Source organism: Aeromonas dhakensis (genome assembly GCF_000820305.1).
In the GTDB taxonomy this organism is placed as follows: domain Bacteria; phylum Pseudomonadota; class Gammaproteobacteria; order Enterobacterales; family Aeromonadaceae; genus Aeromonas; species Aeromonas dhakensis.
In genome coordinates this window covers 324-91001 of sequence record NZ_CDBH01000035.1, presented here as the reverse complement: position 1 = coordinate 91001, position 90678 = coordinate 324, and the positions used below count along the sequence as shown (strand labels likewise).

The 90678-nt window shown below is 59.2% G+C and carries 106 protein-coding genes; 69 read left to right on the top strand and 37 right to left on the bottom strand.

Features of this window, described 5'->3' with window-relative positions:
* The 4 genes from BN1143_RS09120 to BN1143_RS09105 all read left to right on the top strand — a co-directional run.
* Positions 1-607: glutamine amidotransferase-related protein (locus tag BN1143_RS09120; RefSeq protein ID WP_042050337.1), on the top strand; the 607-nt coding region annotated here is incomplete at its 5' end.
* Positions 604-1719 (top strand): alanine dehydrogenase, encoded by a 1116-nt coding sequence (ald, locus tag BN1143_RS09115; protein WP_042050336.1) that lies wholly within the window; start codon positions 604-606, stop codon positions 1717-1719. The genes BN1143_RS09120 and ald, both read left to right, overlap by 4 nt.
* 119 nt (positions 1720-1838) lie before the next feature.
* Positions 1839-2678: a PfkB family carbohydrate kinase gene (locus BN1143_RS09110; RefSeq protein WP_005307736.1), complete on the top strand. Its 840-nt coding sequence runs from the start codon at positions 1839-1841 to the stop codon at positions 2676-2678.
* Positions 2679-2976: 298 nt separating this feature from the next.
* Positions 2977-3429, top strand: coding sequence for an Rrf2 family transcriptional regulator (locus tag BN1143_RS09105; RefSeq protein ID WP_005307739.1), 453 nt, complete (start codon positions 2977-2979; stop codon positions 3427-3429).
* Between the two features lie 60 nt (positions 3430-3489).
* Here the strand turns inward: BN1143_RS09105 and BN1143_RS09100 are convergent, their stop codons facing one another.
* On the bottom strand, positions 3490-4002 hold the full coding sequence (locus BN1143_RS09100) for a ferredoxin-type protein NapF (protein ID WP_005307741.1): 513 nt from the start codon (positions 4000-4002) through the stop codon (positions 3490-3492).
* Between the two features lie 138 nt (positions 4003-4140).
* Between BN1143_RS09100 and BN1143_RS09095 the strand changes: the two genes are divergently transcribed.
* Positions 4141-4356: a hypothetical protein gene (locus BN1143_RS09095; protein ID WP_005307744.1), complete on the top strand. Its 216-nt coding sequence runs from the start codon at positions 4141-4143 to the stop codon at positions 4354-4356.
* Positions 4353-5693: a DNA recombination protein RmuC gene (gene rmuC / locus BN1143_RS09090; RefSeq protein ID WP_052444032.1), complete on the top strand. Its 1341-nt coding sequence runs from the start codon at positions 4353-4355 to the stop codon at positions 5691-5693. The genes BN1143_RS09095 and rmuC overlap by 4 nt, the downstream gene beginning before the upstream one ends.
* 214 nt (positions 5694-5907) lie before the next feature.
* Here rmuC and BN1143_RS09085 read toward each other — a convergent pair whose 3' ends face one another.
* The 5 genes from BN1143_RS09085 to def form a co-directional block, all read right to left on the bottom strand.
* Positions 5908-7350 carry a TrkH family potassium uptake protein gene (locus BN1143_RS09085; RefSeq protein ID WP_042050335.1) on the bottom strand — a complete coding sequence of 481 codons (1443 nt, stop codon included), beginning with the start codon at positions 7348-7350 and terminating at the stop codon, positions 5908-5910.
* 96 nt (positions 7351-7446) lie between these two features.
* A complete protein-coding gene (gene trkA, locus BN1143_RS09080) occupies positions 7447-8823 on the bottom strand; it encodes a Trk system potassium transporter TrkA (protein WP_005307752.1) in 1377 nt (458 codons plus the stop codon).
* Positions 8824-8970: 147 nt separating this feature from the next.
* On the bottom strand, positions 8971-10263 hold the full coding sequence (rsmB, locus tag BN1143_RS09075) for a 16S rRNA (cytosine(967)-C(5))-methyltransferase RsmB (RefSeq protein WP_042050334.1): 1293 nt from the start codon (positions 10261-10263) through the stop codon (positions 8971-8973).
* 56 nt (positions 10264-10319) lie between these two features.
* On the bottom strand, positions 10320-11264 hold the full coding sequence (fmt, locus tag BN1143_RS09070; RefSeq protein WP_017788635.1) for a methionyl-tRNA formyltransferase: 945 nt from the start codon (positions 11262-11264) through the stop codon (positions 10320-10322).
* Between the two features lie 12 nt (positions 11265-11276).
* A complete protein-coding gene (gene def, locus BN1143_RS09065) occupies positions 11277-11789 on the bottom strand; it encodes a peptide deformylase (protein ID WP_011704266.1) in 513 nt (170 codons plus the stop codon).
* A 108-nt stretch (positions 11790-11897) separates the two neighbouring features.
* Between def and BN1143_RS09060 the strand changes: the two genes are divergently transcribed.
* From BN1143_RS09060 to spfP, 10 genes are all read left to right on the top strand, one after another.
* Positions 11898-12986 carry a LysM peptidoglycan-binding domain-containing protein gene (locus tag BN1143_RS09060; protein WP_017778614.1) on the top strand — a complete coding sequence of 363 codons (1089 nt, stop codon included), beginning with the start codon at positions 11898-11900 and terminating at the stop codon, positions 12984-12986.
* A gap of 1 nt (position 12987) precedes the next feature.
* Positions 12988-14103 carry a DNA-processing protein DprA gene (dprA, locus tag BN1143_RS09055; RefSeq protein WP_010635448.1) on the top strand — a complete coding sequence of 372 codons (1116 nt, stop codon included), beginning with the start codon at positions 12988-12990 and terminating at the stop codon, positions 14101-14103.
* Positions 14096-14569, top strand: a complete 474-nt coding sequence (locus tag BN1143_RS09050) for a DUF494 family protein (RefSeq protein WP_042050333.1) — start codon at positions 14096-14098, stop codon at positions 14567-14569. Before dprA ends, BN1143_RS09050 begins: the two co-directional genes overlap by 8 nt.
* A 55-nt stretch (positions 14570-14624) precedes the next feature.
* Positions 14625-15182 (top strand): DNA topoisomerase family protein, encoded by a 558-nt coding sequence (locus BN1143_RS09045; protein ID WP_005307777.1) that lies wholly within the window; start codon positions 14625-14627, stop codon positions 15180-15182.
* Positions 15183-15256: 74 nt separating this feature from the next.
* On the top strand, positions 15257-15760 hold the full coding sequence (gene purE / locus BN1143_RS09040) for a 5-(carboxyamino)imidazole ribonucleotide mutase (RefSeq protein WP_005307779.1): 504 nt from the start codon (positions 15257-15259) through the stop codon (positions 15758-15760).
* A 133-nt stretch (positions 15761-15893) separates the two neighbouring features.
* On the top strand, positions 15894-16454 hold the full coding sequence (gene tsaC, locus BN1143_RS09035; protein ID WP_042050332.1) for an L-threonylcarbamoyladenylate synthase type 1 TsaC: 561 nt from the start codon (positions 15894-15896) through the stop codon (positions 16452-16454).
* Between the two features lie 106 nt (positions 16455-16560).
* The gene (gene hemF, locus BN1143_RS09030; RefSeq protein ID WP_042050331.1) at positions 16561-17469 is read left to right on the top strand and encodes an oxygen-dependent coproporphyrinogen oxidase; all 909 of its coding nucleotides are present in this window, start codon (positions 16561-16563) and stop codon (positions 17467-17469) included.
* A gap of 102 nt (positions 17470-17571) precedes the next feature.
* Positions 17572-18393 (top strand): shikimate dehydrogenase, encoded by an 822-nt coding sequence (aroE, locus tag BN1143_RS09025; protein WP_042050330.1) that lies wholly within the window; start codon positions 17572-17574, stop codon positions 18391-18393.
* Positions 18390-18650 carry a DUF1488 family protein gene (locus tag BN1143_RS09020; protein ID WP_042050328.1) on the top strand — a complete coding sequence of 87 codons (261 nt, stop codon included), beginning with the start codon at positions 18390-18392 and terminating at the stop codon, positions 18648-18650. The genes aroE and BN1143_RS09020 overlap by 4 nt, the downstream gene beginning before the upstream one ends.
* Before the next feature lie 243 nt (positions 18651-18893).
* Complete coding sequence (spfP, locus tag BN1143_RS22950; protein ID WP_462101308.1) at positions 18894-18941, top strand: small protein SpfP; 48 nt, start codon at positions 18894-18896, stop codon at positions 18939-18941.
* A gap of 498 nt (positions 18942-19439) precedes the next feature.
* On the opposite strand, the gene yihA is transcribed toward spfP, so the two are convergent.
* On the bottom strand, positions 19440-20090 hold the full coding sequence (gene yihA / locus BN1143_RS09015; protein ID WP_005307794.1) for a ribosome biogenesis GTP-binding protein YihA/YsxC: 651 nt from the start codon (positions 20088-20090) through the stop codon (positions 19440-19442).
* A 142-nt stretch (positions 20091-20232) separates the two neighbouring features.
* Between yihA and BN1143_RS09010 the strand changes: the two genes are divergently transcribed.
* From BN1143_RS09010 to hemN, 4 genes are all read left to right on the top strand, one after another.
* Positions 20233-20850 (top strand): c-type cytochrome, encoded by a 618-nt coding sequence (locus BN1143_RS09010; RefSeq protein ID WP_005307797.1) that lies wholly within the window; start codon positions 20233-20235, stop codon positions 20848-20850.
* A gap of 831 nt (positions 20851-21681) precedes the next feature.
* Entirely contained in the window at positions 21682-22260 is a 579-nt protein-coding gene (yihI, locus tag BN1143_RS09005; protein WP_026141129.1) for a Der GTPase-activating protein YihI, read from the top strand.
* Positions 22261-22271: 11 nt separating this feature from the next.
* On the top strand, positions 22272-22712 hold the full coding sequence (locus BN1143_RS09000; protein WP_042050327.1) for a DUF2489 domain-containing protein: 441 nt from the start codon (positions 22272-22274) through the stop codon (positions 22710-22712).
* Positions 22713-22738: 26 nt separating this feature from the next.
* Entirely contained in the window at positions 22739-24112 is a 1374-nt protein-coding gene (gene hemN, locus BN1143_RS08995) for an oxygen-independent coproporphyrinogen III oxidase (protein ID WP_042050326.1), read from the top strand.
* Positions 24113-24180: 68 nt separating this feature from the next.
* On the opposite strand, the gene add is transcribed toward hemN, so the two are convergent.
* From add to glnA, 5 genes are all read right to left on the bottom strand, one after another.
* Positions 24181-25182, bottom strand: coding sequence for an adenosine deaminase (gene add / locus BN1143_RS08990; RefSeq protein WP_042050325.1), 1002 nt, complete (start codon positions 25180-25182; stop codon positions 24181-24183).
* Positions 25183-25323: 141 nt separating this feature from the next.
* On the bottom strand, positions 25324-26742 hold the full coding sequence (gene glnG / locus BN1143_RS08985) for a nitrogen regulation protein NR(I) (protein WP_005307804.1): 1419 nt from the start codon (positions 26740-26742) through the stop codon (positions 25324-25326).
* Positions 26743-26751: 9 nt separating this feature from the next.
* Positions 26752-27807, bottom strand: a complete 1056-nt coding sequence (gene glnL / locus BN1143_RS08980; protein ID WP_005307805.1) for a nitrogen regulation protein NR(II) — start codon at positions 27805-27807, stop codon at positions 26752-26754.
* A gap of 80 nt (positions 27808-27887) precedes the next feature.
* Complete coding sequence (locus BN1143_RS08975; RefSeq protein ID WP_005307806.1) at positions 27888-28469, bottom strand: DUF4124 domain-containing protein; 582 nt, start codon at positions 28467-28469, stop codon at positions 27888-27890.
* Between the two features lie 91 nt (positions 28470-28560).
* Complete coding sequence (gene glnA, locus BN1143_RS08970; protein ID WP_005307807.1) at positions 28561-29970, bottom strand: glutamate--ammonia ligase; 1410 nt, start codon at positions 29968-29970, stop codon at positions 28561-28563.
* Between the two features lie 352 nt (positions 29971-30322).
* On the opposite strand from glnA, the gene typA reads away from it, so the two are divergent.
* From typA to dtd, 3 genes are all read left to right on the top strand, one after another.
* Positions 30323-32134 (top strand): translational GTPase TypA, encoded by a 1812-nt coding sequence (typA, locus tag BN1143_RS08965; RefSeq protein ID WP_005307808.1) that lies wholly within the window; start codon positions 30323-30325, stop codon positions 32132-32134.
* A gap of 171 nt (positions 32135-32305) precedes the next feature.
* Positions 32306-33178, top strand: a complete 873-nt coding sequence (locus tag BN1143_RS08960) for a virulence factor BrkB family protein (protein WP_010635440.1) — start codon at positions 32306-32308, stop codon at positions 33176-33178.
* Between the two features lie 80 nt (positions 33179-33258).
* On the top strand, positions 33259-33696 hold the full coding sequence (gene dtd, locus BN1143_RS08955; protein ID WP_042050324.1) for a D-aminoacyl-tRNA deacylase: 438 nt from the start codon (positions 33259-33261) through the stop codon (positions 33694-33696).
* On the opposite strand, the gene BN1143_RS08950 is transcribed toward dtd, so the two are convergent.
* Positions 33685-34362: a spermidine synthase gene (locus BN1143_RS08950; protein WP_026141220.1), complete on the bottom strand. Its 678-nt coding sequence runs from the start codon at positions 34360-34362 to the stop codon at positions 33685-33687. The two genes, dtd and BN1143_RS08950, sit on opposite strands and share 12 nt — an antisense overlap.
* A 130-nt stretch (positions 34363-34492) precedes the next feature.
* Between BN1143_RS08950 and BN1143_RS08945 the strand changes: the two genes are divergently transcribed.
* Complete coding sequence (locus BN1143_RS08945) at positions 34493-35401, top strand: bifunctional GNAT family N-acetyltransferase/hotdog fold thioesterase (protein WP_042050323.1); 909 nt, start codon at positions 34493-34495, stop codon at positions 35399-35401.
* 62 nt (positions 35402-35463) lie between these two features.
* On the opposite strand, the gene BN1143_RS08940 is transcribed toward BN1143_RS08945, so the two are convergent.
* From BN1143_RS08940 to gntU, 4 genes are all read right to left on the bottom strand, one after another.
* Entirely contained in the window at positions 35464-37530 is a 2067-nt protein-coding gene (locus BN1143_RS08940) for an AsmA family protein (RefSeq protein ID WP_042050322.1), read from the bottom strand.
* 142 nt (positions 37531-37672) lie between these two features.
* On the bottom strand, positions 37673-39742 hold the full coding sequence (recG, locus tag BN1143_RS08935) for an ATP-dependent DNA helicase RecG (RefSeq protein WP_042050321.1): 2070 nt from the start codon (positions 39740-39742) through the stop codon (positions 37673-37675).
* A 177-nt stretch (positions 39743-39919) separates the two neighbouring features.
* Positions 39920-41269 carry a CDP-diacylglycerol--serine O-phosphatidyltransferase gene (gene pssA, locus BN1143_RS08930; protein WP_026139269.1) on the bottom strand — a complete coding sequence of 450 codons (1350 nt, stop codon included), beginning with the start codon at positions 41267-41269 and terminating at the stop codon, positions 39920-39922.
* Positions 41270-41415: 146 nt separating this feature from the next.
* On the bottom strand, positions 41416-42756 hold the full coding sequence (gntU, locus tag BN1143_RS08925; RefSeq protein ID WP_005307857.1) for a gluconate transporter: 1341 nt from the start codon (positions 42754-42756) through the stop codon (positions 41416-41418).
* 245 nt (positions 42757-43001) lie between these two features.
* Between gntU and BN1143_RS08920 the strand changes: the two genes are divergently transcribed.
* From BN1143_RS08920 to BN1143_RS08910, 3 genes are read left to right on the top strand one after another with little or no spacing between them, the layout of a single operon-like run.
* Positions 43002-43511 (top strand): gluconokinase, encoded by a 510-nt coding sequence (locus BN1143_RS08920; RefSeq protein ID WP_005307862.1) that lies wholly within the window; start codon positions 43002-43004, stop codon positions 43509-43511.
* Complete coding sequence (gene edd / locus BN1143_RS08915; RefSeq protein WP_042050320.1) at positions 43508-45304, top strand: phosphogluconate dehydratase; 1797 nt, start codon at positions 43508-43510, stop codon at positions 45302-45304. Before BN1143_RS08920 ends, edd begins: the two co-directional genes overlap by 4 nt.
* A 9-nt stretch (positions 45305-45313) precedes the next feature.
* A complete protein-coding gene (locus BN1143_RS08910; protein WP_017778599.1) occupies positions 45314-45955 on the top strand; it encodes a bifunctional 4-hydroxy-2-oxoglutarate aldolase/2-dehydro-3-deoxy-phosphogluconate aldolase in 642 nt (213 codons plus the stop codon).
* Between the two features lie 98 nt (positions 45956-46053).
* Here the strand turns inward: BN1143_RS08910 and BN1143_RS08905 are convergent, their stop codons facing one another.
* A complete protein-coding gene (locus BN1143_RS08905) occupies positions 46054-47061 on the bottom strand; it encodes a substrate-binding domain-containing protein (RefSeq protein WP_017778598.1) in 1008 nt (335 codons plus the stop codon).
* 90 nt (positions 47062-47151) lie between these two features.
* Between BN1143_RS08905 and BN1143_RS08900 the strand changes: the two genes are divergently transcribed.
* Positions 47152-47802 (top strand): Qnr family pentapeptide repeat protein, encoded by a 651-nt coding sequence (locus BN1143_RS08900; RefSeq protein ID WP_017778597.1) that lies wholly within the window; start codon positions 47152-47154, stop codon positions 47800-47802.
* A gap of 110 nt (positions 47803-47912) precedes the next feature.
* On the opposite strand, the gene BN1143_RS08895 is transcribed toward BN1143_RS08900, so the two are convergent.
* Both BN1143_RS08895 and gpmM read right to left on the bottom strand, forming a co-directional pair.
* Complete coding sequence (locus BN1143_RS08895) at positions 47913-49253, bottom strand: peptidoglycan DD-metalloendopeptidase family protein (RefSeq protein ID WP_042050319.1); 1341 nt, start codon at positions 49251-49253, stop codon at positions 47913-47915.
* A gap of 9 nt (positions 49254-49262) precedes the next feature.
* Positions 49263-50792, bottom strand: coding sequence for a 2,3-bisphosphoglycerate-independent phosphoglycerate mutase (gpmM, locus tag BN1143_RS08890; RefSeq protein ID WP_025202381.1), 1530 nt, complete (start codon positions 50790-50792; stop codon positions 49263-49265).
* Between the two features lie 325 nt (positions 50793-51117).
* On the opposite strand from gpmM, the gene BN1143_RS08885 reads away from it, so the two are divergent.
* The 3 genes from BN1143_RS08885 to gpsA are packed head-to-tail and all read left to right on the top strand — an operon-like array spanning position 51118 to position 53074.
* Complete coding sequence (locus BN1143_RS08885; protein WP_005307875.1) at positions 51118-51549, top strand: rhodanese-like domain-containing protein; 432 nt, start codon at positions 51118-51120, stop codon at positions 51547-51549.
* Positions 51550-51596: 47 nt separating this feature from the next.
* Positions 51597-52067 carry a protein-export chaperone SecB gene (gene secB, locus BN1143_RS08880; RefSeq protein ID WP_005307878.1) on the top strand — a complete coding sequence of 157 codons (471 nt, stop codon included), beginning with the start codon at positions 51597-51599 and terminating at the stop codon, positions 52065-52067.
* Between the two features lie 2 nt (positions 52068-52069).
* Positions 52070-53074 carry an NAD(P)H-dependent glycerol-3-phosphate dehydrogenase gene (gene gpsA / locus BN1143_RS08875; protein WP_005307887.1) on the top strand — a complete coding sequence of 335 codons (1005 nt, stop codon included), beginning with the start codon at positions 52070-52072 and terminating at the stop codon, positions 53072-53074.
* Between the two features lie 83 nt (positions 53075-53157).
* Here the strand turns inward: gpsA and nfuA are convergent, their stop codons facing one another.
* Positions 53158-53736 carry a Fe-S biogenesis protein NfuA gene (gene nfuA / locus BN1143_RS08870; RefSeq protein ID WP_005307891.1) on the bottom strand — a complete coding sequence of 193 codons (579 nt, stop codon included), beginning with the start codon at positions 53734-53736 and terminating at the stop codon, positions 53158-53160.
* Positions 53737-53816: 80 nt separating this feature from the next.
* Positions 53817-54554: a ComF family protein gene (locus BN1143_RS08865; RefSeq protein WP_042050318.1), complete on the bottom strand. Its 738-nt coding sequence runs from the start codon at positions 54552-54554 to the stop codon at positions 53817-53819.
* 37 nt (positions 54555-54591) lie between these two features.
* On the opposite strand from BN1143_RS08865, the gene bioH reads away from it, so the two are divergent.
* The 6 genes from bioH to BN1143_RS08835 all read left to right on the top strand — a co-directional run bounded on the left by bioH (position 54592) and on the right by BN1143_RS08835 (position 58350).
* Complete coding sequence (bioH, locus tag BN1143_RS08860; protein WP_042050317.1) at positions 54592-55356, top strand: pimeloyl-ACP methyl ester esterase BioH; 765 nt, start codon at positions 54592-54594, stop codon at positions 55354-55356.
* Between the two features lie 71 nt (positions 55357-55427).
* Positions 55428-55661 (top strand): flagellar basal body rod C-terminal domain-containing protein, encoded by a 234-nt coding sequence (locus BN1143_RS08855; RefSeq protein ID WP_005307918.1) that lies wholly within the window; start codon positions 55428-55430, stop codon positions 55659-55661.
* A 1-nt stretch (position 55662) separates the two neighbouring features.
* Entirely contained in the window at positions 55663-56460 is a 798-nt protein-coding gene (locus tag BN1143_RS08850) for a putative metalloprotease CJM1_0395 family protein (RefSeq protein WP_042050316.1), read from the top strand.
* An 89-nt stretch (positions 56461-56549) separates the two neighbouring features.
* Positions 56550-56828 (top strand): hypothetical protein, encoded by a 279-nt coding sequence (locus BN1143_RS08845; protein ID WP_005307922.1) that lies wholly within the window; start codon positions 56550-56552, stop codon positions 56826-56828.
* Between the two features lie 264 nt (positions 56829-57092).
* Positions 57093-57524: a type II toxin-antitoxin system PemK/MazF family toxin gene (locus BN1143_RS22930; RefSeq protein WP_042050315.1), complete on the top strand. Its 432-nt coding sequence runs from the start codon at positions 57093-57095 to the stop codon at positions 57522-57524.
* A 415-nt stretch (positions 57525-57939) separates the two neighbouring features.
* Positions 57940-58350, top strand: coding sequence for an H-NS family histone-like protein (locus tag BN1143_RS08835; RefSeq protein ID WP_042050314.1), 411 nt, complete (start codon positions 57940-57942; stop codon positions 58348-58350).
* Between the two features lie 701 nt (positions 58351-59051).
* Here the strand turns inward: BN1143_RS08835 and BN1143_RS22360 are convergent.
* The 12 genes from BN1143_RS22360 to BN1143_RS08790 all read right to left on the bottom strand — a co-directional run bounded on the left by BN1143_RS22360 (position 59052) and on the right by BN1143_RS08790 (position 68752).
* Positions 59052-59852: an HNH endonuclease family protein gene (locus BN1143_RS22360; protein ID WP_156141293.1), complete on the bottom strand. Its 801-nt coding sequence runs from the start codon at positions 59850-59852 to the stop codon at positions 59052-59054.
* Complete coding sequence (ptuA, locus tag BN1143_RS21875) at positions 59830-61473, bottom strand: retron Ec78 anti-phage system effector ATPase PtuA (protein WP_082038494.1); 1644 nt, start codon at positions 61471-61473, stop codon at positions 59830-59832. The genes BN1143_RS22360 and ptuA overlap by 23 nt, the downstream gene beginning before the upstream one ends.
* A gap of 10 nt (positions 61474-61483) precedes the next feature.
* A complete protein-coding gene (locus tag BN1143_RS21870) occupies positions 61484-62416 on the bottom strand; it encodes a retron St85 family RNA-directed DNA polymerase (RefSeq protein ID WP_082038493.1) in 933 nt (310 codons plus the stop codon).
* A gap of 172 nt (positions 62417-62588) precedes the next feature.
* Positions 62589-64658, bottom strand: a complete 2070-nt coding sequence (locus BN1143_RS08830) for a replication endonuclease (RefSeq protein WP_197069858.1) — start codon at positions 64656-64658, stop codon at positions 62589-62591.
* 245 nt (positions 64659-64903) lie between these two features.
* On the bottom strand, positions 64904-65167 hold the full coding sequence (locus tag BN1143_RS08825) for a hypothetical protein (protein ID WP_042050313.1): 264 nt from the start codon (positions 65165-65167) through the stop codon (positions 64904-64906).
* A gap of 225 nt (positions 65168-65392) precedes the next feature.
* Positions 65393-66118 (bottom strand): hypothetical protein, encoded by a 726-nt coding sequence (locus BN1143_RS08820; protein WP_042050312.1) that lies wholly within the window; start codon positions 66116-66118, stop codon positions 65393-65395.
* Between the two features lie 5 nt (positions 66119-66123).
* Positions 66124-67092, bottom strand: a complete 969-nt coding sequence (locus tag BN1143_RS08815; RefSeq protein ID WP_042050311.1) for a P2 family phage major capsid protein — start codon at positions 67090-67092, stop codon at positions 66124-66126.
* A 14-nt stretch (positions 67093-67106) separates the two neighbouring features.
* A complete protein-coding gene (locus tag BN1143_RS08810; RefSeq protein WP_052444029.1) occupies positions 67107-67667 on the bottom strand; it encodes a GPO family capsid scaffolding protein in 561 nt (186 codons plus the stop codon).
* Positions 67664-67993 carry an ogr/Delta-like zinc finger family protein gene (locus tag BN1143_RS08805; protein WP_082038491.1) on the bottom strand — a complete coding sequence of 110 codons (330 nt, stop codon included), beginning with the start codon at positions 67991-67993 and terminating at the stop codon, positions 67664-67666. Before BN1143_RS08805 ends, BN1143_RS08810 begins: the two co-directional genes overlap by 4 nt.
* Positions 67975-68187, bottom strand: a complete 213-nt coding sequence (locus tag BN1143_RS08800; protein WP_042050310.1) for a hypothetical protein — start codon at positions 68185-68187, stop codon at positions 67975-67977. Before BN1143_RS08800 ends, BN1143_RS08805 begins: the two co-directional genes overlap by 19 nt.
* The gene (locus tag BN1143_RS08795; protein ID WP_042050309.1) at positions 68187-68426 is read right to left on the bottom strand and encodes a hypothetical protein; all 240 of its coding nucleotides are present in this window, start codon (positions 68424-68426) and stop codon (positions 68187-68189) included. Before BN1143_RS08795 ends, BN1143_RS08800 begins: the two co-directional genes overlap by 1 nt.
* Positions 68423-68752, bottom strand: coding sequence for a Cox family DNA-binding protein (locus BN1143_RS08790; RefSeq protein ID WP_080722503.1), 330 nt, complete (start codon positions 68750-68752; stop codon positions 68423-68425). The genes BN1143_RS08795 and BN1143_RS08790 overlap by 4 nt, the downstream gene beginning before the upstream one ends.
* A 117-nt stretch (positions 68753-68869) precedes the next feature.
* Here BN1143_RS08790 and BN1143_RS08785 point away from each other — a divergent pair, with 117 nt between their 5' ends.
* Positions 68870-69169, top strand: coding sequence for a helix-turn-helix domain-containing protein (locus BN1143_RS08785; protein WP_029305005.1), 300 nt, complete (start codon positions 68870-68872; stop codon positions 69167-69169).
* 66 nt (positions 69170-69235) lie between these two features.
* Positions 69236-70222: a phage integrase gene (locus BN1143_RS08780; RefSeq protein ID WP_042050308.1), complete on the top strand. Its 987-nt coding sequence runs from the start codon at positions 69236-69238 to the stop codon at positions 70220-70222.
* 140 nt (positions 70223-70362) lie between these two features.
* On the opposite strand, the gene BN1143_RS08775 is transcribed toward BN1143_RS08780, so the two are convergent.
* The gene (locus BN1143_RS08775; RefSeq protein WP_042050307.1) at positions 70363-72672 is read right to left on the bottom strand and encodes a Tex family protein; all 2310 of its coding nucleotides are present in this window, start codon (positions 72670-72672) and stop codon (positions 70363-70365) included.
* Between the two features lie 279 nt (positions 72673-72951).
* Positions 72952-73425: a transcription elongation factor GreB gene (greB, locus tag BN1143_RS08770; protein ID WP_042050306.1), complete on the bottom strand. Its 474-nt coding sequence runs from the start codon at positions 73423-73425 to the stop codon at positions 72952-72954.
* A gap of 225 nt (positions 73426-73650) precedes the next feature.
* Here greB and ompR point away from each other — a divergent pair, with 225 nt between their 5' ends.
* Complete coding sequence (ompR, locus tag BN1143_RS08765; protein ID WP_005307934.1) at positions 73651-74370, top strand: osmolarity response regulator transcription factor OmpR; 720 nt, start codon at positions 73651-73653, stop codon at positions 74368-74370.
* Positions 74367-75677, top strand: coding sequence for a two-component system sensor histidine kinase EnvZ (gene envZ, locus BN1143_RS08760; RefSeq protein ID WP_010635419.1), 1311 nt, complete (start codon positions 74367-74369; stop codon positions 75675-75677). Before ompR ends, envZ begins: the two co-directional genes overlap by 4 nt.
* A gap of 37 nt (positions 75678-75714) precedes the next feature.
* Here envZ and BN1143_RS08755 read toward each other — a convergent pair whose 3' ends face one another.
* Entirely contained in the window at positions 75715-76629 is a 915-nt protein-coding gene (locus BN1143_RS08755; RefSeq protein WP_017785388.1) for a DMT family transporter, read from the bottom strand.
* Between the two features lie 356 nt (positions 76630-76985).
* Here BN1143_RS08755 and rpsJ point away from each other — a divergent pair, with 356 nt between their 5' ends.
* The 28 genes from rpsJ (at position 76986) to rplQ (ending at position 90608) form a co-directional block, all read left to right on the top strand.
* Complete coding sequence (gene rpsJ / locus BN1143_RS08750; protein ID WP_005307944.1) at positions 76986-77297, top strand: 30S ribosomal protein S10; 312 nt, start codon at positions 76986-76988, stop codon at positions 77295-77297.
* A 22-nt stretch (positions 77298-77319) separates the two neighbouring features.
* A complete protein-coding gene (gene rplC / locus BN1143_RS08745) occupies positions 77320-77952 on the top strand; it encodes a 50S ribosomal protein L3 (protein WP_005307947.1) in 633 nt (210 codons plus the stop codon).
* Positions 77953-77969: 17 nt separating this feature from the next.
* Complete coding sequence (rplD, locus tag BN1143_RS08740; RefSeq protein ID WP_005307949.1) at positions 77970-78575, top strand: 50S ribosomal protein L4; 606 nt, start codon at positions 77970-77972, stop codon at positions 78573-78575.
* Positions 78572-78874 (top strand): 50S ribosomal protein L23, encoded by a 303-nt coding sequence (gene rplW, locus BN1143_RS08735; RefSeq protein WP_005307955.1) that lies wholly within the window; start codon positions 78572-78574, stop codon positions 78872-78874. Before rplD ends, rplW begins: the two co-directional genes overlap by 4 nt.
* 15 nt (positions 78875-78889) lie before the next feature.
* Positions 78890-79711 carry a 50S ribosomal protein L2 gene (gene rplB / locus BN1143_RS08730; RefSeq protein WP_005307957.1) on the top strand — a complete coding sequence of 274 codons (822 nt, stop codon included), beginning with the start codon at positions 78890-78892 and terminating at the stop codon, positions 79709-79711.
* A 22-nt stretch (positions 79712-79733) separates the two neighbouring features.
* A complete protein-coding gene (rpsS, locus tag BN1143_RS08725; RefSeq protein WP_005307960.1) occupies positions 79734-80012 on the top strand; it encodes a 30S ribosomal protein S19 in 279 nt (92 codons plus the stop codon).
* A gap of 10 nt (positions 80013-80022) precedes the next feature.
* Positions 80023-80367 (top strand): 50S ribosomal protein L22, encoded by a 345-nt coding sequence (gene rplV / locus BN1143_RS08720; RefSeq protein WP_005319741.1) that lies wholly within the window; start codon positions 80023-80025, stop codon positions 80365-80367.
* Positions 80368-80370: 3 nt separating this feature from the next.
* Complete coding sequence (rpsC, locus tag BN1143_RS08715; RefSeq protein ID WP_005307962.1) at positions 80371-81084, top strand: 30S ribosomal protein S3; 714 nt, start codon at positions 80371-80373, stop codon at positions 81082-81084.
* A 13-nt stretch (positions 81085-81097) separates the two neighbouring features.
* Positions 81098-81511: a 50S ribosomal protein L16 gene (gene rplP / locus BN1143_RS08710; RefSeq protein WP_005307963.1), complete on the top strand. Its 414-nt coding sequence runs from the start codon at positions 81098-81100 to the stop codon at positions 81509-81511.
* Positions 81511-81702: a 50S ribosomal protein L29 gene (gene rpmC / locus BN1143_RS08705; protein WP_005307965.1), complete on the top strand. Its 192-nt coding sequence runs from the start codon at positions 81511-81513 to the stop codon at positions 81700-81702. The genes rplP and rpmC overlap by 1 nt, the downstream gene beginning before the upstream one ends.
* Positions 81702-81950 carry a 30S ribosomal protein S17 gene (gene rpsQ / locus BN1143_RS08700; RefSeq protein ID WP_005307966.1) on the top strand — a complete coding sequence of 83 codons (249 nt, stop codon included), beginning with the start codon at positions 81702-81704 and terminating at the stop codon, positions 81948-81950. Before rpmC ends, rpsQ begins: the two co-directional genes overlap by 1 nt.
* Positions 81951-82097: 147 nt before the next feature.
* Positions 82098-82466 carry a 50S ribosomal protein L14 gene (rplN, locus tag BN1143_RS08695; protein ID WP_005307975.1) on the top strand — a complete coding sequence of 123 codons (369 nt, stop codon included), beginning with the start codon at positions 82098-82100 and terminating at the stop codon, positions 82464-82466.
* Between the two features lie 11 nt (positions 82467-82477).
* On the top strand, positions 82478-82795 hold the full coding sequence (rplX, locus tag BN1143_RS08690; RefSeq protein WP_005307977.1) for a 50S ribosomal protein L24: 318 nt from the start codon (positions 82478-82480) through the stop codon (positions 82793-82795).
* A gap of 13 nt (positions 82796-82808) precedes the next feature.
* Entirely contained in the window at positions 82809-83348 is a 540-nt protein-coding gene (gene rplE / locus BN1143_RS08685) for a 50S ribosomal protein L5 (RefSeq protein WP_005307978.1), read from the top strand.
* Positions 83349-83358: 10 nt separating this feature from the next.
* Positions 83359-83664 carry a 30S ribosomal protein S14 gene (gene rpsN / locus BN1143_RS08680; protein WP_005307979.1) on the top strand — a complete coding sequence of 102 codons (306 nt, stop codon included), beginning with the start codon at positions 83359-83361 and terminating at the stop codon, positions 83662-83664.
* 20 nt (positions 83665-83684) lie between these two features.
* Positions 83685-84077 (top strand): 30S ribosomal protein S8, encoded by a 393-nt coding sequence (gene rpsH / locus BN1143_RS08675; protein ID WP_005307980.1) that lies wholly within the window; start codon positions 83685-83687, stop codon positions 84075-84077.
* A 13-nt stretch (positions 84078-84090) separates the two neighbouring features.
* Positions 84091-84624, top strand: a complete 534-nt coding sequence (rplF, locus tag BN1143_RS08670; RefSeq protein ID WP_005307981.1) for a 50S ribosomal protein L6 — start codon at positions 84091-84093, stop codon at positions 84622-84624.
* A 9-nt stretch (positions 84625-84633) separates the two neighbouring features.
* Positions 84634-84987 (top strand): 50S ribosomal protein L18, encoded by a 354-nt coding sequence (rplR, locus tag BN1143_RS08665; protein WP_005340606.1) that lies wholly within the window; start codon positions 84634-84636, stop codon positions 84985-84987.
* 14 nt (positions 84988-85001) lie between these two features.
* Positions 85002-85502, top strand: a complete 501-nt coding sequence (gene rpsE / locus BN1143_RS08660; protein ID WP_005307983.1) for a 30S ribosomal protein S5 — start codon at positions 85002-85004, stop codon at positions 85500-85502.
* 6 nt (positions 85503-85508) lie between these two features.
* Positions 85509-85688, top strand: a complete 180-nt coding sequence (rpmD, locus tag BN1143_RS21865) for a 50S ribosomal protein L30 (protein ID WP_005307985.1) — start codon at positions 85509-85511, stop codon at positions 85686-85688.
* A gap of 2 nt (positions 85689-85690) precedes the next feature.
* Positions 85691-86128 (top strand): 50S ribosomal protein L15, encoded by a 438-nt coding sequence (gene rplO / locus BN1143_RS08655; RefSeq protein ID WP_005307987.1) that lies wholly within the window; start codon positions 85691-85693, stop codon positions 86126-86128.
* Positions 86129-86136: 8 nt separating this feature from the next.
* Complete coding sequence (secY, locus tag BN1143_RS08650; protein WP_005307989.1) at positions 86137-87465, top strand: preprotein translocase subunit SecY; 1329 nt, start codon at positions 86137-86139, stop codon at positions 87463-87465.
* A 27-nt stretch (positions 87466-87492) separates the two neighbouring features.
* A complete protein-coding gene (gene rpmJ, locus BN1143_RS21860) occupies positions 87493-87606 on the top strand; it encodes a 50S ribosomal protein L36 (RefSeq protein ID WP_005319705.1) in 114 nt (37 codons plus the stop codon).
* 139 nt (positions 87607-87745) lie between these two features.
* Positions 87746-88102, top strand: a complete 357-nt coding sequence (gene rpsM / locus BN1143_RS08645; protein WP_005307991.1) for a 30S ribosomal protein S13 — start codon at positions 87746-87748, stop codon at positions 88100-88102.
* A 14-nt stretch (positions 88103-88116) separates the two neighbouring features.
* A complete protein-coding gene (rpsK, locus tag BN1143_RS08640; RefSeq protein ID WP_005307993.1) occupies positions 88117-88506 on the top strand; it encodes a 30S ribosomal protein S11 in 390 nt (129 codons plus the stop codon).
* A 39-nt stretch (positions 88507-88545) separates the two neighbouring features.
* Complete coding sequence (gene rpsD, locus BN1143_RS08635; protein WP_005307996.1) at positions 88546-89166, top strand: 30S ribosomal protein S4; 621 nt, start codon at positions 88546-88548, stop codon at positions 89164-89166.
* A 25-nt stretch (positions 89167-89191) separates the two neighbouring features.
* Positions 89192-90181 (top strand): DNA-directed RNA polymerase subunit alpha, encoded by a 990-nt coding sequence (locus tag BN1143_RS08630; protein WP_005307997.1) that lies wholly within the window; start codon positions 89192-89194, stop codon positions 90179-90181.
* Between the two features lie 43 nt (positions 90182-90224).
* Positions 90225-90608, top strand: coding sequence for a 50S ribosomal protein L17 (gene rplQ, locus BN1143_RS08625; RefSeq protein ID WP_005307999.1), 384 nt, complete (start codon positions 90225-90227; stop codon positions 90606-90608).
* The last annotated feature ends 70 nt before the right edge of the window (positions 90609-90678 follow it).

Here is a 90678-nt window from a genome sequence, read left to right as displayed (position 1 = left end):
GCCGGCCGCACTGCACGAGTGCGATGCCTGGCTCATCACCGGCTCGCGCCACGATGCCTACAGCGACATCCCCTGGATCCAGGCGCTGCGCGACTGGATCCGGCGCGCCCACGATGCCGACGTCAAGCTGGCGGGTGTCTGCTTCGGTCACCAGGTGATCGCCCAGGCGCTGGGGGGCGAGGTGGTGAAGTCCACCAAGGGGTGGGGGCTGGGGGTGTCGGTCCATCCCATGCTGGCCAGGCAACCCTGGATGGAACCCGGGCTCGAGACCATCCGGATCCTGGCCAGTCACCAGGATCAGGTGGAGCAGTTGCCACCGGGGGCCACCCGGCTGGCGGGCAATGATTTTTGTCCCAATTTCATGTTTTTGCAGGGTGACCACATAGTGGCCATCCAGGGACATCCGGAATTCTCGGTGGCGTACAACCGGGTGCTGATCGAGCGGCGGCGGGACTTCCTGTCCGATGACCGCTATCAGCGCAGCCTCTCCTCGCTGGAGGGAGAGGTGGATTCGGCCACCATGATGCAGTGGTTGTTGCAATTTTTGGGCATCCTGCCCGGCGCCGACACGGCCGCCGGCGGGATCACAGCAGGAGAGCGAGCATGATTATTGGCGTACCCAAGGAAATCAAAAACCATGAATACCGGGTCGGCATGACTCCCGCCGGAGTGCAGGAGCTGACGGCCCGGGGACACAAGGTGCTGGTGCAGCAGCAGGGAGGCGAGGCGATCGGGCTGTCCGACACCGAGTACCAGGCAGCCGGTGCCGAACTGGTGGCCAGCGCGGCGGAGATCTTCGCCCGGGCCGAGATGATAGTGAAGGTGAAGGAGCCCCAGCCGGAGGAGTGCGAACTGCTCAGACCGGGTCAGCTGCTGTTCACCTATCTGCACCTGGCGCCGGATCCGGTGCAGACCCAGCTGCTGGTGCACTCGGGGGCGGTGGCCATCGCCTACGAGACGGTGACCGACGATCGTGGCGGCCTGCCGCTGCTGGCGCCCATGTCCGAGGTGGCGGGGCGGATGGCGATCCAGGCCGGCGCCCACAGCCTGGAGAAGGCGCAAGGGGGCAACGGCACCCTGCTGGGCGGGGTGCCGGCGGTGGCACCCGCCAAGGTGGTGGTGCTGGGGGGCGGCGTGGTCGGCGTCAACTCGGCGCGCATGGCGCTGGGACTGGGGGCCGATGTCACCATCCTGGATCGCTCCCTGCCGCGACTGCGGGAGCTGGACAGCCTCTACGGCCCGGCCCTCAAGACCCTCTACTCCACCCGCACCAACATAGAGGCTTGCATCGCCCAGGCTGACCTGGTGATCGGTGCCGTGCTGATCCCGGGGGCGGCGGCGCCCAAGCTGCTGACCCGCGACATGCTCAAGCTGATGCGCAAGGGCTCGGTGCTGGTGGACGTGGCCATCGATCAGGGCGGCTGTTTCGAGACCTCCCACCCGACCACTCACGAGGAGCCCACCTACGTGGTGGACGGCATCATCCACTACTGCGTGGCCAACATGCCGGGCGGGGTGGCGCGCACCTCCACCTTTGCGCTGACCAACGCCACCCTGCCGTTCGTGCTGGCGCTGGCCGACAAGGGCTATGCCCGGGCGCTGCAGGAGGATCGCCACCTGCGGGCCGGTCTGAACGTGTTCAAGGGCAAGATCACCCAGGCGGCGGTGGCGCAGGCGCTCGGCTACGAGTACGTCAGCGCCGAGGCGGTTCTGGACTGACGCAGCCGTCGCGGGCCCGCCCGGCAAACGTCGAGCGGGCTCACAAACCCCGCGATTTCAGGGAGGGCCGCTGTGGCCCTTTCTCATATACTGGGCTCCCCTGTCAGTGAGGTCTCTTCATGTCCCGCATTCTGCTGCTCGCCAATCTCAACTGTGATCACGTGCTCTCCCTCTCCGAACCCCTGGTGGCCGGTGCCCGCCTGCAGTACGTGGATCAGGGCCGCCGGCTCGGCGGTGGCGCCGCCAACACCGGCATCGGGCTGGTGTGGGCCGGCCACGAGGTGACCATAGCGTCGCGCATCGGGCTGGACGAAACCGGCGACTGGCTGCTGGAGCAGGCGGCGGGCTACGGCCTGGACTGCAGCCATGTGGAGCGCTTCGGCGGCGAGACCGGCGAGCTGCTGATCCTGGTGGACTCCACCGGCGAGCGCACCATCCTCAGGCGGCCACGGCGTCCGGATCTGCCGGGGGATCTGCCGAGCGAGGGGGTGGACTGCCTCTACGTGAACTATCCCGGCACCGCCATCATCGGCTACATGCGCCAGATGCTCGGCAAGAGCTTCGTGGTGGCCCAGTACCCCAAGGGCGGCCAGGCGCGTCGCCCCTGCCACGTGCTGGTGGCCTCCCGCTCCGATCTCGGCGAGGTGGACGACCTCTGGCAGCATGCCCGCCAGATCGCCGGCGAGCAGCTGGCCTGGCTGGTACTGACCGAAGGCAAGGCGGGGGCGGTGGCCATTCACGGCGAGGAGCAGATCCGGGTGGCGGCGCGGCCGGTGTCGGTGGTCGATACCACGGGGGCGGGGGATGCCTTCGCCGGCGGCCTGATCCACGGGCTGGCGCGGGGCATGGCGATCCGGGAGGCGCTGCAGTGCGCGGTGGACTGGGGCGCTTTTGCGGTCGCCTCCGAGAGTTCCATCCCCTCCAGCGCTCTGAAGAACTGGCTCAAGCAGCCCCATTGAATCGGCAAAAACGGTTGCGAATGACACATGGCAGCATCGACGGGGGCGAGGGAGGAAACCGGCGAATTTCACCGTCAAAACCCGCCAAAACCTTGGGCTAACCCTGCAAGTTTGCGATCAATCAAAGAAAGTGTCGATTTATGTGCATCTTCATCGACACCCGCCTGAGCTGCTCTTAACCTTGACCTCCACGACTCAGATTAAGAGGCGGACGCTGCGCGGGCGCAGGGTCTCCCCTACCTCTTAGCTTTAGGTCGTCGTCCTGATTTCTGACTTGTAGTAAGAGGCAAGTGCGACCATGCAACTGACACGATTTACCGACTATGCCCTGCGTACCCTCACCTTTCTGGCCGTCCAGCCGGGAGATCGCCTGTCGACCATCACAGAGGTGGCCGATACCTTTGGCATCTCCCGCAACCACGTGGTCAAGATTGTCCACCAGCTCGGCATCAAGGGGTACATAGAGACGGTGCGTGGCAAGCATGGCGGCATCCGGCTCGGTCGCTCCGCCGTTTCCATCAACCTGCGCGACGTGGTGATGGACATGGAGCACGTGCTCTGCCCGGTGGACTGCAAGCGCGAAAACTGCCGCCTCTCCGGTGGCTGCCGCATCCAGGGCATTTTGCGTCGCGCCATGAACGCCTTCCTCGAGGTGCTGGGCGAATACACCCTGGCCGATGCGGTGCGCGACCCGACCCGGCTCTGCCACCTGCTCGGCATCGAACAGGATTCCATCCTGGCCATGGCATAAGCCAGGCAAGCACGACAAAGGGGCCGGCGGGCCCCTTTGTCGTTTGCGCCGGACGCGGGATCAGGGTTGGGGGATCAGGGTAATGGCGCCGTGCAGGCAGGCGAGGCCGCAGGCGCCGCAACCGTCGCAGGCCGCCATGTTGATGCTGACGCCGTCGGCGCAGGCCTTGATCGCCTGCTGGGGGCAGGCATCTTCACAGAGCAGGCAGTAGAAGCCCTGGCGGGCCTGACAGCTTGCCTCGATCCGCACCCGGGTCTGCACTTGACGGCCAAGTTGTAGGTCGAGGGCGCCGGTCGGACAGGCTCTGGCGCAGCTGCCGCAGTAGCTGCACTGGCCGCAGGCGAGATCGAGCAGCGGCGTGCCGGCGATGGGGGTGCCGTCGTATTCGGGCTGGGTGGCCGGCTTGAGCAGGCCGTTGGGACAGGCCTTGAAGCATTCGCCGCAGCGGGAGCAGAGGGAGAGGAACTGGGACTCTTCGATGGCCCAGGGGGGACGGGCTTCATGGCAAACCACCTCGGGTTTGCGGGAGCCTCCCAATGCCTGCGTCAGCCAGCGACAGAAAAAATGCGTCATGCCCACCCCTGATACCTATTAGGGGTTAATTTTATCCAAGTTTCCCTTCGCAAGCCAGAGAATAGCGCCGGCCAGGATCGCAAGCCGGGTTGCCCTTGTGTAAGCTAGGCGGGTCTTTTTGCAGGATTGAATGAACTCATGTGGTTATTTCTGTGGCGTGCTTCTCTGCTCTATGTCTTCCCCTTGCTGATGTGGGGTTACTGCCGCATCAAGGGGATCGAATTCGTCGAGCTCGACACCGGGGTTAACAGCCACAAGTGGGTGGTGCTGGCCGCCTATCTGCTCTACGTGCTGATCTGGCTGCTGCTCAACCGCTATCTCGAGCTGTTCCTGCGCCAACGGGGTCGCAAATGATCGAGCCCGGGCTCTGGGCCCTGCTGCTGCCGGGGGCGCTGCTGGCCATCGGCATTGGCTGGGGGATCGGACGGCGCAGCGGCACGGTACAAGCCCGGGAATTGCTGCTGAGCCAGGAGCGCCTGCAGGCGCTGCAGGAACGTTATGACGAGCTGCAGGATGAGCGGCTGCTGGGCCAGCAGAAGCTGGATCAGCAGCAGACCCTGCTGATCAAGCTCACCGCCCGTCTCAAGGATGCCGAGGCCACCCTGCGCAGCGAGCGGCTGGCCGCCGCCGAGAAGCTGCAGCTGCAACAGGAGGCGGAGGCACGCCTCAGCCAGCAGTTCGAGAACCTCGCCAACCGGATCTTCGAGCAGAACTCGGGCAACTTCCGCGAACTGAACCAGAACAGCCTGGATCTGCTGCTTACTCCGCTGAAAGAGCAGCTGGAAGGCTTTCGTCGCCAGGTGGGGGAGACCCACGCCCAGGAGACGGCCCAGCGCCACAGCCTCAAGTTCGAATTGGAGCGCCTCGCCGAGCTCAACGCCCGCATGACCGAGGAGGCGGCGGCGCTGACCCGCGCCCTCAAGGGCGACAGCAAGCAGCAGGGCAACTGGGGCGAGGTGGTGCTGGCGCGCATCCTCAGCGAATGCGGCTTGCGCGAGGGTCACGAATACCACACCCAGGTCAACATCGAGGTGGACAAGGGCAAGCGCTATCAGCCCGACGTCATCGTCCACCTGCCGCAGGACAAAGACATCATCATCGATGCCAAGGTGTCGCTGACCGCCTACGAGCGCTGGTACAACGCCGCTGACGAGCTGGAGAAGGCGGTGGCGCTGAAAGAGCACGTCGCCTCGGTGCGCAACCACATCCGCGAGCTGGGCCGCAAGGATTACCAGCAACTGCCCGGGGTGCGCACCCTCGATTACGTGCTGATGTTCGTGGCGGTGGAGCCTGCCTTCCTCACCGCGGTGGAGGCCGACCCCTCGCTGGTGCGTTACGGTCTCGACAACAACATACTGCTGGTGAGCCCCACCAACCTGATGGTGGCGCTACGCACCATAGAGAATCTGTGGCGCTACGAGCGGCAGAACCAGAATGCCCGCCAGATCGCCGAGCGGGCCGGCCGCCTCTACGAGAAGCTGCGGCTGTTCGTGGAGGAGATGCAGCAACTGGGGGGCAGCCTGCACAAGGCGCAGGAGAGCTACGACAAGGCGATGGGACGGCTGGTGAACGGGCGCGGCAACCTGATCGCCCAGGTGGAGCGCTTTCGCGAGCTGGGGGTGGAGGTGACCAAGACCCTGCCCGAGCCGCTGGTCAACCGGGCGCTGGAGCGGGAAGACCCGGCCGAGTGAGGCGGGGCTTCACGCAATAAGAAGGGCAGCCAGTGGCTGCCCTTCTGCATTTGCGTGTCCGAATACACATCGTTACCAACCCCGTTGCCGCGTCCGAATACGCTTCGCTATTCGAACCTACGGATCCACAGGCTTGTCGATTGCAGCCAAGGCCGTAGGTTTGATTAGCCGCGCAGCGGCGTAATCAGACGTTCGCGGTCATGCCATCTTCTGGTTACTGCTTCCAGAAGGAGGGGAAGAAGATCACCGCCACGGTCAGGATCTCGAGGCGCCCCAGCAGCATGCCGAACGACAGGATCCACTTGGCCGAGTCCGGCAGGGAGGCGAAGTTGGCGCTGGGGCCGATGACCGGGCCCATGCCCGGGCCTACGTTGGCCACAGCGGTGATGGAGCCCGAGATGGCGGTCAGGGGATCCAGCCCGATGGCGCCGAGCAGGGCGGCGATCAGCAAGATGATGGCGAAGTAGGCCAGCACGAACGAGATCATCGAGCGGATGATGGCGTCGTTGACCGGCCGGCCGTTGTACTTCTGCGGGAAGACCCCGGAGGGGTGCATCAGCTGGCGCATCTGCTTCTTGAACAGGGCGAAGGCCACCTGCACCCGGAAGATCTTGAGACCGCCGGCGGTGGAGCCGGAGCAGGCGCCAAGCGCCAGCAGCACGATGAAGATGATGCTGGTGAGCGGGCCCCAGGTGCCATAGTCGCCGAGACCATAGCCAGTGGTGGTGAGCACGGAGACGATGTTGAAGCTGCTGATGCGCAGGGCATCCGTGAAGTCGTAGGTGCCCCGCAACCAGAGATAGACGGTGACCACCAGGGTGACCCAGACCACCAGCCAGAAGAAGCCCCGCACCTGGGCATCCTTGAGCAGGCTGTGATCGCGCCGGCTCAGACTCTGGACGTAGAGCAGGAAGGGCAGGCCGCCGAGAAACATGAAGAGGGTGCCGATCCAGTGCGCCGAGTTGGAGAAGTGGGACATGGATTGATCGGAGGTGGAGTAGCCGCCGGTACTCAGGGTGGTCATGGCGTGATTGACCGCCTCGAACAGGGTCATGCCACTCACCCAGTAGGCCAGGAAGCAGAGCATGGAGAGCACCAGGTAGACCAGCACTATGTTGTTGGCCACCGTCTTGGCGCGCGGGGCACTTTTATCCGACCAGTCCGAGCTCTCGGTCTGGAACAGCTTCATGCCCCCCACGTTGAGGTAGGGCAGTACCGCCACCGCCATCACGATGAAACCCACCCCGCCCAGCCACTGCAGGATGGAGCGCCACAACAGGATGCTGTGGGCCATGTTGTCGAGCCCGGACAGCACGGTGGAGCCTGTGGTGGTCACCCCCGACATGGTTTCGAAGTAGGCGTCGGTGAAGTTGATGTGGGTGATGAAGAAGAAGGGCAGGGCGCCAAAGATGCAGGCCACCACCCAGACCGAGGTGGTGAGCAGGAACATCTCCCGCACGCCGAGGTGAAACTCCGCCTTGCGGCCGTAATGAAGGCAAAGCAGGGCAGCGCCGTGGGTGATCAGCACCGACTTGAGAAACTCGACGAACCCCTCTGAGCCGGTCAGCAGAGCCAGCAGGGTGGGCAGCCACATGAACAGGGCCAGTTTGGAGAGCACCAGCCCGAGGGTGAAGATGATGGGACGCAGCTTGATCATGCAAGATAACCTGGTCGTTGATTGACAAAAGACCCGGACAACCCCCTGGAGAGGCGGTGCCGGGTCTGCTTTGCGCTGCCTGGGTACATGGGCAGGTTACAGGAAGAAGGGACTTGGCTGGAACAAGCGTTCCACTTCCGGAATGTACTTCTTGTCCACCAGGAACATCACCACATGGTCGTCCTGCTGGATCTGGGTGCGGTCGTGGGCGATCAGTACTTCATCCCCCCGAACCACGGCGCCTATGGTGGTGCCGGGCGGCAGCTTGAGCTCGCCCACCGTCTTGCCGACCACCTTGGAGGTGTTCTCGTCACCGTGGGCGATGGCCTCGATGGCCTCGGCGGCACCGCGACGCAGGCTGTAGACGTTGGCGATGTCGGCTCGGCGCACATGGGTCAGCAGGGCCGAGATGGTGGCCTGCTGGGGCGAGATGGCGATGTCGATGGAGCCGCCCTGCACCAGATCCACGTAGGCACTGCGCTGGATCAGCACCATGGTCTTCTTGGCGCCCATCTTCTTGGCGAGCAGGGCCGACATGATGTTGGCCTCGTCCTCGTTGGTCACCGCGATGAAGACGTCGATCTGGTCGATGTGCTCCTCCGCCAGCAACTCCTGATCCGCCGCATCGCCACAGAAGACGATGGTGTGCTCCAGCACCTCGGAGAGCTGCTCCGCCCGCTTCTGGCTGCGCTCGATGAGCTTCACGCTGTAGCGCTTCTCCAGCTGGCGGGCGAGGCCGGCGCCTATGTTGCCGCCGCCGACGATCATGATGCGCCGGTAGGGGCTCTCGAGGCGCTGCAGCTCCGACATCACGGCGCGGATATGGCCCGCTGCCGCCACGAAGAACACCTCGTCATCCGCTTCTATGATGGTGGTCCCCTGCGGACGGATGGAGCGGCCCTGACGGAAGATGGCCGCCACCCGGGTCTCGATGTTGGGCATGTGATCGCGCAGGGTGGAGAGGGCATTGCCCACCAGCGGGCCGCCGTAGTAGGCCTTGACCGCCACCAGTCCCACCTTGCCGCCGGCGAAGTCCACCACCTGCAAGGCGCCCGGGTATTCGATCAGGCGGCGCACGTAGTCGGTCACCAGCTGCTCGGGGGCGATCAGGTGATCCACCGGCACGGATTCGGGCAGGAACAGCCGATCCCGCTCCACCAGATAGGCCGGGGAGCGAATGCGCGCCACCTTGTTGGGGGTGTTGAACAGGGAGTAGGCCACCTGGCAGGCGATCATGTTGGTCTCGTCGCTGTTGGTGACCGCGACCAGCATGTCGGCATCCTGGGCGCCTGCTTCGCGCAGCACCTTGGGATGGGCGCCGTGACCGTTCACTACCCGCAGGTCAAACTTGTCCTGCAGCTCGCGCAGCCGATCGCTGTCGGTGTCGACTATGGTGATGTCGTTGTTCTCGCCGGCCAGGTTCTCGGCCAGGGTGCCGCCGACCTGACCGGCGCCCAGAATGATGATCTTCATAGAACAGCCTCATGGACGTCACCCTTGCCAGCTCTGCCTGTGTGCGTGGGGACAGTCATCAACATCATGAATCTCATAGGGAAAACGTGCTCGATATTGGGCAGTAACGGGTGCCGACCGGCGGCACCCCCGTACTTGCGGCCCTGCTTAGCGCTTGCTCAGCCTGGCGTAGTAGAAGCCGTCCATCTCGGCCTCGCCCGGCAGGAACTGGCGACCCGGGCACTCCGGTGTGTCCTCAGCGTGCAGGGGCACCAGGGTGGCATCCGGCGTGGCCGCGAGGAAGGCGCGGATCTGATCGCGGTTCTCTTCCGGCAGCACGGAGCAGGTGGCGTAGAGCAGAGTACCGCCGCTTTTCAGTTTCGACCAGAGGGCGCCGAGGATGCGGCGCTGCAACTCTGCCAGCTCGCGAATGTCCTGATCCCGGCGCAGCCACTTGATGTCGGGGTGGCGGCGGATGACGCCGGTGGCGGAGCAGGGGGCATCCAGCAAAATACGGTCGAACTGCCCCTCTGGCCACCACTGATCCGGGGTGCTGGCATCGCCGTGGATCACCTTGGCGCAGAGGCCGATGCGATCCAGGTTCTCCTGCACCCGCTTGAGGCGGTTCTCGTCGGCATCGACGGCGACCACGCCGGCCAGCGCGGGCTGGCGCTCCAGCAGGTGAGCTGTCTTGCCACCGGGGGCGGCGCAGGCATCCAGCACCCACTCGCCCGGCTGCGGGTCGAGCAGGGCGGCCGCCTGTTGTGCTGCGCCATCCTGTACCGAGCAGTCGCCGACCTCGAAGCCGGGCAGCTTGGTCACGTCGCAGGGACGTTCCAGCAGGATGCAATCCTCGCCCTCTTCACCGGCCACCGCATTGATGCCGGCGTCGGCCATGCGGGCCAGCATCTGCTCGCGGCTCTGGCGCTGGCTGTTGTTGCGGATCCACATGGGCGGGCGCTGGTTGTTGGCCTCCATGATGAACTCCCACTCATCCGGATAGGCCTGACGCAGACGCTTGGTGAGCCACTCGGGGTGGCCGAGGCGCACGCTCGGTACGCGGTCGATACGCAGCAGAATGACTTCGGCGCTGCGCTGGAAGTTGCGCAGCACGCCGTTGATGAGGCCGCGCAGAGAGGTACCTTTGAGCAGCTTGACGGCGTTGACGGTCTCGGCCACCGCGGCGTGAGCCGGAATGCGGGTGTAGATGAGCTGATAGAGACCGACCAGGATGAGGTAGTGGAAGATGCGGCTCTTGTTCTTGAGCGGCTTGTCCATCATCTCGCCGACCGCCGCATCGAGGCGGGGCAGCCAGCGCAGGGTACCGTAGCAGAGTTCTTGCAGGAGGGCGCGATCGCGGGGCGCAACCTTCTCCTGGGCAGCAGGCAGAACGGCTGAGAGGGACTGGCCCTGATCCAGCACCTGTTGAATGACGAGAGCAGCCTGTGCGCGTGTTTTCATAGTGTTACCTTAGATGCGCAAGTCGGGGCCTGGGCCCCGCCTTGTGTCAATTCAGTTCAATTCAATTGCGTGCCGGGTTCAAACCAGTCGCGGCGAGAGTTGAGCAGATCCGTCACGGACATCGCCTTCTTGCCGGGCGGCTGCAGGGTCAGCAGGCGCAGTACCCCCTTGCCGGTGGCGACATCGATCCCCTGCTTGTCGGCCTTGAGCAGGGTGCCGGCGCGCTGGCCGTGATCCTGTGTGATGACCTCGGCCTGCCATACCTTGACGGTCTGGTCAGCCACCTCGAACCAGCTGATGGGCCAGGGGTTGAAGGCGCGGATGCAGCGCTCGATGGCGACGGCTTCCATCGACCAGTCGATACGGGCCTCTTCCTTGGAGAGCTTCTCGGCGTAGTTGGCCAGCGCATCGTCCTGCGCCTCGGCGGCGGTGTCGCCGGCGGCCATGGCGTTGATGGTGTCGACCAGCGCCTGCGGGCCCAGTTCGGCCAGCTTGTCATAGAGGCTGGCGGAGGTCTCGTCGGCGGCGATGGGGCAGCTCATCTTGCGGATCATGGCGCCGGTATCCAGCCCCACATCCATCTGCATGATGGTGACGCCGGTTTCGGCATCGCCCGCCCAAATGGAACGCTGGATCGGGGCGGCGCCGCGCCAGCGCGGCAGCAGGGAGCCGTGCACGTTGATACAGCCCAGACGTGGGGTATCGAGCACCACCTTGGGCAGGATCAGGCCGTAGGCCACCACCACCATCAGGTCGGCGCCAAGGGCAGCCAGTTCGGCCTGGGCCTCTTCCTTGCGCAGGGAAGCCGGTTGATAGACCGGCAGATCGTGGGCCAGCGCCAGTTCCTTGACCGGGCTGGCGGTGAGCTTCTGGCCGCGGCCGGCAGGCTTGTCCGGCTGGGTGTAAACGGCGACGACCTCGTGGTCGGAAGACAACAACGCCGCCAGGTGACGGGCGGCGAAGTCGGGAGTACCGGCAAAAATCAGTTTCAACTTATTCAATGGGGCAGATCCTCAGAGGACTTTGCGATCTTCACGGGCCATCTTTTCCAGCTTCTGGCGAATGCGTTGGCGCTTGAGCGGGGAGAGGTAATCCACAAACAGCTTGCCGACCAGATGGTCCATCTCATGCTGGATGCAGATGGCGAGCAGATCGTCTGCTTCCAGCTCGAATGCCTTGCCGTGGCGATCCAGTGCGCGCACCTTGACCCACTCGGCGCGGGGCACCAGGGCACGGCTGCCGGGCACGGAGAGACACCCTTCCTCGATGCCGGTGCTGCCGGCCTGCTCGATGATCTCGGGGTTGATCAATACCAGAGGATCTTCACGGTTTTCAGAGACATCGATCACTATGATGCGCTGATGAATGTCGACCTGAGTGGCGGCAAGGCCGATGCCTTCCTCCGCGTACATGGTTTCGAACATATCATCTACAATGTGTTGTAACTCGGGTGTAAAGGTCTCGACAGGGGCTGCGACGGTACGCAGACGCTCATCGGGGAAACGCAATACATCTAGAATGGCCATAGTTTTTTCTTTAGTTTCGTATAAATGCAGTCAATATTGGCGTAATTCTAGTCATTTACGCCGACAAAAAACAGCAACACTTTGCGCGCAGAAGTAACAGGGAGTGTTATGTATCTGAAGCAAACCATCCTCGCCTGCCTGTTGGCCACGTTGAGCCAGGGAGCTCAGGCCGACCAGCTCAAACTGAAGGCAGGCTATCCCGAGACCTATGTGGTGCAAAAAGGCGACACCCTCTGGGATATTTCCGGCCAGTATCTGGCAGAGCCCTGGCTCTGGCCAAGGCTCTGGAACATCAACCCGCAGATCGCCAATCCCCACTGGATCTACCCGGGCGACGTGCTGCACCTGAGCTGGGTCAACGGCGAGCCACGGCTCGGCAAGGCAACCCAGGGCGGCAAGCAGGTGATCCGCCTCTCTCCCAAGAGCCGCTACGAGAACAAGGCCAATCCTATTCCTACTCTGCCGCTCAGCGAGATCGGCCCCTTCCTGCAGACCGACCATATTCTGGCAAACAGCCAGCAGGCGAAGCAGTTGCCCTACGTGCTTGGCAATGATGAGGCCCATATCGGCATGCTGGAAGGCGATACCCTCTACGTGCAGGGTTCGCTGATCCCGGGCCAGGATTACGGCATCTACCACCCTGGCGCCATCTACAAGGATCGGAAAACCGGCGAGCAACTTGGGCAGGAGGCGGTCTTCGTCGGTACGGCCAGGGCGGAGGCCCTGCTGCCGGATGGCCGTACTCGGGTCACCCTCAGCCACAGCAAGCGGGAAGTGTATCAGGGAGACAAGCTGATGCCGTTCCCGCCGCAGGAGAGCCTCTCCGCCGTGTTTACACCCAAGGCGGCCCCCGTCATCTCACCCGGCTATATCGTCGATCTGCCGAGCAAGGCCCGGGGCGGCGGCAAGTTCGATGTCGTGCTCATCAACAAGGGTCTGCGGGATCAGGTGGCTCCCGGCGATGTGCTGGAGATCCTGCGACCCGGGACCCGGCTGGTGAGCAAGAATGGCAAGGTCGCCTATCGGGAGTACTCTTCCGTCTATGACAAGGCCTTCTATTCTGCCGGCAAACCACCGCTCCCCTCGGAGGCGGTGGCGCGGGTCATGCTGTTCAAGGTGTATGACAAGTTGAGCTACGGGCTGATCCTGCAAAGCCAGAACATGGTCGGCACCGGCTATCAGGTCAGCAACTTCTGACGTGACGCTTCCATCCGGGCGACTCGCGCTGTGGCTGACACTGGATGCCGTCACCGGTATCGGCCCGGTCACTGCCGCTCGTCTGCTCGCCCATTTCGGCGGCGACATCGCCGCCCTGTTCGACTCGGAAGATGGCACCTTGCGAGAACTGGGTCTGCAAAGTGCCCAGATCCGGCAGATGCGATGGCCTCTGCCGGTGGTCGAACAGGGGCTGAGCTGGGCAGCCGAGCCCGGCAATCATCTTCTCTGCCCCGACGATCCCGCCTATCCACCTCTGCTCAAGGAGATCCCAGCCGCCCCTCTGTTGCTCTACTGCCGCGGCAATCTGGCAGCACTGTCTGTTCCCCAGCTGGCGATGGTCGGCACGCGCCACCCGACCTATGCCGGCAAGGACAATGCTGCCCGCCTCTGCAGCGAGCTGGTCGCGTGCGGATTGGCCATTACCTCAGGTCTGGCGCTTGGCATCGATGGGATTTGTCATCAACAGGCGCTGACAAACGGGGGGATCACCCTGGCAGTGCTGGGTTCAGGGCTCGACAGCCTCTACCCCAAGCGTCATCAGGGGCTGGCAGAGCAGATCCTGGCGCAGGATGGTGTGCTCATCTCCGAGCTGGTGCCCGACAAGGGGCCGCTGGCGGAACACTTTCCACGGCGCAATCGCATCATCAGCGGCCTGTCGCTGGGAACCCTGGTGGTGGAGGCGGCCGAGCAGAGCGGTTCGCTCATCACTGCCCGTTACGCGCTCGAACAGGGGCGGGATGTCTTCGCCGTGCCGGGGGCACCGCAGAACGGGCAGGCGCTGGGCTGCAACAAATTAATCCAGCAGGGGGCCAAACTTGTGTTGAGCGCGGCCGATATAGTGGAAGAGCTGCCGGGATTCTGTGCCCTGAGCCATCAAGGGACGGATATGTCTGAGCAGCAGCATAATAGCGAATTGCCTTATGCCGATTTGTTGGATAACGTAGATTACGAGACCACGAGCGTGGATACCGTTGCCGAGCGGACCCAGCTTCCTGTCGAAGTGGTATTGGGCAGGTTGGTTGAGCTGGAGCTGGCCGGAGCAGTGATGGCGGTAGCCGGTGGATACGTCAGAGCGAGGAGGGCGAATCATGTTTGATGTATTGATGTACCTTTTCGAGACCTACATCCACAGTGATGCAGATGTGACGGTCGAACAGAACGAACTCACCGATGAACTGAGCCGCGCCGGTTTCGACAAGGAGGAGATCGAGAAGGCACTCGACTGGCTGGAAAGACTGGCCAATCTGCACGACAGCGAGCGGGAGGTCTATGTGGCCGCCAGCACGCAAGGCTCGATGCGCATCTATGCCCCGCAAGAACTGGTCCGTCTCAGCACCGAGTGTCGCGGCTTCCTGCTGTTTCTGGAGCAGGCCCAGGTGCTCAACGCCGAAACCCGCGAAATCTGCATCGAGCGTCTGCTCGAGCTGGACAAGCCGGATATCGAGCTGGATGACCTGAAGTGGGTGGTCATGATGGTGCTCTTCAACGTTCCCGGCAGTGAAAACGCCTACCAGCAGATGGAAGAGCTGGTGTTTGACGAGTCAGATGGCGTCATCCACTGACAGCCCGCAGCCGCGCTGGTAGAATCCGGATCATCTGGATTTCAAGGCGCGGCCCATGTCAAAGATCGATCACCACCTATTTTCTGCCCACGAGCATGCGCTTGAACGTGAGCCATGCCCGCAGTGTGGTGCCGAGCTGGTGATCCGCCAGGGCAAGCACGGCCCTTTTCTGGGCTGTTCCGCCTACCCTGCCTGCGACTTCATTCGCTCCCTGACCCCCTCCGGCCGTGACATCGAGAAAGTGCTCGAGGGCTCTGCCTGCCCGGACTGTGGCCAGCCGCTGGCGATCAAGAAGGGGCGCTATGGGTTGTTCGTGGGCTGTACCCAATATCCGGCCTGCCAGCACATCGAATCCCTGCAGGAGAGTGACGATACCCAGGTGCTCTGTCCCGAGTGCGGCAAGGGTCATCTGATCAGTCGCACCTCGCGTTATGGCAAGCAGTTCTACTCCTGCGACGGCTACCCCCACTGCAAATACGTCGTCAATGACAAGCCGGTTGCCATGCCTTGCCCGCAGTGCGGCTGGGGCATCATGGTGGAGAAAAAGGTGCGGGGGAGCGTGCGCTGGATCTGTCCGCAAAAGAAATGCGGCCACCAGAGCGAGCGGGTATAATCGCGCCGCCTTGAGCGAATTGAAACGTTTTCGGCAACCTTCCACCCCCCACTTGGAGTAAGGAAATTCCCGCCATGACTAAACCTTTCGTTGCCGTATTGATGGGCTCTGATTCCGATTTTCCCGTGATGCAGACCACTCTTGAGGTTCTCAAGTCGTTCGACATCGCGGTGGAAGTGAAAGTGACTTCCGCACACCGTACCCCGGCGGCGACCCACCAGTACGTAACCGATGCCGAAGCCCGTGGCTGCAAGGTATTTATCTGCGCCGCCGGTCTGGCCGCTCACCTGGCTGGTGCCGTGGCTGGCATCACTACGCGTCCCGTGATCGGTGTGCCCATCGATGGTGGCCCGCTCAAGGGGCTGGATGCCCTGCTCTCCACCGTGCAGATGCCGGGTGGTGTGCCGGTGGCAACCGTGGCTATCGGTAAAGCTGGTGCCAAAAATGCCGGCTATCTGGCAGCCCAGATGCTGGCGGTGGCCGATGATGAACTGGCGGCCAAGGTTCGGGCCGAGCGCCAGAAGAATGCCGACGAGGTGCTGGCCAAGGATGCCGCCCTGCAGGCTCAACTCAAGTAAGCCCCGAGACGGCAACCACGGTCAGCCTCGCTCTCTGTTGTTGGCAGGGGGATGAAGGGGGCTGCGGTGGTTGCCACCCTGCGGGGTCAACCTTAATTGATGATGAGGCGACAGCCCGGCTGTCGCATTTTTTATGTCCAAAGAATTTGAACTTGCTGTTGCCGCACTCCAGCATGATGGGGTGATTGCCTACGCTACCGAAGCGGTTTTTGGCCTGGGATGTGACCCCGATTCCGAAGCGGCGGTAGAACGCCTGCTGGCGATCAAGCAACGACCGGTAGAGAAAGGGTTGATCCTGATTGCCGCCGATCTGGCCCAACTGCAGGATTACATCGATTTGGACCAGCTTACCAGCGAGCAGCTGGCCAGGGTGGAGGCCAGCTGGCCCGGCCCCTTTACCTGGATCATGCCGGCTCGTCCCGATACGCCGGCCTGGCTGACCGGACAATTTGACACCCTGGCCGTGCGCGTCACGGCCCATCCACAGGTACAGGCGCTGTGTCGTGCCTTTGGCAAGCCGCTGGTCTCCACCAGTGCCAACCTGACTGGCGAGGAACCCGCCCGCCGGCTGGCCGACATCGGCGAATTGCTGGCCAGCCAGCTGGCCTATATCCTGCCAGGCGAGGTGGGGGGGCAGGCCAACCCATCCGAGATCAAGGATGCCAGAACCGGTGCCGTCATTCGCCCCTCCTGAGCGGCGTTGGTGACGAGGTCTGGTGGCAATGCGGACGGGCGGAGTGCCGGTTCGAGGACATCACAATAATAGGGTCAGGCGACGATCCTGGCTGACTGGAGACAAGATGAGCAAACCGGATGTAGCCCAGGTCAAGGCCTTCCTGCTGCAGTTGCAGGACGACATCTGCCGTGGACTGGAGCAGGCTGACGGTGCCGGGCACTTTGTGGAGGATGCCTGGCAGCGTGAGGGGGGCGGCGGTGGCCGTACCCGGGTGCTGCGCCATGGTGCGGTGATCGAACAGGGGGGGGTCAACTTCTCCCATGTTTATGGCGATGCCATGCCTGCTTCCGCCACGGCCCATCGCCCCGAGCTAGCCGGCCGCAGGTTCGAGGCCATGGGGGTGTCGCTGGTGATCCATCCGCACAACCCCTACGTGCCGACCAGCCATGCCAACGTACGTTTCTTCATCGCCGAAAAAGAGGGGGAGGCGCCCATCTGGTGGTTCGGAGGGGGCTTCGATCTGACGCCGTTCTATCCGTTCGAAGAAGACGTTCAGCACTGGCATCAGGTCTCCCACGATCTCTGCCAGCCGTTTGGCGACGACATCTATCCCGAGTTCAAAGCCTGGTGCGATCGCTACTTCTTCCTCAAGCATAGAGGCGAGACACGGGGTGTCGGCGGTCTCTTCTTCGACGATCTCAATCGCTGGCCGTTTGCCGACAGCTTTGCCTTCATGCGAGCGGTGGGTGAAGGCTACCTCGCCGCCTATCTGCCGATTGTCGAGCGACGCAAAGGAGATGCCTATGGCGAGCGGGAGCGGGAGTTCCAGCTATATCGCCGCGGCCGCTACGTGGAGTTCAATCTGGTGTACGACCGCGGTACCCTGTTCGGTCTGCAGACGGGGGGGCGCACCGAGTCGATCCTGATGTCGATGCCGCCACTGGCCCGCTGGGAGTATGACTGGCAACCGGCGGCTGGCAGCCCGGAGGCGCTGCTCTACACCGACTATCTCAAGCCGCGTGAGTGGCTGTGAAGCAAGGGGCCATCGCGGCCCCTTCTTGTTACCGATATTCGACTTGTTCCTGCGGGGGAAAAACCGTTAAATCGGGAGATTGCCCTCTAAAGGAACGCCTTGATGGATCGTTATCTGGTTTTTGGCCACCCGGTGCGCCACAGCAAATCCCCCTTCATTCATACCCTCTTTGCCCGGCAGACCCAGCAAGAGCTGGAATATGGTCTGGCCGAGCCGGCAGTCGAGGAGTTCGCCACCGCATTGCGTGCCTTCTTTGCCCAGGGCGGCAAAGGGTGCAACGTTACAGTCCCCTTCAAGGAGCAGGCATTTTCCCTGGTCGACCGGCTGAGCCCCAGGGCCAAACGGGCGGGGGCGGTCAATACCATCAAGTTGACCGATGACGGCGTATTGCTGGGGGACAATACCGATGGGGCCGGGCTGGTGGCTGACCTCAAGTCCCACGGGATGAATTTGGCCGGCAGCAGGATCCTGTTGCTAGGAGCGGGTGGTGCGGCGCGCGGTGCGCTGGCGCCCTTGCTGGCCGTACAGCCGGCCGAAGTGGTGATCGCCAACCGGACCTACGCCCGGGCCGAGCAGCTGGCGGCCGAGTTTGCTGATCTGGGATCCGTCAGTGCCCAGACTTACCCACAGCTGGCTGGTCCTTTCGATCTGATCATCAACTCCACCTCCGCCAGTCTGCAGGGAGAGCTCCCGCCGCTGGAGCCTGCCCTGATCCATGCCGGCATCGCCATCTACGACATGATGTATGGTGCGACGGATACCCCTTTCATTGGCTGGGCCAGACAACATGGTGCCCGCCAGACCATGGACGGGCTGGGTATGCTGGTGGAGCAGGCTGCCGAAGCGTTTACCGTGTGGCGCGGAATCCGGCCAGGGACTAAACAGGTATTGAGAGAACTGCAACGCAATCTGGGGACCCTATGAATCAAGGCATCCTGTTTCCCGAGCTGGCGGACTGGCAACCGCATGAACAGCGCATCCATTTTCCCGCCCAGCAGATGGGTGCACTGGTCGACTGCTACATCAGCCGCCGGCGACTGGAAAAAATGACCGGTCTCTCCCTAACCAGGGAGGAGGACATACTGCGGGCCTTCGAAAGCGTGCGTTTTGACATCGAAGAGATGGCTGAAAAACTAATTGAAGAACAAGAGTTTGCCGAAGATGGTGCAATCTATCTGTGATTTTTACGAGTTTTTTCTCAAAGCAGCGGAACTTGTACCAAGAGACGTGGACTAACTAGATAGTTGAGGAAGTGCTAGCTAGTCACCTTTATAACGCCCCGGTATTCGTACTGGGGATTTTTTTATCTATATGAAAAATAAGAAAATTTATGTAATTCATTTTTCGTGAAACTAAATTACATAAATTACTTTCACTTTCTGCTGCTTTGCTATACAGTTAGCAACGTAGGGTACAGAGGTAAGATGTTCTATCTTTCAGACCTTTTATTTCACGTAATTGAATGTGGCTGAATAGCAGCCCCGGTGAGTCATCATCGGGGCGTTTTTTTATGGGTTGTGTTTAGAGTAAATGCTTTAATGTTGGTGAATATTTGTTAGAATGAAAGGGCTTCTTGAGGAAAAACCAGTCGTCTTTGTTCTCAAGATTTAGCTTCTTCCCAATTTTTGAACTGATTGTTTAAGGCCGGTACTGCATCTGCAGCACCGGCCTCATTTTTATCCCTCCGCCACAGAAAATGTAATTAAATTTCATTTTGGTACTTATTAAGCGATATCGCCGCTTTTTCTCTGCATGAATTTGAAAACGTTGCCAATGGGATGAAAAGTTAATTTTTATATAAAATTAATCATTTATCCCATTGATTAATATGGTTATTCAGATTTTTGGAGGGAGGTAAGCCAAGCGTGGATGGAGGGCAGAGAAGGGGGCTCACAGGCTGAAAGCCTTTCAATCAGCGGAGGAGTCGCTCCGCCAATTGCATGGTTACTTGCTGCGTCAACAAGAGGGGGCTATTCCTCGATCGACTCTTGTTCGTCGTCAATCACCTCATCGGCGCCAGCCTGATACCAGCCGGTCAGCGTCTGGGCCAGCTTTTCCACCCCGATGTTGTTCAGCGAGGAGAAGGCTTCCACCTGGATATGCGGGCCCAATGCCGCCACGGCCTGGCGTACCTTGATGACCTGATTGTTGCGCGGGCCCGGGCTCAGCTTGTCGGCCTTGGTCAGCAGCAGCATGACAGGCAGTGCGCGGTGGGCGCTCCACTCCAGCATGTTCATGTCGGTATCTTTGAGCGGGTGACGGATGTCCATCAGGATCACCAGCCCTTTCAAGGACTCGCGACGCTGCAGATATTCAGCCAGGGACTTTTGCCACTTAAGCTTCATTTCCAGCGGAACTTGCGCATAACCGTAACCCGGCAGGTCGACCAGACGCTTGCCCGGCTCCAGCTCGAACAGGTTGATCAACTGGGTGCGACCCGGGGTCTTACTGGTACGCGCCAGGTTCTTGTGCTTGGTCAAGGTATTCAATGCAGATGACTTACCGGCGTTGGAACGGCCGGCAAACGCAATCTCGACACCCCCATCATTTGGCAGGTGACGGATGTCGGGTGCGCTGGTCACAAAATGCACCTTATTGAAATTCAGAGTTTGTGTATCCAACGTAAATTCCCCATAGAGATAGAGGGTTATAGAGTTACTTTTTTGTGAAATCGTGTAAAATGGCGTCGCTTAAACGCGTTTATTTTAACATGCCTTCAGCGGCATGGGATCTGGAAGCCTAATAACGAGAAGTTGGAACGCCATGAAGAACCTAGTCATTACTCTTGCTCTGATGGTTGGCGTAACGGGGATGGCACAAGCCAAGGGCGATGCCGCTGCGGGACAAACCAAGGCTGCCGTTTGCGCGGCCTGTCACGGACCGGACGGAAACAGCCTTGTCGACATGTATCCCAAGATTGCTGGTCAGCACGCATCATATATCAAAAAGCAGTTAGTTGAACTGAAGGCTGCAGCTTCCGGCCAAACTGGTCGGGTTGCTCCCATCATGGGGCCGATGGCGCTTCCCCTGTCCGAGCAGGACATGGAGGACCTGGCTGCCTACTTCTCCAGCCAGAAGGTGACGCCGATCGCCGTGCCCGATGATGCTGTGGCGGCAGGCAAGGCGCTCTACATGGGGGGCGACATGAGCCGCGGTCTGGCTGCCTGTACCGCCTGTCATGGTCCTCGTGGTTCCGGGGTCGAGCAGGCCAAGTATCCAAGCCTCTCCGGCCAGCACCCTGCCTACATCAAGGCCCAGCTCACCGCCTTCAGGGCTGCCGCTCGTGACAATGATCCGAACGGCATGATGCGGGACGTGGCCAAGAAGCTGACCGATCAGGATATCGAAGTGCTGTCCAAATATGTGGCGGGTCTGCACTGATTGCGGTCGTTTATCCAGCCCGTTGATATTGACGAGGAGCCAGTGGCTCCTCGTTTCTTTTTGGCCTTTAACACCATTTGGCCAATTTTTTCTCGCATTGTTGTAAGAGATCTCCCATTCATGAGCCTGGCCAGGGCTTAAAAAATTCGGGAATAATGCTTAGTAATTCATTAATTTCAATATGTTAAATGACAATAGATGGATTATTTCCGTTTGAAAACGTTCCTGGTGGATTGAGCCACTTTATTAAGTTGATACAGTGGATGCATGGAGTGGCCCGCAGGGCAGTTCACGACAGGGATGACGTGAAAGACAGGATGTCGAGGCGGCAGGACGCCACGGAGCCATGCAAGTGGCAGGCAAAGGATTGAAAAACCAGGATGGTGACCGTTCAGGAAGAGCGGGGCTGCGGGACGCAACCACCCCAGAAGATGACCGGATGTCGTCGGCATGGGTCAGGCAAGCACACGCACATTCAGGATCGACCAATTAAGGTCAGGACGACCACACACAAAGATATGATGCGCAGACGTATCACCACGGACAGGGTGATTTGCAGCCAGGGATGGGACTCGCATAAACATATCAAGGCAGCTTCGGCTGCCTTTTTTCTTTTGGGTCATTAACCCGCCCGGTCATTCTGTGTCAAAATACCAGCAACATGCCCAGAGGATGCCGATCCTGCGGTATTTGGCGGTCATTCATGGCCGGATGGGTGCGGGATCCCACTTTTTTGTTTCTCGTCCATCACTCCCGGTATCAGCATCCTCCCCGGCCCACATCAGGCCGGGAACGGGTTTCAATCCAGTTATTTGTCGGAGTCAGTCATTCATGTCGGCTAAACAACCCAATCGCAAGCCCGCCGGTAAGCGCAAAGAATCAGAGGCCAGTGCCCAGGAAGGCCGTGAGCGCAAGCGCGCCGCCAAGCGCAAGGGCTTGAAGGCCGGATCCCGCCAGCAAGTCGAGCAGAGCGGCAAGAAAGGCGGTACCAAGCAGGCCAAGGACCCGCGTATCGGTTCCCGCAAGCCGGTTGCCCTGATCGTGGAAGAGAAGGGTGGCAAGCCGGTGGCGCCTAAACCCGCCAAAGAGAAGAAGCTGGTGATGACCCCCGAGCAGGAGCTGGCCTCCATCGAGAATGATGATCGCCTCAATGACCTGCTGGATCGTCTGGATGCCGGTGAAACCCTGGAAGCGACCGAGCAGGCCTGGGTCGATCAGCGGGTCGATCGCTATCAGGAGCTGATGGACGAGCTTGGCATCATCGACAACGATGACGACGAAGACGACATGGACTTTGATGATGCCGACTTTGATGAGCCAAGCCAGCCAGCCTCCGAAGAGGAGCTGTGGGATCGTTTCACTCAGGTTGACTATCAGCCGGAGCCCAAGCCTGAGCCGAAGAAAAAGTGATGAGTGGATGGATGCTGGCCGCCCTGTTGGGCGGCCTGATTTTGTTGGGGCTGGCCTTCTATGCCGGTTCCCTGCTGGCCCGTCTCAAGCGCCAGCACGACAGCCAGCAGCAGGCCATCGCAGCTCGCAATGAGCGTATTCTCGAGAGCGTCAGGGTCATCGCCCACGCGGTACGAGACGGCCAGTGCGACTACTCCGAAGGTGCCATCCGGCTGACCAACCTGCTCGATGCACTGCAGATCAAGGGCGGTCGTGCCTTTGCCGGTGAATTTCCGGGTCTGTACGGTCTCTACGAGAAGGTGAAAGAGATGCCGACCCATGAGGCGAGGCAGGCCCTCAAGCGCAATGAAATCATGAAGATGGATCTCGAACGCAGTGGCTATGAGGCCGAGCTGGAGGCGCAGATCCTCAAGGATGTGGCCCGACTGAAGGATTTTCAGTTAAGCCGGTGAGCCAATAACAACAAGAGGAAGCAAGCGTGCAAGCAGAACAGATTGTGTGGGATCAGGCCCTGATCGAAAAATATAATTACAGCGGCCCGCGTTATACCTCCTATCCCACTGCGCTGGAGTTCAACGAGGGCTTCGGTTATCCGGACTTCGTCCAGGCCGCGAGCCAGTATCCGGCGCGCAACCTGTCGCTTTACGTGCACATCCCCTTCTGTCACAAGCTCTGCTACTACTGCGGCTGCAACAAGGTGATCACCCGTCACCGTCACAAGGCTGACCAGTACCTCGATTTCCTCGAACAGGAGATCAGGGCGCAGGCCCCGCTGTTCAAGCAGCGGCTGGTGACCCAGCTGCACTGGGGCGGCGGCACGCCCACCTATCTGGATGAACCCCAGACCCGCCGACTGATGGCCATGTTGCGGGAGCACTTCCATTTCGCCGAAGAGGGAGAGATCAGCATCGAGGTGGATCCGCGCGAGATCGAGCTCTCCATGCTGGATGTGCTGCGAGAAATCGGCTTCAACCGCATCAGCCTTGGCGTGCAAGATTTCAACAAGGAGGTCCAGGTCGCGGTCAACCGCGAGCAGGACAACGACTTCATCCGCGCCATGTTGGAGCGAGCCCGCGAACTGGGTTTTCGTTCCACCAACCTGGATCTCATCTACGGCCTGCCACATCAGAACCGTGAGAGCTTCCACCACACCCTGGAAGAGGTGCTCAAGACCGACCCGGCGCGCCTCTCCATCTTCAACTATGCCCACCTGCCGAGCCGTTTTGCCGCCCAGCACAAGCTGAAGGAGGCGGACATGCCGGCGCCGCAGGAGAAGCTGGCCATGCTGCAGGACACCATCGCCTTCCTGACTGGCCGCGGTTACCAGTTCATCGGCATGGATCACTTCGCCAAGCCGGACGACGAGCTGGCGGTGGCCCAGCGTGAGGGCAAGCTGCACCGCAACTTCCAGGGCTATACCACCCAGGGGGATTGTGACCTGCTGGGGCTGGGGGTCTCCTCCATCAGCATGATCGGCGATGCCTATTCCCAGAACCAGAAAGAGCTCAAAGCCTACTATGGCCAGGTAGAAAAGCTGGGGCACGCCCAGTGGAAGGGGTGCTCCCTCAACCGGGACGACCTGATCCGCCGCGAGGTGATCAAGCGCCTCATCTGCGATTTTTCCCTGAACTTTGCCGCCGTCGAGCAGGCCTATGGTCTGGTGTTCAAGGAGTACTTCGCCGAGGATCTCAAGCTGCTGCAGACCTTCATCGATGACGGTCTGGTGCGCATGACCGAAGAGGGGCTGGAAGTGGTCTCCACCGGTCAGCTGCTGATCCGCAATATCTGCATGTGTTTCGATGTCTACCTGCGGAGCAAGGCGCGCCAGCAGCAGTTCTCCCGGGTGATCTAAGCCGGTCTATGCTGTTGGAAAATAAAAAAACCGCCTCTCGGCGGTTTTTTTATTGGGCTTGGCTGTACTCAGCGCTGGGCTGCGCGGGCGCTCAGCTCGGCCTTTTCGCTCTCGCTCAGGAAGGCCAGGGTCAGGCCATTCTGCTGGGCGGTGCGGATCTCGCTCACCGTCATGCCGGCGGCCGGAGCGGCTACTTCATATTCGTGGGGCAGGTCGATCCCCTCTACCGCCGGGTCGTCGGTGTTGAGACAGGCCAGCACGCCGGCGGCCAGGAACTGGCGGATCGGGTGCTCGCTCAGGCTCGCCACCGTGGTGGTCTGAATGTTGGAGGTGAGGCAGGATTCGATGCCGATGCGGTGCTCGGCCAGGTAGGCCATCAGGGCTGGATCCTGAATCGCCTTGACGCCGTGGCCGATACGCTCGGCCCCCAGCTCGCGAATGGCCTGCCATATGCTTTCGGGGCCGGCGGCTTCACCGGCGTGCACGGTGACGCGCATGCCCGCATCGCGCACCCGGCGGAAGTGCTCGGTGAACAGCTCGCCCGGGAAGCCCAGTTCGTCACCGGCCAGATCGATGGCAACCAGCTTGTCGCGATGAGCCAGACAGGCATCCAGCTCTTGCTTGCACTGCTCGGTGCCGAAGGTGCGGCTCATGATGCCGATCAGGTTGGTCTTGATGCCGAAGTCGCGGCTACCGGCCGCCACGCCATCTATGATGGCTTCGACCACGCCCTGCGGGTGCTGCTTGTGAGCCATCGCCATGTAGGCCGGGCTGAAACGCAGCTCGGCATAGTCGATGCCGGCGCGCAGCAAGTCTTCCACGTTCTCGTAGGCCACCCGGCGGCAGGCGTCGTAATCGGCCAGCACGGCCACGCCCCAGTCCAGCTTCTTGAGGAAGGCGACCAGGCTCGGCTCATTCTCGACGATCTGCACATGGGGGCGCAGCGCCTCCAGCTCGAAGGAGGGCAGTTGAATGTTGTGCTGACGTCCCAGCTCGAGGATGGTCTGAGGACGGATGTTGCCGTCCAGATGGCGGTGCAGGTCGGTCAGGGGAAGAGATCTGTCAATCATGATGGCGCCTTCTTCGAGTCGGGTTGGAAAGCCTGCCATTCTAGGCGGGGCTTCCAAAAAAGATACCCCGTTTGAAATCAAACGGGGTCTTATTGGTCGGCGATTTGCCAAGGCGTGATGGGAATCGTTTTTCCTCGGGACTCAGGAGAGGTCGAGTTCCTTCAGCTTGCGGGTGAGGGTATTGCGTCCCCAACCGAGCAGCCGTGCCGCCTCCTGTTTGTGGCCATGGGTGTGATCCAGCGCGGTTTCCAGCATGATCCGCTCGAACTGGGGCAGGGCATCGGCCAGGATGTCGGTCTCCCCCAGCGCCAGCTTGGCGGCGACCCAATCCTGCAATTGCTGTTGCCAGCCGCCGGACAGCGCCGGCTGGCCCGGCTCGGCGGTGCTGGTGATGGGGGTCAGCAGCTCGGTGGGCAGGTCGCTCACCAGCACCTCCTGCCCCGAGGCCATCACGGTGAGCCAGCGACAGACGTTCTCCAGCTGGCGCACGTTGCCGGGCCAGGGCAGGCGGCTGATATAGGCCTGGGTATCCGGATGCAGGCTCTTGGCCTCCACGTTCAGCTCCTTGGCTGCCCGCAGCAGAAAGTGACGGGCCAGTTGGGGAATGTCTTCGCGCCGCTCCTTGAGGGCGGGAATGTGGATGCGGATGACATTGAGGCGGTGGAACAGGTCTTCCCGAAACTCGCCGTCGGCCACCCGCTTCTCCAGGTTCTGGTGGGTGGCGGCGATGATCCGCACATCCACCTGCACCGGCTGATGGCCACCGACCCGGTAGAACTGGCCGTCGGCCAGTACTCGCAGCAGTCGGGTCTGCACATCCAGCGGCATGTCGCCGATTTCGTCGAGAAACAGGGTGCCGCCGTCGGCCTGTTCGAAGCGGCCGTGGCGGATGTTGTTGGCACCGGTGAAGGCCCCCTTCTCATGACCGAACAGTTCCGATTCGATGAGATCTTTCGGGATGGCCGCCATGTTGAGGGCGATGAAGTTCTTGTGGGCGCGCGGGCTGTGCTTGTGCAGGGCGTGGGCGACCAGCTCCTTGCCGGTGCCGCTCTGGCCGTTGATCAGCACCGAGATGCTGGAGCGTGACAGCCGGCCGATGGCGCGGAACACCTCCTGCATGGCCGGCGCCTCGCCGATGATCTCCGGGCTGCTGGCCGGATCCTGCTGGCGTGCCTTGCGCTTGGTTCGCTGCTCCTTGAGATGATTCTCGGCGCGGCGCACCAGGGTGACCGCCTCGTCGATATCGAACGGCTTGGGCAGGTATTCGAAGGCACCGCGTTGGTAGGCGTTGACCGCACTGTCGAGATCCGAATGTGCGGTCATGATGATGATGGGCAGGTCGGCCTGGCGGCGATGGATCTGCTCAAGCAAGCTGAGGCCGTCGATGCCGGGCATGCGGATGTCGGAAAGGATCACGTCCGGCGAGCGCATCTCCAGCGAGCTCAGCAGCGCCTCGCCATCGGCGAAGCTCTCGCATTCGAAACCTTCACTGCCCAGGGTGCGCTCCAGCACCCAGCGGATAGAACTGTCGTCATCGACGATCCACACTTTTGCTGTCATGACGTTCCCTTATTTGCGAAGCGGTAGAAAGATGGTGAATTCGGTGTGACCTGGCCAGCTGATGCAGTCGATCCGCCCCTTGTGCTGGTCGATCAGGTTCTGGGCGATGGAGAGGCCGAGCCCGGTGCCCCCCTCCTTGCCGGTGATCATGGGGTAGAAGAGGGTGTCGCGGATGGCATCCGGGATGCCGGGGCCGTTGTCGATGATCTTGATCTCGGCCGCCAGCCGGTAGCGCTGGCCGTGGATGGTGATCTGGAACGCGGTGCGGGTCTTGATGCGGATGAGGCCGGTCTGCTCGCCGATGGCCTCGGCGGCGTTGCGCACCATGTTGAGAAAGGCCTGCTGCAGCTGGTCCGGCTCCATCTCGAACTCCGGGATGCTGGGATCGTAATCCCGCTCGATGCGTACCGTCGGCGGCAGCTCCAGCTCCACCAGCCGACGCACCTGCTCCAGCACCGAGTGCACGTTGTGCATCTGGTGGCGACCGGGGCGCTGGGGGCCGAGCAGACGGTCGACCAGCACCCGCAGCCGATCGGCCTGTTCGATGATGATGCCGGTATATTCGCGCAGGGCGGGGTCGGGCAGCTCCTTTTGCAGCAGCTGGGCCGCGCCGCGCAGACCGCCGAGGGGATTCTTGATCTCGTGGGCCAGGCCGCGTACCAGCTCCTTGGCCGCCTGCTGCTGGGCATGTTGCTGCAACTCCTGGCTGATCTTCTTCTGCTGGTCGATCTTGCGCAGCTCCACCACCATCAGCCGCTGTTCGTGGTCGGCCAGCGGGCTGACGCTCATCTCCACCAGTCTGGGCTCCCCTTCCACCACCAGGGTGACTTCGCTGTCGGTGAAGCCCTGCCCCGAACTGAGGCACTGCTTGAGGCGCTGTAGATCGAGGGAGATATGTTCCAGCAGATGGGGCAGCTCGATGCCGATCAACCGGCGTTGACTGAGGGAGAGCAGCTGCTCGGCGGCGGGGTTGACGAACTGGATGCAGAGCCGTTCATCCATCAGGATGACGGCAGTCAGCAGGTTGTCGAGCAGTATCCTGGCTTGATCCGGGCGGGTTGGCACTGGTTTCTCCCTAAAACGGTGCTATACACCAGCTATGCACCAATGTGGTGCATTTAGTCTACCCGTATCGAGGCACAGGATCACCCCTTGTTGTTGAGCGGGGTCGCTTTGGGGGCTGAATTGATGCTGGCCCGGTGCAGGTAGAAGGTGACTGCCTTGGATTTAGCAAGGATCGTACCGTCTTTGGCGAGCAGCTCGAGCTGGGCCTCGTGGGCACCGCGATCCAGGTTTTCGACCCGGATGGCGAGGGCGTTGTTGACGAGGGGGGCCGCCTTGCCGTCCAGGGTGAGGCGCACGTCATACTGGGTGGGCGGCTGAGGCCTGACCTGGCCCTGGAACACCACGTTGCCTGTGTTGTCGCGCAGGGTGCTGCCCTGTTCCGGGGAGAGCAGTTCGATCACCAGCTTGGCCGCTTCCTTCTCTTTTTTGGCATCGACACCGGTCAGGCTGTTGAAGTTGTCCACCTGGACCGAACGGGGGGCAGTGCCGATGAAGGGGGCAACGCGCAGATCGACCTCCTTGGCCTTCTGTCCCGGGGGCGGTGCATCCGTGTAGTGGACGACCCCCTGGTTGTCGGTCCAGGAGTATACCTTGGCGGCCTGGGCTGCACTGGTGGCCAGCAGCAACAGGCTCAGCATCCATACTGGGTAGGCGGTTTTCATCCATCTCTCCTTGACGGGATTCTGCTTAATCCTATCAGAGAAAAAACCCGCCTGTCGGCGGGTTTGGTCAAGTTCTGAGCTGGGATCCGGATTAAACGGAGTAGTACAGTTCAAATTCCAGCGGGTGCGGGGTCATGCGCACACGGTCAACGTCCTGCTGCTTCAGCTCCAGGTAGGAGTTGATGAAGTCGTCGCTGAACACGCCACCGCGGGTCAGGAACTCGCGATCCGCATCCAGAGCGGCCAGGGCTTCGTCCAGAGAGCCGGCCACGGTCGGCACTTCGGCAGCCTCTTCCGGCGGCAGATCATACAGGTTCTTGTCCATGGCATCGCCCGGATGGATCTTGTTGATGATGCCGTCCAGACCGGCCATCAACTGGGCAGCGAAGGCCAGGTACGGGTTGGCAGCCGGATCCGGGAAGCGGACTTCGATGCGGCGCGCTTTCGGGCTCGGTACCACCGGGATACGGATGGAGGCAGAGCGGTTGCGGGCGGAGTAGGCCAGCATGACCGGTGCTTCATAACCCGGAACCAGACGCTTGTAGGAGTTGGTGGTCGGGTTGGCGAAGGCGTTGATGGCCTTGGCATGCTTGATGATGCCGCCGATGTAGTGCAGCGCCATCTCGGACAGACCGCCGTACAGGTCGCCGGCGAACAGGTTGACGCCGTTCTTGGCCAGAGACTGGTGGCAGTGCATGCCGGAGCCGTTGTCACCGAACATGGGTTTCGGCATGAAGGTGACGGTCTTGTTGTAGGCGTGGGCCACATTGTGGATCACGTACTTCAGTACCTGTACTTCGTCAGCCTTCAGGGTAAGGGTGTTGAAGCGGGTGGCGATCTCGTTCTGACCAGCAGTGGCCACTTCGTGGTGGTGAGCCTCAACGACCTGGCCCATCTCTTCCAGCACCAGACACATGGCGGCGCGGATGTCCTGAGAGGAGTCGACCGGAGCAACCGGGAAGTAACCGCCCTTCACGAACGGACGGTGGCCTTTGTTGCCGTGCTCGTAGTTGGTACCGGAGTTCCAGGCGGCTTCTTCGGATTCGATCTTCACGAAGCTGTGACCCATGGTGTTCGAGAAGGTGATGTTGTCGAACATGAAGAATTCCGGCTCCGGCCCGAACAGCACGGTGTCGGCGATACCGCTGGCTTTCAGGAAGTCTTCGGCACGTTTGGCGATGGAGCGCGGATCGCGGTCGTAACCCTGCATGGTAGCGGGTTCCAGCACGTCACAGACGATGTTCAGGGTGGTCTCTTCGGTGAACGGGTCCAGCTTGGCAGAGGCAGGATCCGGCATCAGCACCATGTCTGATTCGTTGATGCCTTTCCAGCCGCCGATGGAGGAGCCGTCGAACATCTTGCCGTCTTCGAAGAAATCTTCGTCGACCTGGTGGGCTGGGATGGATACGTGCTGCTCTTTACCCTTGGTATCGGTAAAGCGCAGGTCGACAAACTTGACTTCGTGTTCCTGGATCAGGGCCAAAACGTTCTGGGCTGACATGCTAAGTAACCTCCGGTGTTAAAACTCTTAGGGTGAATGCGTCATCACATTCACATAAGCCAGTATCGTGCCAAGTTTGTGACAGCTTGATTTCAGGGCATTTGCGACTACGGGCCTGCCCCGAGACTCGCTATCTCAGCGCGTTACGCCTCAAAGTAGTGCAACCTTGGATCGTTTTGGTGCACTAAAATGGTGCGTGGTATACGGTCGGCCCCTATCTAAGCAGGCTTTGATGAGAAGGTCTATGATCCTGATCCCCTGTTATGCGCGAATGTACTGCAATTCTGCTAGGCAGATCACAAAGGCGAGAGTACAATTAGCGCCCAATTTTACCCGGTGATTTGAGGCGAGAATGTTAGAGAATTTACGCAATATTGCGATTATTGCGCACGTTGACCACGGCAAAACCACGCTGGTGGACAAGCTGCTGCAGCAATCCGGCACTCTGGATCGCACCAGCGAAGGTCAGGAACGGATCATGGACTCCAATGATCTGGAACGGGAACGTGGCATCACCATTCTCGCCAAGAACACTGCGATCCGCTGGAACGACTACCGCATCAACATCGTGGATACCCCGGGTCACGCCGACTTCGGTGGTGAAGTTGAGCGTGTGCTCTCCATGGTTGACTCCGTACTGCTGCTGGTTGACGCCGTTGACGGCCCGATGCCGCAGACCCGTTTCGTGACCCAGAAGGCGTTCGCCCAGGGTCTGAAGCCGATCGTGGTCATCAACAAGATCGACCGTCCGGGTGCTCGTCCTGACTGGGTAATGGATCAGGTCTTCGATCTGTTCGACAACCTGGGCGCCACCGATGAGCAACTGGACTTCAAGGTTGTTTACGCCTCTGCACTGAACGGTTGGGCCACCCTGGATCAAGACGTCGAGTCCGAGAACATGGAACCCCTGTTCCAGGCCATCGTCGACAACGTGGAAGCGCCTGCCGCGGACACCGACGGTGCCTTCCAGATGCAGATCTCCCAGCTGGACTACAACTCCTACGTAGGCGTTATCGGTATCGGCCGCATCACCCGTGGTCGCGTCAAGACCAACCAGCAAGTGACCGTAGTGGGTGCCGACGGCAAGACCCGTACCGGCAAAGTTGGCCAGGTACTGGGCTACCTGGGTCTGTCCCGTACCGAAGTGGCCGATGCGCAAGCTGGCGACATCATCGCCATCACCGGTCTGGGCGAGCTGAAGATCTCCGACACCATCTGCGACAACGGTGCCGTTGAAGCGCTGCCGCCGCTCTCCGTTGACGAGCCGACCGTGAACATGACCTTCCAGGTCAACACCTCTCCGTTCGCCGGTAAAGAGGGCAAGTTCGTGACCTCCCGCAACATCCTGGAGCGTCTGAACCAGGAGCTGGTCCACAACGTGGCCCTGCGTGTGGAAGAGACCGACGATCCGGACAAGTTCCGTGTCTCCGGTCGTGGTGAACTGCACCTCTCCATCCTGATCGAAAACATGCGTCGCGAAGGTTACGAGCTGGCGGTATCCCGTCCGGAAGTTATCCTGCGCACCGTGGACGGCGTTCTGCAAGAACCGTTCGAAACCGTAACCGTGGACGTGGAAGAAGCGCACCAGGGTTCCGTTATGGAGCAACTCGGCCTGCGTAAGGGCGAGATGACCAACATGACCCCGGATGGCAAAGGCCGTGTTCGTCTCGACTTCATGATCCCGAGCCGTGGCCTGATCGGCTTCCAGACCGAGTTCATGACCCTGACCTCAGGTACCGGTCTGCTGTACCACACCTTCGACCACTACGGTCCGCACAAGGGTGGCAGCATCGGTGAGCGTCAGAACGGCGTGCTGATCTCCAACGCCACCGGCAAGGCGCTGACCTATGCCCTGTTCGGTCTGCAAGACCGTGGTCGTCTGTTCATCGGTCACGCGACCGAAGTGTACGAAGGCCAGGTGATCGGTATCCACTCCCGTTCCAACGACCTGACCGTCAACTGCCTGAAGGGCAAACAGCTGACCAACATGCGTGCCTCCGGTACCGACGAAGCCCAGGTGCTGACTCCGCCGATCCGCATGTCTCTGGAACAGGCTCTGGAGTTCATCGACAACGACGAACTGGTTGAAGTCACTCCGAAGAGCATCCGTATCCGCAAGAAGCTGCTGACCGAACTGGACCGCAAGCGCGCCGGTCGTGCTTGATCTGCTGCATCAGCGATGAAAAGAGGCCTGCGGGCCTCTTTTTTTATGGTCGTTTCCCACAGAAGGGGTCGCAGTCGCGCCCGGACGAGTCGCATCCGGCCGGCTCGCGGGTGGTCAAACGGTGACGTGATCTGACACAATGTCGGCATGATGAAGACATCGGGAAGCACAATGCAGCTGAAATCCGGTGGCCGTCTCGGTCACGCCCTCTCTTTCTTGCGCCATGATGGGCGCCATTTCGCCCAGTTCGTCTGGGGCCGTTTCCAGCAGGACAGGCTGACGGTTACCGCCGGCTATCTGGCCTATGTCACCCTGCTCTCCCTGGTGCCCATGATCGCCGTGGTGTTCGGCATGATGTCGGCTTTTCCGGTGTTCCAGAGCCTGAAGCAGGCAATGGAGCAGTTCGTCTATCACAACTTCGTGCCCACCGCCGGCGAGATGCTCAAGGAGTACATCGACGGCTTCGTGGCCAACGCCACCAACACCACGGCGGTCGGCATCGGCGCCCTGATCGTGGTGGCGCTGATGCTGATCTCGGCCATCGACAAGAACCTCAACTACATCTGGCGCTCCACCCAAAGCAGGCCGCTGGCCCAGGCTTTCGCCATGTACTGGATGATCCTAACCCTGGGCCCCGTGCTCATCGGGGCCAGCATCGCCATCTCCTCCTATATTTTCTCGCTGCGGCTGTTCGGGGCCGAGAGCCTGTTCGGCATCGGTTACTTGCTGCTGCGCGGCCTGCCATTCCTGTTCTCTGTACTGACCTTCCTGCTGGTCTATACCGTGGTGCCCAACTGCAAGGTGCGGCTGATGCACGCCTTCATCGGCGCCCTGGTGGCGGCCACCCTGTTCGAGCTGGCCAAGCGCGGTTTTGCCATCTACATCACCAACTTCCCCTCCTATCAGGCCATCTATGGCGCCCTGGCGACCATTCCCATTCTGTTTGTCTGGGTCTACCTGAGCTGGCTGGTGGTCTTGCTTGGCGCGGAAACCACCGCCTGCCTCGGCGAATATGAGCGACCGGGTGCCGATGAGTTGGCCTGACCCGGCCCCTTGCTGTTAGCATCGACGACCGCCCCCGTCAGCAGATGGGGGCGGTCGTTTCGTTTTGAGAGGAGAGGGATGTGATAGCACTGATTCAGCGGGTCAGCGAGGCCAGCGTAACGGTAGAGGGTGAGGTGACCGGGGCCATCGGTCAGGGTCTGCTGGTGCTGCTCGGGGTGGAGCAGGGGGATGACGAGACCAAGGCCGACAAGCTGCTGCACAAGGTGAGCGGTTACCGCATCTTCTCCGATGAGAATGGCAAGATGAACCTCAACGTGAGCCAGGCCGGCGGCAGCCTGCTGATGGTCTCCCAGTTCACCCTGGCGGCGGACACCAACAAGGGGATGAGACCCAGCTTCTCCGGCGGCGCTCATCCGGTCGAGGCGGAGCGGCTGTACGACTACTTCGTGGCGCGGGCCGCCGCCAGCGGCATACCGACTGCCACCGGCCGCTTCGCCGCCGACATGAAGGTGGCGCTGGTCAACGACGGCCCGGTCACCTTCTGGCTACAGGTCTGACGCCAGCGGATCGCGCGGGCTGGTGTGCAGCAGTATGTTGCGCAGCCCTGGCACCGGGTAGGGGGTGGTGGGGCCGACCCACTGCTCCAGCAGCATCAGTACCCGGGTCAGTTCGAGGCGGGTGCGCGGCAGCAGGTTGATGATGAGCTCGCCGTTGAGGCGGGGGGCCAGCGCCTGATAGATGCGCTCCTGGAACAGCAGCGGCGGATTGCCGTCCTGGCTGAACAGATCGAGCAGGATGAGGTCGTACTGTGCCTCGCTCTGCTCCAGAAAGGCGAGGGCATCGGCCTGGTGCAGGGTCGGCGTGCGCTGGCTGCCTTGTTCGGGCTGAAAGAACAGCTGATAGAGAGTGATCACCTCTTCATCGAGGTCGACGCACTCGTGGCGGGCATCGGGCCAGCGTCGACGCAGATGGCGAGTGAGATCGCCGCCCCCCAGCCCCAGTTCGAGGATGCTGGCGGCCTGTTCGGGCAGCAGGCAGGCGATCACCTGTTGGTGCGGCAGGCAGAGGGTGGCGGGCTCGGCCAGGGACATGGCCGACTGCACCACGCCGTCGATCTCCAGCCAGCGGTGATGGGCATTTTCCTGCACGGTGAGCCGGCGCTGGGGCTTGGCGCTGAGGTGCAATAAGTGGTCGGCTTGGTACGCTTGCAGATTGAAGTCCATGAATTTGCACGGCAAGATGGTTTTCGACCAGTGTAACTCAAGGATGGAACTATGTACCGGGTGGTCACCCCCCAGACGGCAGCCGAGCTGGATGCCCATTATCAGTTGAGCTGGGAGGCATGGGTNNTTTATGTACCGGGTAGTCACTCCTCAAACCGACGCCGAACTGGATGCCTACTACCAGTTGCGCTGGGAACTGCTGCGTAAACCCTTCAATCTGCCTCTCGGTTCCGAGCGGGACGAATACGACACCGTCGCCATTCACCGGCTGATGCTGGCCCCCGATGGCACACCCATCGCGGTGGGGCGGCTGTTTGTCGGCGGTGACGAGGCGCAGATCCGCTTCATGGCGCTGCGCCCCGAATTTCGCGGTCAGGGGCTGGGTGCCCGCATGGTGCAGGATCTCGAACAGCTGGCCTGCAGCGAGAAGGTGAAGCGACTGGTGATGAATGCCCGCCAGGAGGCGGTGGAGTTCTACCGCAAGTGCGGCTTTCTCGAGGTGGGGGAAGGCCCCGTATCTTTCGGCCGCATTCCGCACCGCCAGATGATCAAGTCTCTGAGCCCGCTGCAGACCATCCAGTACCGCCCCGAGTGGTGCCAGGATCTCACCACCCGCTGGTCGCAGGGCATTCCCATCAGCGAGAAGATGGGGGTGCACATCACCCACTACGACGGTCAGACCTTCCACCTCAAGGCCAATCTGGCGGCCAACCTCAACGTGCATGACACCATGTTCGCCGGCAGCATCTACAGCCAGTGCGTACTGGCGGGCTGGGGCCTGATCTGGCTGCAACTCAAGGAGGCGGGGCTGGTGGGAGATACGGTGCTGGCGGAGGGCAACATCAAGTACTACCGGCCGGTCAAGGAGGAGCCGGAGGCGCGGGTGGCCCGCGAAGGCATGCCTGCCGTACTCGAGCCGCTCAAGGCCGGTGAGTCCGCCAGGTTCAGCCTCAAGATCAAGCTGTTCAGCGGCGACAAGCTGGCCGCCGAGTTCCTCGGTCACTACGTGGTGCAGCCGGTCAAGCGGCCGGGTCAGTAGCGGCGCGCGGGCTCCCATCAAACAACAAGGCCTCATCACGAGGCCTTGTTGCTTTTTATCGGCTAGCCGTTGGCCGCCTGTGTGGCCGGGGCCTTCGGCGCCGGTCGCCAGAGCGGGCTGCCGTTGCCCTGGGGCGGGTAGCGCACGCCGGTCTCCCAGCCACAGCCGTCCGGTTTTTGCTGGAAGTCCCAGCTGAGGGTCGGCTCGGCGAGCGGCCCGCGCCACTGGCCGAGGAGTTCGGCGCAGTGCTGGCCGTTGAGGACGCCCAGATCCAGCTGCCACTGCTCATTGACCAGATCGACGCTGCCCTGCAGCCCCAGCAGATGGGTGATGGTAGAGGCGCCGGCCTGCTCAATCTTCAGCTGGCCCTGGGCCACCTTGCCCTGCAGCTTGATGCGATAGAAGGGGGTGTCGCCCTCCTGCATCGCCTGCCAGAGTTCGGCCGGGGTGAGGGTCGGCGCTGCCGCCTGCTTGAACCACTGATCCAGCAGCGGATCTATCTTCACCTTGTCCCAGAAGGGCTCGGTGGCATCGAGGGCAAAATTTCCCTGCAGGGAGCTGCGCCAGGCGCCCGGGGTGCCGCCGTGCAGCGCCTGCAGATCGGCGCTCAGATCCATCTTGCCGGCGAAGGAGACGGGGGAGTGGAGGATCTTGCCCCACTGCACCAGATCCAGTTTCTCGCCCTTGAGCTGCACCCGGCTGGTCTGGCCCGGCTCGCGTCCCCACTGGCCGCTCAGGCTGAGGCTGCCCTCATCCGGCAACGAGCTGGTGAGCTTGTTGAGCTGCCAGGAACCGGCTGTCAGCTCACCATCCAGCTCGCCATTGCGGGCGCTGAGGCCGTCCCACACTAGCTCGAACCAGGCGCTCTCGAGGCGGGCCCGGCCCAGCAGTGGCCCCGGCTGGTTGCCGCGCAGGCTGAGGTCGGTGAGATAAAACTGCCAGCCAGTCAGGGAGAGGGGCAGGGTATCGTCGAAGGAGAGCACCTTGAGCTTGTCGAAGGCCAGCTTGCGGATGTCGATCTGCTGCGGGCGCCAGCTCTGCCAATCCTGCCACCACCCTTCCGGCAGGCTGATGTCCATGCCGCTCAGCGCCATGTCCTTCAGGGTCAGCTTCTGCTGCAGGGGATCGAAGGAGAGCTCCAGGTTGAACTCCCCCTCATAGGCCTTGCCCTGCAACTCGGCATCCAGCTGCTGGGGCGAGAAGGCGACCTTGCCCTGGATGGCCTCCAGCTGGAACAGGCCACGGCCGAGATCGCCGAGGGTCCCCGAGAAGTAGCCACTGGGCGTGCTGCCAGCCTGCCAGTTGAAGGCGGTCAGCTGGCCGCTGAGGTTGTTGAGGGCCAGCTCCTGCTCGATGTCGTTGAAGCTGAGATCCCGGATCTGGCCGAGATCCAGGCTGACCTGGCGCAGGGGGGATTCGGCTTTGGCGAGGATGCCCCACTCGATGCGCATGCCCTGGCTCTTGAGGTTGTTCAGCCGAAGGCTGCGGGCGGGCCAGTCGAGCACCATGCCGGTCTCGAGCAGACCGTCGAACAGGTTGGCGGTCAGCTTGTCGGTACTCAGCACCTGCCCTTCCAGCCGGCCGGCCAGGTTGAGACGGGAGAGGGCCCAGGCCTGGGTCGCCAGCTCATTGATGTTGAGGGTCAGGTTGGCCTGGGGTGGGCGCACCGGGTTGAGCAGCTGCCAGTCGCTCAGGGTGGCGTTGAGGCCGCGCAGGGTCAGCCCGTCACTCTCCAGGCTGAGCCGGTCTATGGTGCTGTCGGCGATGGTGAGGGAGTGCACCGGCAGGCTCGGCAGCTGGTTGGGCAGCGGCAGCTTGATGGCCGGGCGAATGAGGTCGAGATGGGCGATGCGCACGTCCCGGTTCAGCCAGTCGATGCTCTCTATCTCGAGATAGATCTTGTCGAGGGTCACGGCGTTGCCGTAACTCACCTGCTCCGCCAGCAGGGTGTAGGGGTGAAGCGGGTTGAACACCAGTCGGCCTATGGTGACGGGTACGCCGGTCTGCTGGCTGAGCCAGCCGGCGATGGGCCCCTTGGCCCGCTCGGCGTCGAACAGGCCGAGCCCGACCCAGACAAACAGCAACAGGAAGGCAAGGGTGTAGAGCAGGCCGCGCAGCCAGGAATTCATCAGTGCTTTCCTCCTGTTTCTGTTGTTTGGTCAAGCAGTGGCGTAGTGATCCCGCAGGCCGAGCCAGCGCCGTATCAAGGGCTCGTCATGGCTCGGGTGTCTATCCAGCAGGCAATGCGCCCATCTTTTGCCTCTGCCTTGGTCAGGCATTGGAGTAGTGATCCCGCAGGCCGAGCCAGCGTCGTATCAAGGGTTCGACATGATCTGGGTGGCGGTCCATCAGGAAGCGCGCCATCTTCTGCACCTGCGGGATGAGCGATTGGTCGCGTACCAGATCGGCGATCTTGAGGTCAGCCAGGCCGGTCTGGCGGGTGCCGAGCAGCTCGCCCGGGCCGCGCAGCTCCAGATCCCGCTGGGCGATGAGGAAGCCGTCGTTGGTCTCCCGCAGCACCCCGAGCCGGCTCTGGGCCGTCTTGGACAAGGGGGCATGATAGAGCAGCACGCAGTGGGAGGCCACCGAGCCGCGTCCGACCCGGCCGCGCAGCTGGTGCAGCTGCGCCAGCCCCAGTCGTTCCGGGTTCTCGATGATCATCAGGCTGGCATTGGGCACGTCCACCCCCACCTCGATGACGGTGGTAGCGACCAGCAGTTGCAGTATGCCTGCCTTGAACTCCTCCATCACCCGCTGTTTCTCGACCGGCCGCATCCGGCCGTGTACCAGCCCGATGTGCAGGCCGGGCAGCAGATTTTGCAGCTCGGCGGCGGTGTCCTCGGCGGCCTGGCACTCCAGTACCTCCGACTCCTCGATCAGGGTGCAGACCCAGTAGGCCTGCTTGCCCTCCTCGCAGGCCAGTCTGACCCGTTCGATCACGTCCTGGCGGCGGCTGTCCGGCAGCGCCACCGTGGTGATGGGGGTGCGGCCCGGTGGCAGCTCGTCGATGATGGAGGTATCGAGGTCGGCATAGGCGGTCATCGCCAGAGTGCGGGGGATGGGGGTGGCGGTCATGATTAGCTGGTGGGGATGTACCCCCTCCCGCTCCCCTTTTTCCCGCAGGGCGAGGCGCTGATGTACGCCGAATCTGTGCTGTTCGTCGATGATCACCAGGGCCAGACGCTGGAACACCACCTGCTCCTGGAAGATGGCGTGGGTGCCCACCACCATCTTGACGCTGCCGTCGGCGATGGCGGCCAGTGCCTCTTCCCGCGCCTTGCCCTTCTGCTTGCCCGCCAGCCAGCCCACCCCGATGCCGAGTGGTTCCAGCCACTTGGCGAAGTTGATGGCGTGCTGTTCGGCCAGCAACTCGGTCGGCGCCATCAGCCCCACCTGGCAGCCGTTGCCGATGGCCTGCAGGGCCGCCAGCGCCGCGACCAGGGTCTTGCCGGAGCCTACGTCCCCCTGTACCAGCCGCATCATGGGGTGGCTCTGCTGCAGATCCTTGCCTATCTCCGCCACCACCCGGTTCTGGGCGCCGGTGGGGGTGAACGGCAGGGCGCCGAGCAGCTGTTCTACTAGCGCCGGCGCCGGCTTGAGGGCGCGGGCCAGCTGGGTTTGTGCCTGGGCCCGCACCTTCAAGACCGAAAGGTTGTGGGCCAGCAGCTCCTCCAGCACCAGCCGTTGCTGGGCCGGGTGCTGGCCGCTCTCGAGCAGGGCCAGCGCCACCGAGGGGGGCGGACGGTGCAGCAGCTTCAGGGCCGCGGCCAGATCGATCTGCTGGGGATAGAGGCCGGCGGGCAGCAGCTCCTCTACCCCGTAGAGGTCGAGCTGGGCCAGCGCCTGATCGGTGAGGCTGCGCAGGGTGAGCTGGCGCAGCCCCTCGGTGGTCGGGTAGACGGGGGTGAGCGCCTCTTCGGTCTGGCCGGCCTGCTCCTCGCCGAGCAGCTTGTACTCGGGGTGGGCCATCTCCAGCCCGTATTTGCCGGGGCGCACCTCGCCGAAGCAGCGCATCAGCCGGCCAGGGCTCAGGCTGTTCTTCTGGGCGGCGGTGAAGTTGAAGAAGCGCAGGGTGAGGGTGCCGGTGCCGTCGCTGATGCGGCAGACCAGCATGCGGCGACGCCCCATCACCAGCTGAGTGTCCTGGATCTCCCCCTCGACGGCGCCGTGCAGGCCGGGCGGCAGATCGCCGATGGGCCACACCTGGGTGCGGTCCTCGTAGCGCAGGGGGAGGTGGAACAGCAGATCCTGCACCGTGGCCAGCCCCAGCCGCTCGAGCTTTTCCTGCATCTTGCTGCCGACGCCCTTGAGGCTGTCGAGGGAGATTTTATCCAATTTCATCAATTAGATGCCCGAAAACACTGTAAATATGTCCAGATGATAGGGTTTATTGCCGTCCCGACGCAAGCCGCGTCGCGCGGTTGGGGGTCGACCCGCGGGATCGGAAGCCAGGAATGAAAAAGGCCTGCCGAGATGCGGCAGGCCCTTGCAAGGAACCTGAGGTCGCGATGCGCGTGGTCAGATGATGCGTTTGAGCAGGATATGGGCCTTGACCCTGTGGATCCGGGCCAGCAGCTTGCGCACCTGATCCGGGTAGTCCTGGATCTGCTCGATCTGATCGAAGTGGCTGATGCGCTTGGTGTTGGTCAGGATGTTCTCGCGCTCGGCGTTGAACTGGGGCCGCAGCAGGTGGCGGCGATCGTAGACCAGCAGGCCGTTCTCCAGATCCAGCGCCCAGGCGCGGGGATTGAGGTTGTTGCCGGTGAGCAGGGCCCACTCGTCATCCACGAAGATCCCCTTGAGGTGGTAGGAGTTGCGCTCGCAGCACCAGAGCATCAGGTTGAGACGGCCGGCATCGATGTGATGCTGGTTGCGCTCGGCGAACTTGCGCAGGTTGGTCTCGTACAGATAGGGCAGACCGCCGATGGTGGAGAATTTCTCCTCCGGCGGAATGAAGAAGTCGTTGGCGGTCTTGTCGCCCACCACGATCGTCACCTTGCAGCCGCGCTTGAGCAGGGCCTCGATATCCTTGTTCAACTCCTTGGGCGGGTTGAAGTAGGGGGTGCAGATGAAGATCTCCCGCTCGGTGGCCCGCACCAGGGTGCGGATCATCTTGTTGAGCTGGTTGCCGCGCTTGCCCAGGCCGCTCATCGGGGTGATAGCCACCTCCTGGCTGTTGACCGGCATGGTGTCGAAGCGGTACTGACCGAGGCGCAGGTTGTGCTTGAAGCGGCGGATCGGCCCCTTCAGCTGCTTGGCGCTGGGGATGTCGGTGCGATCCAGCCGCTGCACCGCCTCGCTGCGCAGGAACAGGTCATCCACGTAGTTGACCATGCTGCGGGTCAGCTCCGGGCTGGTGATCTGGTGATAGCGGTCGAAACGGTAGCGATCCTGCTGGTGCAGGTAGATGTCGTTGAGGCTGGCACCGGAGTAGAGCAGGGTGTCATCGAAGATGAACCCCTTGAGGTGCAGCACTCCGAGTAGTTCACGCCCCTTCACCGGCACGCCATAGATGGCGATCTGGTGCTCGTGGCGAGCGGCCATCTCCTGATACATCAGGTGGTTGCCACCCTGCTTGCCCTTGCCGATCAGGCCGCGCTGGGCACGGTGGAAGTCGACGAACACCTTGACGTCGAGGGCCGGGTTGCGCTGTTTGGCGGCATAGAGGGCGGAGAGGATCTCCCGTCCCGCCTCGTCATCCTGCAGATAGAGCGCCACCAGATAGATGCGGCGAGTCGCGCTGGCGATGAGCGAAAGGATCCGGCTCTTGAAGTCCTTGGCGCTGCTGAGCACTTCAAACTGGTCTGCGGCGACGGCGATCTGGGGCAGGCGCGCCAGCAGCTGTCGATAATGTGCCGATGAATGCATAGAGAAACCTGAAATCACTGCGTTAAGCGTTCCACTCGGAGCGATGGATAGGCGATTCTAGCAATCTCGCCCTGTTAGCCAAAGAAAGAATCGTCATAAAGATGAAAAAGGCCTCACATCGGAGGCCTTTTTCTGCATGGTCGCGATCAGAGGAAGCTGTAGATCAGCATGGCCATCACGCCACCCGTGGTACCTATGATGGTTTCCATTACGGTCCATGTTTGCAGGGTCTGCTTCTCGGTGAGACCGAGGTAGCGGTTGGCCAGCCAGAAGCCGGAGTCATTGACGTGGGAGAGCACTATGGCCCCGCCGCCGATGGCGATGGTGACCGCCGCCAGCTGGGCGCCGCTGAGGCCGAGCGGCTCCAGCATCGGCAGCACCAGGCCGCAGGCGGTCAGCATGGCGACGGTGGCGGAACCCTGAATGACCCGCACCGCGGCGGCCAGGATGAAGGCCAGCGCAACGATGGGCAGGCCGGAGTCCGCCAGCATGTTGCCGAGGGCGGCGCCCACACCGGAATCCACCAGCACCTGCTTGAACACGCCACCGGCACCTGTCACCAGGATGATGACGCCGGCCGGCTGGATGGCGCTGTTGCAGACGCTCATCACCTCGTCACGGGACATGCCGCGGCGGATCCCCAGCAGGTAGAAGGCGGCCAGGCAGGCGACCATGATGGCGGTGAAGGGGTGGCCGATGAACTCCAGCCAGCCGTGCAGGGGCGTGCCAGCCTCGACGAAGCGGCCGACGATGGTCTTGAGACCGATCAGCAGCAGCGGCAGGCCGATGAGGCCCATGGCCAGCCCGAAGGAGGGCAGGTTCTGGCTGTCGTCATGGGCACTGCTCTGGGCGTCGGCCGGCAGCGGCACGTCCACCACCTTGCTGATCAGCTCGCCAAACAGCGGGCCGGCCAGGATCAGGGCCGGAACGGCGGCGATCAGGCCGAACAGGATCATGTAGCCGAAGTCGGCCCCCAGCTGGGACGCCACCAGGATGGGGCCAGGCGCCGGGATCAGGAAGGCCTGGCAGGTGGCGATACCCGCCAGCAGGGCGATGCCGATCTTCACCACGCTGCCGCCACCGCGGCGGACGATGGCGAAGGCGACGCCGATCAGCAGCACCACGGCCACGTCGAAGAACAGTGGTAGTGCGCAGACGAAGCCGGTCAGCGCCATGGCCCAGTTGGCGCGCTTGACGCCGAACTTGCCGAGCAGGGTGTGGGCCACCCGGTCGAGGGCGCCGGTGACTTCCATCACCTTGCCGAACATGGCACCCAGTGCCACTACCACGGCGACGAAGCCGAGGGTGCCGCCCATCCCTTTCTGGATGGTGGCGGCGATGTCGGCCGGGTTCATGCCGGCGGCGAGCCCCGCCACCATGGAGACCAGGATGAGGGAGACGACCGCGTGCAGGCGGGCCTTCATCACCAGAAAGAGCAGCAGCACGATGGAGCCGGCGGCCGTCATGATCAGGGAGAGGTCAGACATTGTTGTGCATTCCTTGTTCCAAGTTCAGTATCGACACCCTGCCGATCCGTCGGCAGACCATATCTTTATGATTTATTTAGATTTATGGTCAGGGCTCAAACTCGATTGCCCAGGTGACTATGAGTGCGCTCAGTCTGTGTCAGACTTCACAATTCTTGTTGTTACCGGTAACATGTTACCGGTAACGTGCTAAGTTAGAACCCATCGGCAGCACGTTTTTTGAAAAATGAGATAGAGGTCAAACAATGGCGGGTAAGAGCATTATCGTGATGGGTGTGTGTGGTAGCGGCAAGTCCAGCGTGGGCCTCAAGGTGGCCAGCGTGCTGGGCGCCAAGTTCATCGACGGTGATGATCTGCACCCCAGGGCCAACATCCAGAAGATGGCCGGTGGCAACCCTCTCAACGACGAGGATCGCGCCCCCTGGCTGGAGCGGATCCGCGACGCGGCCTACAGCCTGGAGCAGAAGAACGAGGTGGGCGTCATCGTCTGCTCGGCCCTCAAGAAGCAGTATCGCGACCAGATCCGCGAGGGCAACGAGTCGGTCAGCTTCCTCTTCCTCGACGGCAGCCAGCCGCTGATCCTCGAGCGGATGCGGGCCCGCAAGGGCCACTTCATGCGCGAAAGCATGGTACAAAGTCAGTTCGATACCCTGGAGCGCCCGGACGGCGAAGCCGGTGTATTCCACATCGATATCGACGGCACCTTCGAACAGGTGGTTGATCGCGCCGTCACCGCATTGGAGCAAGCCCAATGATCCATCAGGTTATTTCCAGCGTCACCGCCCGCATTCGCGAGCGCAGTGCCGCCCGTCGCCAGGCCTTCCTGGCCCGCATCCAGCGCCAGGCCGATCAGGGCAAGACCCGCGCCGCGCTGGCCTGTGGCAACCTGGCCCACGCCGTGGCCGCCTCCAGCTGTGACGAGAAGGGGCGCATCCTCGACATGACCCGTGCCAACGTCGGCATCGTCAGCGCCTACAACGACATGTTGAGTGCCCATCAGCCCTACCAGGGCTACCCGGACATCATCAAGAGCGCGCTGGCCGAGCTTGGTCACAGCGCCCAGGTGGCCGGTGGCGTGCCCGCCATGTGCGACGGCGTGACCCAGGGCCAGCCGGGGATGGACATGTCCCTGTTCTCCCGCGATCTCATCGCCCAGGCGACCGCGTTGTCGCTCTCCCACAACACCTTCGATGCCACCCTGCTGCTCGGCATCTGCGACAAGATAGCGCCGGGCCAGATCATGGGGGCGCTCTCCCACGCTCACCTGCCCACCGCCTTCGTGCCGGCCGGCCCGATGGCGAGCGGCATCAGCAACGACGAGAAGGTGAAGGTGCGCCAGCAGTATGCCGCCGGCGAAGTGGGCCGTGACGCCCTGTTGCAGATGGAGTGCGGCGCCTACCACGCGGCGGGCACCTGCACCTTCTACGGCACCGCCAACACCAACCAGCTGGTGTTCGAGGCCATGGGCCTGATGCTGCCGGGCTCCGCCTTCGTACACCCGCATAGCGAGCTGCGCCGCGCCCTCACCGAAGAGGCGGCCCGCCGCATCAGCGCCATGATCCCCGGCTCCCCGGCCTATCGCCCCCTGAGTGCGGTGATTGACGAGCGCTCGCTGGTGAACGGGCTGGTGGCCCTGCTCGCCTCCGGCGGCAGCACCAACCACAGCATCCATATGGTGGCGCTGGCCCGCGCCGCCGGTCTGGTGCTGACCTGGGATGACATCAGCGATCTCTCCGACGTGGTGCCGCTGTTGGTACGCATGTACCCGAACGGCCCGGCCGACGTGAACGCCTTCGAGCAGGCGGGTGGCGTGCCCGGCCTGATGCGCCGGCTGGCGCAAGAGGGGCTGATCCACCTGGATGCCACCCCGGTCTTCGGCGAGATGCAGGATTACCTCAGCCGTCCGGCACTGGTGGATGGCAAGCTGCTATGGCAGCCGGTGGGCGAGAGCGGTGATGCGAGTGTATTGTCGCCTTCCGGTAGCCGATTCCAGGCTACCGGTGGCACCAAGCTGCTCTCCGGCAATCTGGGCCGAGCCGTGGTCAAGGTCTCTGCCGTGGCCCCCGAGTATCGGGTGATTGAAGCCCCGGCCCGGGTCTTCTCCTCCCAGCATGCGGTGGAAGCGGCCTACAAGGCGGGCGATCTCAATCAGGATGCCGTCATCGTGGTACGTCACAATGGCCCGGCCGCCAACGGCATGCCGGAGTTGCACAAGCTGATGCCGGTGCTCGGCAACCTGCAGAAGGCGGGTCACAAGGTGGCACTGGTCACCGACGGTCGCCTCTCCGGCGCCTCCGGCAAGATCCCGGCCGCCATCCACGTCACCCCGGAAGCGCTGCACGGCGGTGCCATCGGCCTGCTTGCCGATGGCGACCTGCTGCGGGTGGACGCGGTAACCGGCAGCCTCGACTGCCTGACCGATTTGAGCGGCCGTACCCAGGCCGAGATCGACCTCACCCTGGAACAAGAGGCGTGGGGCCGTGAACTGTTCAGCGTGATGCGTCGCGCGGTATCGAGCGCCGAGTGTGGCGCCACCATCTTTGACTAAGGAAGAGCTATGCAGAACTGGAAAGTGACCCCGGCCGAGGTGTTTGCCGCCTCCCCGCTGGTACCCGTGATGGTCATCAATGAGCTGGAGCAGGCCCTGCCGATGGCCAAGGCGCTGTTGGCCGGCGGCATCTCGGTGTTCGAGATCACCCTGCGCACCCCGGTGGCGCTGGAGGCCATCGCCCTTATCGCCAAGGCGATGCCGGAGGCCATGGTTGGTGCCGGTACCGTGCTCAACTGCGCGCAGTTTGATGCAGCTGTCGCCGCCGGTGCCCGCTTCGTCATCTCCCCGGGGATGACCCCGGCCCTGCTGGCCCACGCGGCCAACAGCACGGCGCCGCTGATCCCCGGCGTGGCCACCCCGTCCGAGGTGATGCAGGCGCTGGAAGCGGGCTACGACCACCTCAAATTCTTCCCGGCCGAGGCGAATGGAGGCACCAAGGCGCTGGCCGCCATCGCGGCGCCGCTGCCCCAGGTAAAATTCTGCCCCACCGGCGGTATCGGCCCGAAGAACGTGGCCGATTACCTGGCGCTCAAGTGTGTCGCCACCGTCGGCGGCTCTTGGATGCTGCCGGCAGAGGCCGTCAAGAACGGTAACTGGGAAGAGGTGACCCGCCTCTCCCGCGAAGCCGTCGCCCTGGTCGCATCCTGATTTGACGCCGGCGTGAGCCGGACCTTCCGTTTGCCAAGCAAGCAGGCCACCCTCGGGTGGCCTGCTCTGTTATGGCTGAATGGCGGGGATGTGCGTCGTCAGCCCAGGCTGTCACCTTCGTAGAGGGAGAAGCCCATGTCGAGCCGGGTGTCGGCCAGCGGCTGGCCGTTGAGGCGGGCCAGCAGCATGGTGGCGGCCGCACGGCCGATCTCCTTGCGCGGCGTGACGATACTGGCCAGCTTGGGGGTCATGGCGTGGCCGATGTCGAGGGCGTTGCTGCCGGCGATGGCGATCTGCTGGGGGACGGGTATCCACTTGGCCTGACACTGCAGCAGGGCACCCACCGCCAGGTCATCGTTGGTGCAGAACAGGCCGTCCAGATCGGGATAGCGCACCAGCGCCTGCTCCAGCAGCTGGCCGCCGAGGGTGAAGCTGGAGGATTGCTCGGTCAGCAGGTGCTGGCCGCTCAGGCCGAAATCCTGCATCGCCTGGTAGTAGCCCTCCATCCGCAGCTGGGTGCGCACGTCGAGCCGGGCGCCGAGATAGACCAGCTTGCGTCGGCCCCGCCGCAGCATCTCTGTTACCATGGCCCGGGCGGCCGCCCGGTGATCCATGCCGACCACCATGTCGATGGGGCTCTGCGGCAGATCCATGGTTTCCACCACCGGGATGCCGGCGGTGGCGATCATCTTGCGGGTGCGCTCGGTGTGCTGGCTGTCGGAGAGGATCAACCCATCCACGTGATAGGAGAGCAGGGAGGCGACCTGCTCCTCTTCCCGCTCCGGGCTGTAGCCGTAGTGAGCCAGCAGGGTCTGGTAGCCGGCGGGGCGGGTCACCGACTCGATGCCGTGCACCACGGCGGAGAAGACCTGGTTGGAGAGGGAGGGGATCAGGATGCCGATCGCCTTGCTGGTGGCGTTGGAGAGAATGTCCGGCGCCCGGTTGGGGATGTAGCCGAGATCCTCCACCGCGGCGGCGATCCGCTCGCGGGTGCCCTCGGCCACGGCTTGCGGGTCGCGCAGGTAGCGGCTGACGGTCATCTTGGTGACCCCGGTCAGGTCGGCTATGTCCTGCAGGGTGGGGCGGCGCTTGCGGGTATCGTTCATCTCTGGATCCGGGACAAATGTTACGTGTAACATTACCGTTTTTTTGTAACAAAGTCAGCATATGACGCCGTCAACAAGGGGAATCTCAGGATGATCAAGGCCAAGTGCTTTGAGGGTGTGCGCTTCGAGCAGCAGGACCTGGCCGGGGAGCAGTTTCAGGGATGCCGTTTCATCGGCTGCAACTTCTCCAGGCTAGATCTCGGCGAGAGCCGTTTCGTTGACTGCAGCTTCTACGATCGGGAGAGCGAACAGAACTGTTTGCTGCAGGGCTGCAATCTGCGCGAGGCGAGTTTTCTGCGCTGCGATCTCACCATGGCCGACTTCAGTCACAGCCAGTGCCTCGGGCTCGAGCTGCGCGACTGCCAGGCGATGGGGATCAACTTCTCCCGCGCCAGCTTTGCCAACCAGATCACCGTCAAGAGCTACTTCTGCGAAGCCCATCTCACCGGTAACAACTTCAGCTACGCCAACTTTGAGGGTTGTCTGCTGGAAAAATGCGAATTGAGCGGCAATCGCTGGCAGGGGGCCAACCTGTTCGGCGCCTCGCTGGCGGGCTCGGATCTCAGCGGTTCCGAGTTTGGCCAACTGGACTGGAGCCGCATCAACCTGCAGGGCTGCGATCTGCGTCAGTGCGATCTGCCCGGGCTGGATCTGCGGCGGGTCAATCTGCACGGGGTGCAGATCAACGAAGATCAGCAGCAGGCCTTGCTGGAGCAGATAGGGCTGGTCGTCTTCCCTTGAACAGCCTGAAAAAGAGGTAATTTTTCACCAAAGGTAGCGCGTCGCCGCGCGCTGCCGGAGGGATGACAGCCTGCGCAAGGCAGGCTGTCGGGGGAGGAGGCAAGTTGGCGTCAGCGCTTGGCCAGCCACTTGGTCGGGTTGATGGCCTCGCCCTGGTAGCGAATTTCGAAGTAGAGGCCGGGTCTGTCCTGGCCGCCACTGTCGCCGACCAGCGCCACCGGTTCACCCTGTTCCACGTTTTGGCCCACCTGGCGCAGCAGCGACTGGTTGTGACCGTAGAGGCTCATGTAGCCGCGGCCGTGATCGATCACCAGCAGCATGCCGAAGCCGTCCAGCCAGTCGGCATAGACCACCTGGCCCGGTGCCACCGCCTTGACCTGGGTCCCTTCGCTGGCGCCGATCAGGGTGCCCTTCCACTTCAGCTCGGCGGTGCGTGGCGAGCCGTAGGCGATGAGGATCGGCCCCTGCACCGGCCAGCGCAGGCTGCCATTGGTCTTGAGGCCGCTGTAGTAACCGGCGCTGCTGATGCCTGAGCCCCGCTCAGGCTTGCTGGTGGTGCTCTCCCGGCTGGCGGTCTGCTGCTGGGCCGCCTTGCTTTGCTGGGCGGCGAGGCGCTCCTGTTCGGCGCGGCGCTGTTCGGCCAGCTTGCGTTGCCGCTCCTGTTCTACCTTCAGCTTGGCAAGGCGCTCCCGCTCGCGGCGCTCCTGCTCTTCCCGCTGGCGGCGCAACTCTTCCAGCCGGGCCTTCAGCGCTTTCTCCGCCTTGACCAGCTTGGTCAGCTTCTGTTCGTCATCCTGTACCGACTGCTGCAGCTGGTTGCGCACCTTGGCACGGCTCTGCTGGCTGGCCAGCAGACTTTGATGGTGTTGCTGCTGTTCGGTGAGCAGGGATTGCAGCCGGCTTTCGGTCTCTTTGGTGGCCTGCTGGTTTTTGGCCAGCTTGGTGCGGGTGGCCCGCAGGGCTTCGATGGCCTCGATGCGTGCCTTGTTGAGGTAGTCGTAGTAGTCGAGGGAACGGCTCAGTTTGGCCGGATCCTGCTGGTTGAGCAGCAGTTTGAGGTAATCGTGGTTGCCGGCGGTAAAGGCGCTCTCCGCCTGTTTGGCCAGCAACTGCTTCTGGTGGCTGGCCTGCTGCTCCAGATCCAGCTTGTCTTGTTGCAGCCCCACCAGCTTCTGCTGGTTCTCTCTGAGCTGCTGTCTGGTCTGATCGAGCTTGGCGGCGGCGGCCGAGATGGCCTGCTCATCGGCCTTGAGCTGGGTGTTGAGCTTGGCCAGCTCCTGTTTGCTGAGCTTGATGGTCTGCTGCTGTTCCTTGATCTGGGACTGCATGGCGCCCAGCTGCTGGTTGGCAGCCCAGGCCTTGCCCGGCCCGAACGACAGACAAAAAAACAGCGCGCCGGCCAACAGGCCGACGCGACTGGTTTTGGTTGAAATCACTTCGCATCCCCGCATGGGGAAGGATTATTTCAGAATCATCAGGGGCTTGCCAGTCATTTCCGGCGGCACCGGCAGACCCATCAGAGTCAGCATGGTGGGGGCCAGATCGGACAGTTTGCCGCCTTCCAGCACCTCGGCCTTGCGACCGAAGTAGATGAGCGGAACCGGCAGATTGGTGTGGGCGGTATGGGCCTGACCAGTCTCTTCGTCCATCATCTTCTCGGCGTTGCCGTGGTCGGCGGTGATCAGGCACTCGCCACCCACTTCAGCCAGGGCCTCGGTGACGCGACCGATGCAGTGGTCAACCGCTTCACAGGCTTTGACGGCCGCATCGAATACGCCGGTGTGGCCAACCATGTCGCCATTCGGGTAGTTGCAGATGATGACGTCGTATTTGCCGCTCTTGATGGCACCGACCAGCTTGTCGGTCAGCTCTTCGGAGCTCATTTCCGGCTGCAGGTCGTAGGTGGCCACTTTCGGGCTGGCAACGATCTCGCGATCTTCGCCAGTGAAGCAGGCCTCTTCGCCGCCGTTGAAGAAGAAGGTGACATGAGCGTACTTCTCGGTCTCGGAGATGCGCAGCTGGGTTTTGCCCTGCTTGGCCAGCCACTCACCCAGGGTGTTGACCAGGGCGGTCGGCGGGTAGGCACAGGCGGTTTTGATGTCGGCCGCGTACTCGGTCAGCATCACGAAGTTCAGCGCCGGGGTGGCGGTGCGGGCGAAGCCGGTGAAGTCGCTGTCGACGAAGGCGCGGGTGATCTCGCGGGCGCGGTCGGCACGGAAGTTCATGAAGATCAGCGCATCGCCATCCTGCATGGGGGCGGCTTCGCCGATACGGGTCGCCTTGACGAACTCGTCGTTCTCGTCGCGAGCATAGGCGGCGGCCAGGGCTTCGCTGGCGCTGTCGGCGGTGAACTCGCCCTTGCCTTGAGTCATCAGGTCATAGGCTTGCTGTACGCGATCCCAGCGGTTGTCACGGTCCATGGCGTAGTAACGGCCGATCATGGAGGCGAAACGACCCTTGCCCAGACGGGCGAACAGGGCGTCGAACAGCTCGATGGAGGACTGGGCGGAGCGCGGCGGTACGTCGCGGCCATCCAGGAAGGCGTGGAAGTAGATCTGCTCGGCGCCACGCTTGGCGGCCATCTCGATCATGCCCATGATGTGCTCTTCGTGGCTGTGTACGCCACCCGGGGACATCAGGCCCATGATGTGCACGGCCTTGCCCTTGCTCACGGCAGTGTCAACAGCCTTGGCCAGCTCCACGTTCTCGAAGAAGGGGCCGTCCTGGATGTCTTTGGAGATGCGGGTCAGTTCCTGATAGACGATGCGACCGGCGCCAATGTTGACGTGGCCCACTTCGGAGTTCCCCATCTGACCGTCCGGCAGACCCACGTCCAGGCCGGAGCCGGAGATCAGGGTGCTGGTGTAGTCACGGGCGAGACGGTCGAGGTTGGGAGTCTTGGCGGCAGCGACGGCGTTGTGCTCTTGCTTGGTGCTGTAGCCCCAACCGTCCATGATGACCAGAACCAAAGGTTTCTTAGCTGTTGACATAAGGCTATGTCCTCTCGAATAGGAATGAATTGCGGGAAGTGAAACTAGCGTAATATTACTACATCTGCCGAAATAGTCACCTGATAGCCAAGCCCCGTCCGGTGGGGGCTGCACGCTGTTGCCGACCTGTTTCTCCTTTGTCGCCGGCTTGTCGCATTGCACGACGAATCCTCGGTCAGGCCTGCCCGATACCGCTTTTTATGTTGCTGTCGCATCCCGTATCCAGCCGATGGGAGCCGGCTCCCGCTTTGCCGCCAAGATGGCTGATCTTGGCTGGGTCCCCATGTATACTCGGGCACTTGTCTTGGTCCCTGGATAGTAGAAGATGCAAGAGTATTTGGATTTTGCGGCCCGCAACCCGCTGCTGACCGCAGCCTGGTTCGGCCTGGCGGGCACTCTGGTTTACACCACGGTGCGTGCCCGTTTTTCTCCGGTCAAGTCGGTGAACAACCACACCGCCACCCTGCTGATCAACCGTGAAAACGCCACCGTGGTGGATATTCGCAGTCAGGAAGAGTTTGCCAAGGGCCATCTGGCCGGTGCCCAGCACCTGCCGCTCAGCCAGATCCAGAGCAATAACCTGGGCCCGGTTGAAAAGCATAAAGATGCCCCCATCATAGTGGTGTGCGAGTCGGGGATGACCGCTGGTGGCGCGGGTCGCCAACTGAGCAAAGCCGGCTTCAAGCAGGTGTATGTGCTCAGCGGTGGCATGGCCCAGTGGCGTGCAGAAAATCTGCCGGTGACCAAAAAACGCTGATTTAAGGGCCTGCGCCCACCTATTTTCATAAAAAGGAATCAAACAAAATGGCTGAAGAGATCAACAACCAGGAAGTACAACCGGAATTCCACATCCAGCGCGTCTACACCAAGGACGTCTCCTTCGAAGCGCCGAACACCCCGCACATCTTCCAGAAAGAGTGGCAGCCGGACGTCAAGCTGGACATGGACACCAAGACCAACATCCTGGCCGATAGCGTCTATGAAGTGGTACTGACCCTGACCGTCACCTGCAAGCTGGAAACCGAGACTGCCTTCCTGTGCGAAGTACAGCAGGCCGGTATCTTCACCATCGGCAACCTGCCGGAGCCGCAACTGGCCCACTGCCTGGCTGCCTTCTGCCCGAACATCCTGTTCCCGTATGCCCGTGAAGCGGTGGCCAATCTGGTGAGCAAGGGTTCCTTCCCGCAGCTGAACCTGGCACCGGTCAACTTCGATGCCCTGTTTGCCCAGCACATGGCACAGGCTCAGGCCCAGCAGGCGACTGCGGAAGCCTGATAATGGCCGACCAGATCGCTATCTCGGTCTTGGGGGCGGGGTCTTATGGCTCCGCCCTTGCCATTTCTCTGGCGCGCAACGGTCATCCGACCCTGCTGTGGGGTCACGATCCCGCTCATGTCGCCGAGCTGGAACAGGACCGCTGCAACAAGGCATTCTTGCCGGATGTCCCCTTTCCCGCCGATCTGCAGCTGACCGCGGATCTGCAACAGGCGGTGCAAGCTGCCCCCGTACTGCTGCTGGTCGTGCCAAGCCATGTGTTCGGTCAGGTGCTGGCCCGGGTCAAGCCCTTCCTGCGCCCCGATACCCGTATCGCCTGGGCCACCAAGGGGCTGGAGCCGGACAGCGGCCGCCTGCTGCAGGACGTGGCCCGCGAGGTGCTGGGTGACGAGATGCCGCTGGCGGTGATCTCCGGCCCGACTTTCGCCAAGGAGCTGGCCGCCGGTTTGCCGACCGCCATCTCGGTGGCCTCGACCCACGACGACTTCGCCGACGATCTCTCCCTGCTGCTGCACTGTGGCCGTTCGTTCCGGGTCTATACCAATCCGGACTTCATCGGTCTGCAACTGGGCGGGGCGGTCAAGAACGTCATCGCCATCGGCGCCGGTCTCTCCGACGGGCTGGGCTTTGGTGCCAACGCCAGAACCGCGCTCATCACCCGCGGCCTGGTAGAGATGCAGCGTCTCGGCGCCGCGCTCGGGGCCGACGCCAAGACTTTCATGGGGATGGCGGGGCTCGGGGATCTGGTGCTGACCTGTACCGACAACCAGTCGCGCAACCGTCGCTTCGGGCTGGCCCTCGGGGCTGGCAAGGATGTCGACACCGCCATGACCGAGATCGGTCAGGTGGTGGAAGGCTATCGCAATACCAAGGAGGTGCATCTGCTGGCGGCCCGATGTGGCGTCGAAATGCCCATCTGCGAGCAGATCTTCAAGGTGCTGTACGAAGGCAAGAATCCGAAAGAGGCGGCCATCGCCCTGCTGTCGCGAGACAAGAAGGACGAATAATCTGCCTGCCGCAGAATGCAAAAGGCCCCGCCAGCTGGCGGGGCCTTTTCTTTGCAGCATGTCTTTACCACAAGGACAGCAAATCAGTAGTAGGAGTGATCGCCGCGCTGGTGCTCGGTGGCATCCTTGACGCCGTTGAGCTCGCCCGGGAACTTCTCCAGCAGCTGCTTCTCGATCCCCTCTTTCAGGGTGTAATCGACCATGGAGCAACCGTTGCAACCACCGCCGAACTGCAGGATGGCCAGCTTGTCCTCGGTCAGTTCGACCAGGGTGACCTTGCCGCCGTGACCGGCCAGCATGGGGTTCACCTCGGACATCAACACGTACTCGATACGGTCGATCAGCGGGGCGTCGTCGGCCACTTTGCGCATCTTGGCGTTCGGGGCTTTCAGGGTGAGCTGGGAGCCCATCTGATCGGTGACGAAGTCGATGGTGGCATCCACCAGGAAGGGGGCGCTCAAGGGATCGACCATGCAGTCGAAGCCGCTGAAGGGCAGGTGTTGATCTTCCGGATCGACCGCGTCGGGTGGGCAATATGATACGCCGCACTCGGCATTCTGGGTTCCCGGATTGACCACAAACACCCGGATATTGGTGCCATCAGGCTGTTTTTCCAGCAATTTACGGAAATGGGCCTGGGCGGTGTCGGAAATGCTGATCATCACTATCCTCATAAACCTGAGTGTACGACTAGGGTATTCATGATAACTCTGTTGGCAAGGCTTGGGTAGCGTGCCGTTGGCTACTTGAGGTGCTTGAGGTGCTTGAGGGTACGACAGATGGCCCACACTTCCACCTTTGTGACTCCGCTCTCATGCAGTAGGCGGGTGAGGTGGCCGGCGGTGGCGCCCGTGGTGACCACATCATCGAGCAGCGCCACGTGCTGATAATCATGGGGGCGGATCTGGAAGGCGCCGCGCAGATTGCGCCGCCGTTGGCCCGCACTCAACTTGGTCTGCTGCGGCGTTGCCCTGACCCGGCGCAGCAGCCGATTATCGCAGGGGATGCCGGTCAGCTCGCCGAGGGCGCGGGCTATCTCTTCTGCTTGGTTGAAGCCACGCCACCACTGGCGCCACCAGTGCAGGGGGACCGGAATGATGGCCTGTGGCGGCTCGCGGCAATCCAGATGATCCGCCAGCACCCTGGCGAGCAGAGGGGCCAGCAGGATCTGGCCGGAATACTTCAGCCGTGGGATCAGCATGGGGTAGGGTGGCCGGTAGTCACCTATGACCTGCAGTCGCTCCCAGGGCGGCGGCCTGCGCTGGCAGCGACCGCAGATTGGCTCACGCGCTTCATCCAGTGCCGGCAAGGGGGCAGCACACAAGCGGCAGGTGTGGTCAGCCTGCAACAGGGCCTGTCGACACCAGCTGCACAATAGGGGATCAACATCGCAAGGTTGCTGGCAGAGCAGGCAACTGCCCTGCCAGTCGGCATGACTGCCGAGGATCGGACTTGCTTTGGCGAGCAGCAGCTTTAACATGCTGACCCCAACAGAGTGAACAGGATCTTGAGTCTAGATGAGCGTATCGGTAGAGCGGTTTGGTCAGGGGCCCGATCTGGTGCTGTTGCACGGATGGGGGATGAATGGCGCGGTCTGGCACGGCATTGTGCCGGCCCTGGCGGCTCGCTATCGCGTCCATCTGGTGGATCTGCCCGGCTTTGGCAACAGCCCGCTGGCGGGTGAGGCCGAGTACAGTCTGCCCTGGCTGGCGGAACAGGTTGCTGCCATCCTGCCGGAGCAGTGCCATTTGTTGGGTTGGTCCCTCGGTGGTCTGGTGGCAAGCCAATTGGCCTTGAACCATCCCGAGCGACTGCACTCTCTCATCACTGTGGCCAGCTCACCCTGTTTCATGGCCCAGGGCGAGTGGCCGGGGATCGCCCCCAAGGTGCTGACCGGGTTCAACCAGATGTTGGCGGGGGACTTCAAGCAGACCATCGAACGTTTCCTGGCGATCCAGGCCATGGGTAGCGAACACGCCAGAGATGACATCCGTCAGCTGCGCCACTGGCTGGCGGAGCGGCCCGCCCCACAGCTGGCCGCGCTGGAGGCGGGGCTCGGTTTGCTGGCCGATGTCGATCTGCGCGATGAGCTGGCGCAGTTGAACCTGCCCTGGCTGCGGGTATACGGTCGGCTGGATTCGCTGGTGCCCAAAGCCTCCATTCCTCTGCTGGACGAGCGCTACCCGGCCAGCCGCAGTGTGGTGCTGGAAAAGGCCTCACACGCGCCCTTTATTTCTCATCCACAGCAGTTCATTGAAATCATTGAACATTTTGTAGGTTGAAAAATAGCCAGTTTGCTTCATTAATCCTCTGGGGTGACGGATAATTAATCCAGTGTCAGAGGAGAATTGTCATGCGTATAGATTCTGCATTGAACAGCGGTGTACAGGGGTTCCAGCGTGCGGAGCAGATCGCCGACAAGGCATCCAATCAGATCGCCAGGCTCAACACCCCGAGCGGTGACAAGGTGCAGTTGCCCGAGGAACTGGTGAACCTCAAGAGTGCCGAGGTGCAGGCCGGTGCCTCCGCCAAGGTGATCCAGACCGCCAGCGACATGATGGGAACCCTGATCGACATCCGGGTGTGACATGAACATCAATGTCAGTCTGCCGACCATCATTCCCAACCAGCTGCAACCGCAGACGGAATCGGCACGCACTGACAATCGCCGCGCAGCCCTCATCCCCCAGAGCCGCCAGACCGAGGCCTTCAATGCCGAGCCCGAGGTCGGCTCCCAGAAAGACAAATCCAGATCCACTCAGGCCAACGCCAATCAGACCTCCCAGCAGGCACGGGAGGGCTCCCAGACCGGCAACCCGCAGGCTACCGTCGACAACCGTTTCGTCGAGGCCACCGGTGAAGACGGCCAGCGCAACAAGCAGCAGGATCCCAAACAACAAGAACAGCAGCAGAAACAGGAGCTGCAGGTCAAGGAGCTGGCAGACAGGGATCAGGAGGTGCGAACCCACGAGCAGGCGCATCAGAGCACTGGCGGTCAGTATGCCGGCAGCCCGACCTACCAGTTTGCCATGGGGCCGGATGGCAAGCGCTATGCCACCGGTGGCGGCGTTTCCATCGACATCAGCGTCATTCCCGGCGACCCCAGGGCCACCATCGCCAAGATGCAGCAAGTACGTGCCGCCGCACTGGCGCCGGCACAACCCTCCTCCCAGGACCTGAGTGTGGCAAGGAGTGCCGCGGCCAAGGAGGCACAGGCCCGCAAGGCGCTGATCTCTGCCGATCCAGGCTCCACCTTGAAGGCCGATGGTAGTGCCAAGACCGGGGTGTTGAATGGCTACATGGAGCAGCGCAACCAGGTCATTGCCCAGCGCTATCAGCAGGCGGTCAAGCCAGCGACTCCGCAGAGCTTCAACCTGAGCGTCTGAGCCTGGCAATTCCCCCCTGTTTTTCCCCCGCACACGACTATTTGCAACTACTCTGAGGGGTAATCCCATCCACACTCACAGGAGTCGTCATGCACTTTGATGAAGTCAAACCGGAAGATTTTGCCACCTTCTCCCGTGTCCCTCCGCCGCACCTCCAGATGGAGCAGTTTTTGATGCAGCTCGGTGGAGGCGGTACCGAAGGCACCCACTTCAAGAAAAAGGTGATGCTGGCGGCAGGGTGGAGTCATACCGGCGTCGTCTCTTATGGCAAATATCCACAAGAGGCCTGCAAGGCATTCAACCGGCTGCGGGAGGTGCTGGCGGCCCATCAGGAGGCTGACGCTATTCTGAGCGCACTGGCCGAGTGAGGCGGCAGCACCACCGGCACAAAAAAGCCCCTCGCGGGACTTTGAGAAAGTTATATAAGCCACTGAAACAAAAGGAATTGTTTCTATCAGTGTCCACACGCTGACCACATCGAGAGAAAAATCAAAGCCCCGCATTGCCGGGGCTTTTCATATGTGGCGGGTCTTGCATATTGTGTATTTCAATATGGTGAATGCCATGCGTGCGATTACTTTAATATCGCTGTATTATCAACTGATTAGCCACTATTAACTGAGTTATTTCTTGTGCCCATAACCTTGCATCCTAAAGCTGGTCAGCTACTGCTATGTGATTTTGAGCCTGGGTTTAAAGAACCTGAAATGACGAAGTCATCCCGTCCTGTCATTGTTTTGCATGCGAAACATGGATTAGTGACGGTGGTTGCTTGTAGCACAGTGCCACCTGATAAGCCCCAAACGCATCACTATAAGTTACCAAAACAGTCTATGCCCAAAACCAAACACTTCATGGGAAAGGAGAGTTGGGTTAAGGGCGATATGGTTTATACCGTTGGTTTTCATAGGCTTAATCTAGTTTTGCTCGGGCGAGGGGGTGAGGGGAAGAGGCTCTACTTTACCGATGTGCTTGGCCGAGGACAGATGGATCAGATTCGTCAGTGTGTCCTACATGGGATTGGAATGGGATTCTTGGCCCAGCACTTAGTTGGCGATGACTAAGCTCCATTCGCCCCTCTTGATATTGTCTCATGGTGAGACTATTATCTCCCCGTCTCCTGCGAGTTCTTATGAACTACGACAGGCCTCGAGACTACTCTAAGGTGCGTCCATTGTAGCCAGCTCGGCATAAGGCGATAACAAGCCCCGCCGAAGCTGTGTGAGCCCCCTCAATGGGGGCTTTTGTTTTTCTACTTTCCTCACTTTTATACAGCCCCTACCTGTAATGCTGCCGCGCTACGCTTGCCACCCAGTGGAATGGGCAAGATGAGCAAACATTATCTTGCTCATTCCCCAGGGCTGTTAACTATTATTTCTACCAATTATCCGAGTGACATTTATATTTTCTTTCCAGTTCCTTGTGATATCTTTATTCTGAAATTACTTACAGCCTTTATCAGTCATTTATGGGGACTCCATGACCGAATTTCTTAAAACACTTCTGAATATCCGTAGTCTTCGTGTAGCTCTGCGTGAACTGTCATTTGAACAGTTGGAAGAAGCTAAAGAAAAGTTTGAGCAGGTTTATACAGAGCGCTTTGAATCCGCCGAAAAAGAACGTGCAGAGCAAGCAGAGCATCAGCGTAAACTGGCTGAGTTCTCTGAGATGCTGAAACAAGCTGGCGTAGATCCCCGCGACCTGGTGGGCAGCGCTGCCTCTACCGTTTCAACCAATGCCAGCAATAAGACTAAGCGAGCCCCGCGCCCAGCTAAATACAAGTATCAAGAAGATGGTCAGGAAAAAACCTGGACTGGCCAGGGCCGTATGCCGAAGGCAATCGCCGAACTCATCGAACAAGGCAAGAGCCTTGATGACTTCCTGATTTAACATCATGGTCTTGTCAAATGCCGCCTACGGGCGGCTTTTTTATGTCTCCCACACACCTAACTGACAGGCTATCAACTGGCGATATAAAGTTTCACTCGCGAAATTTTCAGGCCGTGCAAAAATCATCCTAACATATTGATTATTATTGGTTTTTATTTAAAGCGAAGAGGTCATACAAGGTTGCCGGCTTGCTGATAAAATTACACGGAAAATCGAATTAATCATTTATTTTCAATGGCATATGATTTTCATCATCAGGTGCGTTGTGAATTTTTGAGCTAAAAACGATCACAAAATGAAGGTTTGTGAAATTCTGTTTTTCCCCCAAGACCCCAGTAATGACGCGCCCTGGATGAGGGATTGTCATCATAAACAAATTTCACAAAACGCAAGATTTTTAGTGCGGAGGTGGGGGGGGAGGAGTGCGGATTCCGTGACGTAACTTTGTCCGTGGTTCCTTTTGTCGGCGGATAGGAGCATTCTCACCAATGGACATGAAATGTTAGTCGCCCCATTCAGAAGACTGTTGAACAACCTTACAGGAGGCTCTTGATGGTAGTGTTATCGCTATTCTAAATCTTCAAGCAGCCTTAAGTATTTCTGTGAGTCTTGTCGTGCTGTGCAAGCGTTTAGTCCGCTCGATCGCCTCACTCTAGACTCACAGCACTTACCAGGCGTATATAAGTTATATATGATTCTCATCACCCGTTATATTCAAATTGTTCTAAATACTTTTCTGCCATATCCCCAAGAAGAGTTCTCCGGGTGGTAAAGAATGATGGCCAAGGGGGGGACAACCAATGCTTTAATATATTTTCATGGAATTCTTCATCATTATCGTCTTTAGCCTTTTTAAGAAGTTGCATATAATGAAAAAAAACAGATTTCCTTTTCTGTACCAATCGATCGCAATTAAGGTTGAAAGCAATTATAGTTTCCTCAATTAAACGTGCCACTGAATCGTAATTATTTTTTATAGGGGTGTATGTTTCACAAAATGGAGTGTTCGGAATTAGTTCTCCAGTCGCTTTATCAAATTTTATCAACAAGGTTGACGTTAGCTCCAAGGGGTTTAAATACCATCCCTCACAGATTAACGGCAATTTCTTTTTCTGTTCTAAGTGAGCCTTGTGAGTATCACAGCTTAAATTTTCTAATCGCTGCTTTTTAGTTAACCCCTCTGTATGGTCTGGAGAACCAGAGCAAACACCAAGTAAGTTGTTCCAATCTAAATTCCAGTTTTTAGTTACATCACTTTCATCAGATTTAGAATGATAATGTTCAACTTTTATTTTGTGAGTGTAACCACTATCAATAAGGGTTTTAAGTGACTCTTCGCAATAAGCACATGCTAGACCCTGGTCATTGAAAATCTGCATGCGTGTTTGAGAGAACACCTGTCCTCCATCATTGTTTCTGAACTCATCCCATTTTGACTGTGGGTTAGCTAGACGATAAGTATTGAAAAATACAGGTTCATTACTTTTTATTGTCTTTTTCAAGCTGCATCTCCCATGTTCTTGTTTCAATGTATAGATCTACAGCATCAAGAGCTGGATCCTCTTTACCATATGATACATCAAGGTCTTTTCTTAACTTTGTGGCATCAGGTGTCATCCATTTATCGTTGTATACAAGCTTTTCATATTTTCTAAGAAGAACTGTAATTTCATCGTTTTTGGGACGGTTATCAACCTGAAAAATACGTTTTAATACTCTTGAACTTTCGGCCCCTTTACTACCAACCGGAGGTGCTATTATTTCACCATCATCAAGAATAAAGAGATCATTATGGTGGACAGTGGAAACAACAATTGGACTATGAGTTGTGATTATAAACTGAATGTTTTTAAATGTTTTTTGTAGATTTGATATTACGGCCTGCTGCCATTTTGGGTGTAAATGAAGATCAATTTCATCAATGAGGACAATTCCATTGCCATCTAATGGGTTTTGGAGAGATGGATTCAAAATAACAAGTCGCCTTGCTATATCTCCCACGAGAGCTAATAAGCTTTTCTCACCTTGAGACAATTGTGAAATGCTTAAACTGACCCCCTCTTTATCAATCAACATATCAAGGTCAGGCCATCTAGTTACTCTTAAATTGCTAAAGCTAGGCATAAAGGCATAGATCGCGTGAGTAACAAACTCAAGCACCCTGGATAAATCAGAGTCTTTTTTTGTCAACTTTGATTTTATTTTCTCTTCTCTTTCATTTATGTAGCTTTCTAGCATAAATTTAACTGAGTCATCTGTCTCCGCTTTTTCTCTTAATAGTTTAACTAATGGGCCGTTTAATTCATTTTTTAGTGAAGTAATCTCTGCCTCTAGTAACTGTGGGTTCTGACCCATTTCATTAGAGATATCATCAAAGTGTTTGAACCATACCATGAATAAATCGAAACTATTTTTGGCTGTCAATGAATGTTCATAACCATCAATTTTTTCCCACGAGGGCTTTTTTGTTATATTTATAAAGTTTTTTTCAACATCCGCTTTAGACAATTCTATAGAGCGTTCAACGGGGTAATACGCAATTAAAGGCATATTGAATTCGCTATCTATCTCATTGAGATATCTATATATAGAACTCAAACTTTTAACTGACATATAGTTGCCTGAAAGTTTATTAGATGCCGCTTTTTTTGACGTTATTAGCTGGATGTTAAAAATACTCTCTTTATTTAGAGACAGCGTTGATGTGAGTGAGCTATGAGTGACACTCTCGCTCGTATTAATTTCGTTCAATTCAATTGAACTACCCCTGGTATTATCTGAAATTATATTTTTAATCAGCCAACTAAGTGATTTTGATATAGCTTCAAGGACAGTGGATTTCCCTGACCCATTATTTCCTACAAACACAGATAGGTTGCTTTTTGATAGCCTAATTTCTAGAGTTGAAAAGCCTTTGAAACCACTTATTATTAATTTATCAAAATGCAGTTTTGCAGTTTTACTGTGCTTTTTTAAAAGTTCATGATATTCATGCTTTAATTTATTGGCAGATTCATTGTCACTTTCATCTTCATAGCGCTTTACTAATTGAAAAGTTGATGCCACGTTACCTTTAATAGCTTTGCTTCTTAGTGCTCTAGAGGCGCTTGTTTCTTTTTTCACAGATTCTCACCTATACGTAATGAATAAGCTTTTGCACGAGTTCGCTTGAATATTTTTTTTCTGCTCTGTGCATCAGAGACTTATCAATGTAGCAACTAAAAGAGAATTGTCCCTTTAGATGTAAAATATCATCATGCTCCAAGAGATTTAGCGAATACTGATGCAATAAGTGATAAATGTATCTTTTTTTCTCCCTCCCTAGGGAGGGTATGCCTTCATTAGTGATTGTTATACCAGTTATATGCCTATTATGTGCTTTCGATGAGAATATAGTTTTCCCATCATTTATTAACATGGCATTACCGAAATGCATGATTATCTCATTTTTAATCTTTTCAGGAACAGTAAACAAAATATTCTTCTTCCTGGTGGAAAATGTAATGTCATCTGCATATCTGGTATATGTTATGTCGTTTTTAACACACCACTCAGATATAGAACAGTCAAAGTTATACATCACGGAGTTTGATATCAGTGGTGATGTCGGTGCCCCCACACTAAGAATTAACTTGCCATCATTTTTTTTGCTTCTATTCCAGAAGATTAACTTTTCAAAAATATCGGCGTCCTTTCTCGTTAGAGATAAAAACTTATTTCCAACTTGTTTCCAAAAAACATCAGGAGTTATTCTGTTAAAAAAATCATGGAAGTCCATTTTTAATAAATATGGGTTTTTCGCGTGACGAAGGGCGTTCTTTTTTATGTCAAGGCCATTTCGGTATGCAAAGGCGCTACTATGAACAGGAAGGATGTTCTTAATTAAATCGTTAAGGGTGCGCTGGTATTTTTTAAGCTCTTTGGATGGGTGCGCTATGATTCTATAGCCTGAGTTGCGCTTTGGAATACTATAAATACGATATTTATTAGGCGCTAACGTACAAAAATCCTGTAGTGTAGACTTGTTTATTTTGAGACTAGAACTCAAAGCATCTATTAAATCCACACCTATCCTCCTTAAAATTAAGGCCCTAGGAGCAATGCTCTTAGGGCCTGTTTAGGCTCTTTACTAAAGGAAGCGAAAGACTCGCATTCCTAGTGCAGCGAAGCGGAAATAGGAATGCGAGTCTTTCGCAACCTAATCTGCTCAATAAATTAGAGTCTGGCTAATCACCCGACTAGACAATGTGTCCAACACTAAAGAGCATCTTGAGTTTATTGTAACTCCTAGTAACCTTCAACTTTTTCAACAGCGTCGTGATAACGGGCCTGGTGCGATCTTGGGGGGGCGGATTATTCTTATGGATCGTACAGTTATTGCCAGAGCTCCAAGGAGCGCAGCTGACGCCGCTTAAGGGCACCTCGCTGCGCTCGCCAAACCCGGCCTCGCTTTGCTCGCTCAACACTTCCTCTGTGCTCTCTGCTGGCGTGTCGGCCACCTTGCGACGTAGCACCCAGCCATCAAGACGGGTTCGCTTAACGGCATGGCCAGCGGCCACACCCACGAGCCGGGTTACGTCTTCACCGTACTTATTCTTGGCAAGGTCAATCAGGTGGTGCAGCCGCACCGGTCGCGCATCCCGTGGGCACACAGGGCCGCCCATGGAATAGGTAAACTCCTTCCAGTTCGCCGCGTCCGCATAACGGCGACACTCCTCCATGATCTCGCTCTCAAGCGGGGCCACCGTGCGGCCTTCCTTCTCTTGCACTCGCCCAGGTAGTCGCCGCAGCTCCCGCCATACGCTCACAGACGGCCCGCCCAGCTGTTGAAACTGCCGTAGCCCCCAAAGGGAGGCCCACGCCCTGACGCGCCGCGCGCCTTCACTGGCGGCGGTTTCTGCCTCTAGGTCGCCTTCGTCCCCAATTTGGTGACCGTCTATGTTCTTGGCGATGTATTTGACGATGTAGCCCACGGCCCCGCCTTTGGCTGGATCCATCACCTTCCAGTCAAAGCGAGGGGTGATGTCGCTATAGGGCCGCTTGCTCACCGGATGGCGCTTGCGCTCCAGGTCGCCTAGGTCATGGCTCAGGGCGTAGCGTTGCATGGTGCTTATCAGCTCATGCTGCTGGGCCGGATTGACGAACAGCAGCAGATGCCAGTGAGGGGTGCCGTCGTGGTGGGGCTCGACTACCCGAAAGCCGAAATACTCGATACCACGGCGGGCGAGGGCGGCGCGGCAGCGCTTCCAGAGGGTGCCTAGATAGGTGTTGGTGTCGCGGGGCGTGTGACCCTGATATTTGGGATTTTCGGTGGTGCGGACGGGTTGGCCATATCCCTGGGGGGTTGTCTTCCATGGGTGATATTGGCTCGGGGCTGTCCAGGTGAAGAACAGACCCACATAGCCCATTTCGTCCGCCGCATCGGAGAAGCCCCGCGCCCTCACCACCAGTTCATCACGGCGGTTTGACGGGTTGGCCATCGAGCTGGCCACCGCATCGGCCAGCGAGATAGCGATGTCGTGCTCTTCGTTGTAGGCCTCCATGCTCTTTAACCACTGTTCGGCGGCGAGCTGGCGCTCATTGAAGGCCCGCAAGGCGTAGCTGGACACATAGGGCGAGACACCGCGCCGCACCTTGCCAAGCAAGATGGCGCAGTGTTCCCGGTATTGCTCCCAAAGCTTGCGTAGTTTGCGCACCCACCATTGCGGGTCAAGCCAGCGGATAAGGTGGGCAGCAATGAAGGTATCGCGGGCCTCGGTGCCTTTGAAGCGGGGCAGGGTGGGCAGGAAGCCCCAAGGCTTGAGCGGTTGGCCACAGACGCGCCAGAGGTAGGTGGCGGGAACGGTGCTGGCATGGCCATTCGTGGCGGCATCCAGCAGGCGCTGGACGCGCTCCACGTAGTTCATGGCCAGCTGTTCGCGGTGCTCTTTGTGCTGCAAGAGCTCCAACGGCTCGGGGAGGTCGGCTTGCACCTGCCGGAACACTTTGACCCGGTCGGATAACCACATATTGGCATCCTTGCAGGCACACCCTTTTAAGATGGCCGGCACTCGGCGCACACAGTAGCCGGTGAACAGCTCGCCGATAAGCTCGTCGGGGAGTTGTACTGACCCACCCTTACCGCGCTTGACGGAGAACATCAGCAGGTCTAGCGCCCAATCAAGGTCATAGGCGCTTGGGGGGCCGATGAAGTAGGAGCGAATGACCTCCTCACTGGCTGGGGTGTTGTGGCTGCGCTGGTGAAGGGGCTTGCTGGCTTCGTCGAGCGGGTAGAACGGCAGGCGGTGCAAGCGCAGGATGTGGGTCATCTTGGTCACCCGTGCCCGCAATGTGGCGGCGTTGGGTTGACGGCGGGGATGGCCTTTGGTGCTGGCACGCGTTAAGGCGTGGTGTGCGTCATCACCTGGCTGGGGGGCTGGCGCGTGGAGCAAGGTCGCGCGAACCGCCCGGCACCGGCGCAAGATGGCCCGGCACTCGGCCTTAATATGCACGCCTCTGGTTCTGCGCAGGATACGAAAGCCGACCAAGCGAGACTGCAAACGCTTAAGGGCGTTCATTGCGAAACCACGATGCATATCCGCATCAGGCGAGCATGTGCATGGCGCAAGGTGGTGCGGGCCTGCCTGCACTGGCGCAGCAGCACCTGCACTTGGCCTCTGTCACGTAGGCCCCTGACGCGTCGCCGGATACGCAGCACGGCAAGGCGTGATTGCAGGGTATAGAGGCGTTGATGGTCTTGGCGCAGGGACTCACCCCAGAATGCGGACAAAACGAGTCCCTCCGCTTGCTGGGCGGCATTGAATTTGATACTGTTCATGGGTCTTCTCTATCGTGCGAGATGGATGGACACTGAGGGGAACCGGTCAGGGTTCCCTTCTTCATTTCTGGCGTTCTGCCTCTACTTCTCTCTCCTTTCCCTTATTTGCCTCTCCCGTCCGGCCATTTGTCCGGCACGGTCGGCTTTGCTACTCTGCGCCCGCTCGCTCTGTTGTGATAAGCGTGTGGGCACTGAGGGGAGCCGTTATCGGCACCCCTCTTTCCGTTACTCGCTTTGCTCTTGGCGCAAGATGTAGCGCTTGCCTGGACTGTCACACAGCGCGAGCAAGTCGCTTGCCCGTGGGCGGGTGAGGGGGCTCAGTGCATCGCGAGCGTCGGGGTGGTCGCCATCCAGTGGGGCGGCCTCACCGTTCATGGCCTCTTTGAGGGCGCGGGCCAATTCGTTTTGCGCCCAGCTCAGCGCCCCTTTCTGCCCCATGATGCAGGCCTTGGCGCGGGTCAGGGCGGCCAGCGCTGCCAACTGCTGCGCAAGGGGTTTCAAGGTCAGGGGGGCCACCTTGTGGTCAAGGAAGCTTTCATAGCACCCGGCCACGATGCTCTGCGCGTTGTTCACCGCCAGCTGCGCCTGATAGAACGGCAGCGCCAGCCGCCGCTCTTGGCGCTCAGACAGGGCCAGCGCTTCTTTGGCATCGCTAAGCAGTTCACTGAGTTCGCGATACTCTCGCGCCGAGTCCAACGAAGTGGCCCCGCCCATCAGCTGATTAATCCGCCCTTGGCGCAGCTCTTCCAGGCGAGCCTTGGCGGGTGGAATACGTTCTTGCAGGTGCTTGCGCTGCTCACGCAGGGTCATGACTTCATCATCGAGCGCCATCAGCTTGGCGCGCTCATTCACAAACTGGGCGATGTGGTCATCCAGTCGGCTGGCTTTGGTGGGAATAGATGCCATCGGGGCGGCGGTAGTGGTCACAACTTGCAAGGTGGATTGCGACATCTTGATTACTCCTCGGTAGTGGCCAGGGTGATGGCATCAAAGGCGGCATAGGCGGTCGGCTCGCCCAAGCCATAAGCTTGCGCCCGGTTGTAGCGCACTCCCCATGCGGCGTCGTCGCTGAGGTCGCTGATGCTCAGGCGGTGGGAATGGTTGACGGTGAGCACCTGCAAGTTTTCCGTGAAGGTGAGCGCAAGATAGGTGCCCGGCATGTGCTGGCTGGTCAGGGTGGGCAGGTCGGCAATCTTCATGCGCTGCTGCTTATCGCGCACGGCGCCGGGTTTCAGATAGGCTTGCTTGTGGGCGCGCAGCAGGTCACAACCGACCAGCACGCGCAAACGGGGGTCGTTGCGGTAGGCCTCTGGCAGCAGCGCAACCAACTCATACACCATCGTATCGAGGTCGGCATAATCGCCGCCACCAGTGGTATCGAACACCACCGCCCGGTTGAGTACCCGTTTCCCCTCTGGGTCAGCCGCTTTGGCCAGTGCTGGCCAGCCCGGCGCTACATCTTCGCCGTTGGGGTGGGCGAGCGGGTCGGTATTGGTGGCGGCACGTTGCCCGCGAAAGCCCACCCGCAAGATGTCATCCCCAAAGGCCGCAAGGGCTAACCCCTCCAGTAGCTTGTTGGTTTGCTGCTGGTCCATCCCTGCCAGCAGTTGCGCTAACTCCTGCCATGTCCAAATAACGCTGCTGTCGAAGTCTTGATAATCATGGCGCTGCTTGGTCGGAGTGGCCGGGACAAGGAAACGCCCTTGCGCTTTGCGCCCGGTACGCAGCTTGGCCTTGATGGGGTCAAACAGGGGGGCATTGGGGTCGTCGACACCCAAGACGGTCAGCAGGCTAAGAAAGGGAGTCGCTTGCACAATGGCGGCGCTCAGGGCGCTGCTGGTGCTGGGGTCCAGGGTGCCAAAACAGGCTTGGGGGACGGGAACAAAGCTCATGCGCATATCGCGCAGCAGGTCAGAAATCAGCATGGGGGGACGGCTCCTTAACATGCTCGGGAGGGGGCGCCGGTGGTGACGCGGTCGAGGGTTTGTTGCATGCGGTCAAGGTCGCGGGCCAAGCGCATCGCGTGGTCTTGCAGGGTGCTAAATTGTTGGGGGGTAAGCTGGCTTGGCGCCGTCCAGCGGTGAGACTGGCCGATAAGCGGTCGAGCTTGGCTGAACTTGAGGCGGGTAACGCCCGTGCTGGCGGGTTCATCCGTGACGCCCAGCGCCCCCAGATACCATTTGCCCGTACCAGCAAAGTCCGGCTTGGGCTCGATAGAGCAAAATTGCAGACGCCCGTTGGCGTTGAGTTCTATCAGTTCCAGCGTGGGGCAGAGCACGGCAAACAACTTGAGGGTGCCTTGCTGGGTATCCACCTTGAGCGCCTCCACATGCCCGACCGGGCGGCTACGGCCATGCTCTGGCCACAGGCAAGCGGTATAGAAATCGGGGTCATAGCTCTCGGCCATCTGGTGCAACCACTCGGGCGCTATCTCTTGGCCATCAACGGTCGGCCCCGCCGACGCGATGCAGACCCAGCCAGTTTTAACGGGGGTAGTCATAGTGCTCTCCTGACGGTCACCACGGGCTTTTGCCGCTCGATTTCGGCTTCGGCATCGAGCACCTTTTGCCGCTCGATGACGGACTCATGTAACTTGCGGTGTTCTTCTGGTGAGAGGCCACGGGACAGGCTCGCCACCATTTCGCCGCACTGTTTGGCGGAAGGGGTCAAGGTGTGGCTAAAGGACAGGGTGGACACCCAGGTATGCCCACACATCGGATCCATGCACTGGCAATAGAGGTTCGCCACCTCTGCGCTCATGCGATAGGTTTTCTGGATACGGCCCTTGCCGCCGCACTCGGTGCACATCACTCGCTGAGCGCGCATACGGCCCCCTGATGATGTGGGTTGATGGGATGGGGTAAGCGCTGCCAGAGGGCACCCCAAGCGATAGCGTTGGGCCGCTCAAGGGCGGCGACATAGTCCGGCAGGTGGATGAAGCGTTGGCAGGCAGACCCCGCCAGCTTGCGGCGTTGGAGCCGCAGGTTGCGCAAGGCGCAGGGGATAGATAAGATGCTCATCAAATCATGCCCTCTAAAGCTGATTTGGAAACCCCGCTTGGTGTTGCAGCACCGTTAAGCGGGGTTTTTCTTTGCCCGTCAGTCAGGGCATGCAGCATGGCCAGCTTGCGCGACAGGCTGCGAGCGCCTTTATCTTGAGCCGCCCGTTGCTGGCGGCCCTTCACCTGCTGCACGGTCTCGCGCAGCAACTGCGCCCCCGCCATGTTCAAGGCGTCTTGTTCAGTCCATGTCTGGCTCATACCGGACACCCCAGCCCCAGCCAGGACAGCCAGCCGTCGCGGATTTCGCGGGGGCGGCTCTCGAAGGCCAGTTTCATTCCCTCGTTCCAGGCCGGAAGGTAGATCCAGTATTCGGCGGGGGCGGTTGGGTTGAGGGGGTTGCGCATCGGCACCACGGGCACCTTGCCCTTTTCAATCATTCCCCGGACTGCGCCCTTGGTCTTGCCAATCATCTTGGCGAACACCTCAACGGGCACGGCGTCAGAGGCGTTAATCATGGGTTCGAGCACCAGCGAGACACGTGGGTCTGTCTCGGTCGGCGGTTGGCTTTGGGTTGCTGTTGTCATCTGATATTCTCTCTCGTTGGCCCCAGTGGGGCTTAGTGCGCCATAGTGGATAATTTAACTACCACTAGATAGTCTGTTATCTACATCCAGATATAATGCTATGGAGATCTAATCACTATGTCAACGAGCATAAGTGAGAAACTTGTCTTGATCAGAAAGTCCGAATACATGACGAGGAAGCAGTTTTCAGAAGCGACAGGGGTTCCTGTTGGGACTCTTAATTACTACGAAACAGGGCGGTCAACGCCACCGACTGATGTGTCTATGAGGATTTTGAATATCCCTCAGTTCACGAAATACACGCTTTGGTTTATGACAGATAAGGTCGCACCTGAAGCCGGGCAAATAGCGCCGGTTCTCGCACACTTTGGGCAAGAGGAAGGGGACTCATCCCTCTCCGACCAGAAAATTGGTTAACCCTGCATGAGGCGTTTCTCGACGCCATAGAATCATCAGGATTGAGTTACATCGGAGGGCTTCGCTATGTCGATTAAGAAGCTCGATGATGGTCGTTATGAAGTGGACATTAGACCGACTGGGCGCTACGGAAAGCGTATCCGGCGGAAGTTTGCCAAGAAGCATGAAGCAACTGCTTTTGAGCGGTATGTTCTGGCAAACCAGCATGACAAAGCGTGGATAGAGAAACCGAAGGATGCTCGACCGTTGTCCGAGTTAATCCAGACCTGGTGGCTTTATCACGGGCAGAACATGAAGTGGGGGACGACGGCACGTCAAACCCTAGAGTTAGTTGAACGGCTAATGGGTAACCCTTGCGCTTTTCAAATTGATGACCGGGCGATTGCGGTGTTTCGGTCTCGATTGCTCAGCCAGGGTATCAAGGCTTCGACCGTGAACCGGCGTCTTATCACTTTGGGCGGGATGTTCACTTTCCTCATTGATGCCGGGATGTACCATGCCCCCCACCCATTGAGGGAAATGAAGAAACTCAGAGAGGCCCCCACCGCAATGAGTTATTTATCCCAGAACGAGATCACTGGGCTACTCAGCCGGTTAGAGGGTGATAACCGCAATCTGGCGGTGCTGTGTTTGAGCACAGGGGCTAGGTGGGGAGAAGCGGTCGCACTTAGGGCCGAACATGTCATCAATCAGCGGGTGATGTTTGTGGCCACCAAGAATGGAAAGACGCGAGTCGTGCCAATCTCGGCTGACGTGTCAGCACAGCTGGCTGATGGGAGGTCGGGGCGGTTATTCCCGAAGGTGGATTACTTGAAGGTGAGGCAGGTACTGAAAGAGGTGAAGCCAGACTTACCACAGGGTCAGGCGTCCCATGTATTGCGGCACACCTTCGCAACCCATTTCATGGCCAATGGCGGGAACATCATCACGCTACAGCGGATACTGGGCCATGCGAACATCCAGCAGACAATGACCTATGCGCACTTTGCGCCGGACTATCTGCAGGACGCTATCACCTTCAACCCGTTACGGGGAGGTGTTGGCATTGGGTGACCACCAGGTGTCCACATTTAGGGTCATTTTGCCTTGTGAGATAGGGGCATAATGGCCGCTAAGTGATTGATCCCCCGTGTAGCAGGTTGCTGCACGGGGTAGCAAAAAGCCCCTCGCGGGGCTTTTTGCATTCTGGGGACTTATTTCTTCAGTTTGGAGAGGGCGGCGGCGAAGGCGCTGCCCATGGCACCGTCGGTCGGGGTGCTCTGACGGGGGGCCTGTTTCGACTTGGCGTTGTTGCCGGTATGGCGCGGCTCGGCCGGCTTGCGCGCCGGCTGGCCGGCCTTCTCATCCAGACGCATGGTCAGGCTGATGCGCTTGCGCGGTACGTCCACCTCCAGCACCTTGACCCGGACGATGTCGCCGGCCTTGACCACCTCGCGAGGATCCTTGACGAAGCGATCGGTCAGGGAGGAGATGTGCACCAGGCCATCCTGATGGACGCCGATGTCGACGAAGGCGCCGAAGTTGGTGACGTTGGTGACCACCCCTTCCAGTACCATCTCGGGCACCAGATCGCTGATTTTCTCCACCCCTTCCTTGAAGGTGGCGGTTTTGAACTCGGGGCGCGGGTCACGGCCCGGCTTGTCCAGCTCGCCGATGATGTCGGTGACGGTGGGCACGCCAAACTGCTCGTCCGTGTAGTCGGCGGGTTTGAGGGTGCGCAGCAGGCTGCTGTTGCCTAGCAGGCTGTCCACGGTCTGCTCCAGTTTGGCGAGGATCCGCTCCACCACTGGGTAGGATTCCGGGTGTACCGCCGAGCCATCCAGCGGGTTGCTGCCGCCACGAATACGCAGGAAGCCGGCACACTGCTCAAATGCCTTGGGACCGAGCCGGCTCACCTTCAGCAGTTGCTGGCGGTGCTGGAAGGCGCCGTGTTCGTCGCGGTAGGCGACGATGTTCTGGGCCAGGGTCTGGGAGAGGCCGGAGACCCGGTTCAGCAGGGCGACCGAGGCGGTATTCACATCCACCCCCACCGCGTTCACGCAATCCTCGACCACCGCATCGAGCCGGCGGGCCAGCTGGCTCTGGCCGACGTCGTGCTGGTACTGGCCGACGCCGATGCTCTTGGGATCGATCTTGACCAGCTCGGCCAGCGGATCCTGCAGGCGGCGGGCGATGGAGACGGCGCCGCGCAGGGAGACGTCCAGATCCGGGAATTCCTGGGAGGCAAGCTCGGAAGCGGAGTAGACCGAGGCCCCAGCCTCGCTCACCACGATTTTCTGGGCTTTGGCGGCCGGGTAGCGCTCGAACAGGTCGCTCACCAGGCGGTCGGTCTCCCGTGAGGCAGTACCGTTGCCGATGCTGATGAGTTCGACCTTGTGCTTCTGGCACAGCTCGCTCAGGGTCTTGAGGCTCTGGTCAATCTGGCGCTTGGGTTCGAACGGATAGATGGTCGCGGTATCGACCAGCTTGCCGGTGGCATCCACCACGGCCACTTTGACCCCGGTGCGGATGCCGGGATCCAGCCCCATGGTGCAGCGCATGCCGGCCGGTGCCGCCATCAGCAGATCCTTGAGGTTCATGGCGAACACCTTGATCGCCTCCTCTTCTGCTGACTCGCGGATGCGGCCGATCAGCTCGGTCTCCATCTGCAGGGAGAGCTTGATCTTCCAGGTCCAGCTCACCACCCCCTGTAGCCACTTGTCGGCCGGGCGACTTTGCAGGTTGAGCCTGAGGTGATGGGCGATGATCCCCTCGCAGGGGCTGGCGCTCTCGTCGTCACCGGTGACCAGCGCCAGGTTGAGGATCCCCTCGTTGCGGCCGCGCAGCATGGCCAGCACCCGGTGGGAGGGGGCCTTGTGCAGCGGCTCGTCGTGCTCGAAGTAGTCCTTGAATTTGGCCCCTTCCTGCTCCTTGCTTGCCACCACGCTGGCGCGCAGGGTGGCGCTCTGCCACACATAGTCCCGCAGCTTCTCAAGGAGATCCGCCTGCTCGGCGAAGCGCTCCATCAGGATGTAGCGGGCACCGTCGAGGGCGGCCTTGTTATCGCTGATCCCCTGCTCGGCATTGAGGAAGCGGGCCGCCTCCTGTTCGGGATCTTTCATCGGGTCGCTCAGCAGCAGGTCGGCCAATGGCTCCAGCCCCGCCTCGATGGCCATCTGCCCCTTGGTGCGGCGCTTGGGTTTGTAGGGGAGGTAGAGGTCTTCCAGCCGGGTCTTACTGTCCGCCTCGCTCAGCTCGCGGGCCAGCTCGGGGGTCAGCTTGCCCTGCTCTTCGATGGAGCGCAGGATCACCTGGCGGCGATCCGCCAGTTCGCGCAGGTAACCGAGCCGGCTCTCCAGGGTGCGCAGCTGGCTGTCGTCCAGACCGCCAGTCACCTCTTTGCGGTAACGGGCGATGAAGGGGACGGTGGCTCCTTCGTCCAGCAGGCGAACGGCGGCCTGCACCTGTTCCGGGCGGGCATTCAGCTCACCGGCAATCTGATGTTCTATTACGTGGCTTTGCATCGAGGGTCTCTGTAGTCGGGTCCAGAACAACGGGCTGGCGCGAGGGCGATGTCGCCGGGCAAGAGGCTGTCAGGGCGGTACTCAAGGTATCAGCCAGGCCACTGCCGCGCGGGCCGGTTGGCGCCACAAGGCGCCGGGTGTGAGCACTATATGGGCTCGGGCAGCGGGATGCCAGCCCTGGTAGAGAGGGCGGTGTCCGCCCTGGATGAGAGGCGAAGCAAACCCATGCTGGCTGTGGTAGCCGGTTGGCAGGGCTGGTGGCTGTGGCGTGACAGCGGCTTATTTGGGATAGCTGATCTCATTGATGTACCAGCAGGCGTCACCGACTGGCGTACGCACTATGGCCTCGTCACCCACCTCTTTCTTGAGCAGGGCGCGGGCCATGGGGGAGTCGATGGAGATGTAATCCTTGCGCTCGAAGATTTCGTCATAGCCGACGATGCGAAAACGCTTGGTATCTCCCTCCTCGTTTTCCACCTCGACCCAGGCGCCGAAGAAGACCTTGCCCTCCTGGGCGGGGGAGTAGTCGACGATCCCCAGCTCCTCGAGGCACTTGCGCAGGTAACGGACCCGCCGATCGATCTCCCGCAGCCGCTTCTTGTTGTACTGGTAATCCGCATTCTCGCTGCGATCGCCGAGGCTGGCCGCCCAGGCCACTTTGCGGGTGGTCTCGGGGCGCTCCTCGCGCCAGAGGAGATCGAGCTCCTGCTTGAGCTTGTTGTAGCCTTCACGGGTGATCAACTTGGTCTTCATGGCGGGTCCCTGTGTCGATGGGGCGGATGAGCCTCTTATGGCTCGGCAGATCTTATCCGCTGTCGCCTTGCTGTCGAGCAAAAACTGGCAGGCCGGATGACGTTGTGGGCAGGGGAAAAGAGGCGTCATGCCAGCAGTACGGGCAATAACCGGTAACATATTTATGCTTTGCCGTTACGAGTCCGGGCTCTAGTATTGGCAGCATATCGAGAGGAGAGGCAAGCAATGAGTCAGCAATACAAGGTTCTGGTCGTCGACGATGATTTGAAATTACGTTCCCTGCTGGAGCGCTACCTGACCGAACAAGGGTTCGTGGTTCGGGGCGTCGCCAATGGCGAACAGGCCGACCGCCTGCTGACCCGAGAGAACTTCAGCCTGATGGTGCTCGACCTGATGCTGCCGGGGGAAGACGGCCTCTCCATCTGTCGCCGCCTGCGCGAAGCTGGCAACCAGATCCCGGTGCTGATGCTGACCGCCAAGGGGGATGAGGTGGACCGCATCGTCGGCCTCGAGATGGGAGCCGATGATTACCTGCCCAAGCCGTTCAACCCTCGTGAGCTGCTGGCCCGGATCCGGGCCGTGCTGCGCCGCCACACCGTCGAGTTGCCGGGCGCCCCCTCTACCGCCGAGAAGGTGGTGAGCTTTGGCAGCTATCAGCTCAACCTGGCAACCCGTGAGTTGAGTCGCGATGGCGATCCGGTGGCACTGACCAGCGGTGAGTTCGCCGTGCTCAAGGTACTGGTGAGCCATCCGCGCGAGCCTCTCTCCCGCGACAAGCTGATGAACCTGGCTCGTGGTCGCGAATATACTGCCACCGAGCGCAGCATCGACGTGCAGGTCTCCCGCCTGCGCCGCCTGCTGGAGCAGGACCCGGCGCAGCCCCGTTATCTGCAGACCGTCTGGGGTCTGGGCTATGTGTTCGTGCCGGACGGTGACGGCGAATGAAGAAAGTGAGCAGCATGTTCTCCCGCATGCTCTGGTTTTTGGCCGCCGTGCTGGTGGTCTATCAGTTTGTCTCCTATGCCACCTTCTACAACTATCTGCTGGCGCCGACCGTCAAGCAGATCAGCCACCTGCTGGCCAATCAGGTCAAGCTCATCTTCCCGGTCGAGAGCAACCAGCTGGCGCTCAGTGAAGATGCCGAGGCGCTGGTCTACGTGGCGACCGGCAGCGACATCTATACCCAGACCGAGGCGGAGCAGCACGGACTCAAGGAGTCCAAGCCCTACACCTATCTGGAAGAGAGCATCAGTCGCGAGTTGGGGGGAAAGACCAAGGTGCGGGTCGAGATCCAGGACCACTACATCATCTGGATCCAGCCGCCCCAGGCCAACAAGGTGTGGGTGCGCATCCCGCTGACCGAGATCGAGGATGATGACATCGAGCCGCTGATCCTCTACATGAGCGTGCTGCTGGTGGTGACCCTGTTCGCGGCCTGGCGCTTTGCCCGCCAGCTGGTGCGGCCGCTGGAGGAGCTGGAGGCGGGGGCCGTGGCGGTTGCCCGCGGCAACTTCCCCGATGCGCTGGGGGAGCAGGGCTCGCGGGAGGTACGCCGGCTGACCCGCACCTTCAACCACATGTCGAGTTCCATCAAGAGCCTTATCGAAGAGCGAAACATGATGATGGCGGGCGTTTCCCACGATCTGCGTACGCCGCTGACCCGTATCCGGCTGGCGACCGAGATGATGTCCTCAGGGGATGAGTATCTCAAGGAGAGCATCAACGCGGACATCGACGAATCGAACGGCATCATCGACCAGTTCATCGACTACATTCGCCCGGACGAGGGGCTGGATACCCAGCCGGTGGACCTGACCCAGCTGATCCACGATGTGCTGCTGGTGCAGACCGACCAGGGGCTGGAGGTGGAGCTCGAGCTGCCAGCCGAGGCGGTGCGGGTCGCCTGCAATCCCATCAGTATCCGGCGCATCCTCAACAACCTGTCGGGCAATTCGTTGCGCTACGGGGCGAGCCGGCTGCAGGCCGAGCTCAAGGATGACGGTCACTGGGTCCGGCTGCGCTTGTCGGATGACGGTCCCGGCATTCCGGAACAGGATTACTACCGGGTACTCAAGCCCTTCACCCAGGGCAACGAGGCGCGTACCGGCAGCGGCAGTGGGCTGGGGCTGGCCATCGTCGCCAAGATCGTCTCCCAGCATCACGGCACCATCAGGCTGGGGCGTGCCGAGCAGGGGGGCTTGCTGGTGGAGATCCGGCTGCCCAAGAACCAGCCGCTGGAGTGGATTGATTGAACGAAGGGCGCATCCATGGATGCGCCCTTCTGCATTGTCAGGCCTGCGGCTCGGTCGCCTTGCGGTAACGCTTGCCGTATTTCAGCTGCTGGATCAGCAGGGCGGCGACGATGAGCGCCAACCCGATGGGGGTGGCCGGGTGAATTGTCTCGCCGATCAACAGGTTGAGTAGCACCAGCGAGGCAAAGGGCGAGATGAAGATGAGGTTGCTGATGGGCGCCGTGTTGGTGGCGTGGCGCAGAGCCATCAGCCAGAGCACGAAGCCGAAGCCCATCTCGAACAGCCCGACATAGATGGCGCCGGCCCATCCCTGCCAGGCGGTCATGGCGAAATCGGAGAGCAGCCAGGTCGCCACGACAATGAACGGCAGGCTGATGATGAAGCCGAGCAGCAGGCTGACGATAGGATCCCCCTGATTGCGGGTGTTGAGGATCCAGTAGCCGGCCCAGATGAGGGTCGACACCAGCGCCAGCGTCACGCCGAGGGGGCTGTCGAACTGCAGACCGAACACATCCCCCTTGGTGGCGATCACCAGAGCACCGAAGTAGCCTAGCACGATGGCCACCCCGTCGCGGCGGCGCAGCTTCTGGCCGAGGAAGGGGACGGCCAGCAGACTGAGGGTGATGGCCCAGGTGTAGTTGAGGGTTTGCGCCTGCTGGGCGGGCAGCAGGTCATACGCCTTGAACAGCAGCAGGTAATAGAGGAAGGGGTTGAGCACTCCCAGCGCCAGGTAGTAGAGGGGGCGGCCCTTGATGTAGCTGAGCAGCAGCGGCAGCTTGCCCTGACAGGCCACGATCACCCCCAGCGTCAGGGTTGAGGTGCAGGCCGCGACCAGCAGCAGTTGTACCGGTTCGAAGTAGGTGAGGGAGATCTTGAAGGCGCTGGCCACCGTCGACCAGAGGGCGACGGCGCAGAGGCCATATTGATAGGCTTTTTTCTGATCTTTGAGCATGAGACGTCGTTCCAGTGATCAAGGCAGTGGCACAGTCTACCAGCCTGTTTGCAACATTGTCGTTACCCGCGCCGGGCGGGGGATCATGTGATGGCGGCAGAGATCCATCCGTCACATAAAATTGTGCACATTCTGTTCGCCTTCCCTTGCGCAAATTGAAAAAATCCGTATAATCCCCTCCGCTTACCCATGAGGTAAGCCAGACGATATGTCTGCTTGCTGAGTTTTTCGCTTGCGAAGGCCAGCCATACAGTCTCCCCGATATGGGGAGAAACGTGAAAAATCACACCTCTGGCGGGAGTAATCTCGGTCGGGCGGTGTTGATTTATGTTCTTTTATCTATTGGAGCTCTGTCAATGCAGAACCAAAGAATCCGTATCCGCCTGAAGGCTTTTGATCATCGCCTGATCGATCAATCCACTGCGGAAATCGTTGAAACTGCTAAGCGCACTGGCGCGCAGGTTCGCGGTCCTATCCCGCTGCCGACTCGCAAAGAGCGTTTCACCGTTCTGATCTCCCCGCACGTCAACAAAGACGCGCGTGATCAGTACGAGATCCGCACTCACAAGCGTCTGGTAGACATCGTTGAGCCGACTGACAAGACCGTAGACGCTCTGATGCGTCTGGATCTGGCAGCTGGTGTAGACGTCCAGATCAGCCTGGGTTAATTACGGAAAGAGGTTGATAACAATGACAATCGGTCTTGTAGGTCGCAAAGTGGGTATGACTCGCATCTTCACTGAAGATGGCGTTTCTATCCCCGTGACTGTTATCGAAGTTGAAGCTAACCGTGTAACTCAGGTCAAATCTGTAGAAACCGACGGCTACAACGCTATTCAGGTTACCACTGGCTCCAAGAAAGCTAGCCGCGTAACCAAGCCGGAAGCTGGCCACTTCGCCAAAGCTGGTGTAGAAGCCGGTCGCGGTCTGTGGGAATTCCGCCTGAACAACGGTGAAACTTTCACTGTTGGTAGCGAGCTGAAAGTAGATCTTCTCGCTGACGTTAAGCTGGTAGACGTTACCGGCACATCCAAGGGTAAAGGTTTTGCCGGTACTGTTAAGCGCTGGAACTTCCGCACCCAGGATATGACCCACGGTAACTCTCTGTCCCACCGTGTACCTGGCTCCATCGGTCAAAACCAGACCCCGGGCCGTGTATTCAAGGGCAAAAAGATGGCTGGTCACATGGGTGCTGAGCGTGTAACGACTCAGAACCTGGAACTGGTTCGTGTTGACGCTGAACGCAACCTGCTGCTCATCAAAGGCGCAGTACCGGGTGCAACCAACGGCAACGTGATCGTTAAACCTGCCGTCAAAGCGTAACGTCTGAGGAGATAGTAATGGAATTGGTAATGAAAGACGCCAAGAGCGCTCTTGAAGTTTCCGAGACTACCTTCGGGCGCGAATTCAACGAAGCTCTGGTTCACCAGGTTGTCGTTGCTTATGCCGCTGGTGCCCGTCAGGGTACTCGTGCGCAGCTGACTCGCTCTGAAGTGTCTGGTGGCGGCAAAAAGCCGTGGCGTCAGAAGGGTACTGGTCGTGCCCGTGCTGGCTCCATCCGTTCGCCCATTTGGCGTTCCGGTGGTGTGACTTTTGCTGCTAAGCCGCAAGATCACAGCCAGAAAGTAAACAAGAAGATGTACCGCGGCGCTATCCGTAGCATCCTGTCCGAGCTGGTACGTCAAGAGCGCCTGATCGTTGTTGAGAAGTTCGGCATCGAAGCTCCGAAAACCAAAGAACTGATCGCCAAGCTGAAAGAAATGGAACTGTCTGACGTTCTGATCGTGACTGCTGAAGTCGATGAGAACCTGTTCCTGGCTGCTCGTAACCTGTACAAAGTTGACGTGCGTGACGTTGCCGGTATCGACCCGGTCAGCCTGATCGCTTTCGACAAGGTTCTGATGACTGCTGACGCAGTTAAGCAAATCGAGGAGATGCTGGCATGATCCGTGAAGAGCGTCTGCTGAAAGTTCTGAAGGCTCCGCACATCTCTGAAAAGAGCACCATGGTCGCAGAAAAGCAGAACACTATCGTGTTCAAAGTTGCTGTTGATGCCACCAAGGCGGAAGTCAAAGCTGCAGTTGCGAAACTGTTCGAGGTCGAAGTTGAGACCGTCCGTACCCTGAACATGAAGGGTAAGACCAAGCGCGCAGGTGCACGCGTAGGCCGTCGTTCCGATTGGAAAAAGGCTTATGTGACCCTGAAAGCTGGTCAGGACATCGACTTCATGGGCGCAGCCGAGTAAGAGGAGTTCTGAAAAATGGCAATCGTTAAGTGCAAGCCTACTTCTCCGGGCCGCCGCCACGTCGTCAAGATCGTCAACCAAGACCTGTACAAGGGCAAGCCCTTTGCAGCTCTGCTGGACAAGAAAGACAAGTCCGGTGGTCGTAACAACAACGGCCGCATCACCACCCGTCACATCGGCGGTGGTCACAAGCAACACTACCGTATCGTCGACTTCAAGCGCGACAAAGACGGTATCCCGGCCAAAGTAGAGCGCCTGGAATACGATCCGAACCGTACCGCAAACATCGCCCTGGTGCTGTATGCAGACGGTGAGCGTCGTTACATCCTGGCTCCGAAAGGCCTGAAAGCTGGTGATGCAATCGCTTCTGGTGCTGATGCCGCAATCAAGGTAGGTAACACCCTGCCGATGCGCAACATCCCGGTCGGTTCTACCGTTCACGCTGTTGAGATGAAGCCTGGTAAAGGTGCCCAGCTGGCTCGTTCCGCTGGTACTTTCATCCAGATCCTGGCTCGTGAAGGTAACTATGTAACTCTGCGTCTGCGTTCCGGCGAAGTACGTAAAGTTCTGGCCGAGTGCCGCGCCACCATCGGTGAAGTTGGTAACTCCGAGCACATGCTGCGTCAACTGGGTAAAGCCGGTGCAAACCGCTGGCGTGGTATTCGTCCGACCGTTCGCGGTATGGCGATGAACCCGGTAGACCACCCGCACGGTGGTGGTGAGGGTCGTAACAAGGGCATGCAGCCTGTGTCCCCATGGGGCCAGAAGGCTAAAGGCTTCAAGACCCGTAAGAACAAGCGTACCGACAAGTACATCGTACGTCGTCGTAACAAGTAATTGTTAACATAGAGGAATCACCATGCCACGTTCTCTCAAGAAGGGTCCATTTATCGACCTGCACTTGCTGAAGAAGGTAGAGAAAGCGGTGGAAAGCGGGGATAAAAAGCCGGTTAAGACCTGGTCCCGTCGTTCAATGATCATCCCGAACATGATCGGTTTGACCATCGCTGTCCATAATGGTCGTCAGCACGTTCCGGTTTTCGTTACCGAAGAAATGATCGGTCACAAACTGGGTGAATTCGCACCTACTCGTACTTATCGCGGCCATGCTGCTGATAAGAAGGCTAAGAAGCGCTAAGGGATAAATGATGGAAGCTATCGCTAAACACCGTTATGCCCGTACTTCTGCCCAGAAAGCTCGTCTGGTAGCCGATCAAGTACGTGGTCTGTCCGTAGACAAGGCTCTGAACATCCTGACCTTCAGCCCGAAAAAGGCTGCAGTTCTGGTGAAGAAAGTGCTGGAATCTGCCATTGCAAACGCTGAGCACAACGAAGGCGCCGACATCGACGCCCTGCGTGTTGCTACTATCATGGTCGACGAAGGTCCCTCCATGAAGCGCATCCGTCCTCGTGCCAAAGGTCGCGCGGATCGTATCCTCAAGCGTACCGCTCACATCACCGTAGTGGTATCCGACGCTAAGGCTGGGAGATAAGCAATGGGTCAGAAAGTACATCCTAATGGCATTCGCCTGGGTATTACCAAGCCTTGGAATTCTACCTGGTTCGCGAACACCAAAGACTTCGCTGACAACCTGTACAGCGATTTTCAAGTACGCCAGTTCCTGACCAAGGAACTGAAAAACGCGTCCTTGTCCAAGATCACCATCGAGCGTCCGGCCAAGAGCATCCGTGTGACCATTCACACCGCTCGTCCGGGTGTTGTGATCGGTAAGAAAGGCGAAGACGTTGAAAAACTGCGCAAAGCTGTAGCCACTATTGCTGGCGTGCCTGCTCAGATCAACATTTCCGAAGTCCGCAAGCCGGAGCTGGATGGCAAACTGGTTGCCGACAGCATCACTTCCCAGCTGGAGCGTCGCGTAATGTTCCGTCGTGCTATGAAGCGCGCCGTACAAAACGCCATGCGCCTGGGTGCCAAGGGCATCAAGGTGGAAGTTTCCGGTCGTCTGGGCGGCGCTGAAATCGCGCGTACCGAATGGTACCGTGAAGGTCGTGTGCCCCTGCACACCCTGCGTGCCGACATCGACTACGCAACTTCTGAAGCCCACACCACTTACGGTGTGATCGGCGTTAAAGTTTGGATCTTCAAGGGCGAAGTTCTGGGCGGTCTGGCTGCTGTCAACGCTGCCGCTGCTCAAGAGCAAGCTCCTGCGAAGCCCAAGCGTGACAACAAGCGCCGCGCTGCCAAGTAAGGAGATTCGGTAAATGTTGCAACCAAAGCGTACTAAATTCCGCAAGACCCACAAGGGTCGTAACCGCGGTCTGGCCAACTCTGGTAACGAAGTATCCTTCGGTACCTTTGGCCTGAAGGCGACATCCCGTGGCCAGCTGACTGCTCGTCAAATCGAAGCAGCCCGTCGTGCCATGACCCGTCACGTTAAGCGTCAGGGTAAGATCTGGATCCGTGTGTTCCCGGACAAGCCGATTACCGAAAAGCCCCTCGAAGTTCGTATGGGTAAAGGTAAGGGTAACGTGGAATACTGGGTTTGCCCGATCCAGCCTGGCAAGGTTCTGTACGAGATGGACGGTGTACCTGAGGCTCTGGCGCGTGAAGCGTTCGCCCTGGCCGCAGCCAAGCTGTCTGTTCAGACCACTTTCGTAATTAAGACGGTGATGTGATGAAAGCCCAAGATCTGCGTCAAAAGAGCGTCGAAGAACTGAACCAGGAGCTGCTGGGCCTGCTGCGCGAGCAATTCAACATGCGCATGCAAGCTTCCACCGGCCAGCTGGCTCAGACTCACACTCTGAAACAAGTGCGTCGTGACGTCGCACGTATCAAGACTGTACTGACTGAGAAGGCAGGTGCGTAATGACTGATAAAATCCGTACTCTGCAGGGTCGTGTAATCAGCGACAAGATGGACAAGTCCATCACTGTCGCCATCGAGCGCAAGGTAAAGCACCCGATCTACGGTAAGATCATCAAGCGCACTACCAAGCTGCACGTGCATGACGAAAACAACGAATGCAAAGCTGGCGACCTCGTGGAAATCCGCGAATGCCGCCCGCTGTCCAAGACCAAGTCCTGGACCCTGGTTGCCGTTGTAGAAAAGGCCTAATCGGTACTTTGTAGTCTAAACGGCCCCTTGACGGGGCCGTTTGTTTTTTAGGCTACCTTTTCTAAAAATCCTGTGTTATAGTTTCGCGCCTTTTGAAGGCAGCCAGATCCCGAGAGGGATAAGAAGTAAACAAAGCGGAGCACTAAGATGATCCAGATGCAAAGTATGCTGGGTGTTGCCGACAACTCCGGCGCTCGCAGTGTAATGTGTATTAAGGTTCTGGGTGGTTCGCACCGCCGTTACGCCGGCATCGGCGACATCATCAAAGTTTCCATCAAGGAAGCTATTCCTCGCGGTAAAGTGAAGAAAGGTGATGTGTATAACGCGGTGGTCGTACGCACCCGTAAAGGCGTTCGTCGTCCGGACGGCTCTGTCATCCGTTTCGACAACAATGCGGCTGTGTTGCTTAACAACAACCAGCAGCCGATCGGTACTCGTATTTTTGGCCCGGTGACCCGTGAACTGCGTAATGAGAAGTTCATGAAGATTGTGTCCCTGGCACCCGAAGTACTGTAAGGAGTCGAACGATGGCAGCTAAAATCCGTCGCGAAGACGAAGTGATTGTTCTTACCGGCAAAGACAAGGGCAAGCGTGGCAAAGTCACTCAAGTTCTGATTGCTAAAGGTAAGGTAATCGTGGAAGGCATCAACCAGGTGAAGAAACACCAGAAGCCGGTACCCGCACTGGGTCAGGCTGGCGGTATCGTCACCAAAGAAGCCCCCATCGATGTATCTAACGTAGCGCTGTTCAACTCTGCCACTGGCAAAGCTGACCGCGTTGGTTTCCGGATTGAAGACGGCAAAAAAGTTCGCTTCTTCAAATCCACCGGCGAACTTGTGAAGTAATTGGAGTTTAACGATGGCGAAACTGCATGATTACTACAAATCAGATGTAGTAAATGAACTGACCAAGCAGTTCGGTTACAAGACTATCATGCAAGTCCCTCGGATCGAGAAAATCACCCTGAACATGGGTGTTGGTGAAGCGATCTCTGACAAGAAATTGCTGGAAAATGCTGCTGCCGATATGGCTGCCATTTCCGGTCAGAAGCCGCTGATCACCAAAGCTCGCAAATCTGTTGCGGGCTTCAAGATTCGTGAAGGCTACCCGATAGGTTGTAAAGTAACCCTGCGTGGCGAGCGTATGTGGGAGTTCCTGGAACGGCTGATTTGCATCTCCGTACCGCGTATCCGTGACTTCCGTGGCCTGAACGCTAAAGCGTTCGACGGTCGTGGTAACTACTCCATGGGCGTGCGTGAGCAAATCATCTTCCCGGAAATCGACTATGACAAGGTCGATCGCGTTCGTGGTCTGGATATCACCATCACCACTTCCGCGAATACCGATGAAGAAGGCCGTGCTCTGCTGGCTGCCTTTAACTTCCCATTCCGCAAGTAAGGTTAGGGTTATGGCTAAAACATCCATGAAAGCACGTGAAGTAAAGCGTGCGAAGCTGGTAGCCAAGTACGCGACCAAGCGTGCCGAGCTCAAAGCTATCATCGTTGATATGAACGCTTCTGAAGAAGCGCGTTGGGATGCTGTTCTGCAACTGCAACAGCTGCCCCGTGATTCCAGTCCGTCCCGTCAGCGTAACCGTTGCAACATTACTGGTCGTCCGCACGGTTTCCTGCGTAAGTTTGGTCTGTCCCGCATCAAGGTGCGTGAGCATGCCATGAAGGGCGAAATTCCGGGCCTGAAAAAGGCCTCTTGGTAAAGAATCTCGGGAGTTAGACTATGAGCATGCAAGATCCGATCGCGGATATGCTGACCCGCATCCGTAACGGTCAGGCGGCGAGCAAAGTTGCGGTTTCCATGCCTTCTTCCAAGCTGAAAGTGGCTATTGCCAAAGTGCTGAAAGAAGAAGGTTACATCGCTGGCTACTCCGTAGCTGGTGACGTGAAACCGGAACTGGAAATTGAACTGAAATATTTCCAGGGCAAGCCGGTTGTAGAACTGATCCAACGCGTGAGCCGTCCCGGCCTGCGTATTTACAAGCGCACTACTGATCTGCCGAAAGTTATGGGCGGTCTCGGTGTTGCTATCGTGTCCACGTCTAAAGGTGTGATGACTGACCGTGCTGCCCGTAAAGCAAGCATGGGCGGTGAGATCATCTGCTACGTCGCTTAATAGGAGGTAGGAAATGTCTCGTGTTGCTAAGGCACCCGTCACTATTCCTGCTGGCGTAGAGGTGACTCTGAACGGCCAGGAACTGTCCATCAAAGGTGGTAAAGGTTCCCTGGTTCGCTCTATTCACGCCGGTGTAGAAGTGACCAAAGAAGACAATGTACTGAAGTTCGCCCCGCGCGACGGCATCGCTGGTGCTGACGCTCAGGCCGGTACTGCCCGTGCATTGGTCAACAACATGGTAATCGGTGTTACCCAAGGCTTCGAGCGCAAGCTGCAGCTGGTTGGTGTAGGTTATAAAGCCTCCATCAAGGGCAATGCTGTTGCGCTGGCTCTGGGCTTCTCTCACCCGGTAGAGCATGCGCTGCCGGCTGGTGTGACCGCTGAGTGCCCGACTGCCACAGAAATCGTTCTGCGTGGTGTCGACAAGCAGCTGGTTGGCCAAGTCGCCGCCGATATCCGTGCTTACCGCGCTCCGGAGCCCTACAAGGGCAAGGGTGTACGCTATGCCAACGAGCAAGTGCGTACTAAAGAAGCTAAGAAGAAGTAAGGTAACACTATGGACAAGAAAGCAGCTCGTCTCCGTCGTGCTACTCGTGCTCGGAAAAAGATGCAGGAACTGGGAGCTACCCGTCTGGTTGTTCACCGTACCCCGCGTCACATCTATGCGCAGGTTATTGCAGCCAACGGTTCCGAAGTTCTGGCCTCTGCTTCCACAGTAGAGAAGGCCATCAGTGAAGCTCTGAAATACACCGGTAACGCAGATGCTGCTACCGCTGTAGGTAAGGCTATCGCCGAGCGTGCCATTGCCAAAGGCGTTCAGAACGTATCTTTCGATCGTTCCGGTTTCAAGTATCACGGTCGCATCGCTGCTCTGGCAGCTGCTGCACGTGACGCTGGTCTTCAGTTCTAAGCTAGGAGTCGAAGATGGCTAAAGTCGAATCTCAAGCCGGCGAACTGCAAGAAAAGCTGATTGCAGTAAACCGTGTTTCGAAAACTGTTAAAGGTGGTCGTATCATGTCCTTCACCGCGCTGACCGTGGTGGGTGATGGTAACGGCCGTGTAGGTTACGGTTACGGTAAAGCCCGTGAAGTTCCGGCCGCTATTCAAAAAGCGATGGAACAGGCTAAGCGTAACCTGAACAAGGTTGAGCTGAACAACGGCACCCTGCACCACCCGGTGAAAGGTGTTCACTCCGGTTCCACCGTGTTCATGAAGCCGGCCTCTCAAGGTACTGGTATCATCGCAGGCGGCGCTATGCGTGCCGTTCTGGAAGTTGCTGGTATCCACAACGTGCTGGCTAAGACCTACGGTTCCACCAACCCAATCAACGTTGTTCGCGCCACTGTAGACGCTCTGGTTCAGGGTCAATCCCCGGAACAGATCGCTGCCAAGCGTGGTCTGCGCGTTGAAGAAATTCTGGGGTAATGCGACATGGCTAACACTGTAAAAGTAACTCAAACTCGCAGCTCTATCGGCCGTCTGCCAAAGCACAAGGCGACTCTGCGTGGTCTGGGTCTGCGTCGCATTGGTCACACCGTTGAGCTGGAAGATACTCCCTGCGTACGCGGCATGATCAACCAGGTTTATTACATGGTTAAGGTGGAGGGCTAAGCATGCGTCTGAATACTCTGTCTCCGGCCGCTGGTTCCAAGCGCGTTAAGCACCGTCCGGGCCGTGGTATCGGTTCTGGTCTGGGCAAGACCGGTGGTCGTGGTGTTAAAGGTCAAACCTCTCGTTCCGGTGGCGGCAAAGTCCGCAACGGTTTCGAAGGCGGCCAGATGCCTTTGAAAATCCGTCTGCCGAAGTTCGGTTTCTTCTCTCGCAAATCTTTGGTTTCTGCCGAAGTGCGCCTGAACGAAATCGCCCTGGTAGAAGGTGATGTGGTCGACGTGAGCACTCTGAAGCAAGCCGGTGTTATTACCAAAAACATCGTGTTCGCTAAAGTTGTTCTGTCTGGCAACATTGACCGTGCTGTGACCGTTCGTGGTCTGTCCGTCACCAAGGGTGCACGTGCAGCCATCGAGGCCGCTGGCGGTAAAATCGAGGAATAATCAGTACAATGGCTAAGAAACCAGGATTGGATGTTAAAGCACAGGGTGGTCTGAGTGAACTGAAGAGCCGTCTGCTCTTCGTTCTCGGGGCGATTATCGTTTTCCGTGCAGGCTCTTATGTGCCGATTCCTGGTATTGACGCCGCCGTACTGGCCGAGTTGTTCCAACAACAGAAGGGCACCATCATTGAGATGTTCAACATGTTCAGTGGTGGTGCACTCTCGCGTGCTTCTATTCTTGCGCTGGGGATCATGCCGTACATTTCGGCCTCGATCATTATCCAGCTGCTGACTGTGGTTCACCCCGCTCTTGCTGAACTCAAGAAAGAAGGTGAATCCGGCCGTCGCAAGATTAGCCAATATACCCGTTGGGGCACGCTGGTTTTGGGAACTTTCCAGGCCATTGGTATTGCAACCGGTCTGCCGAATATGATGCAGGGACTCGTGACTCATCCGGGTTTGGGCTTCTATTTCACAGCCGTTGTGAGTCTGGTCACCGGTACCATGTTCTTGATGTGGTTGGGTGAGCAGATTACCGAGCGTGGGATTGGTAATGGTATCTCGTTGATTATCTTCACAGGTATCGTTGCTGGTCTGCCTCATGCCATTGGCGCTACGGCCGAACAGGCACGTCAAGGGGAATTGCACATCCTGCTGTTGTTGTTGCTGGGCTTGATTGTTTTCGCAGTGACTTACTTTGTGGTGTTCGTGGAGCGTGGTCAGCGTCGTATCGTCGTTAACTATGCCAAGCGTCAACAAGGCCGCCAGGTATTTGCAGCGCAAAGCACACACCTGCCGTTGAAAGTAAATATGGCCGGTGTGATTCCTGCGATTTTCGCATCCAGCATCATCCTCTTCCCGGGGACCATTACCTCTTGGTTTGGTCAGGGCGAGGGCAAGGTCGCCGATATCCTGCAACAGGTCTCTATGGTCCTGCAGCCGGGTCAGCCCTTGTATGAGATGCTCTATGCAGCAGCCATTATCTTCTTCTGCTTCTTCTATACCGCGCTGGTGTTCAACCCCCGCGAGACAGCAGATAACCTGAAGAAGAGTGGAGCCTTTATCCCGGGGATCCGCCCGGGCGAGCAGACAGCACGTTATATCGATAAGGTTATGACCCGCCTGACATTGGCAGGTGCGCTCTATATAACCTTTATCTGTCTGGTACCCCAGTTCCTGATGACTGCCTGGAACGTTCAGTTCTATTTCGGTGGCACCTCGCTGCTGATTATCGTGGTAGTTATCATGGACTTCATGGCTCAGGTTCAGACCCATATGATGTCTCATCAGTATGGCGACGTCCTGAGGAAGGCCAACCTGAAGGGCTACGGCCGCTAAAGGTCGGCGTAGTTACGGAGTTAAGCAATGAAAGTTCGTGCTTCCGTTAAGGCAATCTGCCGTAACTGCAAAATCATCAAGCGTCACGGTGTGGTGCGTGTGATTTGCAGCGAGCCAAAGCATAAACAGCGCCAAGGCTAATTTTTTACGGTTAGTACTTGCAACAAATAGTTGTGCTGGCTAATATAGCCAGCCAACTTTTGTTGTGTATTGGTTGACCGCCACGTATCCGCTCACGGGCTTTGTGGTGGTCGTAATCTACTATATGTAGGAGTGAATAGTGGCCCGTATCGCTGGCATTAACATTCCTGACCATAAGCATGCAGTCATCGCTTTGACTGCTATTTATGGCGTCGGTCGTACCCGCTCCAAGGCCATCTGTGCCGCAGCCGGTATCGCTGAGAATGTGAAAATTAAAGACCTGGACGAAGCTCAGATCGAGAGTCTGCGTGAACAAGTAGGTAAATTCACCGTTGAAGGTGACCTGCGTCGTCAGATTTCCATGAACATCAAGCGATTGATGGATCTGGGTTGCTACCGTGGTTTGCGTCACCGTCGTAGCCTGCCTGTTCGTGGTCAACGTACCAAGACCAACGCTCGTACTCGCAAGGGTCCGCGCAAGGCTATCAAGAAGTAACGGGAAGGTAGAAAATGGCTAAAACTCCGACTCGTGCTCGCAAGCGCGTTAAAAAGCAAGTGAGCGACGGTATTGCGCACGTTCATGCATCTTTCAACAACACAATCGTGACCATTACTGACCGTCAGGGCAACGCTCTGTCTTGGGCTACTTCTGGTGGTTCCGGTTTCCGTGGTTCTCGTAAGTCCACCCCGTTCGCTGCTCAGGTAGCTGCCGAGCGCGCTGGTGAGATGGCCAAAGAATATGGCGTGAAGAACCTGGAAGTCATGGTTAAAGGTCCGGGTCCCGGTCGTGAGTCTTCCATCCGCGCTCTGAACGCGGCTGGTTTCCGCATCACTAACATTACTGATGTGACTCCGATCCCGCACAACGGTTGTCGTCCTCCCAAGAAGCGCCGCGTGTAACGCTGTAGCTACTTGGTCTAGGATTGTTGGAGAAAGAAGATGGCAAGATATATCGGTCCTAAGCTTAAGCTTAGCCGTCGTGAGGGCACCGACCTCTTCCTGAAGTCTGGTGTTCGTGCGATTGATTCTAAGTGCAAGATTGACACCGTTCCTGGTCAACACGGTGCGCGTAAAGCGCGTCTGTCTGACTACGGTGTTCAGCTGCGCGAGAAACAAAAAGTTCGTCGTATCTACGGCGTATTGGAAAAACAGTTCCGCAACTACTACCGCGACGCTGCCCGTCAAAAGGGTAACACCGGTGAAAACCTGTTGCAGCTGCTGGAAGGTCGTCTGGACAACGTCGTCTACCGCATGGGCTTCGGTGCTACCCGCGCTGAATCTCGTCAGCTGGTGAGCCACAAGGCCATCATGGTAAACGGTCGCGTTGTGAACATTCCTTCTTTCCAGGTTTCCCCTGAGGACGTGATCTGCGTTCGTGAGAAGGCTAAGAAGCAAGCGCGTATCAAAGCGGCCCTTGAGGTTGCTGGTCAGCGCGAGAAGCCGACTTGGGTAGAGGTTGATGCCGCTAAAATGGAAGGTGCTTTCAAGCGTCTGCCAGAGCGTTCCGACCTGTCTGCCGACATTAACGAACAGCTGATCGTCGAGCTTTACTCCAAGTAAAGCTAGCTTCTAAAGAGAGGACACAATGCTGGGTTCTGTAACAGATTTTCTTAAACCGCGGCTAGTTGACATCGAGCAAGTTAGCCCGACTCATGCAAAAGTGACTCTTGAGCCACTCGAGCGTGGCTTTGGTCACACGCTGGGCAACGCCCTGCGTCGTATTTTGCTGTCTTCTATGCCCGGTTGTGCAGTTACTGAAGTCGAAATTGACGGTGTACTGCATGAGTACAGCAGCAAAGAAGGTGTACAGGAAGACATTCTTGAAATCCTGCTCAACCTGAAAGGTATCGCTGTGAAGCTGGAAGGCAAGGACGAGGTAACTCTGTCCCTGACCAAGTCTGGAACAGGCCCCGTTACCGCTGGTGATATCACTCACGGTGATGAAGTCGAGATCGTAAACCCGGAGCACGTAATCTGCCACCTGACTGGTGCCAATGCTGAAATCAGCATGCGCCTGAAAGTTCAGCGTGGTCGTGGTTATGTGCCTGCTTCTGCTCGTGTTCACAACGATGATGAAGAGCGTCCTATCGGTCGCCTGCTGCTGGACTCCGCGTTCAGCCCCATCGTTCGTATTGCCTACAATGTTGAGGCAGCACGGGTTGAACAGCGTACCGACTTGGACAAGCTGGTCATCGACATGGAGACCAATGGCACCCTGGATCCTGAAGAAGCCATCCGTCGTTCTGCCACTATTCTGGCCGAGCAACTGGAAGCCTTCGTGGATCTGCGCGATGTCAGCGTGCCCGAGAAGAAAGAAGAGAAACCCGAGTTTGATCCGATTCTGCTGCGTCCTGTCGATGATTTGGAGCTGACAGTTCGTTCTGCGAACTGTCTGAAGGCAGAAGCTATCCACTATATTGGTGATCTGGTACAGCGTACCGAAGTTGAGTTGCTTAAAACTCCTAACCTCGGTAAGAAGTCCCTGACTGAGATCAAGGACGTGTTGGCCTCCCGTGGTCTGTCTCTTGGCATGCGCCTTGAGAACTGGCCGCCCGCCAGCATCGCTGACGAGTAATCCAGATTACGGGTTTCACAGATTTAGTTAGAAGGATAAGGTCATGCGCCATCGTTTGAGTGGTCGTCAACTGAACCGGAACAGCAGCCATCGTCAGGCTATGTTCCGCAACATGGCCAGCTCCCTGGTTCGTCATGAGATCATCAAGACGACTCTGCCTAAGGCAAAAGAGCTGCGTCGTGTAGTTGAACCGCTGATCACCCTTGCCAAGACTGATAGCGTTGCTAATCGTCGCCTGGCATTTGCCCGTACTCGCGATAATGCGATCGTGGCTAAGCTGTTCAATGAACTGGGCCCGCGCTACCTGGAGCGCGCCGGCGGTTATACTCGCATTCTGAAATGCGGTTTCCGTGCTGGCGACAACGCCCCTATGGCTTACATTGAGCTGGTAGACCGCCCAGCCGCTGCTGAAGCAGCTGCTGAGTGATAAAAGAAAAAGCCGGGCTTGTCCCGGCTTTTCTTTTAGTGGATTCTGATACTGCCTCAACTGCCTCAAC

What these genes read in the sequence shown, in the direction of transcription:
- glnA (WP_005307807.1), bottom strand. Translation starts at nt 29,970, where the DNA reads ATGTCAGCCCAGAACGTTTTGGCCCTGATCCAGGAACACGAAGTCAAG.
- rplR (WP_005340606.1), top strand. Translation starts at nt 84,634, where the DNA reads ATGGACAAGAAAGCAGCTCGTCTCCGTCGTGCTACTCGTGCTCGGAAA.
- BN1143_RS09060 (WP_017778614.1), top strand. Translation starts at nt 11,898, where the DNA reads ATGTATCTGAAGCAAACCATCCTCGCCTGCCTGTTGGCCACGTTGAGC.
- pssA (WP_026139269.1), bottom strand. Translation starts at nt 41,269, where the DNA reads ATGCATTCATCGGCACATTATCGACAGCTGCTGGCGCGCCTGCCCCAG.
- rpsN (WP_005307979.1), top strand. Translation starts at nt 83,359, where the DNA reads ATGGCTAAAACATCCATGAAAGCACGTGAAGTAAAGCGTGCGAAGCTG.
- rplV (WP_005319741.1), top strand. Translation starts at nt 80,023, where the DNA reads ATGGAAGCTATCGCTAAACACCGTTATGCCCGTACTTCTGCCCAGAAA.
- BN1143_RS08945 (WP_042050323.1), top strand. Translation starts at nt 34,493, where the DNA reads ATGTACCGGGTAGTCACTCCTCAAACCGACGCCGAACTGGATGCCTAC.
- secB (WP_005307878.1), top strand. Translation starts at nt 51,597, where the DNA reads ATGGCTGAAGAGATCAACAACCAGGAAGTACAACCGGAATTCCACATC.
- rplN (WP_005307975.1), top strand. Translation starts at nt 82,098, where the DNA reads ATGATCCAGATGCAAAGTATGCTGGGTGTTGCCGACAACTCCGGCGCT.
- BN1143_RS09045 (WP_005307777.1), top strand. Translation starts at nt 14,625, where the DNA reads ATGTCAAAGATCGATCACCACCTATTTTCTGCCCACGAGCATGCGCTT.
- rplO (WP_005307987.1), top strand. Translation starts at nt 85,691, where the DNA reads ATGCGTCTGAATACTCTGTCTCCGGCCGCTGGTTCCAAGCGCGTTAAG.
- BN1143_RS08835 (WP_042050314.1), top strand. Translation starts at nt 57,940, where the DNA reads ATGACCGAATTTCTTAAAACACTTCTGAATATCCGTAGTCTTCGTGTA.
- trkA (WP_005307752.1), bottom strand. Translation starts at nt 8,823, where the DNA reads ATGAAGATCATCATTCTGGGCGCCGGTCAGGTCGGCGGCACCCTGGCC.
- BN1143_RS08805 (WP_082038491.1), bottom strand. Translation starts at nt 67,993, where the DNA reads ATGCGCGCTCAGCGAGTGATGTGCACCGAGTGCGGCGGCAAGGGCCGT.
- envZ (WP_010635419.1), top strand. Translation starts at nt 74,367, where the DNA reads ATGAAGAAAGTGAGCAGCATGTTCTCCCGCATGCTCTGGTTTTTGGCC.
- BN1143_RS08900 (WP_017778597.1), top strand. Translation starts at nt 47,152, where the DNA reads ATGATCAAGGCCAAGTGCTTTGAGGGTGTGCGCTTCGAGCAGCAGGAC.
- rpsD (WP_005307996.1), top strand. Translation starts at nt 88,546, where the DNA reads ATGGCAAGATATATCGGTCCTAAGCTTAAGCTTAGCCGTCGTGAGGGC.
- BN1143_RS08780 (WP_042050308.1), top strand. Translation starts at nt 69,236, where the DNA reads ATGTCGATTAAGAAGCTCGATGATGGTCGTTATGAAGTGGACATTAGA.
- purE (WP_005307779.1), top strand. Translation starts at nt 15,257, where the DNA reads ATGACTAAACCTTTCGTTGCCGTATTGATGGGCTCTGATTCCGATTTT.
- rmuC (WP_052444032.1), top strand. Translation starts at nt 4,353, where the DNA reads ATGATCGAGCCCGGGCTCTGGGCCCTGCTGCTGCCGGGGGCGCTGCTG.
- rpsH (WP_005307980.1), top strand. Translation starts at nt 83,685, where the DNA reads ATGAGCATGCAAGATCCGATCGCGGATATGCTGACCCGCATCCGTAAC.
- add (WP_042050325.1), bottom strand. Translation starts at nt 25,182, where the DNA reads ATGATTGACAGATCTCTTCCCCTGACCGACCTGCACCGCCATCTGGAC.
- BN1143_RS08775 (WP_042050307.1), bottom strand. Translation starts at nt 72,672, where the DNA reads ATGCAAAGCCACGTAATAGAACATCAGATTGCCGGTGAGCTGAATGCC.
- BN1143_RS08810 (WP_052444029.1), bottom strand. Translation starts at nt 67,667, where the DNA reads ATGACTACCCCCGTTAAAACTGGCTGGGTCTGCATCGCGTCGGCGGGG.
- BN1143_RS08790 (WP_080722503.1), bottom strand. Translation starts at nt 68,752, where the DNA reads ATGACAACAGCAACCCAAAGCCAACCGCCGACCGAGACAGACCCACGT.
- rpmJ (WP_005319705.1), top strand. Translation starts at nt 87,493, where the DNA reads ATGAAAGTTCGTGCTTCCGTTAAGGCAATCTGCCGTAACTGCAAAATC.
- BN1143_RS08950 (WP_026141220.1), bottom strand. Translation starts at nt 34,362, where the DNA reads ATGGACTTCAATCTGCAAGCGTACCAAGCCGACCACTTATTGCACCTC.
- BN1143_RS08905 (WP_017778598.1), bottom strand. Translation starts at nt 47,061, where the DNA reads ATGAACGATACCCGCAAGCGCCGCCCCACCCTGCAGGACATAGCCGAC.
- BN1143_RS08825 (WP_042050313.1), bottom strand. Translation starts at nt 65,167, where the DNA reads ATGAACAGTATCAAATTCAATGCCGCCCAGCAAGCGGAGGGACTCGTT.
- BN1143_RS09105 (WP_005307739.1), top strand. Translation starts at nt 2,977, where the DNA reads ATGCAACTGACACGATTTACCGACTATGCCCTGCGTACCCTCACCTTT.
- BN1143_RS09095 (WP_005307744.1), top strand. Translation starts at nt 4,141, where the DNA reads ATGTGGTTATTTCTGTGGCGTGCTTCTCTGCTCTATGTCTTCCCCTTG.
- BN1143_RS08755 (WP_017785388.1), bottom strand. Translation starts at nt 76,629, where the DNA reads ATGCTCAAAGATCAGAAAAAAGCCTATCAATATGGCCTCTGCGCCGTC.
- BN1143_RS08820 (WP_042050312.1), bottom strand. Translation starts at nt 66,118, where the DNA reads ATGTCGCAATCCACCTTGCAAGTTGTGACCACTACCGCCGCCCCGATG.
- rpsC (WP_005307962.1), top strand. Translation starts at nt 80,371, where the DNA reads ATGGGTCAGAAAGTACATCCTAATGGCATTCGCCTGGGTATTACCAAG.
- ompR (WP_005307934.1), top strand. Translation starts at nt 73,651, where the DNA reads ATGAGTCAGCAATACAAGGTTCTGGTCGTCGACGATGATTTGAAATTA.
- gntU (WP_005307857.1), bottom strand. Translation starts at nt 42,756, where the DNA reads ATGTCTGACCTCTCCCTGATCATGACGGCCGCCGGCTCCATCGTGCTG.
- BN1143_RS08795 (WP_042050309.1), bottom strand. Translation starts at nt 68,426, where the DNA reads ATGAGCCAGACATGGACTGAACAAGACGCCTTGAACATGGCGGGGGCG.
- BN1143_RS08630 (WP_005307997.1), top strand. Translation starts at nt 89,192, where the DNA reads ATGCTGGGTTCTGTAACAGATTTTCTTAAACCGCGGCTAGTTGACATC.
- edd (WP_042050320.1), top strand. Translation starts at nt 43,508, where the DNA reads ATGATCCATCAGGTTATTTCCAGCGTCACCGCCCGCATTCGCGAGCGC.
- rpsK (WP_005307993.1), top strand. Translation starts at nt 88,117, where the DNA reads ATGGCTAAAACTCCGACTCGTGCTCGCAAGCGCGTTAAAAAGCAAGTG.
- glnG (WP_005307804.1), bottom strand. Translation starts at nt 26,742, where the DNA reads ATGACAGCAAAAGTGTGGATCGTCGATGACGACAGTTCTATCCGCTGG.
- BN1143_RS08855 (WP_005307918.1), top strand. Translation starts at nt 55,428, where the DNA reads ATGCGTATAGATTCTGCATTGAACAGCGGTGTACAGGGGTTCCAGCGT.
- rsmB (WP_042050334.1), bottom strand. Translation starts at nt 10,263, where the DNA reads ATGAAAACACGCGCACAGGCTGCTCTCGTCATTCAACAGGTGCTGGAT.
- rplC (WP_005307947.1), top strand. Translation starts at nt 77,320, where the DNA reads ATGACAATCGGTCTTGTAGGTCGCAAAGTGGGTATGACTCGCATCTTC.
- rplQ (WP_005307999.1), top strand. Translation starts at nt 90,225, where the DNA reads ATGCGCCATCGTTTGAGTGGTCGTCAACTGAACCGGAACAGCAGCCAT.
- rplE (WP_005307978.1), top strand. Translation starts at nt 82,809, where the DNA reads ATGGCGAAACTGCATGATTACTACAAATCAGATGTAGTAAATGAACTG.
- BN1143_RS08920 (WP_005307862.1), top strand. Translation starts at nt 43,002, where the DNA reads ATGGCGGGTAAGAGCATTATCGTGATGGGTGTGTGTGGTAGCGGCAAG.
- recG (WP_042050321.1), bottom strand. Translation starts at nt 39,742, where the DNA reads ATGAAATTGGATAAAATCTCCCTCGACAGCCTCAAGGGCGTCGGCAGC.
- BN1143_RS08865 (WP_042050318.1), bottom strand. Translation starts at nt 54,554, where the DNA reads ATGTTAAAGCTGCTGCTCGCCAAAGCAAGTCCGATCCTCGGCAGTCAT.
- BN1143_RS08815 (WP_042050311.1), bottom strand. Translation starts at nt 67,092, where the DNA reads ATGCTGATTTCTGACCTGCTGCGCGATATGCGCATGAGCTTTGTTCCC.
- gpmM (WP_025202381.1), bottom strand. Translation starts at nt 50,792, where the DNA reads ATGTCAACAGCTAAGAAACCTTTGGTTCTGGTCATCATGGACGGTTGG.
- ald (WP_042050336.1), top strand. Translation starts at nt 604, where the DNA reads ATGATTATTGGCGTACCCAAGGAAATCAAAAACCATGAATACCGGGTC.
- rpsJ (WP_005307944.1), top strand. Translation starts at nt 76,986, where the DNA reads ATGCAGAACCAAAGAATCCGTATCCGCCTGAAGGCTTTTGATCATCGC.
- rplW (WP_005307955.1), top strand. Translation starts at nt 78,572, where the DNA reads ATGATCCGTGAAGAGCGTCTGCTGAAAGTTCTGAAGGCTCCGCACATC.
- BN1143_RS08940 (WP_042050322.1), bottom strand. Translation starts at nt 37,530, where the DNA reads ATGAATTCCTGGCTGCGCGGCCTGCTCTACACCCTTGCCTTCCTGTTG.
- BN1143_RS09020 (WP_042050328.1), top strand. Translation starts at nt 18,390, where the DNA reads ATGAATCAAGGCATCCTGTTTCCCGAGCTGGCGGACTGGCAACCGCAT.
- typA (WP_005307808.1), top strand. Translation starts at nt 30,323, where the DNA reads ATGTTAGAGAATTTACGCAATATTGCGATTATTGCGCACGTTGACCAC.
- BN1143_RS08885 (WP_005307875.1), top strand. Translation starts at nt 51,118, where the DNA reads ATGCAAGAGTATTTGGATTTTGCGGCCCGCAACCCGCTGCTGACCGCA.
- bioH (WP_042050317.1), top strand. Translation starts at nt 54,592, where the DNA reads ATGAGCGTATCGGTAGAGCGGTTTGGTCAGGGGCCCGATCTGGTGCTG.
- BN1143_RS08785 (WP_029305005.1), top strand. Translation starts at nt 68,870, where the DNA reads ATGTCAACGAGCATAAGTGAGAAACTTGTCTTGATCAGAAAGTCCGAA.
- BN1143_RS08910 (WP_017778599.1), top strand. Translation starts at nt 45,314, where the DNA reads ATGCAGAACTGGAAAGTGACCCCGGCCGAGGTGTTTGCCGCCTCCCCG.
- rplF (WP_005307981.1), top strand. Translation starts at nt 84,091, where the DNA reads ATGTCTCGTGTTGCTAAGGCACCCGTCACTATTCCTGCTGGCGTAGAG.
- BN1143_RS08830 (WP_197069858.1), bottom strand. Translation starts at nt 64,658, where the DNA reads ATGACCCACATCCTGCGCTTGCACCGCCTGCCGTTCTACCCGCTCGAC.
- BN1143_RS09110 (WP_005307736.1), top strand. Translation starts at nt 1,839, where the DNA reads ATGTCCCGCATTCTGCTGCTCGCCAATCTCAACTGTGATCACGTGCTC.
- aroE (WP_042050330.1), top strand. Translation starts at nt 17,572, where the DNA reads ATGGATCGTTATCTGGTTTTTGGCCACCCGGTGCGCCACAGCAAATCC.
- BN1143_RS09085 (WP_042050335.1), bottom strand. Translation starts at nt 7,350, where the DNA reads ATGATCAAGCTGCGTCCCATCATCTTCACCCTCGGGCTGGTGCTCTCC.
- hemF (WP_042050331.1), top strand. Translation starts at nt 16,561, where the DNA reads ATGAGCAAACCGGATGTAGCCCAGGTCAAGGCCTTCCTGCTGCAGTTG.
- BN1143_RS08850 (WP_042050316.1), top strand. Translation starts at nt 55,663, where the DNA reads ATGAACATCAATGTCAGTCTGCCGACCATCATTCCCAACCAGCTGCAA.
- rplX (WP_005307977.1), top strand. Translation starts at nt 82,478, where the DNA reads ATGGCAGCTAAAATCCGTCGCGAAGACGAAGTGATTGTTCTTACCGGC.
- BN1143_RS09100 (WP_005307741.1), bottom strand. Translation starts at nt 4,002, where the DNA reads ATGACGCATTTTTTCTGTCGCTGGCTGACGCAGGCATTGGGAGGCTCC.
- BN1143_RS08975 (WP_005307806.1), bottom strand. Translation starts at nt 28,469, where the DNA reads ATGAAAACCGCCTACCCAGTATGGATGCTGAGCCTGTTGCTGCTGGCC.
- BN1143_RS08960 (WP_010635440.1), top strand. Translation starts at nt 32,306, where the DNA reads ATGCAGCTGAAATCCGGTGGCCGTCTCGGTCACGCCCTCTCTTTCTTG.
- rpsQ (WP_005307966.1), top strand. Translation starts at nt 81,702, where the DNA reads ATGACTGATAAAATCCGTACTCTGCAGGGTCGTGTAATCAGCGACAAG.
- rpmD (WP_005307985.1), top strand. Translation starts at nt 85,509, where the DNA reads ATGGCTAACACTGTAAAAGTAACTCAAACTCGCAGCTCTATCGGCCGT.
- BN1143_RS08895 (WP_042050319.1), bottom strand. Translation starts at nt 49,253, where the DNA reads ATGCGGGGATGCGAAGTGATTTCAACCAAAACCAGTCGCGTCGGCCTG.
- rplB (WP_005307957.1), top strand. Translation starts at nt 78,890, where the DNA reads ATGGCAATCGTTAAGTGCAAGCCTACTTCTCCGGGCCGCCGCCACGTC.
- rpsE (WP_005307983.1), top strand. Translation starts at nt 85,002, where the DNA reads ATGGCTAAAGTCGAATCTCAAGCCGGCGAACTGCAAGAAAAGCTGATT.
- yihI (WP_026141129.1), top strand. Translation starts at nt 21,682, where the DNA reads ATGTCGGCTAAACAACCCAATCGCAAGCCCGCCGGTAAGCGCAAAGAA.
- BN1143_RS08845 (WP_005307922.1), top strand. Translation starts at nt 56,550, where the DNA reads ATGCACTTTGATGAAGTCAAACCGGAAGATTTTGCCACCTTCTCCCGT.
- tsaC (WP_042050332.1), top strand. Translation starts at nt 15,894, where the DNA reads ATGTCCAAAGAATTTGAACTTGCTGTTGCCGCACTCCAGCATGATGGG.
- secY (WP_005307989.1), top strand. Translation starts at nt 86,137, where the DNA reads ATGGCTAAGAAACCAGGATTGGATGTTAAAGCACAGGGTGGTCTGAGT.
- nfuA (WP_005307891.1), bottom strand. Translation starts at nt 53,736, where the DNA reads ATGATCAGCATTTCCGACACCGCCCAGGCCCATTTCCGTAAATTGCTG.
- greB (WP_042050306.1), bottom strand. Translation starts at nt 73,425, where the DNA reads ATGAAGACCAAGTTGATCACCCGTGAAGGCTACAACAAGCTCAAGCAG.
- rplD (WP_005307949.1), top strand. Translation starts at nt 77,970, where the DNA reads ATGGAATTGGTAATGAAAGACGCCAAGAGCGCTCTTGAAGTTTCCGAG.
- BN1143_RS09050 (WP_042050333.1), top strand. Translation starts at nt 14,096, where the DNA reads ATGTTTGATGTATTGATGTACCTTTTCGAGACCTACATCCACAGTGAT.
- gpsA (WP_005307887.1), top strand. Translation starts at nt 52,070, where the DNA reads ATGGCCGACCAGATCGCTATCTCGGTCTTGGGGGCGGGGTCTTATGGC.
- rpmC (WP_005307965.1), top strand. Translation starts at nt 81,511, where the DNA reads ATGAAAGCCCAAGATCTGCGTCAAAAGAGCGTCGAAGAACTGAACCAG.
- def (WP_011704266.1), bottom strand. Translation starts at nt 11,789, where the DNA reads ATGGCCATTCTAGATGTATTGCGTTTCCCCGATGAGCGTCTGCGTACC.
- BN1143_RS09000 (WP_042050327.1), top strand. Translation starts at nt 22,272, where the DNA reads ATGCTGGCCGCCCTGTTGGGCGGCCTGATTTTGTTGGGGCTGGCCTTC.
- BN1143_RS08800 (WP_042050310.1), bottom strand. Translation starts at nt 68,187, where the DNA reads ATGAGCATCTTATCTATCCCCTGCGCCTTGCGCAACCTGCGGCTCCAA.
- rplP (WP_005307963.1), top strand. Translation starts at nt 81,098, where the DNA reads ATGTTGCAACCAAAGCGTACTAAATTCCGCAAGACCCACAAGGGTCGT.
- BN1143_RS09010 (WP_005307797.1), top strand. Translation starts at nt 20,233, where the DNA reads ATGAAGAACCTAGTCATTACTCTTGCTCTGATGGTTGGCGTAACGGGG.
- rpsS (WP_005307960.1), top strand. Translation starts at nt 79,734, where the DNA reads ATGCCACGTTCTCTCAAGAAGGGTCCATTTATCGACCTGCACTTGCTG.